The following is a 115,343-nucleotide window of genomic DNA, read 5'->3' on the forward strand; positions in this document are numbered from 1 at the left end:
ATTTCTACTTGAAGGGTTCCGTCAAATATTTATTACACCAAAATTATGCTCAAAAGCCATTAGACAAATTTATGTTATTGGAACTAAATCACTTTTTGTCATTTCTCTTATAGGATTATTTACAGGCATGGTTCTTGGACTTCAAGGATATTATGTTCTTATAAAATTTGGATCTGTCGGTTTTTTGGGTTCAGCTGTATCTTTAACACTTATTCGAGAATTAGGTCCTGTTTTAACAGCCATTATGATAATAGCTCGAGCAGGCTCTTCAATGACAGCAGAGATAGGTGTTATGCGTATTACAGATCAAATTGATGCACTTGAAGTGATGGATATACCAGGGATAGGATATTTAGTTTCGCCTCGCATTGTTGCCTCACTCATATCATTTCCTCTTCTTACAGCTGTATTTGATGTTATAGGTATAATTGGAGGATATCTTACAGGAGTATGCTTACTAGGTGTAAATGAAGGTGCATATTTTTCAAGTATTGAATCAAGTACAACTTTATCTGATATTAATGAAGGTTCTATTAAAGCATTAACTTTTGCTATACTTGTTATTCTTATTTGTTGTTATAAAGGTTATAATGCTCATCGACGTCGAGATGGTAGAGGTCCAGAAGCTGTTGCTAATGCTACTACCTCTGCTGTAGTTGTATCATGTGTACTAGTTTTAATTGCTGATTATGTTGTTACCTCAGCAATGTTACGTTAAGGATAAAAATCAATGCCACATATACGTACAGCTTGGGATATCCGTTTAGAACACCTCTACTTAGGTTATGAAAACAAAGCAATACTTCATAATATTAATACAGTGATTCCTGGTGGTAAAATAACATTTGTATTAGGTGAATCTGGCTGTGGGAAATCAACCTTACTCCGACATATTATTGGATTAGCTAAACCTATTTCAGGTAAAATTCTTTATGGAGGCCAAGACTTATTTTCTCTTCCTACAAAACAGTTTAGAAGTATCAGACGACGTTTTGGTGTACTATTTCAAGATGGAGCACTCTTAGGAGCCTTAACACTTGCTGAAAATGTTGGCCTTCCATTGTCTGAAAATACAAACCTCCCTCCAACTATTATTAGAGAAACTGTTATTCGAACACTGAGTTTAGTAGGATTAGAAAAGTTTGCAGATTTCTTCCCTAATGAATTATCAGGAGGAATGAAAAAACGTGGTGGACTAGCCAGGGCAATTGTCACAGAACCTCCAATTCTTTTTTGTGATGAACCAACTTCAGGATTAGATCCTATAAATTCAGCACAAATGGATCAGCTTTTAATTGGTATGAAAACCCAATATCCTGAAATGACATTATTGGTTGTTAGTCATGATCTTGCTAGTGTTTCTAGAATTGCTGAGCATATTTTATTTATTAAAGATGGAGCAATAATTTTTTCTGGTTCATACCCAGAACTAAAAAGTTCAAAAGATCCATACTTACAAAGATTTATAGATCGTAAACCTGAAAAGGAAAGTATTCGTGTAGAAGCTTCCCCTATTAACCCTGCTGTGCGTGTGGCCCTTAACGCTTGGCTTGAAGAGTAGATAAAAGGATTACATATGGTAATTTCAAAAGAAGCTGCAGTTGGTTTTTTTGTTTTAATAGGTTTAATTTGTTTAGGATATTTGACTATTAAGCTTGGCAAAATGGAACTTTTTAACTCTGATGGTTATTCAGTTTTTGCAACGTTTACATCTGTTTCTGGGCTAAAACCAGGAGCTGAAGTAGATATTGCAGGTGTAAAAGTTGGACGAGTAAAATCTATACGACTTGATAATAAATTGCCAAGAGCTATAGTTGAACTTAATGTCAATAACAATATCCATCTTACAGATGATGCTATTGCCTCTGTGAAAACAAGTGGATTAATTGGCGATAAATATATCAGCATTTCACCTGGAGGTACAGGAGAACCACTTAAAAATGGTGATGAAATAATGGATACAGAGTCATCAGTCGATCTTGAATCATTAATAAGTAAATATATTTTTGGGAAGGTATAACTATATGTCAATACAAAAAACTTTCTTTAACTTTATATTTTTCTTTTTAATACTACTTATTTTTTCAAATCAAGCAGTTGCAACAGGTCCGACAAAAACTATTGAAACTTCCGTAAATGACGTGATTAATTATCTTAAGGATCCATCATACTCTAATCCTCAAACACATCTCCAAGTAAGGAATAAAATTGAAAATGAAGTAAGAAAAGTATTTGATTTTAGTGAATTTTCACTACGTACTGTGGGTTTAAATTGGAACTCATTCACAACTTCACAACAAGAACGGTTCAATAATGCGTTCTCTGATCTTTTACTTGCCACATATCTTGATAAGATTGATGGATATAATGGAGAAAAAGTAACATATACAAATGAACTTATTTCTTCTAAAGGAGACCGAGCAGAAGTCCAAACAGTCATTAATTTATCTGATGGTAGAACAATACCTGTTGTATATAGAATGATGTCAAAAAAGAATACTTGGGTTGTTTATGATGTAATTATTGAAAATATTAGTTTAATAAAAAATTATAGAGCACAATTCCAAGATATTCTTATGAAAAATAAACCTGAAGAACTCATTCAAAAAGTTGAGGCACGAGCAAAAGAACTTCACAATGCAGCATCAGTAGGAAATAGTAAGTTAGGACAATAAATGTTCTCACAACAACTACGAACCTATGATTTTATCATTTTTATTATAATCATAATGATTATAATACATTTTTTTTGCTTACCAGCACATGCAAAACATCTCCCTCCAATAGAGAATAAAAGTTCACAATCTCAAGAACTACAATCAAAACCAGGATGCAAACCTTCAACATCTTCAAAAATAAAACTGAGTGATAGTGACTTTGAAGATTATGGTATATTTGAAGACTATGATGAACTTTGCGATAAACCAATAAAAGACCCTTTAGAACCTTGGAATCGTTTTTGGTTCTATTTTAATGATTTCTTCTACTTACGAATTACCAAGCCACTATATAAAGGGTATGAAGTTATTACTCCTGAATCGTTCCGTCAAGGTTTTAAAAATGTTTTATATAATCTCCAAACTCCTATCAGATTGTTTAATAGCCTATTACAAGGAAAAATTGGACAAGCTTGGATTGAACTAGGAAAATTTATGGTTAATTCGACTATAGGTTTTGGTGGATTTATTAATATAACACAAAAAGATAAACCACTTATTCCTATAGATCCTGATACTGCTGACTTTGGTCATACTCTTGCTATATGGGGATTTGGAGAAGGAATCTACCTTATTTGGCCTATACTTGGACCAAGTACAATTCGTGATACTTTTGGTACTATAGGAGATGCAGCTGTAGGTCCTTTTGCATGGTTTGTAAAACCAATAGGTATTGTTCCTCTAGAATATGGACTCACAACTGAACTCTTTTTAACTTTTAACAAAGTTAACACAGTTATTGATTCTTATGAAAGCATTACAAAAAGTGCTATTGAACCATATGTTGCTCTTAGAGATGCATATGTAAAATATAGAAGGCTAAATAATGGATGTATATGCCGTGTTCAACCTTAATAATTCATAATAATATTTAATTAGTGTTACTCACTGTGGTAACTACATAGGGAAAGTTTGTAAAAATATTTTTAATAACCAATCGCCAACGATATTGGAGTGCTTTTCTTTTGGGACAATATGTAAAAGAATAGACAGTCTCATTAGTTGACTTATTTTCTGATATTTTTTCTGGAGTGATTGTAGCAACCTCTAGAGGAATAAATGGACAGTCGTCACAGTAGCCAAAATCTTCAAGTTCAGGGGGAATAGAAGGTATGCTACTGGGTTGAAGTTCTAAAGAAAAAGAACGTATATTTTTTACAGCCCCTTTCATAGCAACAACAATTCTTAAACAGCTATCTGTTGCAAAAGTTACTTCAGCATGACTCCATGTAAATAGATTCTGCTGATCTTGAGGGACTGGCTTACTTTCTTTACCACAAGAAAAACAAAATAAACTAAGAAAAAGTAAAACTAGAGACAATTGCTTATGTTGCATGTGTCGTTCCATATAATAATTTCCATTCAACTAAAGATTTAAGTGCATCTAATGGTGTAAGTGTCTCTGGATTCATTTCTTTTAATAAGGTGACAACAGGATGTTCAACTACCTTAACATCCTGTTTGCTTAGTTCTTCATTAGCATTTTGTACTACACCAGGTAACAAATTCAGTAAGGAGCGGGGTTGTTGGTGTGTTTGTTCTAATTGAGTTAAAATAATTTTTGCCCTTTGGATAACTGACTGAGGTACTCCTGCAAGTCTAGCAACCTCGATACCATAACTTCTATCTGCAGGGCCAGGGATCAATCTATATAAAAAAACAAGTTCATCATTCCAATGACGAATAGCTATAGTCATTGTATGAACACCTGTTAATTTTTCTTCAAGTGCAGTTAACTCGTGATAATGTGTTGCAAATAATGTACGGACACCATCATGATCTTTACAAACTAAGTCTTCTGCAACAGCCCATGCAAGTGCAAGCCCATCAAAAGTACTAGTTCCTCTACCAATTTCATCAAGAATAACTAAGCTTCTTGACGTTGCTTGTCTAAGAATTCTTGCTGTCTCCATCATTTCAACCATAAATGTACTTTGTCCTCTAGCAAGATTATCTGAAGCACCAACACGAGAAAAAATTCTATCACATATACCAATCTGTGCCTCTGTAGCAGGAACAAAGGATCCCATATGAGCTAATAAACAAATAATTGCTGTTTGACGCAGCACAGTAGATTTACCAGCCATATTAGGACCAGTAATCAAAAGCATTCTTCTTGTTTCATCCATAACAAGATCATTAGGAACAAAAACGGATTTACCAATAATAGATTCAATAACAGGATGTCTACCTTCACGAATAAAAATATTATTATTAGTTAATAAGGTAGGCTTATTCCAATTATGTCGTATAGCTACATCTGCCAAAGATTGCCATAAATCAAGTTGAGCTATAAGACTTGCCATAAAAAGTATTCTTGGACGGATAGAAACAAGTTCCTCACGTAATTTTTGAAATAGTTTATACTCAAGTGTATTACGTTTTTCTGTTGCTGAAAGAAGTCGCTCCTCCAAATCTTTCAGTTCTTCTGTAGTATAACGCTCTGCATTAGCTAACGTTTGACGTCTGACAAAGTGAGAGGGTGGGGTGCCTGCAGACTTTGTGAGTTCAAAATAATACCCAAAAACACGATTAAATCCTATTTTAAGTCTTGGTAAATTATTTACCTTCTGCTCTTTTTCAAGTAAAGCTTGAAGTTTTGATTCTCCATGTTCTAATAAATCCATAAGTTCATCAAGTTCAGCATTAAAACCTAACTTAAATAACCCACCTTCAACAATAGAATTAGGTGGATTTTCATCAAGAGCTTTATCAAGTTTTTCAGCATAGTCAGATATATTATCCCACTTTGTTAATAATTGTCTTAAAATTGTTGGCATTGTGGATAAGATAGATTCATCTATCGTAATATATCTATTATCTTTAACATTTATTTCTACTATTAATGCATCCTTAACTCTTGGTAAGATAAGAAGTGTATTTTTTAATGCAAGGAGATCTTTTGGAGATGTACGATTTAATACAATACGAGTAGATAATCTTTCTAGATCATAGATAGCTTTCAATGCGTCTTGAAGTTTCTTCATATTTTCTTTATATAATATTAGCCATTCCAATACACTTTGATTTTCTAAAATAGTTGTAATATCTCTCCAGGGGTGATGAAGTCGTTCCTCAAGAAGTCTCCCCCCCATAGGGGTCAAAGTATGATCTAAAACATGAATAAGTGTACCAACTCCCTTTTTTCCATTAACTCTTTTGAAAAGTTCAAGATTTTTTTCTGTTATTTCATCAAGAATAACATATTTCCCAATATCTAAAGGTTTAAAAGGCATTAAATGATTTACATCTTGTAACTGTGTTTGTTCAAGATAAGCAACTAATGCTCCACAAGCTTGAACAAGTATTGTATGCTTTTCAAGACCAAGTGCTTCTAAGTCAGCAACACCCTGAGCTTGTAAAAGTCTTTTTACTGCTTGTGGATATTCAAAATGAGTTTTATACGGTAGTGGAACAAATTGTATTTCTATAAGCTTTGCTGTAGCAGGAAGTTCATATTTTTCAGGAAATAAAAGCTCCTTAGGAAGTATTTTTTGTATCCACTGCCAAAGCTCAGATTTTTTCTTTACTTGTATACCAGTCCATAATCCTGTAGAAACATCTGCCCAACAAAATGCACCAATATTAACCTCCTCATCCCAATACATTGCTCCTAAATATGTATGTGTTTTAGGATCTAAACTTGTTTCTTCTGTAGTTGTAGCAGAAGTGAAAACTCTTGTAACTTTCCGTTGAACAAGTCCTTTTGATTCACGAAAATCTTCTGTTTGCTCACAAAGAGCAACTTTATATCCTTTCTGAATAAGTTGATGAATATAACTATCTGCTGCATGCCATGGAACACCACACATAGGAACAGGATTTTCAGCACGAGGATTTCTTGCTGTAAGAGCTATTTGTAACTCCCTTGCTGCAGTTTCAGCATCTTCAAAGAAAAGTTCGTAAAAATCTCCCATTCTATAAAAAAGTAATGTGTCTGGATAATTACTTTTTATACTAAGATATTGCTCTAACATTGGTGTTATACGGTGAGATGATTCATTCATAGTCTTAAGTCAGATTGGATAAATAAAGATTAAATACTAATAAAAAATAAGCCTAGTTACAATATGGAGGATAATAATCAATTTTCTAAAAATGATTGCTCTAATTCTTTATTTTGTGTTTCATAGTTATTTTTTTCTTTAGTTATATGTTCAATATCTTTTTCTAGGGTCCGAATACGTATGTTTGCAAGTGCAAGATGAGCAGAAAGTCTTAAACGATCCCAAACAAGAAGTGCAAGAGTAACAAGAGAACCAATTAAAAAACAGATAAGGAGTAATGCATAAATGCTTATTGGTTTAGAGAGCATAGGTTCAATAAAAAAAAGGTCTAGAGTAAGAGGTATAACTTGAGAAAGAGCAGACTGATTTTGGACAAAAAACATCATAACCAAAAAAAAGATTATAATTGCCAGAAAAACTTTCACGTACTTCATGTAGTAGCTCCTTGAAAACGTTAAAGTGATATCGTAGAAAAGAGTGGTTTAAGTTTATTATAAGTAGAAGTAATGTGTTCAGAAATAATCTTTGTTTCACTAAGTACAGCCATAAATGAAGAATCTCCAACCCATCGAGGAAGAACATGAAAGTGTAGATGATCACAAATACCAGCGCCTGCTGCCTCACCAAGATTTAAGCCAATATTAACTCCTTGAGGACAAAATTTTTCTCTAAGAATTCTTGTACATTGTTTTAACAAAAACATAAGTTCATATGACTCCTCATCTGTGAGTAACTCAAATTCACTTATATGGCGTAAAGGTGCTATAAGAACATGTCCATTAATATAAGGAAATTTATTCATCATAACAAAAGTATTAATTCCCCTATACAGTATTAAATATTTTTCATCGTCAGATACACTTATATCTGATATACAAAAAACACACTTATCTTCTTTCTTACGCGAAATATATTCAGATCGCCAAGGAGCCCATAGAGGTTGCATTATATGCATCCTTATTTTTTATTTTATTTAAATAATAATAATAATATACATGAATGCGTTTCACAGCAAGTTTTGTCTATATAACACCTTAAAATTAAATAATAAATATCATTAATCTTCGTCAATAACTAAGATAAATTATACCTCAAACAAAGATAGTCTAATTCATCTTCTTTTGTATGTACATTGCCATCAAGTTTTTGTTTAAGAACGTCTTCTAAAATAACTTTATATTGGGGGCCTGGTACAAGTCCAAGTTTTTTTAAATCATTTCCAGTAATATATGGCTTAATAAATCTCCATAATGAGATATATTGAGAAATAAAGTAGGTTACAGAGGAGGAATAAGAAAAAGCTTGAAGAAAAAGTAATACTTCTAAAGTTAGCTTAGAAAGTAAAGTAAATATAGTAGAAACTGGTCCTTCTTTTTCAATTTTCTTTTCATGTAAAAGGCAACAAAGAGTACTATCCATGTCTTGAGCCATAGAAAGAGTTAAAGCTATTTTTTTTTGATATGCTGATTCTACTCCTATCTTTTGGAGCAGAGCTATAATTTGTTCTTGTGAAAGAGAAGAACACATAGCTGTGAGATAAATAATCATTATATCTGGCTGATTTTCAGTCAAATTCAAGGAATGATACCATTGTAATATGTTGGAAATGTTATAAAAAAGTGTCTTTTGTTTTGACGTAAGAGAAAAACGTTTATCTATTGCTGTTAATACACCAAGTTCATCCATTCGAATAATACAAGCATCAGGTTTATTTTCTTTAAAAATCATTTCAAACTCATGTAGCAACCTTTGACCAAAGATTTTTTCTATTACATTACACTTTAAGGCATAATGCATATATTTTTCTGTTTGCTGGCTTATCCTAAATTGATAGCGCTGTTCAAAACGAATAGCTCTAATAATCCGTGTAGGATCTTCTATAAAACTTAAAGAATGAATGACATCAATAGATTTATTCTGAATAGCTTTTTGTCCATGGAAATGATCAATAAGCCTTCCAAAATATTTTTGGTTAAGTTGAAGAGCCATTGCATTTATAGTAATGTCTCTTCTGAAAAGATCTTGCTCAATGGATGTAGGCTCAACTAAAGGAAGAGCTCCAGGCATAGCATAATATTCAAGGCGTGCTGTAGCTATATCAATAGAGCACTCCTTCTCAGATGTAAAAGGATACCTCACATTAGCAGTCATAAGGTTATTATGGGTATAACCTACAACCCCTTTAAGCTTTTTAGCTAATGCCTCAGCAAAAGAAAGAGATTCACCTTCAACGACAATATCTATATCTGTTTTTTCTACTATAGATAAATTATTAAGTAAGATATCTCGAACAACCCCTCCAACTACGTATACATTCACATGCAAAAAATCACCCAATTTTCCTACCTCACTTAATAACTTGAATAAGGTAGTAGAAAGATTTGATTGAAGTAACGTTAACATGTCTAGATAACATAGGTGTTCATCTATAGAAGTTTCTTCAAATAAATTACTTTTATCTATCTGAGACAACCTTAAAAGCCTTACTTTATCTATAGTAGTAGCCACTATATTATTTTCAATAATAGGGATAATCGGCTGTTGAGTCTCAGTAAAAATAGTAAAAAGTTCTTCAATTGATGTTGTTGGCGTGGCTGTGATGATATTACTATTCATAAATTCCTTCACAGGTTGATCGCCTAATCCATAAGAAATAGCTTTTGAGACTGTAATATTATCAATATACCCTATACATTGTTTTGTTTGATTATGAAAGATGAGTATAGTATCAAGTGAATAGTCAAACATGACTTGTTTAACTTTTGAAAGAGATACACACTCTTCAAGACCTATAGGTGAATAAGGTATAGTTACTTCCATAGGATTATCCAACATAGCTAAGAGAGTTGAAGATAGCATTGGCTCAAATTATATACATAACCTATATTAACTATAGATGTATTAGAAATATTGATCATGTAGTTATCTCACTAGAGACATAATTTGAACGGGGGTGAAACATACTATGGATATATTTTAAACGATCTGACTGTACATGTGTATATAGCTCAGTTGCACTCATATCTACATGGCCAAGAAGTAGTTGGACAGATCTCAAGTCAGCACCTCCTTCAAGAAGATGGGTTGCAAATGTATGTCTAAATGTATGAGGAGATATTGACTTATTGATACTAGCTAATAATGCATAACGTTTGATAATTTTCCAAATAGCTTGTCTTGTAAGTCCTTTCCCAGATCTATTTAGAAAAAGAAACTTTTCTATAGGAGTAAACATAGGACGAATTTTTTGGACATAATGAATAAGAAGTTTCATAGCAGAAGAGTGTAGTGGAATGTATCGTTCTTTACCTCCTTTACCAAAAACTTTGATAATGCCTTTGTCTTGATCAAAATCTAATACATGAACTCCTATTAACTCAGATACTCGTATTCCCGAAGCATAAAGAAGTTCAAGAATAACTTTATCTCTAAATCCCAATTTATTTGTTATATCAGGTGTAGTAAGAAGCCTTAACATTTCATCTTGAGACAATATGTTAGGTAAAAGAGATGGTAGCTTTGGTCCATCAATAAGCAGAGCAGGGTTTGACAAAAGAATATCTTCTTCAACACACCAATGAAAAAAATTTCTTATAGAAGAAAGTCTTCTTGCTAGTGTTCTAGAGGAGTCTCCACGTTTTCGTAACCATATAATAAATAACATAATATATTCGTCATCAATAGAGTTAAAGTTACATCCAGCATCTTGAAAAAATAAATAAAAAACATCAATATCTTGTTTATAAGCTTGGATTGTATTATGAGAAAGGCCTCTTTCACTGATAAGCTTATCAAGCCATTTCCAAGCAAGCTGACTAGAAAATATTGTATCCATAACTTTTACTTAGGGTATAGAAGTAACTTCAAAAATATTAAGACCTATTTGATAAAAGGGTATTATAATTAGCGTAGTTAAATAAATACATAAAGAAGTCTAAAAATATATAACCTATAAAAATAAAAACATCTAACTATATCTAGAAATGTATAACTTATTTTTGTAATATTATTTTAATTTGTTAAAATGTATGAAGAAAATACTAAAAATAAATTCTAACATGACTAACTATAAAACATCATATATAAGTCTAGGAACAAATCTAGGTAACCTTGACGACAATCTAAAAGAAGCAAGAATTAGACTAAATACTAATAACAAAATTATACTTAATAGGATATCCCCTGTCTATAACACAGAAGCCCAAGATAATTGTAATCAACCATGGTTCAAAAACCAAATCATCCAATTAGCCACAATAGATCTGACACCTCATGAACTGTTAGATATACTTCTAAATATAGAAACCAGTATGGGACGGATACGAAGCAATGATCCAGAACAACGTTATGGTCCAAGATGTATTGATTTAGATTTATTATTATACGAACAAGAAACTTATAATGATAAAAAACTTTGCTTACCTCATCCAAGAATGCTGCAACGTGCCTTTGTACTTGTTCCTCTCTATGACATTAATCCAGCACTTGCATTTCCGAATGGACAAACGCTAAAAGAGGCATTGAAAAATATTTCATATAGAGTAGAGGATAATTTTATCTACCAATAACATAACAAAAAAGGAAAAAATAGATGTTATGGAGAATTTTGCTAGTTGGATTAATAGGTTATGCACTGTATAGAATGTTTATACATGATCGTCAAAAAAAATCTAATGATTCACAAAAAAAAAAGGAACAAATGGTAGCTACTGGAGAAATGACAAAAGATCCTACTTGTGGTGCCTATGTTGATACAGAAAATACCATATCCGTACGAAATGGTGAAACTGTCTATCATTTTTGTAGTTATGACTGTAGAGATACATTTCTAAAAAAAATAGATAAGCTTCTTGAAGGTAAGGAATCCTAATAGATTAAAAATAACAATAATTATTAATAAAAAATAATAAGCTATCTATTTATTTATATTTTCTTTTTAAAGGGTGTGACTTTGTTTATTCCTAGCCAACTTATGTCATAATTGTAGCCTAGCTAGATTTAATACAGGATAATTCAATTATATTGCTGTAATTATATATAGTAATTCATACTAATATATTTTTTATTTTACCAGAAGGGATACATTGTGTTATGTCTAACTTACTTTTTACAATAAAAACACAATATAAACCTCAAGGAGATCAACCAGAAGCTATAAAACAAATTGTTTCTAACATCCAATCTGGAGTGAAAGATCAAGTTCTTCTTGGAGTTACAGGATCAGGAAAAACATTCACTATGGCTAATGTTATTGCTCAATGTAACCGTCCAGCACTTATTCTTGCACCTAATAAAACACTAGCAGCACAACTTTATAATGAATTTAAAGAACTTTTCCCATACAATGCCGTTGAGTACTTTGTAAGCTACTACGATTACTATCAACCAGAAGCATATGTACCATCATCAGACGTATATATTGAAAAAGATTCATCTATTAATGATGATATTGATAAACTTCGTCATGCAGCTACACATGCCTTACTTACTCGACGAGATGTTATTATCATTGCATCAGTTTCCTGTATTTATGGACTTGGTTCACCAGAATATTATGCACGACTTATTATTCCTGTGGAAAAAGGCCAGCAGATTAACATGGATGAAATTATTACCCGCTTAGTAGATATTCAATATCAACGAAATGATATGGACTTTCATCGTGCAACATTTCGTGTTCGAGGTGACGTTCTAGAAATTATTCCTGCATATGAACATGAACGTGCATTACGTTTAGAATTTTTTGGTAATGAAATAGAAGAAATACGAGAAATAGATCCTCTAACAGGAGAAGTTCTTGGTAATGTTGGAAAAACAGTTATTTATCCTGCAAGTCACTATGTATCTGATCGAGATAACCTTATTCGAGCAATGACAGATATCCAAAAAGAACTTTGTGAGCGCTTATATGATTTTCAAGCTACCAATAAACTAGTAGAAGCTCAACGTCTTGAACAGAAAACTCAACTTGATTTAGAAATGATCCAAGAATTTGGATATTGTAATGGAATTGAAAATTATTCCCGTCACTTGGATGGTCGTAAACCAGGAGATCCCCCATCTACTTTACTAGACTACTTCCCAAAAGATTTTCTTTTCTTTATTGATGAATCTCATATTGCTATCCCACAAGTAGGTGGAATGTTTAAAGGTGATCGTTCTCGTAAACAAACGCTTGTAGATTTTGGATTTCGTTTACCCTCAGCTCTTGATAACAGACCTCTTGAGTTTCACGAATTTTTAACTCGACTTAATCAAGTCATTTATGTTTCTGCCACACCTGGACCATGGGAACTAGATCGCTCTCAAGGCATTATTACAGAACAAATCATTAGACCTACAGGACTATTAGATCCTGAAATTGAAGTACGTCCTATTAAAGGACAAATTGAAAGTTTACTTGAAGAATGCTACCAACGAGTTAATTCACATGAAAGAGTATTAATAACAACACTTACAAAACGTATGGCAGAAGATTTAACGGACTACCTTAACAATATGAGTATTAATACCCGCTATCTTCATTCAGATATTGATACTTTAGAACGGATGGCCATTATAAAATCATTGCGCACAGGAGAATTTGATGTCCTAGTGGGTATTAACTTATTACGTGAAGGTCTTGATATCCCAGAAGTATCTTTAGTAGCTATCTTAGATGCAGACAAAGAAGGTTTTTTACGCTCTACAGGTTCTCTTATTCAAACGTTTGGAAGAGCTGCACGAAATGTTTCTGGAAAAGTTATACTTTTTGCTGATACTATGACAAAATCTATGAAAGCAGCTATCGACGAAACACGACGACGCAGAGCTCTCCAGCAAGAATGGAATACAAAACATAATATTACTCCTAAGACCATCCAAAAATCTGTAGTTACTCCTTTTGATATGATATCTGCAAATACTTCTTCAAAGAAAGGTTGTAGAAAAAATAAACATTCTATGGATACAAAAGAACTTTTTGTTATTACAGATAAAACATCTCCAGAAGATATTACCAAATATATTAAACAACTGGAATACGAAATGAAAGAAGCAGCTAAAGAACTTGAATTTGAAAAAGCAGCTGTATTACGTGATCGAATTAAAGTTACACGTGAACAATTTTTACTCATGAGTTAATATAGATGAGGAAAATGTTGTGTCTATAAATTCACCTCAATATTCTTTACCTTCTAAAAAAGAAAAACAACGTGTAAGAGAACTTCGCAAATTTATTAATCATCATAATTATCTTTATTATACACTTGATGATCCTGAAATATCAGATAGCGAATATGATAAAGCATTTCAAGAACTTCTAACACTAGAAAATACATTTCCATCTTTAAAAACAAATAATTCACCTACACAAAAAGTAGGAAATAATATTCTAAAAAAACTTGAAGAACAACCACATAGGCAACGTATGTATAGCCTTGATAATGTATTTTCTAATGATGAATGGGAAGGATTCTTAAAAAGACTTGCAAATGCACTTCCAGAAGTACCATTCTCATTTTGGTGTGATCCAAAAATGGATGGTCTTGCCTTAGAGCTAATTTATGAAAAAGGTCAATTAACAAGTGCGCTTACTCGTGGAGATGGAGATATTGGAGAAGTTGTTACAGAAGCTGTCAGAACAATTTCTAATATTCCCAAAAGATTAAAACACTCTATAAATGCTCCAGAACTTCTTGAAATTCGTGGAGAAGTTGTTATTTCACGAGCAGATTTTAAAAAACTTAATAAAGAACAAGAAAAAAAGAAAAAAAAACTTTTTGCTAATCCTCGTAATGCTGCTTCTGGCTCTGTAAGACAGCTAGATCCAACAATTACAGCTTCACGTCCTCTCAGATTCTTAGCATATGGTATAGGAGAAATACAACCATCATCTTTAAAATGGAATACATACCATGAATTAATGTCATACCTAAAAGAATATGGTTTTGAAACACCACCAAAAGGTAAACTTTGTATCTCATCTACAGAAGTTCAATCCTATTATACAAGACTACAGGCACAAAGATATTCTTTACGTTATGAAATCGATGGAATTGTCATGAAATTAGATGACATACAGTCACAAGAAAAGCTTGGGTATACTTCAAGGGCACCTCGATTTGCTATTGCATGGAAATTCCCAGCAACACAAGTACAAACACGACTTCTACAGATTCATATCCAAGTTGGACGTACAGGTGTATTAACACCTGTAGCAGAACTTGAACCTATTAATGTAGGTGGAGCTACTATAAGCAGAGCAACATTACATAATGAAGATGAAATAAAAAATAAAGATATAAGACCTGGAGATATGGTTATTGTTCAAAGAGCAGGGGATGTCATTCCAGAAATTGTTTCTCCTATTCTTTCAGACAGATCAGCTAAAAGTAAACCTTTCGTCTTTCCTAAAATATGCCCAGTTTGTCATGAAAAAGTATATCGTATTAATAATGAAGTAGCTTGGAGATGCATTAACCTTTCATGTCCTGCGATTCGTCTACAATCTATCATCTATTTTGTATCTAAATCAGGATTAAACATTCAAGGAATTGGACAGCGCTTAATAGAGTTACTTGTTACTTCTGGATGTATAAAAACACCTGCAGACTTGTTTACTCTCACTACTGCAGATTTACTAACATACAAAAGAATGGGAGCAAAGCTTGCTGCAAAGACTATTCAAGCTCTTTCTTTAGCAAAACAAACAATGTCTCTTCATCGTCTTATTTGTGCTCTAGGAATCAGACATGTTGGAGAACAAACAGCAAGGATATTAGCTTCTTCATTCATAGATTTAGATGCACTATCTTCTGCATCTTTGGAAGATCTTCAACAATTATCAGAGATTGGTCCTGAAGTAGCAAGTTCTATCCAAGCCTTTTTTAAAAATAAAGCAAATATTCAAATGATAAACCAATTTCGAGAGATGAATATTTGGCCTATACAACAAGTAAATGATACAACCACAAAAGGTTTTTTTACAGGTAAAAAACTTTTATTTACAGGAACTCTTGAAAGACCAAGAGCTGAAATGAAACGCTTAGCTGAAGAAGCAGGAGCCATTGTAATGACAGGGATATCACATAAGTTAGACTATGTTATAGCCGGGAAAAACCCAGGGTCAAAACTTAACAAAGCACAAGAATTACATATTTCTATTCTTGATGAACCTACATTTTTACAAAAACTTTTAATAGTTCTTTAAAAAATAGGAGAACACAATGGATCTTTCTATCATTGTTATTGGCGCTTCTGGTCGTATGGGAAAAACAATTATTCAAGTTGCACAGGAGCAAGGTATTATTATTGATGCTGTAATAGATCGTCCTACTCGTCTAACATCTTTAGCATCATATAATATAGCTAGTGATAGTGAACCTGATAAAATTTTTTCAAGGTATCCTCAAGCAGTTGTCATTGATTTTACCACACCAGAAACATCTATATCTATGGCTCAAGTTGCTCAAAAATATGGTAATCCTATTATAATAGGGACCACAGGATTTACACTAGAACAATTTGATACACTTGAAACATTAGCAAAAACATCCCGAATCTTTTGGTCTCCTAATATGAGCATTGGCATTAATGTACTACTTAAAACTTTACCTCAAATGGCACAAATCTTAGGAAATGAATATAATATAGAGATAGTAGAAGTACACCATAATAAGAAAAAAGATGCACCAAGTGGTACTGCAATGAGAATAGCAGAAACATTAAGTACTTCTCGCCATTGGGACCTTGAAAAAGTAGCTTGCTATAATAGAGAAGGTATTGTAGGTGAACGACCTCAAGAGCAAATTGGTATACAAACAATCCGAGGAGGAGATGTTGTAGGAGTTCATACAATATACTTTATTGGACCAGGTGAACGTATTGAAATAACACATCAAGCAGATTCTCGAAAAAACTTTGCACAGGGCGCATTAAAAGCTGCAGAGTGGATCATAAAACAAAAAGCAGGAAGGCTTTATACCATGATGGATATCATATAAATGAATACAAATATAGCTCTATTACAATTACATACTATAACAGGAGATATTATAGCAAATACACAAAATATTCTGCAACAAGTAAGTAAAGCAAAAAAAGATGGAGCTACAGTATGTATCACTCCTGAACTCAGTCTCTGTGGCCATCCAGACCTGCATGAAATACCAACAATAATTTCTACCTGTATCAATTCTCTTCAGCAGATAGCAAAAGAGTGTAATGGTGGACCATCGATTATTGTAGGAAGTATTGAAACAACACCTACTAATATATATAATACCACTTTTCTTATACAGAATGGACAAATCCATACACTATGCAAAAAGCCTTTTACTCAATTTTATCCTTCTATAAAAAAAGAAGAGTATATTCTAATTAATAATAATAATAATAATGGATTCTGTTTTACTAGTATAAATAAACAGTTATTCCTTATAGTTACAGGATATAAAACACTAATCAATTATGTATGTAATAAAATAATCTATCAAAACGAACAATTAAAGAAAGTAGAAGCTATACTTTGTCCTTCTTCAGAACCATTTATTGCTTCGCAAATCCCTCATTTTTTTTATGAGCTAACGTCAATATCTGACCAACTAAATAAACCTCTATATTTTTGTAACCAAGCAGGTGAAGACAAAAACTATATTTTTTTAGGAGGTAGTCAATGTATTAATTCTCAAGAAACAAAAAACAATCAATCTCTACTTTTTCAAGAAAATTACATAGTTGTAAAAAATCATTCATCTGTTTCTTTAAAAGATATGTCCTTTAACTCTAATAAGTTATTATGGGAAGCTCTTATCCATGGAATCCAACAGTATGTGAAAAAAAATGGATTTTCAGATGTTGTTTTGGGACTTTCTGGTGGTATAGATTCTTCAATTGTAGCAGCCCTAGCGGTAGAAGCATTGGGAGAACATCGTGTACATGGTATATTAATGCCATCTCCTTGGTCAAGCGAAGGAAGTATAACTGATGCAGAGCTGTTAGCTAATAATTTAGATGTAAAAACATATTTGCTTCCCATTCATACATTAATAGATAGTTTTACTCATAGTCTTTCAGAACTTTTTATAGGATATCCCCCAGATGTTACAGAAGAAAACATTCAATCTAGAATTCGAGGGGTACTTCTTATGGCTATTTCTAATAAATTTGGATGGATGGTTCTATCAACAGGAAATAAATCTGAACGAGCTGTTGGCTACTGTACATTATATGGAGATACATGTGGTGGTCTTGCTCCTATAGGAGATCTATATAAAACTGAAGTTTACCACTTAGCCCAATGGTATAATCAATCAAAACAAAAAGACATTATTCCTACTAGTGTATTAACAAAGCCACCATCTGCAGAACTCCGTCCAGGCCAACTTGATCAAGATAGTCTTCCACCATATAAAGAACTTGACTTTATTCTTCAAATGTTACTCTCAAAAAATCCAACTAATATAGACCAAGAACTTCTTAACAATCCTAAACTAAATGATATAAAAAGGCTTATACAAAAAAATGCTTTTAAACGTATGCAAGGACCACCAAGTCTTGTTATTAGTAATTTCCCATTATAGTTCTCTAGTATGATGATGTATCTTAAAAATAACAACAGCATTTTTATTAATAAAAATGCTGTTGTTATTTTTAATAATAAACTTCATTACTATTCTAAGATTCTGTTTTATTGGAAATAATACTTCTTTTTTTTCTTAAGCTGTCTCTTAACCAATCATACCATACTTGTAACCCTTCTCCTGTACGGCAGGAAAGACTAATGATCTCTAAAGGCTCATTTAACTTACGTGCATGTTGTGTAGCTTTCTCTATACTAAAATTAACATAAGGCAATAGATCTATCTTATTAAGAATTAATACTCCTGCACGATGGAATAAAAGAGGGTATTTCTCTGGCTTATCATCTCCTTCAGTTACACCAAGAACGGCAACAATAGCATCCTCTCCACAATCAAACTCCGCAGGACAAACAAGATTTCCTACATTTTCAATAAATAAGATATCAATTTCATTAAGGTTAAGAGATGTAAGGGCTTCCATAATCATATTACTATCTAAATGACACCCTCCATCTGTATTAATTTGGACAGCTTTTACACCAGTAGCAGCAACTCTTTTTGCATCATTATCTGTCTGTAAATCACCTTCAATAACAGCCATTCTAAACTCAGATGAAAGATCACTTAAAGTTCTTTCAAGTAAAGACGTCTTTCCAGCGCCAGGAGAACTTATAATATTAAGAGTTAAGATATTATGCTCTGCAAATTGCTTTTTTAACATAGCTGCAAGTTTACTATTCACTTCAAGAACATTACGTACCACAGGTATTTCCATTAACTTACTCCTATTCTACTTCAAGATGTTGAATATAAAATTCTCGACCTGTCTCAACATTATATGCCACCTCTTTTTTGCAAGAAGGACATGTAATAAAAAAAATCTTTTGTTTATCTTCTGGGGTAAATAGAGACAAACAGTTTGAACATCGAAGCATAAGAGGAATTTTTTCTATTTCTAGTATTGCTCCTTCAAGACTTGTTCCTTCAGTAAAAATTTTAAAAGCAAATTGTAATGAGTCAGGAACAATATTTGTAAGCTCACCATAACAAACCTTTACACGTTGAAGCTTATTGACTCCATTCTTTGACATTTCTTCCTGAATAATAGAAAGTATACCTGTAACTAATGACATTTCATGCATACAATTATGTTATATAAAAAAATAAATGGCGTCTACTTTTAATACAAATACATTGCTTTTTCTTATATCCTTCTATAAATACTACTTATTATATAAAACAAATTTTTTGATCTATTAATAAGTTAGTAAAAAATAACTGTTATGATAACAACTCTAATATAAAAATTTCTTGGCTTTTCTCTATAAGTAACTATAGTTATTTATTAGCTATACTAAATATAACAAATTTAATACTAGGTGTAATGTGACAAAGGGTACTTTTTTAGGAGTCTATGCTAGTTATAGTAATAAGACAGCTACCAATACAAAAAAGGCTTTAAAACATTATTGGTTTGTATGGGAAGATAGCAATGGATATCTAGTTCAATTATTAGATAATACTTATCAACCCATTGCTGAACCACAAACTCTTCCTCTTGAAATTTTTAAAAAAAATTTTATAAATCAACCTCACATCCTAGCAGCACCTATAACTTCACTACACCCATCAAGTAAAAATAACACAGAAAAAACTATAACAAAATATCACAAACAATATAAAACTACGCTTAATACCTCTCAGGTAACCAAAAACAACTTTAACGTTAAAAAAGATATGATAATAGAGCAGAGTGAACAAGTAAAACATATTGATACTCAACTTCGCTCTGAATTTACTACGGCTTTAGAACGTTGGAATTCTGGTGATAAGCTAGCACCATTAAAAACCTTTGAAGGACTTTCAAATGTTCAAGAAGGTATTGTACCAGAACATAAGCATATGTTTACAGACTTTGGTGTCAATTTAAGAAAAAATAGTTTACCTAAATTAGCTATACTTCATTTTAAACGTGCAGTAGAGTTAAGTCCTGAAGATGCTCATGCACACTTTAATTTAGCCCGTATTTGTTATGAATTAGGCAACCTTAATGAAGCAGAACAACACTTAGAAAGAGCACTTTCTATTTCTCCTAATTTGAATGTTGCAATAAAGTTTCTTGGATTTATTCATGACCAAAAAAAATACTCTTGATATAAAGAGTTACCCTAGCGTTAGGAGCTAACAACATGTTTCGTATGATTGTTTTTTTTACTGTAGGTATCATTATGCTTATTCTTGCTTGCTTAGCTGCACTTGAGTTCATACAAGATTTTCCCAATAGCTATCAAGAAGATGGACAAATGGTTACAGGAATTATTTCAAAAATAATAGGCTCTAACTGTGATAATTCTTCAACATCTGATATAAATAATAAGAAATCCATAGATAGAGATAAAGATACATTACTCTCAAGTAGTAATAGAAATACAATACAAGCCGGTACTCCACATCAAGAAAATAACATAAAAGAAGATCTTCAACTGACTAACAAAAATGAACAAACAACTCCAGAAGAAGAAGAAGAAAGTAAATTTATTTGGTTAACAGAAGCTCCATCAGAGCTTAAAAAAGGAGAAAAAGCTATAACACAAACAAGATTGTCTATTGGTAAGGATATATCTTTTAGAATTACTGCTGATGATGCCATCAAAGCTCAATCAATGATGTTAAAAAATCCAGATAGGTTTGTTTTAGATCTTCAAGGAAAGTGGGGTATTTCCCTTCCACCTATTCCACCTACAAATCCTTGGTTAAAAAAAATACGCTTAGGTACTAATAATGGAAATACACGACTTGTCTTTGATCTTCAAAAAAAACCATCTAAAACTGAAATTAAACAATTAGATACAAATAAAATTGAAATCCAAATTCATTAAATTGCATATTAGACAATAAGTTATAATAAATTTAAACCATATGCTCGTTAATCAAGTTTGCTTAAACTTAGTCCAGCCATACGAGAAAGTTCGGCTTGTTTTTCAAAATCTGTAAGCTGCTTACAACGAGTAAATGTTATATTTTCATTTATATCTTTAACAATTAAAAAATGACGAGATGCCTTGACCGCAAGTTGTGGCCAGTGTGTAATAACTAATAATTGCTTTTTATCAGCAAGACTTACTAATTTATCTGCGACTTTAAAAAGAGTATGACCACCAATACCTGCATCAATTTCATCAAAAATAAGCATACCTTCATCTTCACTTGACTGTATTGAAACAACTGCAAGTAAAAATCGTGATAATTCTCCTCCTGAAGCAATTCGTTCAAGAAGCTGAGGAGGTTGACCAGGATTTGGTGCCCATAATATTTGGGCCTTATGTTCAACACATCCAGAAAATAATTCATATGGTATAAAGTCTATTATCACATTAAGATAGTCCGAAAAACCTAAGTCAATTAACTGTGCTTTTAATGCATGACAAAACTTATTAGCAGCTTTCTTTCGTAATTCATAAATTTTCTCAAGTATTACTTGAAGTTTTTTGATCAATATAGTATATTGTTTTTCAATCTGGCGTAAGTCTAGTACACAACTATCTAAAAAAGATAACTTATCCTCAATCTCTTCTTTAAAAGAAAAAATTTCTGGTAAACTTCGATGGAGCTTTCTTTTAAGTTGTGAAAGTTCAAATAAACGTGCTTCTATTTCTTCAATATTTTTATTTTTTTCTGATGTAACTAGTGAAAGTTTTTGTAATTTTTGTGCTAACTCGTTCAATTGTTGTCTACATTCAATTATAGTAGGGAGACTATCCATGATGCTTTGATCAATAGACAGAAAACATTCTAAGTTTTTCTCAATGAGAGAAAGATGATTAATCAAACCTCCTTCTTCCCCCTGAAGAAGTTGCAAAATCATCAATTGTTTTTTTTGAAGAATTGCAATCGAACGAATATCTTCTTTTAGTAATTCTAATTGTTCATCTTCATTAGGAATTGGTTTTACTTTGTTGATATCGTATAGATACGATTCAAATAAATCACGTCGTTCTTCAATCTCTTGACAACGATATATGAGCTTCTCCTTCTTTTTTAATAATGTTTTAATTTCTTCAATTAATATATCTTTTTGCTGAAAAAGTTCTGGATGTTCAACCCAAGCATCTATAATTTTTTCTTGATACAAAGGTTGAAGTAATTTTTGTTGACCATGTTGACTTGTATGTGTAAGCAATTTAGGCTGCAATTCTTTTACAGTGTTTTGAGACGTCAGTTTATCATTAAGATAAAAACGACTTCTTCCTGTAGCAGCAGAAAGTTCACGTCGAAGAATAAGCTCTCCTTTTTCTGGATGAACAAAAAGTGCTTCAATTTGAGCTCGTTCTTTTCCTTGACGAACCATATCTACTCTTAACTTATCGCCCATAAGAAAATTAATTGCTTTTAAAATAAAACTCTTACCAGCACCTGTCTCTCCTGTGATTACATTCATACCACTGGAAAATTCCAGTTCTATATCATCAATAAGAGCCAAATTTTGAATACGTAGATACTCAAACATCATTCTTTTTACTCACTAATAAATAAAGAAAGGATATTGACTCAAAAACAATTACAACTAACGTGCTAACCGTGGATCAAATGTATCACGTAACCCCTCACCTAATAGGTTATACCCAAGGATAGTTATTAAAATAGCTAAACCAGGGTAAAATGAAAGCCAAGGAGCTATTTCAAGTGTATCTTTACCTTCCATTAACATATTTCCCCAACTAGGATCTGGAGGTTGCACCCCAAGTCCTAAAAAACTTAAAGAAGATTCTACTAATATTGCTCCTGCAATACCTAATGTTGCTGAAATAAAAACAGGAGTAAGTGTATTTGGGAGAATATGGATAAGAAGTATACGTGTAGTACTTGCACCACAAAGCTTAGCAGCAGCAATAAAATCTCTTTCTCTTAAAGATAATGTTTCTGCTCTTACAAGCCTTGCTACTCCCATCCAGGATGTAAGGCCAATAATAATCATAATATTTGTTAAACTTGGTTCAAGAAATGCAATAACAGCAAGAATAAGAAAAAATGAGGGGAAACAAAGCATTGTATCAACTACTCTCATTATAATTTCATCTGTAATACCACCAAAGTAACCTGCAATTAATCCAAAAAATACACCAATGACAACAGCAATACCTACAGCAATGAATCCAACTCCAAGAGAGGCTCTTGCTCCATATAATAATCGAGAAAGTACATCTCTTCCTAATGCATCTGTTCCAAGAAGAAACGTATTAGATGGAGGTTCAAGCACTGCATTAAGATGTAATTCTGTTGGATCATATGGGGCTAGCAGTGGTGCAAAAACAGCAATAACAACCATAAATAAAACAATAATGAGTCCTATTAGAAGAATTATATGTTGTTGAACAAACCTCATAATATAAGTCATCTTATGGCTCCCTGACGAATACGAGGATCAGCTATGCCATAACAAACATCAGCCAAAAAATTACCTAAAAGAGTTAATATTGCTCCTAATACAAGATTTCCCATGATTAATGGATAATCTCTTGCCATAACAGCTGTATAAAAAAGTTGACCAAGTCCAGGTAAAGCAAAAATACTTTCAATAATGACACTACCACCAATGAGTCCTGGAACAGAAAGACCAAGAAGTGTAATGACAGGAAGTAGGGCATTTCTTAATGCATGGCGAAAAATAACTTTCCATGTAGAAAGTCCTTTAGCTTTTGCAGTCAAAATAAAATCTTGACGTAACACTTCTAACATAGACGCTCTCATAAAGCGAGAAATACCTGCTATGCTGCCTACAGTCATGACAATTATTGGCAATACTAAGTGGGAGGCAACATCTTTAATTTTTCCCCATAGAGAAAGATATGAAAAGTCTAATGATGTAATTCCAGAAATAGGGAACCATTGTAGATCAAGGCCAAACCACAACATAAGTAATAAGGCTAACCAAAAACCTGGCATAGCAAAACCAAGAAAAACAAGAATAGTTATCAACTTATCAAATAAACTATCCTGTTTCCATGCAGATAATACACCTAAAGGGATAGCTATCATTAATGAAATTGCTAATGATAGAACATTCATAAATACTGTTAAAGGAAGACGTTCAAAAATCTTCACAATAACAGGTCGTGCATCAGCAGACATTGATGTTCCAAAATCAAATCGAATAATTCTTGATAACCAATCTATGTATTGAACATATATTGGTCTATTAATACCATAAAGAGACTCTAACCTTTGTTTAGTAGTTTCACCAGCCATTGGATTTAATGTTGTTTGTAAGTCTGTTGGACTTCCTGGGGCTAAGTGAATTACAATAAAACTAACAATAGTGATTCCCCAAAGGACTACTAGTATCCATAGTATTTTTTTTATAAAATATAAGATAAGTGATTTTGTAGACTGATACATCATATATAACCCATTACATAGGACACGTTATTGACTTTAATGTATTTTAAAATGTTTAGTTTTTATTTATACAGAAGTAGACTATAATCAATAAAAAGTACTATAGTAAATGTATTGGTAAAAAAGTAATTATTAAATAATTCATAGTAGTCTTTTATTCACTCTTAAAAATCCAAGATATAAGTTCTTTCTTTTCTATTTCCCATTCAGAAGACAAACGAACATGAAGAAAATTTTTATAGCATATATCAATAAAATGGAGACATGTCTCTATAAGATAAATTTTTTCTAAAAAAACAGCATCTGGCTCATCAGAATCTAAAGATACTTTTGGTGTTTGAAAGTTTCCAAAAGAAAAATTCTCAGCTTTAAGTGTCAATTGCCATGAAAGTTCATCTTTTTCAAAACGTAGTAGAGCACGTGTAACTTTTTTTCCTGTTTGTAATCCAATTCGTGCTTCCCTTAAAGGAGAATAAGGACCAAAAACTGTTGCTGTTTCAAGCGATTCACCTTCTCCACCTTGAACAACAACTCTTTGTTCCATAGAAAAAGTAAATAATTGTCCTTTACTATCCTTAAAACCCATTGGTTTTGTTTCACTTATAAACCATAACCAAGTAAGAAACTCTTGCCCTAGAAGAATATCTATTCCCTGTCCAAGATATTGTTCACTCATATCTATATATCTCTAAACAAATTTTGTAGGTTCAAGGGTATCTATTTGAATAATAGAAGAAGTATCAAGTAATGATACAGCCAAATTATATGGTGTCTGTAACTCTAAGTGTAAATCGAATGTCAATGTGAAAAAAGTTGTGAATAAATCAATCAACTTTATATGAGTAGAACTAAGATATACTATATTAGTTGTGGTTGACCATACAACATCAAAGACAGCAGGGATAGGTAAAAAATGTTTAAAAAGACGAAGCCGTACTTGTTCATGTAACTCTGACTTTCTTTCCTGAGAAAGAAACTTTTTCCCTGTGAGTTGAAGATTCTTTTTTTCTTTTTGAAGTGCTATAGCTAAGTGTTTTTTTAAAACAGCTGGTGGAATTCTACGGGTCTCTAAACGTAAAGCAAAGGCTAAATATTCTCCTTTTTCTGGATGGCTTATATTCCAATTTACATCAAGCATATCATCAAAATTTGTCCAACCCCAAGACCGCTCTTGACTTGTATCATCAATATCTTGAAAGGCATATTGTTGAAGCTTTTCTGGAATTTTTTGCCATAGTTCTGAAGAAACCTTTTCTATTATTTTATACCGTGTAAAACTACAACTTGAACGAAGAAATCCCATCTAGTACTACCTATAATTATAATTTAGTTAATATGCTTACGCATCCAAAAAATATTTGGCAAGCATAAGTTTTAAATGTCCCATAATGTATATTATGTAAACTTTTATTCATATCTCTTTTTTTACAAAAAAAAAAAAATTCCCTAATATAAATTGTCAATAATGCCGACAAGAGAATTGCAAGGTGTTCAGACAAGATTTTATTAAAGAAGGGCTTTACAATGAGATACCATTATTCTTTATCAGTTATTCTAACCATACTTCTTACATTTTCTATGGTTACGAGTACACTTGCAATTCCAAGGACAGAAAAAGATTTACAGTATATTGCAAACAATCTTACAGAGACACCTGTAAAATATGGTGATATTCCATCTATCACTCAACCTGAATATATATCAGTAAATGATGCAAACCTTACTCTTGAAGGACGTGATCCTGTATTTATAGTATTCATTCCAGGTTCACAACCACGAATCTATCCTCAAAGAATTATGGTATGGCATGAGGTTGTTAACGAGTATATCAATGGGAAAAGTTATGTCATAACCTACTCTCCTATTTCTGGTTCAATGGCTGCATATGAGTCAACAATAGAAGGAATGAATCTTATTTTTGATACTGAAGGAAAACTTTTTAATAGTACAAGCGTATTAATCGATAGAAACACAGGAAGTCTATGGAGTCAACTGATAGGAATGGCCTTTGACGGTCCACTTAAAGGAAAAGGATTACGATATATTGTTTCTTGGTGGACAACATGGGATAAAGCCAAAGAGATGTATCCAACAGCCTTAGTCCTAGCTACACCAAGAGGAACAAATAAACCCTATGGTAGGGATCCATATGGTTCATATGTAACCCATGGCAACTATTATGACGATGAACGTATTGTATATCCAGTAGTTCAACAAGATAAAAAACATCAACTTCATCCTAAAACAAAGGTACTTGGTATTGAAATTGAAGGCTTACCCTTAGCTATTGATGAAGCTTATGTTAAAGAGAAAAAAGTTGTTAACTTCTACTTTGGACCATATGCATTAGTTGCTTTATATGATTCTCGATTAGATATAGTGAGAGTCTTTAACCGTGAAGTTTGGGATAAACAAATATTGTTTACTCAAAATCCACAAGGACTTCTTGTAGATATTGATACAAATACAATATGGAACTATGATGGAATAGCTATACAAGGTAAACTAAAAGATGCTTCTATCTCTGAGTTCTTTGGTATAAATGCATTTTGGTTTTCTTGGTATGCTTTTAATCCTGAGTCTCTTCTTGTACCAGGATCAACGGTTGTACCTAGCTCAGCACTTATAAAAAATGCTTTATTTCTAGAATAACATTACTTTATATTCTGGATACACAAGATAGTTATAGACCCAGCACAAATTGTCTTTCTAAGAATACTATTGAGGGAATATGTATAAATAATTCCTTCAATAGCATTCTTTTTTATAAACGTCTGAAAAAAAGAAAAACCTTTCTTTGCAGTACAAAAAAATAGGCCATAGTTTATAACAAAAGAAGGAATATCTAAGTTACGTTCAGGCACACGATAATCAACAAGTATTGCATAGGAAAATGTTTTAAGTGTATCAACAAGTTCTGAGTGAATTTCTGGTGCTGTCTGACTAAAACTAAAAAGAAATAGTATAAGGTTCCTCTTTATAGATTGATATTCCTTTAACTCTATAGAGTCATTATTCTTTATCAAAGAAGATATCTTCCTATATTTTTTGATACAATGAGTAGAAGTTTCATAAAGATGCCATTTAGTATGATCAAAAATAGTAATCTTTGATGTAGGTATCAAAACGCTACTACTATCAATTAATGCTATTATATGAGAAAATATGAATGAATGAAATATTTGTTGAAAAGTAAACATGTTATAGAGATTCTTCTATCATCTTTGTAAATAAATTACGAATATTCTGAAATGTATTACAGTTAGGAAGCGTGTCTAATAATACAGAGATGCTACTTGAAGATGCAAATAGTCTTTTTGTAATAGGAAATGTTAACTCTCTTATCCAAGAAAGTATAACCATTTTAAAATCATTGAGATATATAAGATCTAAATAACTTGGTGTTCTTCCTTCCAAAATATCTTGCATTACCTTATGGTTCCACTTTAAAGGTTCATCTTTTAAAAAAAGGGTTACTTCTTTTTTTTGTGATGTACCATCCATGTGTGATGAAACAACACGCAAGATATCTAACTTATCAGCATCCCTTAAAATTGTAGCAGTTAGCTGAATTTTGTTATCTAACTGTTTAGGTAATAATTTACGATTATGTAGTACCATAGCTGATAAACATACTTTTTGTATAATTTTTATTTCTTCTTCAAGAAATCCATACTTTTTTAAAAGTTGAACACTTAATGTTGCATGATTTATAGACTCCCAATCATTAAATGTTCTCCACTTGATAAACTGAGGAAATCTCCCTATATCATGATAAAGAGCCGCTAATAAAGCTCCCCTACTCACTATATTAGAAAACTCTTCATATTGAAGAATCATTTTTACATTATCTAATACATGCTGAGTATGCTCGTACTTTAGTTTAAGTAAATAATGTGAGTCTACTGTTATGTATTGGTTAACAAAGGATTCAAAATAGGCTTTATGAGATGCAATATCTAGATTATGCACTGTAATCTTTCTTGTATCCATAATGTATATTAAAAAAATCCAATTAAAATCATAACAAAAGGAACGTTGAGCATTTCTTCTTTTTTTGTTAGTTAGTTAGTTAAATAAATATATATGAAAGTCCTGTAAACTTTTAATAACTCTTTATAATTATTTGATAAGTAATTAATTACATATTACCAATATAAATACTTCAACTACTTTATTAACACAAGATAATGTGAGAATATTTTTATGTCTAATTTTGTTCATCTTCACTGTCATTCAGAATATAGCCTTCTAGATGGTGCTATTCGCTTAGATGCCCTGTGTGCACGTACTAAAGAATTTGGGATGCCTGCTGCTGCTGTTACAGATCATGGGAACTTATTTGCAGCTACACATTTCTATTCTATCTGTAAAGAATATGGGATAAAACCCATTATTGGCTGTGAGGTATATGTAACAAAAGATCATGCTGATAAACTTTCCAAATTTTCCAAAGCCAGGCATCACCTTATCTTACTAGCAAGAAATAAAGAAGGATACCATAATCTTGTCAAGCTTGTAACACGTGGATATCTTGATGGATTCCACTATAAACCTAGAGTAGATAAAACATTACTAAAACAATTTAGTAGTGGTATTACAGCATTATCTGCCTGTTTAGCTGGAGAATTACCACGTACAATTATGGGAAAAAACATATTTGTAGAAAAAGGTGGTACATTTGATGATGCCATTTCTATTGCTCAAGAGTACGCTTCTATCTATCCAGGACAATTTTACTTAGAAGTACAAGCAAACATGTTACCTGAGCAACAAAAAGTTAATGAAAAACTTTATGAATTAGCTGAATATACAAACTTACCATTAGTAGCAACAAATGATTGCCATTATCTTAATGCAGATGATGTAGAAGCTCATGATATTCTCCTATGTGTTCAGACACAGGCTAAGTTTAATGATACTGATCGAATGCGTTTTAATGCTACAGACCTATACTATAAGTCATCTGAAGAAATGGAGAAAGCATTCTCCCATCTTCCAATAGCTATTGAAAATACAATAAAAATTGCTGAATCATGTTCTGTTGAAATGGATTTTTCAAAAAATCTTTTTCCAGTCTACGAGTTACCTAAAGGGGTAACGCCTGATGATGAATTCCGACGACTTGCACGTGAAGGTTTACAAAAACGATTAGAAGTATACCCAAATAAAAAACAGTTAACCACAGAAAACTACTGGAAAAGGCTTGAACAAGAACTTGATATTATATGTAAAATGGGGTTCCCAGGATACTTTCTAATTGTTCAAGACTTTATTAACTGGGCAAAAGATAATAATATTCCTGTAGGACCTGGTCGTGGTTCTGCAACAGGATCTCTTGTAGCATGGGCATTACGTATTACAAACATTGATCCACTTCCTTACAATCTTCTCTTTGAACGATTTTTAAATATAGAACGTATTAGCTTACCTGATATTGATGTTGACTTCTGTGAAGATAAACGTGGAGATGTTATTCGCTATGTTATGAACAAATATGGTGTAAACTCTGTAGCCCAAATTACAACTTTTGGGAAAATGAAGGCCAAAGCAGTAGTGCGTGATATAGGTAGAGTTTTGGATATGTCTTTTAAAGAGACAGATAATATCGCAAAGTTAATACCAGATGATTTGCATATGACTATTCTTAAAGCAATGGAAGTTGAACCAAAACTTCAAGCATTATACAATGAAGAGCCTCATATTAAAAGACTTCTTGATATCTCAATGAAACTTGAAGGCCTTGTTCGTCATGCTTCTACCCATGCCGCAGGTGTTGTAGTCTCAGATAAACCTATGGATGAATACCTTCCTCTATATCGTGGTAAAAAAGGTGAACTTGTTACTCAATTTGATATGAAGATGGTAGAAAAAGTTGGACTTGTAAAGTTTGACTTTCTAGGCCTACGTACAATGACTCTCATCCATACAACTCTCAAAACAATAAAAGACCAGGGGAAAATTCCTCCAAACCTTGATACACTTCCTTTAGATGATCCTAAAACATATGAGCTTCTTTCTAAAGGAGATACTGATGGTGTTTTCCAAGTGGAAAGTTCTGGTATGCGTCAATACCTCCGAATGCTTAAACCCAACTGTTTTGAAGATCTCATTGCTATGCTTGCACTATATCGCCCTGGTCCTCTTGGTTCCGGTATGGTTGATGAATTTATTAAGCGGAAACATGGAACAGTAACAATCGAATATCCCCTTCCATCTTTAAAGGATTGCTTAAAAGATACATATGGCGTTATTGTTTATCAAGAACAGGTTATGCAAATTGCTCAAATTGTTGCAGGATATTCTCTTGGAGAAGCAGATCTTTTACGGCGAGCCATGGGCAAAAAAAATCCTGAAGCTATGGCAAAAGAGCGCACTCGCTTTGTTGAAGGTGCCATAAAAAATAATGTTACTGAAAGTATTGCTTCTGATATCTTTGATTTAATGGAAAAATTTGCTGAATATGGTTTTAACAAATCACATTCAGCTGCTTATGCACTTATTTCTTATCATACAGCCTATTTAAAAGCTCACTTTACATTAGAATTTATGGCTGCTTTATTAACATCAGAAAGTGGTAATCAAAACAAAATTCTTAAATACACTGCAGCCTGTAAAGATATGGGTATTGATATACTAAAACCAGATATCCAAACAAGTTGCCGAGAATTTATAGTAAAAGATAATTCTATAGTTTTTGGTTTATGTGCCATAAAGAATGTAGGTGATGATGCTATCGAGAAAATAATTACTACACGAAAAAAAGATGGCCCTTTTCTTTCATTACTAGATATGTCTTTTCGGGTAAACCTAAAAAAAGTCACAAGGCGTGTGTTAGAAAGTCTCGTTAAAGGTGGTGCATGTGATAGTTTTGGATGCTCAAGAGCTGGTATGCTAACAGCCTTAGATAAAATTATTGCTAGAACATATAAAAAAATTAAAGATGAGCAGTCTAATCAAGGCTCATTATTAGCATTTGCACCTAAAATAGAATCTGTATCTCTTCCAGGGATTGGCTTTACTTGTGAAGAACAAAATATGCCTGAATGGGATGAGGATGAAAAACTGCTTTATGAAAAAGAGGCACTAGGTTTCTTTCTAACAAGCCATCCACTACAAACATATAGACAAGAAATTTATCGCTTAGGACTTCAACCACTTGAAGAAGTAAGAGAAATGAATGATAAAATTACTATTAAATCAGCTATTATTGTCAATAATATTAGAGAAATTCTGAATAAACGTGGCAATCGTATGGCCTTTGTTCGCGTTGAAGATCTCACAGCTTCTGCAGAAGTTACTTTTTTCTCAGAAGAATTACAAAAAAGTCGTGAATTACTATCTTCAAACCAACCACTATTACTCACTGCAACTATTGATTCTCGAGAATCAACACAAAACGATACTATTGATGAAAGTGACGACACCCAATTACGATCCATTAAACTCAGAGCAATTTCTGTAGAGAGTCTATCAAGTGCTTGCCAAAATAGTGAACTACCCATATCCTATTATGTTGATAAAAATAGACTTACAACTTCTGGAATAGAAGAATTAAAAGCAATACTTGATAAACATAAAGGACAAACTGAAGTCCATCTCATTTTCTCTCTTGATAATATTAATTGTCAAGTACGTCTCGGATCCTCTTGGAATGTTTCTCCTAGTCCAGCATTTCAACAAGATATGTATCGTTGGAGTATAGCAAGTGAATAAAAAAAGGAATAGATAAGTTATGTCAAAACCAACTTGGCACCTAACCGTACGTTCAGAATTTTGTGCAGCTCATGCATTACGTCATTATAAAGGGAAATGTGAACGGCTACATGGTCATAACTATGGTATTAAAATTATTGTAGGAGGACATGAGCTTACTTCTGACACAGAGCTTCTTATTGACTTTACAGAGCTTAAAGCAATACTTAAAGATGTACTTGAACCTTTAGATCATAGATATCTCAATAATATTCCTCCCTTTGATCAAATAAACCCATCAGCAGAAAACCTTGCTAGATATATTTGGCAAAATGTTAAAAAACGTCTCCCACCAAACGTCTATATGGTTCAAGCTACTGTTGCTGAACGTAATGTCCAATCTGCAACGTATATGGAATAACTTGTTTAAGCACCTATGCTCTACTCAATAAATCATAGGTGCTCTCAAAAATAAGAATATGTAAAGTAAGTTAGTAGCTATAATTAAGATATACATCTTATTCAATATAAGCTCAAAAATTAATCTAACTTATCCTATTTCACGACTTATTATCAATTTGCTCCACAAGGAAAGTCTCTAGAACCACACCCTTCTCTACCACAACCACCTATAGAGTTTGGTGAAAAATGAGACTTGCAGTCTGAGTCAGATATAGTAACTCTTTTTATATTAGCAGCTGAAAGAATCCGTTGTGTATTCTGACTACTACAGTTAGGACATGATAAAGAAATAGATTCAAAATGTGTTACCTCTTCAAATGGGTGTCCACATTGGATACAAATGAAATCATATAATGGCATAAATTCATCCTTTGTTCTTGATTCATTATAAAAATAGCAATACTGATTAAACAAGTAATTCATTGTATTATAAAAGCAAGAATGTATCTTATGTAGATATACATTAAACAAATAAAAATGGCTACCCTCCCTAGAATAAAAGAAAAAGTAATATGTTGTTAATCTCTTATAGACTAATAGGTTATTATTAATGAAAGATGAGCAAAAAGAAGAAAAAGACAAAATTATCTATACAAGTACAATGAAAGAAAAAAAACGTCGGCATCGTTTGTATGAATTTCTTTTAGCTTTTGCGCTCATTTTATTAATTCTTGGTGGAACATGGACACAACTTGCCTTTTATGGTGTTGACTCTTGGATTTTTATTGTTCTTTTAAATATTAACTCCATCTTCATGCTTATAGTGCTTTTCCTTGTCACAAGAAGTATTGTTAAGCTTATCATGGAGAGAAGACGAAAAGTTTTTGGTGCTCAATTAAGGACACGTCTTGTTCTTATTTTTGTATCTTTATCTCTTATTCCCACAGTAATAATGTTTCTTGCTTCAAATAAAGTTGTAGCCACAAGTGTAGATTACTGGTTTACTAAAAAAGCAGAAAGCTCCTTACAAGCAGCTCTTGATGTTGGCCAAAGCTTTTATGTGGCTGCTGCTCAGAGACTAAGAACACACTCTGAGTCTATTCTTACAACTATAAAAAAAGATAAGCTTATTTGGGGAGGCTCTGGAATAGATACTTTACTTCAGGACAAACAACAAGAATATGGATTAACGTTTATAGGTATTATCAACCCTCAAGGTATAGAGCAACATTGGTATGGACAAGAAGGTACATTAAGTATCTGGAAAAAAATAAGAGAACGTATTGACTGGAACCATGTGGCAAGTAACAATTTTAGTTCATTACTTTGGGCAACAGATCATGCGGACTACGTTTTTGGTGTTCTTGCTATTGATAATGGGAGATCTGGCTATCTTATTACAGCAGAAAGTATTGGACAAGGATTGCTCACAAAGCTTGATCGCATCTCCAACGGGTTTGAAGAATATACAAGCCTCAAACAGCTCAAAAAGCCTCTTAAAATCTCATTCTTACTCATCCTTGGCATACTGAGTATGATTATCATTTTTGGTTCTGTATGGTTTGGTTTTCGACTTTCAAAAGAAATTACCGCTCCTATTCTAGCATTGGCTGATGGAACTACTCGTATTGCTCAAGGAGAACTTGATGTTAGACTTATAGATGAAGGACAAGATGAACTTGGACTATTAATTAAATCCTTTAATAGAATGGCTAAAGATCTGCAACAAGGTCAAACAAATCTCAAAAAAGCTAATGAACTTCTTGCAGAACAAAAAGATACACTTGAAGAACGTAATAAATATATTGAAACAGTATTAGACAATATTACAACTGGTGTTATTACACTTGATGTTTTTGGGTATATCCTTATTGCTAATAAAGCAGCTTGTTCTATTTTTAATACGTCTCAGCATTTTTTAAAGGGTCGTTGTCCAGCTAACTTTCTTCCTCCCCAATATAAAAACATCTTCTATTCGATGATCAATCAATTACAAAAACATCCTGATTTACACTGGAAAACACAAGAAAATTTTATTCTTGGTGATCGCCAATGGAAATTAGTTATACATGCTGTAGCTATTACTGGAATCGATGGCATCCAGGCATATGTTGTTGTTATTGAAGATATCACAGAACTAGAAAAAATGCAGAGAATGGCTGCTTGGCGTGAAGTTGCTAGACGTATTGCTCATGAAATTAAAAATCCTCTCACTCCAATCAAACTTTCAGGACAACGATTAGATAAAAAATTTGGTTCTCAGATTCAAGATCCTGTTTTTCAACAATGTACAGAACTTATTGTTAAACAAGTTGAAAGATTACAAGATATGGTTCAAGAATTTTCTTCATTTGCTAAACTTCCAGAAGTAAAACTTAGTTCTGGTGATATTCGTCCTGTTATTACAGAATTACTTGAACTTTTTATACACAACCATAATGAGATCAAGTGGAATGTATATATTCCAAATACACTTCCTGAAATTTTAATGGATGCATCAGCGTTACATAGAGCATTGTTAAATGTTATTACAAATGCAGTAGAAGCACTTGAGTATAGTCAAAACATTGAAAAAAAATGTATAGAAATAACTATAACCCATGATCATACAAAAGGGATAATATCTATAAAAATTGAAGATAGTGGGATAGGTCTTGCTCCCAATGAAAGAGAACGTATCTTTGATCCATACTTCTCACGTAAAAAAGGTGGTACAGGTTTAGGGTTAGCTATTGTTAAAGCTATTATTGATGATCATAAAGGAACTATTAAAGTTTTTGGTTCATACTTAGGCGGTTTAAATATTGAAATTGAACTTCCTATAGTAACTTCACATGTTGATTTTACTCAATCAATATAAAATAAATAATATATAGAAAGCCTCTTAATAAATTAAGAGGCTTTCTATCATTGACTTCATTCTATAGAATTTATTTCTTTTTTTGAGGAATAGATGAACGTCCAGAGTGATCATAACTTGTAACTTGACCTGAACCCAATGGCTTACGTCTTGGATTTTGTTTAAGGTGTTCAATAGCACGATGTATATCATTTACTAAAAGATCGGCTAAATCATGATCAAAACCATGACGAACAAGGACTCTCATTACAACAAGATCAGTCCGATTAGCAGGCATTGAATATGCTGGAACTTGCCATCCACGAGTTCTTAAACGATCTGAAAGATCATATAAACTAAATGGGTACTTTTTTTCATCTTTAAGTGTCCATGTTAAAGCTGGTATACCTGTTTTACCACCATACAAAATTTTAAAAATTCCAGTCTTTGTCAACTCATTGGCAAGGTAATCTGTTGTATCATAACAAGCCTGATGAATACGACGATATCCCTCACGACCTAAGCGAAGTAAGTTATAATATTGACAAACTATTTGTCCTCCAGGTCTAGAAAAATTAATAGCAAATGTAGGAATATTACTTCCTAAATAGTTTACCCAAAAAATAAGATCTTCAGGTAAATCAGTTTTCTCTCTCCATACAACCCAGCCCATACCTAAAGGTGCAAGTCCAAACTTATGTCCTGAAGAGTTAATAGATTTTACACGAGGTAAGCGAAAATCCCATACTAGCTCAGGCTCAATAAATGGTGCAAGAAATCCTCCACTTGCTGCATCAACATGAATGGGAATATCCCATCCTTTCTTCTTTTGTAATGCATCTAATGCATTACTAACCTCTTCTACAGGTTCATACTGACCTGTATATGTTACACCTAATGTAGGGACCACGCCTATTGTATTTTCATCACAGCGTTTGATGGCTTCTTCTGGTGACATAATAAGTCTATTTTTTTCCATGGGAATTTCACGTAACTCAATATCCCAATAGCGAGCAAATTTATGCCAACAGATTTGTACAGGTCCACATACTAAGTTAGGCTTATCTGTTGATTTTCCAGCTTTTTTTCTTTGTGCCCTCCATCTCCACTTTAATGCCATACCACCAAGCATGGCTGCTTCACTAGAACCAATAGCTGAACATCCTATTGTATTTGTTGGATCTGGGGAATTCCAAAGATCAGCTAACATATTTACACAGCGCATTTCCAGTTCTGCTGTCTGTGGATATTCATCCTTATCAATCATGTTCTTAGCAACACATTCATCCATAAGTTTATGGATTTCAGGATCAACCCAAGTCTGACAAAATGTTGCAAGATTTTGCCGTGCATTACCATCTAGCATAAGCTCATCATGAACAGCCTGATAAATATCTCTAGGTCTATGCTCATACAGTGGCATTTGATACTTAGGTAAGGTTTGACTAAGATCATCTTCTGCAAAAACATCATCTAATAATTCATGACGTACCACACCATTACTCATGGATGATTTTTGTGTCCTATTCCCCATAGATCCTCTTTTTGTTCCATGCCCCACAGGCATTTTTTTTACTACAGCCTTTCTTGCAGTTGCCATGTAATTATCTCCTTCATAAGTAAGCTGTTATTTAAGAAAATGCTTAACCATTAGTTATTCTTGTGATCGCTGTTCTTTCCATGAAAGTTTTTTCATGCTATTTATAATTAAAGGCAGTCCAATAAAAACGATCATTCCAGATGCAACAAGAGTTACATATAATTCTGGATTTCCAACAGGTAGATTTGTTGGAGGGAAAAAACCCACTATTGTAGCAAATGCTACTCCTAAAAAACCTATTCCTGCTACTATAAACATTCCAATAATTCCACCAGGAATTTTATATACTCGAGGAAGATCAGGTTGAGTAATTCTAAGATAAATAGCAGCAGCAAACATTAGCATATACATTACAAGATACAGTGTAACTGTCATTGCAGATAATACAAAGAAAGCAACACTTACATTATCTATAATAAAATATAAGCAAGCTAAAATAGATACTATAATAGCTTGGATTATTAAAATAGTTACTGGAGAACCATGCTTATTTACCTTAGCTAAAAAAGGAGGAATTTCACCTTGTTGTGCGGTAGCAAGTAGTCCTCTACTTGGTCCTGTGACCCAAGACATAACTCCACCAATAGATCCAAAAGCCATAAGTAATCCAAGGATAGGGGTAAGAATACTTAACTTATAGTGAGCAAAAAGTACTTGAAATGCCTGCATAAGCCCAGCAGTTAAACTCAATTGATCAGCTGGTATTACAAAAGCTACAGCAAGTGAACCTAATAGGAATAAAATAAAAATTATTATAGCAGCAATAAGCATTGCAAAAGGAAATTGACGGCTTGGATTTTCCATATCCACGACTTGCACAGCTTGTACCTCTACTCCAGCAAAAAGAAGAACAATCCCTGCAAGAAATGCAATACTACCAAGACCTACGATATGAGGAAACAGCACAGGATGATGATGCTCAACAACTGTTTGTCCTGAACTTAATGTTATTGTTTCTATAAACAAAGCATTATCATTTCCTTGAAATATCCATAGTGCACCTAAGACAATAATAAGTGCTCCTGGAAGCAGTGTTCCCCATACAACACCATATTTAGCAACAGAGTTTACTGCTTTTGATCCATTCAAAGCCACAACGGTTGCACACCAATAGACAATTAGCGTGACAATCCCAGTATAAGTACCACTAGCAGAAAGTTCAGGAGACATAAAAAAATATGCTAAACATGATGATGCAAATCCAAGCACTGTTGGATACCAGACAACGTTTTGTATCCACTGTAACCAAATAGCTGTAAAGCCCCATCGAGAACCAAAAGCTGCTTTTACCCAAGCATATACTCCTCCAGACTTACTACTAAAAGCACTTCCAAGTTCTGCAGATACCATTGCAGCAGGTAGTAAAAAGATAACAGTTGAAAATAAGATATAAAAAATCATTGAAAGGCCTTCCTTAGCCATCATTGGGAGCCCACGAAGACTCACAACAGCTGCAACTGTCATAAGAGCAAGAGTTGTAACAGTTACATGCTTTACTGAATTTCTTTCCATAAGAAAAACCCCTTTTAAGTTACAATATAACTAGTATGCTTTCTATTAGGTTACATCTTATTTTTATTATGTTATAAAAATAATGTATAATAACTGTAAATTTGATAAGTATATTCTATATAATATCGTATGTATTAGATGCATATTATTTTCATTACAATCTTTATATGTATCATTCAAGCGTATTTATATTATTGAATAATCTTTTATCATTATAAAATATAATAATATGTTATTTAATATATTATTTAGAAAAAATAAATATACAATGAATATTTGGAATGTTGTTTCTATTGGTATAGGATCAATGGTAGGAGCTGGAATATTTGCCCTATTAGGCCAAGCTATTCTTCTTGTTGGAAAAAATGCTTTTATTTCTTTTATTCTTGCAGGAATTATATCTTTACTATCAGGTTATTCATATGCAAAACTTGCATCAAGATACCCATCTTCATCTGGTATTTTAGAGTATTATAATAAAGGATTTTCATCAAAAGTGATTTCAGGAGGATTTTCTCTTTTATACCTGTTTACTCTTGCAATATCTATTTCAATGGTAGCTAAAACTTTTGGTTTATATCTTGCCGTAATGATATCTAATAACTACCAATTATCTATACCAGATAGTTATCTTTCAGACATCTTTTCTACAATCATTATCATTACTATTTTCCTTTTAAACACAAATATTGCTAAAGAAGTTGGAAAAGCTGAAACAACCCTTGTTGGAATCAAAGTAATTATCCTAAGTATATTAGTCATTGCAGGTCTTTCAACTATAGATATTGATATCATTATTAATAAACCATCAAGTTCTTCATTTAGTATAATAGGAAGTGTTGGATTAACATTCTTTGCTTATGCAGGCTTTGGAATGATGACTAATGCTTCAGGAGAAGTAAAAAATCCTAAAAAAACAATTCCTAGAGCTATTTTTATTGCTATCCTTTTTGTCATGTTTCTTTATACTACCTTATGTTTAGTTGTACTTGGTAATATTCCTTTAGAAGAAATAAAAAAACATGCAGATACAGCTATTGCTATTGCTGCACGGCCAGTTTTAGGTAATGCAGGATTCTTTATAATCTCTGTTGTAGCGTTACTTGCTACAGCTTCTGGTATTAATGCAATGATGTTTAGTGGGATAAGGATTGCTAAAGGTATGGCTGAAAAAAAACAACTACCATCTATCTTTTTGAAAAAAACAAAATTTATAGGTAATGGTACAATTGGAATGACATACTCAATCATAGGAATTATTATAATAACAAACATTTTTAACTTGCAATCGATAGCAAATATGGCTAGTATAATATTTTTGTTATGCTATTTAGCTGTATTTATTGCTAACTGGAAGCTTAGGAAAGAAACTCAATCTTTAAAATTGCTTATTGTTATTGGTATTGTTTCAATGTCTGCTATTTTACTTTCATTTATATATACAATTATTCAAACAACACCTATGACTTCTATTCTTCTTTTAATATTTTTAGTCTTTTCTTTCCTTTTAGAGTATTTTTTGATAAAGTATGTTACATAATTGATTAATAAATAGTAACTTATTATAGTTTTTATATATCTTTCTATATAACTTGTAATTTTTTGTTAGCCTAGCTAGATTATTTTGCTTAATAGCTTGAAAAAAACATTTCTTCTTGCATTATATAAATATTTGCGATAGGAACCGTTAAGCAGATTTTATATTATTAAATAATACATTCTTATCGTAAACAATATCAATATGTTAAGATTCTTCTGTATTCAGAGTTTCTGTATCAAGTAGGCTTGTACGTGAGTTTTCTCGTTCTGGCTTTAGCCAGTTTTACCCACCTTAAAACAGTAATAATGGACTCCTATGCGGAAAAAGAAAACTCCCCCTGTTGAAGAAGTTCAAGAAGGCACTACTATGAGCCTTACTGAACTTAAGACTATGAATATGCCAAAGCTAATGGAGCTTGCAGAGGATTATACTATAGAAAATGCAAGTTCTATGAGGAAGCAAGAACTTATCTTTACGCTTCTGCAGGCTTGTGCATCACGTAGCGGTGGCATCTATGGAGATGGTGTATTAGAAATTTTATCGGATGGATATGGTTTTTTACGCTCTCCTCTCTCTAGCTATATGCCTGGTCCTGATGATATTTATGTCTCCCCCTCTCAAATCCGAAGATTTCACCTGAGAAAAGGAGATATTGTATCAGGGCAAATCCGCCCACCAAAAGAAGGAGAACGCTACTTTGCATTACTTAAAGTAAAAGAAATTGGATATGAAGTACCTGATAATGCAAAACATATTGTTCTTTTTGATAATCTAACACCTATTTATCCCAACCAACGATTATTGATGGAAAATAGTGATAAAAATTATTCATGTCGAGTTATTGACTTGATGTCTCCTATTGGACGAGGCCAACGTGGACTTATTGTTGCACCTCCAAGAACTGGTAAGACTATTCTTTTACAAAATATTGCTAATTCAATTAATGCAAACAATCCTGATGTATATCTTATTGTCTTATTAATTGATGAAAGACCAGAAGAAGTCACAGATATGGAGCGTACAGTTAACAATGCTGAAGTTATAAGCTCTACATTTGATGAACCACCACAACGTCATGTACAAGTCTGTGAAATGGTTCTTGAAAAAGCAAAACGACTTGTTGAAAGAAAAAAAGATGTTGTTATTTTATTAGACTCTATTACTCGTTTAGGTCGAGCATATAATGCTGTAACACCTTCTTCAGGTAGAGTTCTTTCTGGAGGCCTTGATGCCAATGCACTACAGCGTCCTAAACGTTTTTTAGGAGCAGCAAGAAATATTGAGGGAGGAGGCAGTCTAACAATAATTGCCACAGCCCTTATTGATACTGGGTCAAGGATGGACGAAGTTATATTTGAAGAGTTCAAAGGTACAGGTAATATGGAGATCTATCTTGACCGTCACCTTGCTGAAAAACGTATATTTCCTGCTATTGATATTAATCGTACTGGAACACGTAAAGAAGATCTTCTATTACCAGAGGATGTATTAAATCGGGTTTGGATTCTTAGAAAACTTCTTGCACCAATGTCGTCTATTGATAGTATGGAATTTCTCCTTGGTAAAATGCGAGGAACAAATTCTAATGAGGACTTTATTAACGCAATGAGTAAGTAATAAAGCAATGAATAATAGCTTGTAGTTAATATTTTAAAGAATACTTCATTCCATTAACCGATCATTAACTAAACACAAAAAAGTCTGTTAACAACTAAACAGACTTTTTTAATTTAAACTTAGTAACAATCAGGTATCAATTTTAAAGGGAGAGATCTCTCTCAACCGCTCTATAATTGCAGGTAATTCTTTAACAACTATATTAACTTCGTCAGCTGTAGAATAACGAGACAACGAAAAACGTATAGATCCATGTGCATATGTAAATGGAACACCCATAGCACGCAATACATGTGAGGGCTCAAGACTACCAGAAGTACATGCTGAACCAGAACTTGCACAAATACCATGTTGATCCATTAATAATAGAATAGCTTCTCCTTCAATATTCCTAAATGAAATGTTTGTTGTGTTTGGAACTCGATTATCTATATCTCCATTTACAACTGTATCTGTAATAGTAAGTATCTGTTTTTCTAAATTATCACGTAACACCTTTATATCATCACCATTAGTTTTTTCTAAATAATCCTGAGCAAGTTCAGCTGCTTTCCCAAGACCAATCACATAAGGTACATTCTCTGTTCCAGCACGACGGTTAAACTCTTGATGTCCACCTCTTAAATATGGTCTATATCGAGTTCCTGTCTTGACATAAAATGCTCCTATCCCTTTAGGTGCATGAATTTTATGCCCTGATAAAGAAAGATAATCTATATTTAAGGCCTTAAGATCTACAGGTATCTTCCCTACTGCTTGAACAGCATCCGTATGAAACAATACATCTTTTTCTTTCACAATTTCAGCAATTTGTTGAATAGGAAAGATAGTTCCTGTTTCATTATTAGCATACATAATAGAAACAATAGCTGTATTGTGTGTTATAGAAGATCTTAATTCATCTAAATCTAGTCTACCCTTATTATCTACATCTAAGTAGGTAACTTTATATCCCTTTGATTCAAGATTGTTACAAACAGAAAGGATAGCCGCATGTTCAACACGTGTTGTAATAATATGCCTCTTTTCAGGGTGGAGCTGTATAGCAGACCATATAGCAGAAGCATCACTCTCTGTTCCACAAGAAGTAAAAAAGACTTCTTCTGGTTCAGCACCAATAAGGGATGCAACCTGCTCTCTTGCATTTTGGATATATCTTCCAACAGCTCCTCCAAAAGTATGCATGCTTGAAGCATTTCCATAATACTCACTAAAAAAAGGCATCATGACTTCAACAACTTCAGGGGCTACTTGTGTAGTAGCATTGTTGTCAAAGTAGATAACCGTATTCATGCATTAACCTCCTCAACAATAATGTCAGAATCAACATGCTCATGAAGAATTTTCTCTATAAATTGTGAAAGTGTAATTTGACGAGACTTACAGCCTGTACAGTTACCTCTCATAGCGACTGTTACTAATGGTCCATTAACATCAATAAGTTCTACACTACCACCATCTGTTTTTAATACCGGATTTATTTCTTCATCTAAAAGATGAAGAATTTTTTGCATTCTTTGGACATTTGTAAGAACAGGTTTAGAGGTTGTTTCTTTTTTTAAAAGACCTTGGAGTTCATCAAGAATAACTTGAATATCTTCTAAACAATCTCCACAACCACCACCAGCTTTTGTATAATCAGTAACCTCATCTACTGTTTTAAGATCATTTTCTGCCACAGTTTTACGAATATGTTCGTCTGAGACACCAAAACATTTACATACAATAACTTCATCATGACAATGTGGACCACTAGTAGCCTCTCCTCTCCAATTTTTTAAAGCTGCTTCAAGAGCTTCTTCTCCCATAACAGAACAGTGCATTTTTTCTCTAGGAAGACCACCAAGTTGTGCTACAATATCTTTATTAGTAATTTTTGATGCTTCTTCAACAGTTTTACCTTTTAACATTTCAGTCAAAATTGAACTTGAAGCTATGGCACTCCCACAACCAAAGGTAAGAAATGAAGCATCTTCAATAACTTCATTTTCATTAATTTTTAAAAAGAGTTTTAATGCATCCCCACAAGAAAGGCTTCCAACTTCACCAATAGCATTTGCGTCAGGAAGTTCTCCTGCATTCTTAGGACGAAGAAAAAGCTCTTTAACAGTATCAGTATATTCCCACATTACTTATTATCCTCCGATTTGAGCATGTATCTTTTCATTGTATTACAAGCTTTATCTACTCTATTTAAATATAGTTTAATTCTGTGTATCATTTATGTAAACATAAGATCAAATGCTTTTAATGGAAGAGGGTTATGAATATTTTTATTTTGTGAAAAAAACAACATCATTACTATAGTATAAAATTATATTTATATGGTTAGAGAACATCAAAAAAAATAATATGGACTTCTTATAAAATAAGATTAGTTCGTGTATGGTATCTCAATAAATGTACTATATTTTTAACTAAGATAAATATAACTAGTTCATAAAATTTTAATAATCTAGTAATTAAATTGTGAAAAAAACAACAGACTATTTTAGGAAATATTTAGTAAAAAAGTTAACTTGAGCTTGCTAAATAACTAGCTAAAGTAATAAGCTGTTATTCATAGCAACTTAGTATAGTAATAACTTTTTAGAACTTGTATATAGTTTTTGATTGGAATGAAAGAAAAGCTATCTTGTTTATTATATTAAAGTTATACCTATAGTAAAAATTTTTACTATAGGTATAACTTAGTGCTGTAATAATAAAAAATATTGGCCTAGTTGTACTAATAAATGAAAACTATATTAAATAATCTGACTATAATGAAAGTAAGTACTATTTCTATAGTATTATAGCTACCTGATAATATATGCTATCCCAATAAACCTATTGCTTTTTTTCTTCATTATGACCAACAACTCCTCCAGCTATTCCTCCAAGAGCTCCACCAAGGAGAGCCCCAATTGTGCCACTTCCTCCTGCAATCGCACTTATACCAGCACCTACAAGTGCTCCACCAGCGACACCAGTCAATGCTCCTTGTTGAGTTTTAGTAAGATTTGTACAACTTGTTAAAAGTAAAAATAAAGCTAATATAACTACAGATATTCCTTTCATATTATCCTCTCACCAAGTGTTACTTTGTATTTGGAGCCATAAATTCATACCATAATACCCATAGAACATCTTTATTCTTTTGTGTGGGATGCTCTTTGTACCATTTATCAATTTTATGTTGGATGTTCATCCAAGTATCATCTTTAAAAGTTTTAATCCATTTTTGGACAAAAAGAGATGGTTTTCTTCCTTCTTTATGAGCTATTTCTTGTTCGATAACGACGACACTAGATACTCCATAAAGAAAAGAAAGCTTCTCGTTTGTTGATGATTTCTCCCAATCACGACCAGTTAAATCACATTGTACATTATTTGCTATTGCAACAGGTGTAGTTAGTAAGCATAATGCAAAAAATAGACTACATATCATTAAAGCATATATCTTCATAATTCCTCCTTAGATACACAATAATGTATTAAGATATAATGGGATAGTAATATAGTCTATTATAGTAATCAATATCTTTAAAAAAATATTAAAACATAATCTTAATAGAATATATACTATAATGTCTTAGCTACTCTTGCAGTTCTATTTTCAAAACGTCGGATTGTAAGATGACAAATAGCTGTTGCTAATGCATCGCTTGTATCTATAGGCCAATCTGGTTTCACACCAAGAGAGCGTCCTACCATAAAGCTTACTTGCTCTTTTGTAGCTCTTCCATGACCAACTAACGTCTTTTTAATTGTTGTAGCTTCATAATCTTTAATTAATAGCCCTTGATTTGCACAAGCAACCACAGCAGCACCTCTGGCCTGTCCAAGTTTTAATGCTGTTAGTGGATTTTGAGCTGTAAAAACTTGCTCTACAGATGCTTCAACAGGTTTATATTTCATAATAATAGAACTTATTTCCTGAAAAATATGTGCAAGGCGCTCTGCAAATGAACCATTACAAGATGGTTGGATAACACCACAACAAACTAAATGTAATACTCCAGAAACCTCATGGACAATACCCCAACCTGTATTTCTGGAGCCAGGATCAATACCAATAACACTAATCACTATCTATCCCTTATTACTGTTAGTCTAAAAGGCATTAATTAGATATAAAAAAGTAATCAACTATGTATAGGTTATAATTCATTCATTATTTCATCAGGGATATCTACATTTGAATAAACTTGTTGAACGTCATCATAGTCTTCTAATGCTTCAAGAAGCTTAACAACTTTTTTAGCTGTTTCTATATCCACAGAAATCATATTTTGAGGAATCATAGCAAGCTCAGCTGACTGCATTATTAGTTTATCTGATTCAAACGCTTCTCTGACTGTATTAAAATCAGACATAGAAGTATGAATTTCCCATGTATCTCCTTCATCATGAAGATCATCTGCACCAGCTGCAAGCGCTGCTTCCATAAGTTCTTCTTCAGAATAGGCAGTTTTTTCAAAAACAAAAACGCCTTTACGCTCAAACATCCAACTTACAGAGCCGGATTCTCCCATTGACCCACCATTTTTTGACATTATATGTCGTAAATCTGCTACAGAACGGTTACGATTGTCAGTAGCAACTTCTATAAGAACTGCTACACCACCAGGCCCGTATCCTTCATACATAATTTCTGTTATATCTCCACCACTATCTTGCCCTGTCCCTTTACGGATAGCTGCCTCTATTTTATCTTTAGGAAGGTTAATAGACTTTGCTGCTGCAATTGCAGCTCGTAAACGAGGATTACCTGAAGGATCACCACCATTTTTAGCAGCAATAATGATTTCTTTTGCAGCTTTTGTAAATTCTTTCCCTCTCTTAGCATCCTGTCGACCTTTACGATGCTGAATATTGGCCCATTTACTATGCCCGGCCATGAAATCCTCCTAATTAACATTCTTCTATTACAATACACATCTTTACTTTTAAGAAGTAGTAAATCTTTTAAAACCTAATCCAACATAAAATATTTCTTTACTTTTTGTACGAGAGCTACAAGGTTTAAAAGATGTAACTCTCTCAAAATGCTGCCGCATTTCTTTTACAAGCTCTATAGTATCAGCTCCCATAAATATTTTCACAATAAAACTACCTTGTTGTAATAGATAGCACTTAGCTATAGCAAGTGCCTCTAGGCATAATTCAAGAGATCTAGAATGATCTGTAATTTTTACCCCTGTCGTTTGAGGAGCCATATCACTCATTATAACATGAAAAGGACCTTCTTTTATTAGTATATTATTAAATGAGTCTGAACGATGAAAAATATCTTCTTGAAAAAAAGAAACATTAGAAGGTAAAGGGATAGTTATTGTTTGAATATCACAAGATACCACTCTCCCTGTTTTTCCAACTTTTTCAGCAGCACCAAGGGACCATGAACCTGGAGATGCTCCTAAATCAAGAACACTCATTCCTTTTTGAAATAAACAAAAACGATTATCTATTTCTTTAAGTTTATAAATAGATCGTGCAGGATATTTTTCATGTTTAGCTTTAAGAAAATAATAGTCTCTATACGGTTTCATATGTGTAATATTTTTACATAGATGCTATAATATATAGCCTATTTATAGCATAATGGTTTATTCTATCATCCTCAAAGGGGAATATTATATATGAGTTCTTTGTATTGTAATATAACTTACAATGATAGAAAAGTTGTTTTTGATGAGTTAGGTAGAAAAAAAACATTGGCTTCTGGAAAAGACGACTTTGTTGATCTTTTTGGTAACTCTATAAAACAGATAAGTTTTGATAATCACCCTATATTATTACTTGGTATTGGACCTTTTCCCAATGCTTGGCAACAACTCTTTATTAATCAAGAGGAAAATAAAAAAATTTTTTGGATAGAAAGTCCTTTGTTTGAAAAACAAATGCCAGAAGAATGGCATAAATGTATTCCAGCTCATTGGAAAAAAATATCCCTTAAAGAACTACTTGAACTTCATACATTTCTAAAACTATCAGATTGTCGTATCTATCGATATCTCCCTTCATATCGCCTTTTTTCAACATTTTGGGGCATGGTTGTTGGAAAACTACAATTAACACATCTTAATTATGCACCATCTCTTTCATCTTCTTCTATCATTCTATCAGGAACTGAAAAAGAACTTTTAACCTACGAACTTAATATAGCCTGTCAACAAATTGGTTTTACTCCACTATACTTTCCTCATCAAGGAACTCTATCCCAACTTTGTCAAATAGTTAAAGAACAACAACCAAGTTTATTTCTTTCTATTAATCTGCAAGGACTTGATAGTGAAGGTTATTTTTTCTACTTATTACAAGCAGCAAAGATCCCTGTAGCAATTTGGTTAGTAGATAACCCATGGCATGTACTTTCTAAACTCCGATCACCTTGGTGGAAAGAAGCAACACTTTTTACTACTGATCATAGTTTTATTTATGAACTTCATAAGCATGGTGCACAAAATGTGTATGCTTTACCTCTAGCAGCATGGACAAAAACATTACTGCCTAATTCTACCAATTCAACAATTCATTCTTTAAACCCATTAGTATTTATTGGTAATGCTTCCTTCCCTAACAAAAAGAAATTTTTTTCTGGGTTACAACTACCAAGCTCAATAATATCTCAAGCAAAACTTCAACTAAATAACAATGATCCTCCCCATGTCCATTGGTGGGTTAAAAAGCTTGCTATTAAACAATACTGGCCTGATAAAAAGATACGTTTAGCTGGACTTGGTGCTGAGGAGTGTTCACTACTCAAACGTCAACTATGGCTAACTATTGCTGCAGAAAAAGGACTTACGCTTTTTGGTAATCCTGAGTGGAAATATCTTCTTCCCCCTAAAACCGATGTCAGGAGTCCTATTGATTACTATAAAACAGTCCCTCATGTATATAATCAGGCAAAGTATACTCTTAATGTTACAAGCCTCCTTCTTCCTAAAGGACTTACTCAACGACATTTTGACGTATGGATGTTTGATGGATTTCTTATCACAGACGCAACACCAGGATTATCCCTTTTCCCAAAAGAATTAACCGAATTTATTGCCATACAATCAGCAAAAGATCTTCATAGTTGTATTGAAAGATTTGAAAAAGATACGACTCTCCGATTACATCTTATGCATGCTTGGAAAAAGCATTTAATAGATTTTCACTTATATTCAAATAGGTTACAAAATATTTTATCTTTATTACAGATTAACATATAAAAGGAGCATAGATGTATAAAGAAAAAATAGTTGATGTAGCTATTAATGTCTTTGCAAAACCATACCAAACTTCACTTTCTATACTTTCTTTACTACGACATTCTGGATCTATTATTGATAAAATCTATTTTCAATTTGAACCATATGGGTCAAAATATGACTTATATCAACCATATATTATAGCTGATTATCTTAAAGACCAAGCTATTTGCTTTCAGCCACAGCAATGGATAGCTCTTAGTTCTGTAGACAAAAACCAACTTCATAATATTAATTACAGGCACTCAATACGCTATCAATATGCTTGGGAACATACAAACAAAAAATATCTTTTTATTATCCATAATGATGTCTTTTTTTTTAAAGATATTCTTACACCACTTATACAAAATATAGGCTCACATTTTGCCATTGGCCAACTTGGACAATGTTGGAATTGTCCTGCATCTCATATACAAATTGTGCAGGAAAGCATACCTAAGCTTTCTGCATGTCACCAAGAGAGATACCAACTTTTTCGCCCCACATTTATAGAACTTAAAAAACTTTATACTGTAGCTAAACAAAAGAATATTTTTGTTCGACCCTACTTAGAGAATTCGGAGTCTATTTTTCAAATACAACCATGGACACTTCCTGAATGTCGAATTAATGAATGGGCATGTCTTGTAAATATGGATATTTGTGCTCCATTGACAATTCCCATTGGTACTGTATTACCTTTTGGAGCTTTTTACCAATGTGGACCTATCTGTCTTGATACTTCAGTTGCTTGGTTTAAAGGTATGCATGAACATAACCTTACAGCAAAACATATGGATGTAAGCAAATATATGCAACATTGGATAGGTACTGGAAAAATGACGCGTATTAAATATGTAAAAGCTGAAAAAAATGCTTCTTATTTACTAAAAAAATACTTCCCTCATTTTGTAGATTGGTGCAGAACAAAAAATGTAATCTTTTAACATTAAAAAAGTGCAAAAAATGTAATAATATCTTTTTATAACTACTAGGATAATCTCTTAATGACAAATATTTCTCCATATTTTATTAATTTATTTAGTTTGACTTTATTAATCTTAACTAATAAATAGTATTAACTACAAATAAATAGATAATAGTTATATAATAGAATTAGTAAGAACTTAACACAGCTCTTGTTTATAATGAGGGAGTATCAGCACGTTAACTAACTATTGTATAAACTCTAACTAAAACCCAAATAATAACTTCATATATGTTAACGGAGAAAAATGCTATGTCAAAGCAGTTTGAAATATATAAATGTGAAAAGTGTGGAAATATCGTTGAATTGCTTTTTGCCTCAAGTGGTACTCTTTCCTGTTGTGGTCAACCTATGACTCTTATGAATGATAGTAATACATCTGGAGCTAAAGAAAAACATGTACCTATTATTGAAAATAATGGTTCAGGTTGCAAGGTAACTGTAAGTACAGTAATCCATCCAATGGAAGAAAAACACTGGATCGAATGGATTGAAATTGTTACAATCGATGGACACCATTGTAAAAAATTCCTTAATCCTGGAGATGAACCAATAGCATACTTTAACTATCCATTAGAGCAAATTGCTTATGCCAGAGAATACTGTAATCTTCATGGATTATGGGAAGTAAGCGTTAATTAGTTAGTAAGTATTGACTACTTTAACATCCTACTATAACGGAGTTCTTGATGACAAAGTATGAATGTGATGTATGTGGCTGGGTATATGATCCTGAAGAGGGAGATCCAGAGCATGGAATTGCTCCAGGAACAGCATTTGAAGATATTCCTGATGACTGGGTTTGTCCTGTTTGTGGCGCAGGCAAAGCTGACTTTTCTCCTATAGACTAAAATTAAAGAATCCATGGGAATGTATCATTCCCATGGATTCTTAATAATATTTTTACTAATGTAACCTATTAATGTTACAGTAAAATTTACTATATAAGTCCTATATCTTAATATATACAGATATGTTGGGCATCTATTCTTAAATAAAGGAAGAGCATAAAATGAAACCTGTTGAAATAACTAACGATATTTACTGGATAGGTGCTGTCGACTTTAATAAAAGAAATTTTCATGGATATAGCCGGTCACCTCAAGGTACAACATATAACTCATACCTTATCTGTGATGAAAAAAATGTTATTTTTGATACAGTAGATGAAGAATATTCAGGAGTAATGTTTTGTAGACTTGCTAAACGGCTCCCTGTAGATAAAGTTGATTATATTGTTATTAACCATACAGAAAAAGATCATGCAGGAGCTTTAAGTGAGCTTGTTACCCACTGCAAACCAGAAAAAATTTTTACATCAAATATAGGTAAAAAATTCTTAGATGCCCAATTTGACACAAGAGAGTGGCCTATTGAAATTGTATCAACAGGAGACTCTATCTCTATTGGAAAAAGAACAATACAGTTTCTAGATACTCGCATGCTCCATTGGCCAGATAGTATGGTATCTTATATCCCCGAAGAAAAACTTCTTATAAGTAATGATATTTTTGGCCAAAACTTAGCAACATCTGAACGCTTTGCAGATCAGTGTGATCCATCAAGTGTTAAAAAGCGTACTAAAGAATATTTCTATAACATCATCCTCCCTTTTTCTACACAAGTTAGAAAAACATTAGATAATTTTAAAGAAATACAACTTGATATACAAATCATAGCTCCAGATCATGGTGTCATTTATAGAACAGCTGAAGACTGTGATAGAGTTCTTAATCTCTATAGAGAAATGGCAGAACAAAAATTAAAACAACGTGCTGTTATTGTCTTTGAAACAATGTGGGGATCAACAAAAAAAATGGCTTATGCTATAGGCTCAGGTTTTGATGAAGAAAATGTCCCCTACTCTATTATTGATATACAAAAAAATCACCATAGTGATGTTATGACTGCTTTAGCTGATGCCAGTGGTATTATCATAGGCTCAGCTACACATAATAACTCCTACCTTCCAGGAATTGCAGATCTACTTCACTATATGCAAGGACTTCGTCCTAAAAATCTTATTGGAGGTGGCTTTGGCTCTTATGGCTGGTCTGGTGAAGCAGCAAAAGATATTCAAGCAATATTAAGTTCAATTGGTGTAGAAACACCATCTGAACCTCTAAGAGGGACATTCATACCTAAACATCAACTACTAAGAGATTGTTTTAATTTTGGAAAAACTATTGCACAGGCACTAAAAAATAAAGGACAATATTAAATAAAAAAAGTCAGTGATTATCTTTTTATAAGATGAATTTAACTACTTTAAACTTCATAAAAAATTAGTTATTATTTAATTTGTAGTTTTTAGTGCTAAACGCATTTTTACCTTTAACTAAAGATAAAAGGGGAATTGCATGGATGTTGTTATGCTGTCACGGCTCCAGTTTGCTGTAGCTGTTTTTTTTCACTTTATCTTTGTTCCTCTTACACTTGGACTAACGGTCATTCTTGCTTTAATGGAAACAAAGTATGTGAAGACTGGTGAAGAAGTGTATAAAAAAATGGCTAAATTCTGGGGAAAACTATTCTTAATAAATTTTACGTTAGGAGTAGTTACAGGTATTACCCTTGAATTTCAATTTGGTACAAACTGGTCTAAGTATTCTGAATATGTAGGTGATGTTTTTGGTTCTTTATTAGCCATTGAAGCCACAGCAGCTTTCTTCCTTGAATCAATATTTATTGCTGTATGGGCCTTTGGTTGGGATAAAATTGGGAAGAAAATGCATCTTACGGCAATATGGTTAGTAGCCTTTGCCTCTAATATGTCTGCTCTTTGGATTATCCTTGCTAATGGTTGGATGCAACATCCTGTAGGATATGTATTAAGAAATGGCCGTGCTGAGTTAGATGATTTTATGGCTGTTTTCTTAAATCCATATGGTTGGGGACAATTTTTTCATACTATTTTTGCTTCATGGATGTTATCAGGGTTCTTTGTTCTAGGAATCTCTGCTTGGCATCTCTATCGTAAAAATCAAATGGATTTCTTCAAGCGTTCAGTTAACATAGCTGCTCCATTTACATTAATATTTGCTATTATTGTTGCATTATTAGGACATCAGCAAGGTCAATCTGTTGCTCATCATCAACCAGCAAAACTTGCTGCTATGGAATGTCACTGGGAAACAGGAAGTGATGTACCTATGTATCTTCTTGTTTGGCCAGATGTTGAAGAAAAACGCAATATTATCCAAGCACTTCCTATTCCTGGATTATTAAGTTTTCTTGCAGACAATACAACAAGTGCTGAAGTTGTAGGCCTAAATAGCTTTCCAGATGACGACCTTCCTCCTATTTTACCTACCTTCCTTTCATTTCGATTTATGGTAGCTACTGGTCTACTATTCATTCTTTTTGCATGGCTAGCTTGGTGGTATAGAGATAGGCTTGAATATCACCCTAAGCTACTAAAATGTCTTATCTATCTTATTCCACTACCATACTTATCAATTATGGCTGGCTGGGCAGTAGCTGAAATAGGAAGACAACCTTGGATTGTTTATGGACTTATGAGAACAAAGGATGCTGTTTCCCCTATTCCAGAATCTTCAGTCTGGATTTCCCTTATAAGTTTCATTGTAGTTTACTCATTTCTTGGCATTTTAGATATTTATCTCCTAGCCAAATACGGACGTAAAGGTCCCCAGGCATAAACCTTTATACTAGGGAGAATCAGGAGAATTATATGCTTGAAACAATATGGTTTGTTCTTTGGGGACTGCTTTGGGCAGTATACTTTGTACTTGATGGATTTGATCTAGGAATGGGTTCACTCATGCCATTTCTAGCAAAAACAGATACTGAAAAACGTATAATTTATAATGCAGCTGGACCCTATTGGGATGGAAATGAAGTTTGGCTTATTACTGCAGGAGGAGCTACTTTTGCAGCTTTCCCTAAAGCGTATGCTGTCATGTTTAGTGCATTATATGCTCCTCTTCTTATTATACTCTTTGCCTTAATTTTCCGGGCAGTTGCATTTGAGTTCAGAAATAAAATAGATACTCCCTTCTGGCGTAGTTTATGGGATTTATTTCTATTTTTAGGAAATTTTATTCCTGCTCTACTACTAGGAGTAGCATTTGCTAATTTATTTATGGGAATTCCTATTGATAGATATGGTGTATATTATGGCAATCTACTAATGCTGTTAAATCCATATGGTATCTTAGGTGGTATTTTCTTTGTTATCATGTTCTGTGTACATGGAGCACTATGGCTTGCACTAAAGTCTGAAGGCCTACTTCATGCCAAAGCTGTTGTAACAGCTAAAGGATTGTGGTTTATTCTTGCAGCATTAACTATAGCCTTTCTTGTCATGACTTATTACTATACTAACCTTTATGACAATTATGAAATTACACCAGCGCTTCTTGCATTTCCTGTTATAGCTGCTCTTTCACTTATCTTTATCCAGCTTATGCTTAATAAAGAAAAGCTCTTGCTTGCATGGATTTGTAGTGCGTTATTCATCTTATGTGTAACATTCTTTGGTGTACTAGGAATGTATCCAAGTTTAATCATCTCTAGTATAAATCCAACATATAGTGTAACAATCATGAATGGGGCATCTAGTCCTTTAACACTTAAAATTATGTTAGGTGTTGTCATTGGTTGTATACCTATTGTTATTGCCTACCAGGCATGGGTTTACTATACTTTTGCTCATAAAGTAACATCTGAATCTATCCATGCTGATGATCATGCTTATTAAAAGATTATATAACTAGAAAAAAAGGCTGTTTATATACAAACAGCCTTTTTTTCTAATCAATAAAAGTATTGCATATGAAGAATACTCTAATAGATACTTCTATCATACAGTAATCCATTAGAAAAAATTTTACTATATGGTATGCAATCAGCTATTATATATATATATAATTTATTCTTCAGTATCAGAAGTCGGCTCAGTTGCTGATGTTTTAACACTTAATTGTGTATGTACAGCAGAGGATTTATCAAGTTGAAGTTCAGTAGCAAGGCCTTCAAGTCCTTTTCTCCCCATAAGAGCTGCACCATATTTTTCATTAGGTTCCCATGCAAACATAACAGCTGTACCATAACACGAAAAATATCTTGTACCATCAGGATGAAACGCAACGTTTTCACTATAGCCTACAATTGCATGTGCTCCTTTAGATAAAGCTCGAGATGCCATACCAAAAAAAGCATCATCAGCATCATATGCTCTTGAACAAACTAATCCTAAAACTTTTGAAATTCTTTTACCTTCAACTGTATCAGTGGTAACAACAGGAAATTTTCCACCTAAAAAAAGTTCTTTAGACTTTTCTAAAATAGGATCTTTTTTCACCTTGGATTTCTTTTTTCTCTTTGCTCTGTTAGCATTAAAAAAAAACATACTTCACTCCTTTATTATAAGGAACGTTCATCCAAGCTAATCAAAAACTATGCCTAACTAATAAACAATGTAATATCCTATTGTTAAAAAACAAAAACAATATTCTCAAAAAAATAATGCAAAAAAATGACTATTTTCTTTTTTATCATACCTGAAAAATAACTATTCAATCGAATAAAATTATGCTAACTTCATCTAAGAGTTATGAATAGTACTTTTATATGAAGTAAAAGAAAGTTTTTTTACTATAACTACATTAATTAATTACCATTAATAAAACTATAGTAAATAAATATTGTAAGCTAATATAATTATAGTGCATATCTATAATAGTGTATTAACAAAATTATATGTTATATTTATAACAAGGTATAATCCATAAATTGTTAGAGATGTTAAGGAGTATCTCAGATGGCTGCTAAGATGAAAACCATGGATGGTAATGCTGCAACAACACATATTGCTTATGCATTAAGTGAAGTGGCATGTGTTTTTCCAATTACCCCATCATCTGTAATGGGAGAAACTACTGACAACTGGTCAGCAGCTAATAAAAAAAATCTTATGGGACAAAGAGTTCTTGTACAAGAACTCCAATCTGAGGCAGGAGCTGCTGGTGCTGTTCATGGCTCACTGGTAGCAGGAGCACTAACTTGTACATTTACTTCATCTCAGGGTTTACTCCTTATGATACCTAATATGTACAAAATAGCTGGAGAACTTCTTCCTGCTGTCTTCCATGTTGCTGCTCGTGCTATTGCCGCACATGCACTTTCCATCTTTGGTGATCAGCAGGATGTTATGGCTGTACGCCAAACAGGCTTCTCACTCCTTTGTTCAAGTTCTGTACAAGAGTGTATGGATCTGGCTTTAGTAGCACACTTATCTGCTATTGAGTCACGTGTTCCATTTTGCCATTTTTTTGACGGATTTAGAACATCTCATGAAGTCCAAAAAATTAATGTTATTGAATATGAAGAGATCCAAAAAATTGTAAATTGGGAAAAAATACACATATTCCGTAAAAACGCAATGAATCCTGAACATCCATATCAACGTGGAACAGCCCAAAACCCTGACATCTACTTTCAAAATAGGGAACGTTCTAACCCCTTTTATAATGCTGTTCCTGGGATTGTTATTGATTCTATGCAAAAAGTATTTTCCATCACAGGAAGACAGTACCAACTCTTTGATTATGTTGGTCATCCAGAAGCTGACAGAATCATCATTGCTATGGGATCTGCCTGTGAAGCTATTACAGAAGTAATTAATACTCTAAATAACCAAGGACAACGATTAGGACTTATTAAAGTTCGTCTTTATAGACCATTTTCAGTAGAACATCTACTTCGTGCTATTCCACCAACGGTTGAGTCAATAACGGTCCTTGATCGAACCAAAGAACCTGGAGCTCTTGGTGACCCCCTATATTTAGACGTTTGTACTGCGTTCATGGAAACAAGAGATGTAAAACATCCTCATATTATTTCTGGTAGATATGGTTTAGGCTCAAAAGACTTCACTCCAGCTATGATTAAAGCTGTTTATGATAATATGTTACCCAACAATCGTAAAAATCATTTTGTTGTTGGAATTAAAGATGATGTCACTCATACAAGTCTTGATATCAGTGATAACTTTGATACTGTCCCACCAGGAACTATCCAGTGTAAATTTTTTGGTTTTGGTTCAGATGGAACAGTTGGAGCTAATAAACAAGCTGTAAAAATTATTGGTGACAATACAGATAAATATGTTCAAGCATACTTTGCCTATGATTCTAAAAAGTCAGGTGGATTTACTGCATCCCACCTTCGATTTGGGGATCACCCTATTCGTTCAACCTATCTTGTTACCCAAGCTGACTATATTGCTTGTCATCATCCTGCCTATGTCATACAATATGATGTACTTGAAGGTATCAAAGAAGGTGGTATTTTTGTTTTAAACTCTAGTTGGAACACCATAGAAGATTTAGAACGCGAACTTCCTCCACCAATGAAACGAACTATTGCTCGAAAAAAACTTAGATTTTATAATATTGATGCTGTTAAAATCGCTTCTGAAGTTGGTTTGGGTGGTCGTATTAATATGATCATGCAAACTGCATTTTTCAAACTTGCTAATATTATTCCATTTGAAAAAGCAATAGAACTTCTCAAACAATCTATTCAAGAGACATATAAAAGTAAGGGAGAAGATGTTGTAAAAATAAACTATACAGCTGTTGATAATACTGTTTCTGCCCTGAATGAAATTCAAGTTCCTTCTACTTGGGCTGATGCATCAACTGAATTTGTTATACCTAGATATAAGAATGTACCAGAATATATTAAAACCTTTGTTGAACCTATTCTTACTGAAAAAGGGGATATGCTTCCTGTTTCAAGCTTTACCCCAGACGGAATAGTACCACTTGGAACAGCAGCCTATGAAAAACGTGCTATTGCAATTGATATCCCAGAGTGGATTGCTGATAATTGTATTCAGTGTTTTCAATGTTCTTATGTATGTCCTCATGCTTGCATTCGTCCTGTTCTAGCCACAGAAGAAGAGTTAATTGGGGCTCCTGAAACCTTTGTTACAAAAGATGCTATTGGTAAGGAGCTTAAAGGACTCAAAATGCGTATTCAAGTCTATCCTGAAGATTGTGTTGGATGCGGCTCTTGTGCTGATGTATGCCCATCAAAACCAAAATCACTTATTATGATGCCATTAGAAACACAACGACAGGAACAAGTTATTAATCTTGATTTTGCCCAAAAACATATTTCTCTTAAAGATAATCTGATGCCAAGAGATACACTAAAAGGCTCTCAACTCCAACAACCACTTCTTGAATTTTCTGGTGCATGTGCTGGTTGTGGAGAAACACCATATGTGAAATTGTTAACACAAATGTTTGGTGAACGTATGTTCATTGCTAATGCCACAGGTTGTTCAACAATATGGGGTGGGTCTGCTCCTACTGCTCCATACTGTACTAACAAAGATGGACATGGACCAACATGGGGTAATTCTTTATTTGAAGATGGAGCCGAGTATGGACTTGGAATATCTTTAGCTATTCAACAACGTCGTGCTAAGCTTGCAGAGCTTATAAAAGAAGCATTAACAATTGAAGGTATTTCTACAGAACTCACTAATGCTTTGAATGGATGGTTAGAACATCAAGAAGATGTAGATCTTTCTAAAAAATTTGGGCAAGATATTACCACAATTCTTTCAAATACACCTACAAATCCTATTTTTGCACAAATCTTAGAAAGAGAAGATTTATTTACTAAAAAATCTTTTTGGATAATTGGTGGCGATGGTTGGGCATATGATATTGGCTTTGGAGGCCTTGATCATGTTATTGCATCTGGTAATGACATAAATATCTTAGTCCTTGATACAGAAGTATATTCCAATACTGGTGGACAATCTTCAAAATCAACACCCCTTAGTGCTGTTGCAAAATTTGCAGCTTCTGGGAAAAGAACTACCAAAAAAGATCTTGGTCGTATGGCTATGACGTATGGCTATGTTTATGTAGCATCTGTTTCTATGGGGGCAAATAAACAACAATTACTTAAAGCTTTTAAAGAGGCTGAAGCATATAAAGGTCCCTCTATTATTATTGCTTATGCACCTTGTATTGAACAAGGCATTCGTAAAGGTATGGGTAAATCTATGGAAGAATCAAAACTTGCTGTAGACTGTGGATATTGGCCTTTATATAGATTTAATCCAGAATTAGCAAAACAAGGAAAACAACCACTTATTTTAGATTCAAAAGCTCCAGATGGTAATTTACGTACATTCCTTGCTGGAGAAAATCGGTATGCACAACTTGAAAAAAATGATCCAGAAACAGCAAACAAACTTCATGAAGAACTTAATAAAGAATATAATGATCGCTATCGCCTATTAAAACAATTGTCAGAACTTACAGTTACAGCATCAGAAGACCCATTGTTACAAAGATAACTAGAAATACAATTAGAACGTCCTATTTACATACTTTCTAAATGTATTCATACTACTTTTATCTTATGTAAATAAAGGTGATAGGTTATGGCTAATAAGCTCTATATTACTGCTACAGAAAAACGTAGTGGTAAATCTGCAGTAACCCTTGGCATGATGCAGCTACTCATGCGACACATAAGAAGTGTAGCATTTTTCCGTCCAATTATTGCTAATATAGATCCTAATAAAAAAGATCATGATATTAACCTTATCCTTACAACGTTTAATATCGCCATGCCTTATGAGGATACTTATGCATGTTCTTTTAAAGAGGCTAGAACACTTATAGCAGAACAAAAATCTCCTGTTCTAATTGAAAAAATTATACAAAAATACAAACATTTAGAAGATAATTATGACTTTATTCTTTGTGAAGGTACTGATTATCTTAGTAATGATTCCGCATTTGAATTTGAACTTAATATAGATATTGCTGCTAACCTTAATATGCCACTTGCTGTTATTGTTAATGGAAAAAACAAATCTATTGAAGACCTTATTTCTTCTACTGTTACAAGCTCAGAGCTTATTTTTGATAAAGGACAAGATATTGCTTGCCTTTTTATTAATAAAACAACATTAGCCATACCTGAACTAGAGAATTGCAAAAAGGCTATTAGTACTGCAATAGGCTCACAGGTCCCTATTGCTATGTTCCCTAATAATTCTGTCTTAAGTCGACCAACAGTATCTGATATAAAACGTTGGATGAAAGCAGAAGTAATATATGGTGAAGAATGCCTAAATAATTCAGTCGAAGATTATATTATAACAACAATGCAACCCAATAATTTTTTGGACCAGTTACAACAAGGTCTTCTTATTATAACATCTGCAGATAGATCTGATATTGTCCTTGCTAGCTTAGCTTCAAGACTTTCAATGACATATCCTGATATAGCTGGTATTATTCTCACAGGGAAGTTTGAACTTTCCTCACATATTACTCGTCTTATCAATGGATGGCAATCTGTTCCTGTCCCTATTTTAACCGTATCCCAAAATAGCTATCAAGCTATTATGACACTCTCAGAACTTTACGGAAAAATTAATGTTTCAGATACACGAAAGATACATATAGCACTCGCTATTTTTGAACAACATGCAGACAGTAATGCTATTACGCAACGTGTTATTGAAAGAACTTCTGACAAAGTGTCTCCTAAAATGTTCGAATTTAAACTCATTGAACAAGCACGTCGCCATAAAATGCGTATTGTCCTTCCTGAAGGAACAGAAGATCGTATCCTCAAAGCAGCTGAAGTACTTTCACAAAGAGAAGTTGCAGACATAACTCTTTTAGGAGATATCCCTACAATTCATAAAAAAATTTCAGATCTTGGACTGTCTCTGCATAATGTTCAGTTAATTCAACCAAATCAAAACCATGCTCTATTTGAAAATTATGTACAGACATATTATGAATTACGTAAGCACAAAGGAATAACTTTAGATGATGCCCGTGATTGGATGAATGATACCACTTACTTTGGTACTATGATGGTTTATAAAAATGATGTTGATGGTATGGTTTCAGGAGCTACTAATACAACAGCTCATACTGTTCGTCCTGCGTTTGAAATTATCAAGACTAAACCTGGTGCATCTATTGTTTCAAGTGTCTTTCTTATGTGTATGAAAGACCGTATCCTTGTTTTTGGAGACTGTGCTGTAAATCCCAATCCTACTGCAGAACAACTTGCAGACATAGCTATTAGTTCTGCACAAACAGCACACGTCTTTGGTATTCCTGTCAGAGTAGCAATGCTCTCTTATTCAACTGGAACATCTGGTAAAGGTATAGATGTAGATATTGTTTCTGAAGCTACAAAAATAGCACATGAAAAAGCACCTCATCTTATATTAGATGGTCCTATTCAGTATGATGCTGCCATTGATCCTGATGTTGCTAAGACAAAAGCACCAACTAGTGTGGTTGCTGGTAAGGCAACAGTATTCATTTTCCCTGATTTAAATACAGGAAATAATACATATAAAGCCGTACAACGAGCTGCTGGAGCAATTGCTATTGGACCAATTCTCCAAGGTCTAAAAAAACCTGTAAATGATCTTTCTCGTGGGTGCACTGTTACAGATATTATTAATACAGTTACAATTACAGCTATTCAGGCACAAGCAGAACAAGGGTTAATAACAATAGACTAAATTAACTAATATATATATATAAGAATACACTATAATAAAGTATAGCTTTAGTAGTATGGTTCTCTTCTCTTTATTCTTAATGAAAGGAAATTTCAATATATGAAAGTTCTTGTTATTAATACAGGAAGCTCCTCGTTCAAGTATCAACTTATTGATATGCCTATGGAACAAGTGCTTGTTTCAGGTTTAGTAGAACGTATTGGAGAAGAAGTAGGACAAATGGTTCATAAGATATACCCTAATACTTCTCAGGAAAAAAAGTATACTACAACCCAGCCTTTTTCTACTCATGTTGAAGGAATGCAGGCTGTAGTTGCTGAACTTATCAATCCAAAACATGGAATTCTCCATTCAGTAAAAGAAATATATGCTATTGGACATCGTGTAGTGATGGGTGGAGAGACAATGAAACACCCTGCTCTTATTAATCAACATGTAAAAAATATTATTCGTGAATGTGCCATCTTTTCACCTCTCCACAACCTTTCTCATCTTGCAGGAATTGAAACTGCTGAAGAACTTTTTCCAGGTATTCCTAATGTTGCTGTTTTTGATTCAGAATTTCATCAAACAATGCCAAAAGTAGCTTATCTTTACCCCCTGCCATATGATATTTATGACGACTACAAAATACGTCGGTATGGTTTCCATGGCACATCTCATAGATATGTTGCACAACAAACAGCAAATTTTCTTAACAGACCTATAAAAGAGCTAAACTTTATAACTTGTCATTTAGGTAATGGATGTTCTATGACAGCAATCAAAAATGGAAAAAGTATTGATACCAGTATGGGATTAACTCCTCTTGACGGACTAATGATGGGTACACGTTGTGGGGATATTGATCCAGCTATTGTTCCATTCCTTATAGAAAAAACAGAAAAATCAGCAAAAGACGTTGATGAATTAATGAATAAACAATCAGGTCTCAAAGGCATTTGTGGAATGAACGACATGAGAGATATACATGAAGCTTGTGCACAAGGTAATGCAAAAGCACAACTTGCACTTGATATGTTTATCTATCGAATAAAAAAATACCTTGGAGCTTATTATGCCATCCTAGGGCATCTTGATGGTATCATTTTTACTGCAGGTATTGGTGAGAATGATACTATTGTACGTGAAAAGGTTTGTAGTGGATTAGAAAATTTAGGAATTTTTCTTGATAGCTCACGAAATAATACACATAGTTCCACGCTACGATTAATTAGTACAGATAATAGTCCAATACCTATCTTTGTTGTTCCTACCAATGAAGAATTAGAAATAGCAAAATTAACAATACAACTGGTTAGTAATACACAATAACTTTTGCAATACCTTATGCTTATCTTAACTTAACCAGTTTTCAACACATTTCTGTATATCTTCAAGCTGATCAGGACAAAACCAGATAATACGCTTATCTGCATTAAACCATGTTAGTTGTCGCTTTGCATAACTACGTGTATTTTTTAACCAACGCTCTTTAGCTTCATTAAATGTATATTCACCTTTTATAGCACCTAAAAGTTCCATATACCCTATACCTGACCAGTTTTGAACATCTTTATTAAAGTAACGCTTATAAGTAGTTATAACCTCTTTTATTGCTCCTTGAACGAACATTTTATCTATACGTTTTTCTAGCAATGGTGCTAATTCAATTAATGGAATTTTAATACCTATTCTAAGAACAGTTGCAGGATATGCTTCAGTTACCTGCTGATGCCACCATGTAAAAGTTTTTCCAGTTTCATAAAAGACAGTGAGAGCACGAAGAACTCTTTGTCGATCATTTGGGTGAATAGAATTAGCATACAAAGGATCATGCACTTTAAGCATATTGTATAAAAAACTAATTCCTTTTTCTTCAGCCTGTTTTTCCATAGTTAAGCTAAGTTCAGTAGAAATTGGTGGTATAGTAACAATCCCATCAAACAAAGCACGTAAGTATAACCCTGTTCCACCGACTAATAATGGTATTTTGGTATGACATACTGAATCAAGTTGCTCTGCAGCTAATGTTGCCCATCTTCCTGCAGAGATTTTCTCATGTAAGTCTAAACAAGCATAAAGTTTATGAGGAATTAAAGAACGTTCTTCAAAAGTTGGTTGAGCTGTAATGATAGGAACACCTTTGTATAGTTGTCTTGAATCAGCATTAATAATGATTCCATCATATCTTTTAGCTAAATGAAAGGCTATTTCTGATTTACCTACACCTGTAGGACCAACAATACAAATAACTTTACGATAGTTCATGATATACGAATATCATTAGTCACATAACTACACATATAACTACTAGTTAGGTTATTACTAAATTTGACTTGGATTGACAGTATTTTGTTTTCAAACATATTAACACATTTTCTGGAACAAAATCTGTTACATCACCACCAAGGCTTGCAACTGTCTTAACTACAGTTGAACTAATATAAAGCCATTTGTAGTCTGAAATAAGGAATATTGTTTCTATCTCTGGACAAAGTTTACGGTTCATCAATGATGTTTGAAATTCATATTCAAAATCAGACACAGCTCTTAAGCCACGTAAAATAGTTTTAGCATTTTTTTTTTCAACATAATCTACAAGTAGACCAGAAAAATTTTCTACATCTACCATATGATCAGAAAAAAAAGTTGTATTAATCATAGATACTCGTTCTTCAATAGAAAACAAAGGCTTTTTGCCTGAGTCTTGTGCTACTGCTATAATAATCTTATCAAATAAATGTTTAGCTCTATGAATAATACTTATATGACCATTAGTAAGTGGATCAAATGTCCCAGGGTAAATAGCTAAACGTATTTTTGTGTCTTCCATATAAGTAACCTTGTTTGACCGTAGGATCTATTTGATAATAGCTCAAGCTGTGGATGTAACTGAAAAAAATTAATACGTAATGTGGTTTCTACTTCTGCAATAATATAACCCTCTGGAGCAATCCATCCTTTTTCCACAACACAACTTATAGTTGTTTCTAGCCTATTCCCACCATAAGGTGGATCAATAAATACAAGCTGATATAGCTTAAATAGTGAGTCTTGATTTAGAAATTGGATTACATCCTGTTCAACGACACTTACTTGCTCAAATAGTCTGAGTTTCTCTATGTTTTTATATAAGCATTGCACTGCCTTAGGATTATTTTCTATAAAACATACTTCTGCAGCACCACGACTAATAGCCTCAAAGCCCAAACTTCCACTACCTGCAAACAGATCAAGAATATATGTTTGATCCCAAACAATACCTCTTGATGTAAGCATAGAAAATAATGCTTCTCGAACTTTACCTGTTGCTGGTCTATAACCATCTCCTTCAATTGTCTTCAATATCCTTCCTCTAAGAGAACCCGTCATAATTCGCATATCTATCTCACATTTACTATATAATATTAAAACTATAGTAACCTACTATAGCTTTAGGATTAACTTGGAATACATGTTACTTATTATCCTAACTTTTATGAATGTAATAATGAGTGTAATAATAATAATAATTTTATTAACTACTTGTTATAATTTAAAAAAGACTCTATTTCCTGATTAAGCTCGACTAGCCGATCGTACATACAAATTTGTGTTTCCCATGGCTTTTGAGCAATATTCTTAAGCTTTAAATTAATATTATTAAAATTATTTTTTATAGTATCAGTAAGCTTACTCCATTCAACTGGTTGTATGTTTTTAGATTCACTAACAATAACTTTTTGGCTTTCTGCTGTAAGCTCTAACTGTTCTAAATAACTAGGAATGTACACAGTTAGCCCATACTTTTGTTGTATAAGCTTTGAAAATACTTCTTGAGCCTTTTCTTCCCCATGTACAAGGAGAACTTCCATTTGTGGTTGATACATTCTCCCAATCCAATCAAGTAATTGTTGTTGTCCTGCATGTGCTGAAAATCCACCAAGTGTATAAACTTTGGCTTTTATAGCTACATCTTCACCAAAAATACGAACAGTTTTTGCTCCATCTACAATTTTTCTTCCCAAGGTTCCAACAGCTTGGTAACCAACAAAAACTATACTTACACCTGTTTTCCAAGCATTATTAAATAAATGATGTTTAATACGCCCTGCATTACACATTCCACTTGCAGAAATTATAATAGCAGATCCTTTTAACTCATTTATTTCTTTAGATTCTTTAACACTTGGTGTATATTTTACAGAGAGACCATCTAATATGGTTTTAAATGATGGATGATCATTAAATTTTAGATAGCTATTATATGTTTCAAATATTTTTGTTGTTTGAATTGCTAATGGACTATCTAAAAAAATAGGAATATCAGGAATACGATTCTGTTGTTTTAATAAATAAAGACAATATAAAATTTCCTGTGTTCTACCTACAGCAAATGCAGGAATAATAGTTTTACTATTATGTGTCCAACTATAATGAATAGCATCAACTAACTCATCAAAAGTTGCTTGATCAATTTTATGATTACGATCTCCATATGTACTCTCAATAAAGAGAAAATCAGCCTGTGGAGGGGTCATAGGTTCATGCATTAATAAACTATCTGTCCGACCAAGATCACCCGAAAAAACTAAACGTACTTCTTTACCTTCTTCTTTAATGACAAGCTCAAGAAATGCTGCACCTAAAATATGTCCTGCATCATGATATGTTACTTGAATACCTGGATGTGGTTCAAACATGGTATTGTATGATACAGGAGTAAATAATGGAGAAACATTTTGTGCTTCCTCAACTGTATAAAGTGGTAATACCTCTTTTTCTATCTTACCATGTCGTGCATACTTTTTATTCTTCCATTGTGCTTCCATTTCATTAATATGTGCACTATCTTCAAGCATCAAAGTAGCAAGATCTTTGGTTGGAGCTGTACAGTAGATCCGTCCATGAAAACCTTCTTTTACAATTTTAGGTAAAAGGCCTGAATGATCAATATGTGCATGTGTTAATAAAATAAATTGTAATTCTTTTGCATGGTAGTGTTGTATTTCAAAATTACGTTTTTCAATAATTGAATTTCCTTGAAACATTCCACAATCAACAGTAAACATTATCCCACATGCTTCAATAAGATAGCATGAACCAGTAACTGTTTTTGCTGCACCCAAAAATGTAATTTTCATAAAATCTTACCTAACCTAATCTCTAAAATAAAATATAAATTAGAATACAAAATAAGATTCATTAGAGCAATACATACAAAGATTACTTCTCTAATAAGTAATCATGAATAGCAATAATAAAACTGTTAGTTCAAAATAGAAATTCCTTCTAATCTACTAAATAAGGTTTCATCTTTATTTAGATTACAAAGCTCATTGCCTAAGTCTAAAGAAGAAATAATAACACGTCCAAGGATGTAACGTCCTTTATGTCCGTTATCTATTGTATGAACTCCCCATAAATCATGTAGCATTACAGGCGTGTCATTATACATTCCAAGATATAAGCCAACATGTCCCTGAAACCCTATCAATGTTACAAATGGAATAGCCTGAGTTTTCATCACAGAATAAAATTTCTCTTTTGAAACATGTTCTAAGTTGATAAAATGTCTTTCATGTACTTGTTGTTGTGAATTCCTTGGAAGCCAAACTCCAAAAGGGATAAAAAGATCTGAGATCATTTCCGAGCAATCTCTACGACCAAAAAGACCTCCCCACCCATATGGTTGTCCAATTAAAGACTCTCCAATAGATGCTAGTAACTTAGGTGTTAGTACTTGTGGCATAGGTAAAACATTATGTTTTGGAGTCTCTGCAGTGATAATATGTGCATTACCATATTGATCACGAACAGGAACTAACAACATAGCAGTATCACCAGTTAGCTTAACCATAGGTAGTACAGTTCCTAAAAAACCTGCACCTCCATGCACACCTGAAGCATCTTTTAATAATACTCCATCATAAATAATTGAAGCTTGTGGTAACGATAAAAATTGTTTTATGATATCAGAATTCACTTTAGCAACAACGTTATCTCTCACCCACCCAGAAACAAAAGGTGTTTCTATAAAAACCCAAGCTTCATCTTCAGATATATGTGTTACAACTACTGGTGTACCAAGATGAATATTTGCTTCCATAAGATAATCAAAAGGAAAACCTTCTCCTGCTAAAGAAGGATTTCTGAAAAAAGGGCTTACTGTTGGTGCAGCACGAACAGCTGTTCTTTCTGTTATAATACCCTTATAGTTGCATGAAGGATACGTTGAACGTGCAGCATTTTTTTCCACTGCTTTCCAATTTTTTTCTGTCCATGGAAGAAGGTTTTCAGCCCACCATGTAGCATGCGATTTTGTATTAGGATAAGAAAAAATAATATATGCATCATGAACTGGAAAAATTGGTTCTGTAGAATCCCATGGTTGAAAAAAACGTTTTTTAAAAAAATTATATTTTTCCTCCAATTTTTTCCCTGAAATAAGTGTTACTTCTCCCAACAAGTCAGAATAGACTTTCAAACTTTGAGGGAATACCATTAAATCTTTAAGCATACCTGGTTGATACGAAGAAACACATTGTTCTGTAGGCTTAGATAAAACATATCCATTGGATAAAAAAGTAAAAGACATTATGCTACACAAAAATATTACTATAATACGAAAAATCATTATAATATATCCTGGTTAGTAATTATATAAAGATAACATATCTAGTATGTAGTGAATAAAAAACTCTAATACAAAATTTATGTTACTATAATACAATAAAACTATTAATTCAAAACAGAAATCCCTGTTCTTTTATCAAAAAGAAGCGAGTCTGTTATACAAAGTTCAGCTCCTGGCTTTAATGATGTTATAACAATACGTCCAAGAATATGACGTCCTTCAGATCCGCTTTGGATAGTACGAATACCCCAAACATCATGCAACATAGCAGGTGTGTTATTATACATACCTAGATATAAACCAATATGGCCTTTAAACCCTATTAATGTAGCAAAAGGTATAGCTTTATCTTTCATAAGCTGATACACTTCATCTTCTAAAAGTTGTGTTGTATCTATATAGTTCCAAGCATGAATTTGAGCTTGTGAATTTCTTGGAAGCCAAATACCAAAAGGAATAAAAAGATCTTTCATAAGTTCAGAGCAATCTCTATGACCAAAGCTACCACCCCATCCATATAGTTGTCCTAACAATGGATTCCCAATATCTGCTATAAAAGATGCTGTTAATTCATGAGGTATAATTGTTGTGTGTATTTTTGAAACATATACTTCTGTAATACGAGCTCTACGATGTTGATCCCTTAGTGGTGCTAACAGAACTAATTCTGTAGGTGTTGATTTTATTATAGGTAAAACAGTACCTAAATATCCTGTTGTTACATGACGTCCTGAACGTCCATTTAGTGCTACATTATCATGAATAATTGCTGCTTGAGGTAAAGAAGAAAACCACTTGCTTATATTATCAGAAATTAATGCAACAGTATGCTCAGGAACCCATCCAGATACAAGATCTGTTTCTATAAAAACCCAATCCCCATTAGTAGACGTATGTGTTATGAAAACTGGTGTACCAGCATGAAGATTTGACTCTATAAGATAATTAAAAGGAAAACCTTCACCTGCAGTTTGTGGATTTAGAAAAAATGAGCTTTGTGTTGGTGCAGCATACACAGATGTTCTTTGGATAAGAATACCTTTATCCTTACGAGAAGGATATGTTGAAATTGCAGCATTTTTTTTCACTTCATCCCAGTGAATATCTGTCCAAGGAAGAAGATTTTCAGCCCACCACCTAATGTTTTCTTTTGTATTAGGACGATCAAAAATACTATAAACAGTAGAAGCAGGTACTGAGGCTTTATCCTTACTCCATGGTTGGAAGAAATGTTTTTTAAACAAAGCATATTCATCTAACATTCTATCTTTTGTTATGAGTGGATCTTGGGGTAAAACAGATGAGTACACTTGTAAGTCTTGAGGAAATACTTCTAAGTCTTTTATTGTGCCTAATTGTGGAGAAACACAATTAAATGTCTTACAACCTGTGAGACAAAGAAATAAACTTATCATACAAAAGGCTATGTAATTTTTATATCTCATGAGTCCCCCTTAATTATAGTTTTTGTAACATTCCATTTACCAGTCTTGCTGAAAGCCAAGTATGTCTTTTTTGAGTTTTATTATTTTTTATAGCTATAGCTAATGCCTTTGACTCACCAACAAATACAACAAGATTTTTCCCACGTGTAACACCTGTATAAACTAGATTTCTCTGAAGAAGGACATAATGTTGTGTCATAAGAGGAATAACAACTGCAGGATATTCAGAACCCTGAGATTTATGAATTGAAATAGCATAAGCTGCAACAAGTTCATCAAGTTCATCACTAGGATAAGAAACAAGTCGTTCATCAAAATTAACCACAATACTTTTTTCTTCCATATCAATATATGTAATTCTGCCTATATCTCCATTAAACACATCTTTTTCATAATTATTTCTGATTTGCATAACTTTATCACCAAGGCGATATATCTTTTCTCCTCTCTGTAAAAACTGAGATGTGGGATTAAGTTCTTCTTGTAATCTTTTATTTAAACTTGCAGCACCTACTGTTCCTTTATGCATAGGAGTTAATACTTGAATATCATTAATAGGATCAAACTTAAATCTTCTTGGTATATGATTTTTTACAAGATCTACAATGAGATCAGCTGCTTTATCTGGATCAGATTGACGTATAAAATAGAAGTCTGAAAGAGCCTCTTTTGATGATTCAAGGCAAGGAACTTCTCCTTTATTCATTAGATGTGCATTACATACAATCTGACTTTCTGCTGCTTGTCGAAAAACTTCTGTAAGTTCTACAACAGGAAGCAGCTGAGATATAATAAGATCCTTAAGTACATTACCTGGACCAACAGAAGGAAGTTGATAGATATCACCAACAAAAATAACAGTAGCACCTAATGGAATAGCCTTTAATAAATGGTAAGTAAGCATAATGTCCATCATAGAAGCCTCATCGACTACTAATAAACCACAGGCTAATGGCATATCTTCATTTCTAATAAAGCCATCATTTCTAGGGCTATACTCTAACAAACGATGAATTGTTCTTGCTTCCATTCCAATAGCTTCTGACATACGTTTTGCTGCTCGTCCAGTTGGTGCTGCAAGTAATATTTTAGCTTTATTCTCTTTAAATACTTGGATAATTGCATTAAGTACAGTTGTCTTTCCTGTACCAGGACCTCCTGTAAGGATCATAATCTTTGATGTAGTAGACGTTACTATAGCACTCATCTGTTCTGGAGCTAGAGTGATATTAAGTTTATTGATAACCTGTGAAATGGTATCATCTGTATTTTTAAATTGTACTGATTTTGGTGAATGTAGAATTCGCTGTAAATAAAACGCAATTTGAGATTCGTAATGGTGATAGCGATTTAAATAAATTCCAATATGTTCATCCAATGCTTCACAAACAATTCTTTCTTCTCTCTTAAGATGTTCTATAGCATCCTCTATGCACTGATGATCAATACCAAGATTATGACTAGTAAGCTCTATAAAAGCTTCTTTTGGATAATAAACATGTCCTTCATCCATACACTTTAAAAGAGTATATAATATTCCTGCTTGGGCTCGCAAAGGATTATCTTTTTCAAATCCTAATTTTGTGGCTAGTGCATCTGCTGTAAGAAACCCTATTCCATGAATATCCATTGCTAATCTATAAGGATTTTCTTTTACTATATTTAAAGACTGCTGACCATAATACTTATATATCTTTACTGCATAAGTAACACTAATACCGTAAGGTTGAAGAAACACCATTAGTTCTCGAGTTGTCTGATGTTCTTGCCAACACTCAGTAATTTGATCTAATTTTTTCTTTGTAATACCCTTTATTTTAAGAAGTTCTTCAGGAGAGGTATCTAATATATGAAATGTTTCTTCTCCAAACTCTGTAACAATACTCTCAGCTGTTTTTTTACCTATACCTTTAATCAAACCTGAAGAAAGATATCGCTTAATGCCTTCTACTGAAGCAGGAAGACGAATTTCAAATGTTGACATCTGAAATTGTCTCCCAAAACGTGTATTATTCACCCATTGTCCAGAAACAAGTATTGAAGCGCCTGGTTGAGGATTATTTAAATACCCAACAACAGGTACTGTATCAATATCATCTGAGTTCTCTGGTTTAAGGCGGAATACCGTATATCCATTTTCTGAATTATGAAAAACAATTCGATCAAGTATACCTTGCAGTACTATCTGCTCTTTTATATCTAATTGTGCCATATGATTAATTAGTCTAGTAAGTTAGCTATAAGAACTATAAATACAGTATAAACTAATATAAAAAAAGATATAAAATTTCTTTTACTACTTCTTTATATTGACACCATCTTCATGATTAGTATAGATAACCCAAGTTATCGAAAATTCTTTGTTGAAAGAAGTGATATCTAGAACGGGCGGTTAGCTCAGTTGGTAGAGCGTCGGCCTTACAAGCCGGATGCCACAGGTTCAAGTCCTGTACCGCCCACCACATTCCTTTACTTTTCAATAATACGTATTATATTATATCTATTCTTTTATCCCTCTTATTTCAATAAGTCTAACTATTATTTTAGAAAAGCTTAAATTATATAACATATACTACAAAATCTGTATTAACCTACTATAAGATCTAAATAAAAAAATTATTTTATTATACCACAAAAATTTATAACTTTTTACATCTGCTATTTTATTTTTTCCTACATACACTTATTTACATTAGACTAGATATAGTCTAATTCTAATATAGAGCTACATTTAAATTTAATTATTTTATCAATAGCTAACAGTTGTAATACTACTTATAAGTCACAACTATTTTTAATACGTTAACTTATTTTATATATAGAATATTTTATAAACGTCATTTATCTTGAATATAAGGTACATTAATTAATTAATTATATAAAAATATTATTAAATAATGAAAAAAATATATACATCTATTCATATCCTTTATATATTAATCGTAACTAGTTATATATTAATTATATTATATTATTTTATAACACATAAAAATGTATATGCTAATACAACAAATAATTTATATAGTATAATCAGTTTATCCTCTCCTACTAATAGCTATAAAGAACACTATAATAATGTGAACAATCAAAAATACAAAAAAAATATACAAAAAAATATAGAGTATCACAGCTCAGCTGAAAAAACTCAGAAGATATCAGCTAAATCTACTTTGCCCTACCCTCAAAAAATAGCAGATCCTCCTATACATTCTTTTCTACAAATGACTTCTGTTGCTATTCCACTTATAGTAGGAGGATTATTTCTTAATAACTCTAGAGCAGAGAAAAATATCCATAATTTAAGAAATGATTATGTACCTAAGTTTAACTTTCATTATGAAGATTATCTCCAGTTTGCTCCAGGTGCAGCTATGTTAGGATTAAAATTAGGTGGTCTAGAAGGAAGAAGTTCATGGGCAAGGATGCTTTTTGCTGATGCTATTTCTATTGGTTTAATGTTACCTACTGTAGAAATAATAAAAGTACATACAAAAAAGAAACGGCCTACTGGTTCTTCGCACCAATCTTTTCCTTCTGGTCATACAGCAAATGCATTTATGTTAGCAACAATGCTACATAAAGAATATGGGGAAACACATAACCGATGGTATAGCATTTTAGGTTATACAGCAGCTACAGCTACAGCTATTGGAAGACAACTCAACAATAGACATTGGCTTAGTGATACTATGGTAGGTGCAGGTATAGGTATCATGTCAACAGAGATAGGCTATCTTCTAACAGATCTTATTTTTGAAGATAAAGGTATTATCCGACCTATTAGAGAACCAAAAACTATAGATAAAAATAGAAAACCTTCATTTTTAGGTCTATATGCAGGTATTAATCAAATGTCAGGCAAAACAAAAATAGACAGTGTAGAAATATCTACAGGAACTGGTGCTAATGTTGGTATAGAAGGAGCTTTATTTTTTAACCCCTATATAGGAGTTGGGGGAAAGTTTTCTGCAGCAAACCTTCCCATATTAAAAGATGGAAAACTCCAAAAAGAAAGATACATAGATATACTTTCTGGGTATGGGGGACTATATTTCTCTTACCCTCTCACAAGGAGAATTGGCTTAGGAAGTAAAGTTCTTGCAGGATATAATTATTACCGTCAATCCAAATCATTACCATCTTCTTCAATCAAAATAGGAGGAAAAAAAGGGTTAGGTATTTGTACTGGAGCTTCAATACATATTCTTGCTAATGACAGCTTAAGCGTATCATGTTTCCTTGACTATAATTTTATACAATCACCTCTTCCAAAAGACAAAAAGTTGAGAGCTACACAAACCTTAGGTCTTTCAACAAATATTGCTTTTTAATATATTATAGTTTGGCTAATAATTAACTCTAATATAATAAAGATGTCTATCTTTCTTATAGAAAAAGTAAAAAGAATGATAAAAATTATTAATTATCCTCTTGGTAACAATATAAAATTAACTATGTTTGATAAATGTCCCAGACTCTAGTTCTATAAATGCTTCCTGTAACTCATCATTTGTATTCATAACAATAGGACCACCCCATGCAATTGGTTCCTGTATAGGTTTACCAGAAACTAATATAACTCTTGCACCATCTAACCCTGTTTGAATAAATAAATCTTTTCCTGGATTAAATAAAATAGCACGCTTAGCTGGTATAAGAGCAGACTCAAAGCCACACTCACCCTCTACAATATATGCAAATACTGTATGTTGAGGATCAGTTGCAACTTGCCAAACTTTATCTGGTTTTAAAGTAAGATCAAAAAAATTAATATTAACATATTCTCCCTTGGTTGCGCCAGGAACATCTTTGTATTTACCTGTTACAACAGCAACTGTACCAGCATCTTCTTCTACCTTAGGGATCATCTCTCTAGTAATATCTCTATATTTAGGAGCTACCATTTTATATATACGTGGTAAGTTAATCCATAACTGTAACCCTAAAAACCTTTCTGTAGCCTTAGGCATCTCCTGATGTAAAATACCACTGCCAGCAGTCATCCACTGACAACAGCCATCAAGTATACTCCCTTGATTACCTAAACTATCTTTATGCTCAACATTACCTTGAATGAGATATGTAAATGTTTCTATCCCTCTATGAGGATGCATAGGAAAACCTTTTATATAATCTTCAGGATTTCGTGAGTCAAAGGCATCTAACATAAGAAATGGATCAAAATTCTTAACTGTTAATGATCCAAGAACACATACAAGATGAACACCAGCTCCATCAACTGACTTATACCCTGTAACTATTTCTTTAATAGTACGATGTGACACCTCAACCTTCCTTTTTATATATCTTACAATTCTTTAACAGTATATTAATTAATGTACCTTAGTAAGAGATAAGAAGAAATGATTATACACTATAAATGACTATATTATAATATATAAAAATTTAATTAAAAATTTTTATATTAGTTATTATGTTACATGTAACATAATAACTAATATAGTAATTATTAATGTAAAAATTATTGTTATATATTACTAAATTCAGAAGATGTATAACTATATCTATCACATAATAAAAGGAAGGTAGCTACAGTAGTTGCTAGTACTATCCAATAAATAAATCTATAGTCTGGTGTTGGTGTTACAATAAAATAACCTAAGTAATAACACACAGCAGAGCTTGAAAGCATTTTTACCTCAATACCAAGTAGGTCATTTCTTTTCAAAACATATAAAAATAGTATTCCTGCTAGAGGAATCCAGAAAATAGGTAGAAAAAGAATGGGCAATATATTTTTTGTTGTATTAACATATGAATAAAGTATATCTGATGCCCTTCCTTTTTCAAAAGTAAATCCATAATTATTTTTATGCATCACAAAATATGACACACATCTAGGTGTCTTTATAGGGAATCGACTAAAATTATTAAAAAGTCTTAATTTTGCTTGAAGATATGCCCATGGCTCATTCCTCATAACAGAATACCAATTTTCTTTTAATAAATTATCAGTTAGTTGAACTATTGAATAAAATTTCCATCCTTTATCTAAATGGACGATAGGAAGCTCTTCCACAGGAAATTCATGTACAGTACTTTCTTTAAAAAAAAGATTTTTCCCTACTATTCTTGAAGTAGCAGCAATCTCATCTATTTTCATATGCATTGTAGGGCATTCTGATTTTGCATCTAACATATATTTATTTATACCCCTTCCTATACAAAACAAACAGATCAAAATAATACAACTAACACCAAAAATATATATCTTTTTCCAATTAGGAAAACCAATCGTTACAAGGTAATACACTATTGGAGCAGAAGCCATAATAGCATTATCCCTTACCCAAAAAGCATATAGAAAAAAACATAGTGCTAAAAAAAATAGTAAATAACTGTAATAAGATTGTCGTTGGATATGTATTCCTAAATGAAACAAAGCAAAGGCAAAGAAAAAAGCATATGCCATTCCTATATCTTTCCATAGGACTCCTGAGAGCCCAGCAATAAAAGGTAATAAAGGTAATATAAGCCAAATCCAACTTATTCTATTCTTTTTACTATACATTAAACATAATAAAGCCGTTGCTCCAAAAAACATAAAAGTATGGAATAGCAACATAGGAATAGGCCCCTTATACACAAGAATAAAACATGACCAAACCCATGCCATAATGGGGGGATGCCAATCTTCATATGTATGAGTTACTGCCTGCTCATATTGAGATACACTATCAATACTCATTGCACCTGGCCAATAAGCTCCTACCAAAAAAGCCATTTCACATAACAGTAATACTATAAACAATATTCTTTTAATATTTAATGACTGCTCCATAAAAAATAAAAAAGAGCCTAACCTATTTTTATCCATCCTATTTTCCTTACAAAACTATAAATATTTTCTGTTTATAGTTTGCTGAAATAATAACACTATTCATACATTGTTTACTTATAGAAAAAATATGAAGATGGTATTGAAGACTGCTCTGTTCATTTATTACTATTGTTATATTCTAATGAATACAAATTACATACTATCATGAGACTAGTTATTGTTGTTGATATAATAGATCAATAGATATCTAAAACTAGGTGTTATTACTCCTTTATTAAACTGAAATCTATAACTATTTTCCCACATTCCTAAATAATAACTCATCTTCTTTTTTAAAGGAAAACTACTAAAAATTTTTTAAAGATTTCACTTTGCTTTCAGATATGCCCATGGTTAATTTTTTATAACTCAATACTAATTTTTTCAGATCTTCATTAGTTAACATCACTTTTCTATAAAAATTGATCCCTTTTACCTAAGGTAACTCAGGTAGATCTTTAACAGATAAACTATGTATTGGACTTTCTATAACAAAAAGATTTCTTTAAACAATATAAGATTTTACTTCTGTTTCATCTGTTTTTATAATTGAAGTAGGATTTATTTGTTCTGCACCTAATATAAAGTTATTAATATATTTTCCTATAAAAAAACATAGTAGTATTATACAACTTATTATAAAAAAAAACTTTTTTATAATAAGGGTTAAAAATTCTTATAGAATGATACACTGTAGGTGCAGCAGCCATAATGACATTATCCCTTATTTAAAAAGCATATAGAAAGATGGAATAGGACTAAAAATAGCCATATCCATCTTATTCTACTTTTTATATAACTCCTATAAAGTAAAATATTGCTCCAAGAAACATACTAAAATGAAATAAGAGCATTAATGAGATGTATAATATAAAAAATGGCAAAGACTAAATTCATACCATAATGGGAGGATACTAGTATACATATCTATGCGACAATGCCTGATGATATTGTTCAAAGCTATCCCACATTATGGCACCTGGCCAATAAGCTAAGAGTAGTAGTCCAACTCCACCTAAAAAACTATGTATTTAAACAAGGGGCTCAAACCATAAGAAAATATCATATCCTTACTAATTTGTTTCATGATATTCTTTTTCTATATTAATATTCCATAATACTGACTTATCTATAGAAGGATCCATTAAACACTTCACTGCTTGCATAGCAGCAAGCATAGAATGATCCATATTATTATACCGATGCATGCCATTTCGACCAATGGGATACATATTTGCTATACTATCCAAAAATTTTTGTACTTCAGCTATTCTAAAGTAGGTACCAAAGTAAGCAGGATATGCTTTTTTCACTCGTAGTATTGTAACGTCTTCTACATCTAAGCATGTAATAAATCCAAGAGAAATAAGTTCTTGAATGGCCATCTGTTTAAACGCATCATCACTCATACTCCACAAATGAGCTCCTTCATTAGCAAAGTATTCAAGTCCTAACCATACCTTTTGAGGATCAGAAACTAAATAAGGACTCCAATTATTAAATATTTGGACACGTCCAATAACAACATCTGATTCTTGTATATAAATCCAATTATCCTTTATAGGTACTGAATGATTACTTTCACGATCATTATCATCTCTTAATCTTAAATTTTTTACTAACAGACCAACTGTAATAAAATCTCTATATACAAGACCATTACTTACTTCTTGTACTGATGATGGTGCATTTTTACACATTTCAACAAGTTCTTTTAAAGGAATTGAAGAAATAACTGCACTACAGTCTACTCTAGATTGTTCACCATTATTACAGTTTTCTATATATACAGCTGTTACTTGAGAATCCTCTATATCTAAGCCAACTACTTTATGATTTAATAAAAGTGTAGCACCTAGTGCAGTAGCTTCTTTAGCTACAGTTTCCCATAAATGACCAGGACCAAACTTAGGATATAAAAATTGCTCTATTAAGCTTGTATCTGTATTTTTTTGCTCAATTGTTTTATCAGATTGAAAAATTTTACGGATAGCATGACGTAATACCCTAGCTATAGAAATACCTTTTATACGCTGTGCACCCCACTCTGGCGAAATATCTGAACAAGGTACCCCCCATACTTTTTGAGTATAATCACGAAAAAATGTTTTATATAACTCTCTTCCAAAGCGGTTAATAAAAAAGTCTTCTAAATTTTTTTCTGACTTTATAGGAAAAAAACAAACTCTTATATATCCAATTCCCATTTTAACTACACGTAGTATACCTAATTTTTTTATTGTCGAATATTTTAGAGAAATAGGATAGTCAAAAAATTTACGGAGATAAAATATTCTTGATAACCGTCTACGAATCAACATGACTCTATCTTCTTTTTCAGGATCTGGACCATGAATAACGTCTTCATCTCTGTTATATTCCTGGCTACTTGAAGGGAAGTCCTTCTTATCACTTTTCCCTTGCAACGGCAGGATATCCAACCACCATTTCATGACTTGAGCAGACTTTGAAAAAAACCTATGCCCTCCTATATCCATTCTATTTCCTTTATAAACAATGGTACGCGCAAGTCCTCCTACCTGACTTTCTAATTCAACAATAATTACTTTATGTTTTCCTGAGCGAAGTAATTCTAACGCTGCTGTAAGACCTGCTGGACCAGCACCAAGGATTATAACAGGATCACTCTTCATAATAATATTCTCATTATAATAAGTAGGATAGCTAAAGTAAAAAAATGACTTTAATTGTCAGAAGTCAAATATTCAAGAAATATAAATACAATAATGTATAATAGCCTATTATCTATATTCGTGATATATAAAATGTTATCTAGATAATGTTAGCTATTTTTGATATTCATACTTGCCTAGACAGCACAGTTAATATTCATATCTATTTTTAAATTTATTGATAAATATAAAAAGTACCTCTGCCTAGTTTTAGCTATATGTATTACTCCAAGTTGATACAACTAACCTTCAAAACATCCATTAAAATTAGTGAATTACAAAATCAAAGCAGTTAGATAAAAAAATATTTAACTTAAGATAATAAAACAATTTTCGATCTTTTTTCCCAAATTAGGACTTATAATCTATTGGAGTTCAATAATGAACAATTTTATTACTTATAGCCAACCTACTCTCCCAGCTGGATTTGTAGATGTACAAAAAGTAATACAAAGCATATTAGTTGATCTAAAATATGTAGGAAGCGATAATTTTGTAGGAAGACCCATTCCAGGGTATAATACAAATCGGGTCATATTATCAAAAGAAGCTACTGTTGCTCTTGCAAATGTACAAACTGAATTGCAACAATTTGGTCTTAGTTTATTAATTTATGATGCTTATCGACCAACACAAGCTGTTGACGCATTTATTAACTGGTCAAATGAACCAGAAGATAAAAAAATAAAACAAAAGTATTATCCAATACTTACAAAAAAAGAAATATTTGATCAGCAATATATTATGAAAAAATCTTCTCACTCACGTGGCAGTACTGTAGATTTAACTATTGTTTCATTTAATAATACAACAAATCAAAATAACATGTTTTATACTCCTCTTGATATGGGTGGTATTTTTGATTTTTTCGGTAAAGAGTCACATCCTGACTTCCAAAATATTACCCCCCAACAAAAAGCAAATAGGCTATTTTTACGTACAATTATGACAAAATACGGCTTCACTCCAATTTCTAATGAATGGTGGCATTTCACCTTAGCTAATGAACCTTTCCCAGAAACATATTTCAATTTCCCTATAGAATAAAAATTCTATAATTAATGTGAATGATAGTATTGCATTATAATGATCAGTAATTAATTATTACTAATTCTCTACTATAAATACTTATTTTTCTTTTTTTGAGAACTAACTTCTTATAAAAAAAGCAAATTTATCCTTAGTAAGATAAAATAATTACTCAAAACTCAAAAAAATCTGGTTGAGTTGTTTAAACAACTCACGTAGAATTCTATTTCTTAACTATGTTATTGGTATAGAGTAAAATTAAAAAATAAATAGGCTTATAAGTTAGTTGTAACTTTTTATCTTATTTGGAAAAAGAGCAAAATCCCCTTCAAATACATTTTATATCTAGTAACTAAATCGGGATGTAATGTAAAAATAATACTAATAATGTTAACTAATCAAAAAAATAGTAATATAATAAGTAAAAAAGTTGGCTAAGTTAAAATGCATTATATGCAATTAATAATAAAACTAAAACTTCCTCTCTCTAGTACGCTAGAGGCAGGTGTTATGGCTGAGGTAGCTGCTCTTCATATCATATGCAGTTAGTTTATACCTACACCTATTAATTAAAGAAGGCTGTTATCTTATGATTAATGTAACAGAAAATGCTAGAAAAGAGCTTGAAACTTACTTTACAAATAAAGAAAAAAGTCCTCTTCGGATATATCTTGCTTCAGGTGGCTGAAGCGGACCACGATTAGCATTGGCTCTGGATGAGCCAAATCAACAAACTGATACAATACTTGAAGAGGGCGATTTAACGTTTTGTATTGATAACGAACTACTTTCTTCTGTGAAATCTGTAACCGTTGATATGAATTATATGGGATTTAATATTGAACCAGAAATTCCTCTCAATGTAGAAAATGGCGGAGGTGGTTGTGGTAGTTGCTCTTCAGGTGGATGTGGTTAACTTATAATAACAAGCTAGGATTACACTTAAACTATGTAATTCCTAGCTTGCTATATGTTTAAGATACTCTCTAGGTCCTTCAACATAAAAATCTTTTCCTTCTGTATCCCCTACCACAATAACTGGAAAATCTTTTACTTCCATAGCTGCTAATGCTTCTGGTCCTAACTCTGGATAAGCAATAACAGTGTACTTTATAATATGTTGTGAAATTAAAGCACCAGCTCCAGCAATAGCTGCAAAATATACTGCTCCATAAGTTTTTAACTCATTTAAAACTTTTGCAGACCGTTTACCTTTACCAATCATACCTGTAAGACCTTGCTGTAACATTGCTGGTGTATAACTATCCATCCTTCCACCTGTTGTTGGACCAGCTGAACCAATAATATGCCCTGGTTTAGCTGGAGATGGACCAACATAGTACAAAATTTGGTTTTCAAGTGAAACAGGAAGTTTTTCTCCTTTTTGTAGCGTTTCTATCATACGCTTATGTGCAGCATCTCTTGCAGTATATATAGTTCCTGAAATCAAAACATGCTCACCTATATGTAAAGAACGTGTAACTTCTTTAATTAATGGAGTAGTTATAGTCCGATATTCTGCCATTCATAACTCCTTAACAGCAAGTTTATTATAACCAGACCTCTGTATGACGAGCTGAATGACAATTAAGGTTTACAGCTACAGGCAATGAGGCAATATGTGTGGCAAAAAATTCAATATTTACTTTACAGGCTGTCATTCTTCCACCAAAACCAAGTGGACCAAGCCCCATCTTATTAATCTCTTGTAATAATTCATCTTCAAGAGCTGCATATTGTGGATTTTTATTATGAGTGTCAATATCACGTAATGCAGCTTTTTTAGCACAGATTGCTGCTATCTCCAGATCTCCACCAATCCCAATACCTACTACTAGTGGTGGACAAGCACTTGCTCCTCCCTCCATTACTGTTTCAAGTACAAACCGCTTTACACCATCTATACCGTCAGCAGGGATTAGCATTTTTAGTTTACTTTTATTTTCAGCACCAGCACCTTTTACTCCAAACCTTATCATTAATGTATCGCCAGGAACAAGACGAGTATGTATAATAGCTGGTGTATTATCTCCTGTATTTTTACGTTCAAATAATGGGTCAGCTACAACAGATTTTCGTAAATATCCAGAAATATACCCTTTTCTAACACCTTTGTTAATAGCTTCTTCAAAATCTCCTCCAGTAATAACAACGTCTTGACCAATCTCTGTAAAAATAACAGCAAGCCCAGTATCTTGACAAAGAGGCATCATTTCTCTTTCTGCAAGTTCTGCATTATTAACAAGATGTTGTAGTATACAACTTTCTAGTGGTGATGACTCATTATGAATACCATTTTTAAACTCTGTCAAAACTGGGTGAGGTAATTTACAACAAGCATCTATTGCTAATTGAGCAACAGTATCTTCTATTACTGATACATGAATTTCCTTCATGTGAACTTATTCCTATATACTTATAATTTATTGTAGTAAAAAAGAAAAATAAAATAAATAGAATCAGACCATTTATAATGGCTACTAATGTTCTAATAACTAATTTCAGTATTTCTGAAATATCATCTATGGATTATAATAAATACAAATTTGGTAAAGGGTCAATGGAATTAGATAAAAAATTTAGTTTATAATCCTGTAAAATAGTATTAATTTTTTATAGATAATAAGTCTATTATCATTACTCCTTCTGAGATCCAGTTCTTAAAGCTGCAATAGTTCCAGCATACTACTTTTATCCATTCTCTGTTCTCCTTGTCTAGCTGGTATAGAGGTTTCAGGTCCTCCAGCTATCATATCTTCTTGTAATGGAAAAACATCTTCCATCATTATTTGTCCCATATGAGCTCCAGTAGGTGTACTTTGTGCATATGAAACATCCTGTTGATAATGACCTTGTCCATTACCCATTACGTTCATTTGTTGATACTGAGGGGCAGGCTGCATATTCCTATTATTATTATTATTATTATTAAGTGCCATTGCCTGTGGCACATTCTGCTGATTATTCATAGATAAATTGTTTGGAGGCATTGTTGGAGAGGGTATATTTTGATTTACTACAGGCTGTGGAGCATTCCTTTTAGGACTACTCTGTGGCTGTTGCATAGAAAAAGTGTCTTCAACTGGATAAGGCCTATTTGAAGAAAAATAGATAGCATTTGCAGCAGACTCAATTTTACTAAGTTGTTCATAGAATTCTTTATATTTTCTATTCAATGTTCTTACTATTCTATCTTGACTAAAAACTATATAAAAAAACATAAGAAACATACCAAAAAAACATAAAGCTACTGCAATTAATAACATAGGACTACTCCTACTTAGAGTAAAAAACTAGCTTTATTCAGGTTGATAATATACTTTGTATATTTATAATCTACATATACTATCAACTTTAAATCAGATCAGAACATATGATAGTCTTTTTTTATATAAGTTCAAGGATTCTATCTTGAGATATTATTACATAGAAGTGACATACTTTAAAAAAAATTTTTATATTTATAGTAATCTAGTATAGATAAAAGATATATAATCTATATATTATATCACTTAAATATTACTTTAATAAATATATACTACAATGAATAAATTATCATACATTTTAATTGTGAGCTATCTCAATATAGATATATAATAAAATACCATCATTATTCCTATCAGCTATAGTTTATAACATAAAGATTAATTACAAAGAATTTCATTAGTTTTTTGAAAAAAGAGTAATGAAATAATATAACTAGATACTAGTATGTTATGATAACTTGCTCGTCACCAACATTTTGTTTCTCAATAGAACCAATAATCCATGCACTAACTTCCATAGACTTTAAGATATTCATAGCTCGAGTAACAGAATCATTGGGTATTATGAGTACATATCCAATTCCACAATTAAAAACTTGTAACATTTCTGACCAAGATAAAGAACCTTGTTCCTGCAACCAATAAAAAATAGGAGGTATATCCCAACTACTAAATTGAATATTTGCTACAACTGATTGTGGTAATACTCTTGGAATATTATCATAAAAACCACCACCAGTTATATGAACCATACCTTTAATAGAAATATCTTTAATAAGGTTACAAATAATATCAGAATAAATAAATGTTGGTTTTAATAGTACTTGTTTGAAAGTATCCCGAGAGCCAGGTATAATATTGTCAGGCTCAATAGCACACTGATTAATAATTTGTCGAACAAGAGAGTATCCATTAGAGTGAATACCAGATGATGCTAATCCAATAATGGTATCTCCAACCTTAATAGATGAGCCATCAATTATCTTGGACTGGTCTACAATACCTACACAAAATCCTGCTAAATCATATTCACCTTCTGTATACATACCAGGAAGTTCTGCTGTTTCTCCACCAAGTAAAGCACATCTTGCCTGTTTACATCCCTCGCTAATACCATAAATAACTTGAGTGGCTTTATCCACATCAAGCTTAGACGTAGCAAAATAGTCAAGAAAAAATAAAGGACGTGCACCTTGCACTAAAATATCATTTACACACATTGCAACAAGATCAATACCAACTGTGTCATGCTTATTAAAGTCAAAAGCAAATTTTAACTTTGTTCCTACACCATCAGTAGAAGATACTAATACTGGATTATCAACCTGAGTAAGATTAAGCTTAAAAAGTCCACCAAAACCACCAAGATCAGAAAGTACACCTTGGATATTTGTTTCTGAAACAAACGATTTAATATTTGAGATCAAGGCATTACCTGCATTGATATTAACCCCAGCATTAGTATATGCTTGTGAACGAATTAAAGACATTCTTATCTCCTAGTTATTCATAGTAGCAGTATGTATTATTATAAAATATACAACAGTAAGGTGTATCTCATGAATAAAAAAAAATCCCTATACCTATTATTCATAGGATATTGCTACCAATTTCAAATAAAACGATTACTGTTGTTAATGACTATTATAATAGCAAATACTATATTTGGATTTAAATATATTATTTGTATATCACATGCCTATACAATAACAACACCAAATAATCCGAGTATCTTTATAGGAACAGATATTAAAGGTGATAAAATTATTCAAGTTGTAACTCCAATATCAGATATGGAACAACAACCTACCCCACCACTTATTATAATACCTAAAGTTTCTGTCCCTTGGGAACCAACTGTTCCAATAGTTAAACCACTTGATACAATTACACCAGCAACACCAAAAGTCCAATCAATTAATCCCATGAAAAAATGAATAGTACTTAGGACTCAAATAATGACTAAAAATCCTTTTATCACTAGAAAAAAAAAGATACATTATGTAAATAAAAAAAATTTACAATCTTGTAATGATAAACAAAAGAATCTAACTAACCAAGATGAACTTACTGATAGCTACAACTTTTTCCCTGTACAAGAAGAACCATCTTCAGATGAAGAACTTTTTTTACAACATATAGGACAAACACAGAAAATACATAACAAAAAATATGTATTACCTTATCATAAGGAAAAAATATCTAAAAATATAACTATAAATAAAAATTCTAGGAATAAATTAACGTTAGATACAAAAATAGATAAAACAAATAACCAAAAAACAATAAGTAGTAATAAAAGCACTATTCAGACTTCACAAAGCAATATTCTTTTACCAAATGATAACCTAACTGAAAATAATACTTTTCTTACAGCAGTTAAAGATGTTGTTCCTCTTTCAGGAAAATCACGTATTACTACCTATTGTAGACCAACAAAGTGGACTCAAACAGATATAACTTCTCTAACCACAAATAAAAAACCTATTAAATTTAATATCGTAAAAAAAGAAGAACAGTTAGAAGGACATATAGAAGGCTTTGATAAAAAATTGTTTACACAACTTCAAAGTGGACTTTTTCGTCCAAAAACAACATTAGACTTACATGGTTTTAACATACAACAAGCTTTTTATACAGTAGTAAAATTTTTACACACAGCCTATATAACTGGTCAACAACCTGCTCTAATTATATCTGGACGTGGAAAAAATTCACCTCAAGGTATACCTGTGTTAAAAGAAAAACTTTATGAATGGGTTACACAAGAGCCTCTAAAAAGAGTTATTCTTGCATTTTGTACTGCACATGCTCGTGATGGTGGTACTGGAGCCATCTATATTCTTCTAAGACAGTACAAAAAAACATGGAATATTCACTGGGAACAACGTCCACTAGATCCAGACCTATTATAAAATCAAATAGTCTACTTTACTAATCTAAAGAACTAGTTAACCTCAGATACTAGCTTAACTAGCTTGTTTAGCAATATTTAAAGACTTTGTTAAATGAGAAACTTTACGTGCAGCTTTTTTCCAATGAATAACACCTTTTTTAGCTGCTTTATCTATAGTAGATGTAGCAGTTATTAAAAGTTGCTCTGCTTTTTCATGCTCATTACTTGTAATAGCAGTATGAACAGATTTTATTACATTTTTTATACGAGTCTTTACTGCACGATTACGTAATGTACGCTTTATACTCTGTCTATGTCTCTTAATAGCAGACTTATGATTAGCCACAATTTCCTCCAATATAAATTATAAATATAGGTTATAAAATTGGTCTTTTAACTACTAACTTTAAAAACTTCTGTCAATATATGAATTAATTCATTATATCTGTAAAACTGAAAAATCTGCAAGGCTTTCAATATACAAAAGTAATGCTTTAAGAAGGTTTAATCTATTTCTTCTTACTTCTATGTCATTAGACATTATCATTACTTGATCAAAAAATGTATTAATAGCTGGTTGTAATTTTAGTAACATCATAAAAACAGGTAAACTAGCTGTTTGACTTTCTTGATTAAACTTATTTACTGCTATCATTAGTTTCTCTGCCAATACTTTTTCAGCAGTATCCTTAAATAAAGAGGGATTCCAATGTCCAGTTAATACAATTTCCGTTTCTTTATCTTGCTTTTTAATGATATTAATAACACGTTTAATTGTCTGAACTAATTGGGAAAAGTCTTCATGTTGGCTCAATAAAATAAAGCTATCTAATCTATCTTTTATAGACCATAATTGACTTGTCTGTGTACTTACTATAGCCTCTACTACCAATGTATCATACCCTAATGCCAAAAAATAATTTTTTAACCGTGCTATAATAAATTCATGTAACTTTTGTAATACATCCTCAGGAGCTAATTTCCAAGATACATTTACAAAGTTATCTTGAGCTCTTGTATAAAGCTGATGTAAATTGATTGGATATTCTTTTTCAATCAAAATACGAATAATTCCTAATGCGCATCGACGTAATCCATAAGGATCAGCTGTTCCTGTTGGAATTATACCACATCCAAAGCAGCCTACAAGTGTATCAATTTTATCGGCTATAGAAAGAATAGCACCAAGATCTGTTACAGGAACGTCAGTATCAGGCCCAGAAGGTAAGTATTGTTCAGCAATGGCTGTTGCAATGGACTCAGACTCTCCTTTGTGTCGAGCATATATTCCTCCCATCACACCTTGCAATTCTGGGAACTCTTCAACCATTTTAGAAACAAGGTCTACTTTAGAAAGTGAACCAGCTTTTCTAGCTTCTTCAGCATTACTAGTTGGTATATACTTAGCAATCCACTCACATAGTAGACTAACTCGATGTTCTTTCTGAGCAATACTACCAAGTGGATCAAGGAAAATAAGATGAGTAAGTTTTTCTTGCCATTCATCAAATGAACTATTGATATCTTCATTCCAAAAAAATCGGGCATCTTCAAGTCTTGCTTGTAAAACTCTCTCCCAACCTTGCTTCACTAATGCAAGATCAGGAGGAGTCATATTTAACACTGTAAGAAAATAAGGTAATAAATTACCCTGGCTATCTAAGATACCAAAGCTTTTTTGATGGGTTTCTATACTTGTTAAAAGCACTTCTCTAGGTAAGTTAAGAAAGACAGAATTAATAGTTCCTAACAAAGGGTAAGGATGTTCTACTAATCCTATGACTTCATTCAACAACCTTTCATTCCAATTGACAACCCCTCCTATGAGCTGTGCTTCCTTATTTCCTAATTGAAGAATACTATCTTTTCGACTATTAGGATCAAGTATTACATTCCCAACTTCTTTTAATAACATGTAATAATCTGTAGAGGAAGGCACTTCAATAAATGGAACATTATTATTTCTTAGTCCAACAGTATTTCTATTTGAATGAATCCCAGCTAACTCAAAAGGTACAATATCTGAATCTAATAAAGCCATAATCCAACGTATTGGACGGATAAAAGTAAAGGGATTATTTCCCCATCGCATACGTTTTGGAAGAGGTAAAGCAGTAATAATTTCAGGACATAACCTAGCTAAAACTTCTTTTGTAGGGATACCACCTTTTACTTTCAATCCTGAAATATATTCTCCCCTATCTGTTGATATCTGTGAAAGTGAACCTATGGTTATACCTAAATTTTTTGCAAATCCTTCAGCAGCCTTAGTTGGATTGCCATCTTTATCAAAAGCTATATTTATAGGTGGACCTATAACAACCTCTTCACAATGAGGCTGAATCATATCAAGCCCTTTAATACATACAACAAGTCTACGTGGTGTGGAATAATCAGATACTTCTGTAGGTCGATAACCCATTGATTGAAGAGAATCTAAAAAACGAACTCCAAGCTCTGATTGAAGTTCTAGAAGAAAACGAGCAGGAAGTTCTTCAGTACCAATTTCAAGAATAAAAGTAGCCATACTATCTAAATCTCTCCACTACCCTTGAGCAGCATAGGATAACCCATTTTTTCTCGTTGTAATGCATAGAGTTTTGCAATACTAGAGGCAAGTGCTCGGACTTTACTTATATAACTTGCTCGTTCTGTTGTGGAAATTGCACCACGTGCATCTAACAAATTAAATGTGTGTGAACACTTAAGACAATAATCGTATGCTGGCCAAACAAAACCTTTCTTAATAAGCTGTCTACATTCATTATCAAAATCTTTGAAAAGTTTAAGTAACATAGAAACATCACTTTCATCAAAATTATACGATGACTGCTCTACTTCATTTTGATGATACATTTGACCATATGTAACATATTCATTCCACTGTAAATCATAGACTGAATCTTTTTCTTGAAGATACATAGCCAATCTTTCTAATCCATATGTCAACTCTACACTAATAGGTTCTAGGTCTATCCCTCCAACCTGTTGAAAATATGTAAACTGTGTAACCTCCATACCATCAAGCCATATTTCCCAACCTAATCCCCATGCTCCAAGTGTAGGAGATTCCCAGTCATCCTCAACAAAACGTATATCATGAAGTGTAGAGTCAATTCCAAGGATTTGAAGACTTCCTAAGTATTGTTCAATAATATCATCTGGGGATGGCTTTAATACTACTTGAAACTGAAAGTAACTTTGTAAACGATTAGGGTTTTCTCCATAACGACCGTCTGTTGGACGACGAGATGGCTCTATGTAAGCTACACTCCATGGCTCAGGGCCTATTACACGCAAAAATGTTGCAGGATTAAATGTACCAGCTCCACATTCAATATCCATAGGCTGTGCAATCACGCATCCTCTACTAGACCAATATTTTTGTAGCATAAAAATAATATCTTGAAAGTACATGTAGTTCCTTATTTAACTAGTAAAGAACACTAGATGCCTAGATTCCATAGTAAAACTAAACTTTTAAAAATCGTCCTTTGGACCATGTAATACCTAAATGATATTCAACAAACGCATTAATTATCTCTGTACATTCATACTTTTGAGCTGCTGCTGACTTTGTATTTTCAGAAAGTTTCCAATCATATGGCGATGCTAACTGAACACGTTTTAGAAGTTCAAGGCTTTCATATCCTATAGCAATTGGAGTTTTTATATAATTTATACATATTGAACATACAATAATTCCATCTGAAATCCCAAAAAAACCTTTATTATTAATTAGCCTACCACATTTTGCACAATTAGAAAAAATAGGTGCATATCCTTGTTCAGAAGCTATACGTAAGCGAAATAAAATAGGGATAATTTCATAAGGTTGAGTATTTTTTTCAAAGAAATAGAATAATTCTTTCATTAAAGTATAAACAGGTGGTGCAGCATCTGAACTTACACCAACAACTTCCAAAAATCGTATACAATTTATAAATGCACCAAATCTATTTTTATTTGTTCGTAATTGTATAGGCCCATTAATTAGTGATGCTTCTTGTAAGTTTAAAAAACGACCGTTTCGACTTGTTTGGACTCTTACTTGTATCTCATTTAATATTCCAAGGCACCCACAGAAACGTCTACGGCTACGATGACCTCCAAATGCAAAGGCTGAAATAACACCATGCTGTGAAGTAAGTAATTTAACCCATACATCTGATTCTCTAAATGAGCCTAACTCTAGAATAATAGCATTATCTAACCATTCCATGTGACTAGTTTTGGGAAACTAAAGGAAGAGTGATCGTTTTTACTTGACCAGAGCGACCTACTGGTGGAAGTTTTTCTCCATTATACTTTAACTCAATACCACCTGCATTTCCAAGTTTTAAAACAAGACTTTTACTAAATGATAATGCAACTAGTTGTCCTTGTTGAACATAAAATTGACGAGTTTCTGTCTTATCTGCTGTAGAGTGTACCCAACAGTCTTCTAATCCCTTAAGAACAACTATATTTTTCTTCCCAGGTTTATTCATATGTACAGGTTCTACAACACTCTTATCAGATACATCAGACTTATCAGACTTATTTGTCATATCAGTAGATTGAGAAAAACTTTTTTCATCTAACTGGGCTGATAATTGGGAACTACTATCTTCTTTAGATGATAGCTCTAATTCTTTCTTAATTACTATGTGATCCTGAAAATTCTCTGGTATTTTTGTCACTACTACAGAAGAATTACTTTTTATATTTTCCTGACTCTGCTGCTGTGGTAAAGATAATGAACCTTCAGATTGATTTTCTTCTTTTTTTTGATTGGGTAATACCTCTTTTTTACCACTATCTGTCATTTGAGCTATTACATCAAAAGAACTGAAGGTTATATCACTAGAATAAAATAACCAACTACCTGCTAATATACATAAAAAAGTTAAGATACTTCCCCAAACATATGGCGAAAAAAACTTTTTCTTTTTAAAAGGATAATCCTCTCCCTCATCATTTGTTTTTTCAGTATGCTCAATTCGATAAAAAATTGATGTTAACTCATACTCTGGAATATCTAAAAATTGAGCATAAGAACGTATAAACCCTTTAGTATATACTAAGTGTGGCAATGAATCGATTGTTCCTTCTTCTATTGCTTGTAAGGTATGAATAGATATTTTTAAATAAATACTAATATCTTCAAGTCGATATCCTTTTTTTACTCTTTCTTGATAAAGAAGAGAACCAATCTCTTTTAATGCAGAATGTACTTCTTGGCTATTATCTATATGATTCTCCATTAGGGCCTCTTTAGCAAGCTAATATCTAATATCAACTACTGCACGTTTACGAAGTTGATCAGTATATTCTTTGAATCGTTCTTCAAGTTTTGGCTCACGAAGAATTTCTTCAATATAAGGGGTCAAAGTTTCAAGTGTCTGAGGCTCTCCTTTTATAATATTAATAAGCTTTAACTGACCTTGTAATCCATTTATATCAATTAAAGATGTAACCTCTCCTGGCTTCATAGTTGAAAGTTGTTCCAACCACTCTGGATTTAAGTCTTCTATATCTATAGAGCCAAGATCGCCACCCTCTTTTGCTTTTGGACCAACAGATACTTTTTTTACTACTTCTTCAAAAGATACTGAACCAGATTTAATACGAGCAGCCCAATCTTTTGCATTAATATCAGGAGGATAAACTAATATTGCTAATTGTAGCTGATTATTATTTTTAAGTTTATCATGATTCTTTTGATAATAATCTTCTATTTCTTTCTTTGTAACAACAATTTTTCTCCCAACCATTGCTCCTAGAAGGCGAGAACGTAATATACTACTACGAATACGTTCTTTAAAACTATCTTCTGTCAGATGTTGCAACTCTAACTGATATTGAAACTCTTCAGGAGTAAGTTGGCTCTTAGCAATAAAGTTATGATATTCACTTTCAACTTCATCTTTACCCACATTAACATGGAGACGCTCTGCCTCTTGTGTAAGAATAAGATTACTAATCATACCTTCTAATATAGCTTTTTCTAACTGTTCAACTTTTGCTTTATCAGCAGGATTATTAGGATTAAGTTGTTGTCTAAAAATTTCTGGAGCAGTTTCAGCTTGTAGATCAAATAAGGTAATTATTTCTCCATTAACAACAGCAACAGTCTTATTAATAAACTGTTCAGCGGATACAGGTAATATACTTATAAATAATAACAATAAAAAAATAAAAAAACGCAATACTTCTCTCCTAACAATGCACTAATTAACCAGTTGTACTAATTTGTGCAATAATAATGTAAAACTTAGCTTCATTTTAAAAAATATGCAATGTATTAAAAGACATAACTTATTACCAATATTAACTATATACCCTTAATAACATGTAAAATAATACAACATCAACAACTCATTCTTTATATATGATATTAGGTTGGAATTGAGGACAAACTTTTATTTTTGCTTGTGGAATAACTTGTTCTAACCAGTCTTCATAAGCTTGTTCCATCTTTTGTTCTAAAAGGATGAGCTCTATTCGAGAATATGCTTCAATAATGTCTGCCTGATGTGCAGGATATCTTTTCCGTAAAAAAGCATACTGATAAATTTCACCTTCTTTATGGCGAGGAGTATATTCTCCAGGTTTAATTTTCATAAGATCTTGGCGCATTTTCGCTGGAAGTCGATCTAAAGCAACTCTTATTATGTCCCCTTGTTCAATATCATTCCTATCACAATCTTTATGCTTGGCTTTTCTCTGTTGACTGTTTTCTACCTCTTGATACCAAATAATTTCAACTTTTTCTGGAATAAAAAATTCTGAATAATGTTTAAAGTAGTATTCTTCAATTTCATCTGAAGAAAGAGTAAACTTTGGACGAAGGATATGATGTTGAAAACGCTGAAAAGTAAGTCGTTGCTTCATAAGTTGCCGCCAGGTTTCAATATCTAAATATTCTTCCTGAAGGCTTTTTTCAAAGTCTTCTCCAACATAATCTTGTTTAATTTCATTCTCAGCAAGCAATACATCTTGCTCCGTAACCTTAAGACCTAGTTTTCCTAATTCTTGTGACATTAATGTATATATAATTAGTGTATATAAACTATCTCCATACTGCTCCTGTAAAAAATGAACTTCTGGTTTTTCTCTAAGTGGTAAAATATTTCCAGAAACATCATGAAGTGCTTCAACTTGTTGTAGTGTAATAGGTTCTCCATTCACTATAGCCATTACACCTGATGGAAAATTTTCTACAGCATATAGAGAGAATGGAAAGACACAATAATATAGTGTAAAAATAATAAATATATACAGCCAGTTAAACATATTTTACTATTTTATTACATGTAATTAAAATATTTATTTATTGTTTTATGCTATCATAACTAAATACAACACTAAGCTCTTCTTGGAGAGAAATAAGTCTATCCTCTATTGGTAAAGTTGTATTAAGCTTTATTTCTAGTGTAGCAGGCGGAGAAAGCTTTACTTTATCCGGCTGTGCTGAAATAAATAGCATTAACTTATCAAAAGATACAACAGTTTGTTTTTCTGGCCATACTAATTTAATCTTATCCTCATAAATTTCAGCTTTTATTACCTGTGACTCAGTAAGAAATTGCTTAAAATTTAACACAGCTATAAATGCTTTAAGTTCATTAGGCAAGACACCAAATCGATCACGAAGTTCTAACTCAATTTCATTCCGAGCCATAACACTTTGAGCAGACGATAGTGCTTTATACCAACGTAGTCGCTCATGGCTATCTGAAATATAATTTTGTGGTATATGCGCTGTCAACCCAAGAGTTAACTCTGTTTCTGGATAAGATGTAACACCTTCTCCTTTTAACTTAGTAACAGCTTCTTCAAGCATTTCTAAATAGAGCTCAATCCCAACTCTACTAATATGTCCTGACTGTGCTTCTCCTAGTATATTTCCTGCCCCACGTATTCTTAGATCTTCCATAGCAACTTGAAAACCTGCACCAAGATAATCAAGTTCTAAAATGATTCTTAGACGTTCACGAGCTTGTTCTGAAAGACTTTCAAGATCAGAAATAACAAATACTGCATATGCTTGCCTGTCAGAACGACCAACTCTTCCACGCAGTTGATATAGTTGTCCAAGTCCAAACATATGTGCTTGATCAACAATCAATGTATTTGCTCTTGGGAAATCAAGGCCAGACTCAATAATAGCAGTACATACAAGAATATCTAATTCTGCATGCCAAAAAGCATGAATATTTTCCTCAAGTTGTTTTTCTGGCATTTGCCCATGTGCTACACCTACACGTGCTTCAGGAACTAATTCTTTTACAAAGTTTACAATTTGTTCTAATCCTTGGACACGATTATATACCCAAAAGACTTGTCCTTCTCTAGCTAGCTCTCTTTCAAGAATTTCTTTAAGCTTTTCTTTATTTTTTTTAATAATAGCAGTGGCTACAGGTTTACGTTCAGGAGGTGCAGTTTCTATAACAGAAAGCTCACATATACCAGACATAGATAACTGTAATGTCCTAGGTATTGGTGTAGCTGTTAAGGTTAATACATCTACATTTTTTTTCATTTTTTTAAGTTTTTCTTTGTGCTTAACACCAAATCGCTGTTCTTCATCAAGAATAAGCAATCCTAAGTTAGGTAAAGAAACTGAGTCAGAAAGGAGCTTATGAGTACCCACTAGTACATCTATCTGACCGCTTGATGCAGCTTTAAAAATCTCTTTTTGTTTTTGAAGAGGAACAAATCGACTCAATAGACCTACATTTATACCAAACCCTGAAAGACGTGAACGGAAAGTATAATAATGTTGTTCAGCTAGGACAGTTGTTGGACAAAGTAATGCTACCTGACGACCTTCAGAGGCTGCACGAAAGGCTGCACGCAATGCTACTTCTGTTTTACCAAAGCCAACGTCTCCACAAACAAGTCTATCCATTGGTTCACTCTTTTCCATGTCAGCTAAGACATCCTGAATAGCTCTTGCTTGGTCTGGTGTTTCTTCAAAACCAAAAGAAGCTTCAAACTCTCTGTATAAATCACCAACTGGTGGGTAGGTAAAACCCTTTGCTACTTTACGCCAAGCATACATCTCTATTATATCTTCAGCTACTTTTTCAATAGACTTTTTAGCCTTATCTTTACTTGCTTGCCATGATGTGCTTCCAAGTCTATCAAGCTGAGGGAAAGATTCATTAACACTTTTAAACCGTTGTGTTAAAGAAAGCCTATCAACAGGAAGATAAAGTTTATCATTACCAGCATACTCTAATAACAAAAAGTCATTAGATATTTTACCTATATCCATCCTAATAAGGCCACCAAAACGGGCAACGCCATAATTTTTATGAACTAAAAGATCTCCTGGATTGAGATCATCATATCGACTAAGTCCTTTAAAAGATTCAGCTGGAGCCTGTCTGCTTTTCCCAGTGTGTGGTTGGAGAACATCTTCTCCTAAAATAAGGATATTAAACCAAGAAAGATCAACTCCTACACGGAATGGACTAATAATAGCAAAACAACCCTGCTGTGTTGGATGGTACTCTAGGAATGGTGTAACACCATCTTGCTCTGCAAGGTTAAGGAACTTATTTCTACTTCGCTCAGAAGAAAAAGACAGGATTAGTTGATACTTATCTTGCTTCCACTTTTTTATTGCCTGTATAAGATGTTGCCAGGGTCTATCCTGTTCAGCAACTGTAGGAAATAACATTTGGAAACTAGAAATAGCCTTTTCTGGTAACTCTACTACTTCTTCCTGATCATCAATATCAATATCTAGTGACTCAGTATGAACTATAGTAGATTGACACCATAACTCCTTTACTTGAAGAGTATTACGTATAGCTAAATCTAAAGGTTGTATAAATCCACTTTCTCTTTTTAAACGATCATTCCAACTATTCTCCATGGAAGTAAGAATATCTTCTGCTTCATGAAGGCTTGGTAATATCCAAACCTTATCTTTATTAACCCACTGCTCTATTGTAGTAGCATTTTCATAACAACAACCTGGTAATAAAGAAAAATCTTTTTGTTCAAGCAAACGAAAAAGACTGTAATGTTCATTCTCAGTAATTACATTCTCTTTAAGCAACTTGTTCCAATAGCTTTCTATAGTGGCTATATACTCAGTACCTGAACGGACAGGGTAGACTGGAAGAATAATAGCATTATCGATGTATCCTTTAGATCGTTGAGTTAATGGATCAAAAAAGCGGATTTCTTCTAATGTTTCACCAAAAAAGTCTAAGCGGAGAGGATAGTGATATCCTGGAGACATAATATCAAAAATATCACCACGTCGTGATACTTCTCCTGGATTTGATACCATAGACACTCGATCGTATCCCCAAGTAATAGCTTGTTCAAGAATGATATCTGGAGAAAGCTCTTCTCCAACTGATAGTTGAATAACTTGGTTATCAAAAAAATCTAGAGGAACTTCTTTAGGAAGCAAATTGTCTATAGTAAGAATAAGGCCTTGTACCTTACCATATCTAAGTGCATAGAGAGCAGCAAGACGCTCAGCCCAACCTTCTTTACTTAAAGAGCGTGATGTAAAAGGAGAAAGTGTTACCCATGTGTTGTTAAATATATTATTAGATTTTAATACATTATGTCCCCCTTCTGATGTAAAAACAGATATAAGGGAATGTAAAGTTCCTAACTCATCTCTATTACGTGCTATAAGTAATACTTTTGCACCATGTGCAATGAGATCAACACTAAGTTTTACTTGAGTAGCAAGTCCTGCTTTTTGTAATGCAATACGTTTATTTTGACAACGAAGGAGTTGTTTTAGGCATTCTTTATACTCCACAGACAGTCCTTATCCACCTTAAAAGTATATTAACATATTTATAAGCTATTTAATAATTATACGTTAACCTATAGGAATTGATTACTTTTTCCGTACTTTTTTCATATAATGTATTTGTATATACTTTAATAACAGAATACCAATAATAACACATTCACTAAAAAGAATATGTATAAGTTTATGGCCATCTTTAAAATAAACAAAAGCCAACCAACGAATATTTGTTACGTCAATATGTCGCAGACTAAAACCTAATCCAGCAGCACATATAACTATACAGAAAGATGTAATAATCCACCTTATATTAAAATGGATTTTCCATATAGAAGATTTTATATAAAAATATTTTTTTATACAGATTAATAAAACTATTAAAATAATAAGAAAACCAGTAATAAAAAAATTTAATGTAGACGTCAATACACTTACACATCCAATAAGTAATAAAACTAATGTATAATACAGAATATATTTCCTTTTATATTTTAATCCAATAGAAAAAAAGAATAAAAATATACTAACTACCCCTGTAATAATGCCTCCTAGTTCAATCATCCAGACAGGAAGCAACATTTCTAATAGTTTCATATTATAATAGCGAACAGGAAACACAGCCATAAAACATAACATGATACCTGTAGTGAAAATAATAACAGAAGTAATTGTTGGAATATGTATCCTTATATATCTCCCCATTTTGTTTAAGAATTTGATATTCTCTTGTGTTTGTTGGTTAACTTCATACATAAGATACATAGCTGCAGCAATTATTAATGGTATGAGATAATAAATAACACGAAAGCATAATAGTGCCGCAAGGATAGCCTGGGGAGTAGTGTTTGTTAAATGAATAACCACGATCTCAAGTACTCCTGCACCTCCAGGGACATGAGTTAAGACAACTGCAACCATAGCCATTAAGTAAGTTGGAAGAAATTGTATAAAAGATATACCTGCATCTTCTGGAAGGAGTACATATAAACATGCTGACGCTGCTACAAGATCTGCACTAGCGACAACTGCTTGAGCTATAGCAATATTAAATGGAGGAAATGAAAACTCTTTACCAAAAATATGTACTGGTTTATGAATCAGTTTACAAATAAAAAGATATCCTGCAGCTAATGCAAATAAAACAACACCTAATGGACGAATATCTTCAGTTGGAAAATATACTGCCAGCTCAGGAGGAATAGCTGGTGGAACAAACATAAAAATCAGTCCTGCTAGTCCAAAAGCACCAACCCAAAAAGTAATGGCAAGCATAAGGACAAGCTTTACAATTTCCATAGGAGAAAATCCCCAAGACGAATAAAGTCTATATCGAATGGTACTTCCCCCAAGTAATGCACCAAAATTATAACTTACTGCTTGCCCCACAAAAGAAACAAGTGCTACCTTCTTTAAAGGAAGTCTTTTATGAATGCCTTTTAATGCAAGCCAATCATACCCAACAAGAATTATATAATTTAAGATAGCTAGCAAAGCAGATAAAAACAAACTCCAATAAGAAATGCTTTCAACACTCATTTTAAGTTCGGAAAAACTATATTTACTAACTTCGCGATATAATAAATATACAGCACCAATAAAAATGCATGCAACAAGCATAATCCCCATTGTATGCGTCATTTTCTTAATAATTCTTACTATATCCTTTAACATGTATTCTCCATAATTTTGCAAAACAAAGAATGTAATGTAGTCATTATGAAATTATATATTATTTCAACCTTAACTTCATATACATTATCAACTAACTTTATTATAATATATGTAAATCTAATAGTATTTATTTCTATCTCACTAACTATAATTTTTTCCTTTCTACCCTGGTTGACCTGATAAGATAACTACACTATTGTTACTTAGGTGATTGATTCACCTTTTAACTTACCCGCTGTCAAGGCAGCGGGGGTATTTTTTCTAAGGTGTTAGGAGACCAAAGCATGAGCATTCCTATTTCACAACAAGGTTATCAAAACCTTGAAAAAGAACTTGATCGACTTAAGAAAGAACGTCCTGCTGTTATCCAAGCTATTAAAGAAGCACGGGAAGAAGGTGATCTTAAAGAAAATGCTGGATATGATGCAGCAAGAGAACGTCAAGGTATGTTGGAAGCAAGAATAAATTATATTGAGTCTCGTATGGCACAATTTAATATTATTGATATAACAACACTTTCTGGTGATAAAGCTATATTCGGAGCTACAGTAACTGTTGAAGATATCGACTCTGGAGAAAGAAAAGAGTTTACATTACTTGGCCCTGATGAAGCAGACTATACAAAAGGATCAATTTCTATTCAATCTCCTGTTGGTAGAGCTCTACTTGGGAAAAAAGTTGGTGACGAACTTACAGTCGATGTCCCACGAGGTCGTATTAGCTATGAAATTATAGATATCCAATTCAAACACCAATAATTTTACATTACCTTTACTAAAGTACTATTTAGCTACAACTCAGTCAAAGCAATTTCTTAATATGAATAACACCCCTTGGACATTTTCGATTGTTACATTTGGTTGTAAAGTCAATCAATATGAATCTCAATCTATACGAGAAGCATGGAGTAATTTACATGGAGAAGAAGTAGCTACACCACAGACTGCAGATATTATTCTTCTTAATACATGTGCTATTACCGCAAATGCTATTACTGATGCCCGTCAATTGATCAATAAACTTCACCGAGAAGCACCTAACTCTAAAATTATTCTTACTGGATGTGCAACAGATTTAACCAATGAAGCCCTATATAAACTTCCTGGCGTATATACCTTTATTAGTCAAAAAAATAAAACACAACTTCTTTCCAATCTTCCACTTACACAATTAAACCAAGATCAATTACAAACTAACACTAATACATTTCCACAATTCTCTATCAGTAATTTTAATCGTTCTCGACCGATAGTTAAAGTCCAAGATGGTTGCTCTCACTCATGTACATATTGCATCATACCATCAACAAGAGGCAAGCCCAAAAGTCGATCACCAAAAGAATGTCTTATAGAAATTCAACAACTTCTTAATGCTGGATTCAGAGAAATTATTCTTTCAGGAATTAATTTACGTCAATATACAGCTACTCAACAAGGATGCAAAGATTTTTGGGAATTATATTCATTTTTAGATAAAAAACTCTCTCCAACTTGGAAGGGTATTGCACGATTACGGATAAGCTCCCTAGATCCAGCACAGCTCACTCAACGTGGTCTTGACATACTTTCTAATAGTCATATGGGGTGTCAACAATTACATCTTTCAATTCAAAGCGGAAGCGCTGAAATACTAAAAAAAATGCACCGTTCACATTATACTCCTCAATACCTTTTAGATACTACAAAAAAACTCTCTACTATTTGGCACAAGTTTGGATTAGGAGCTGATTTCATTATAGGCTTCCCAGGTGAAACAGAAAAACATTTCCAAGAAACAGTCGATCTTATAAAAGAACTACCTCTTACCTATGGACATATTTTCCCATTTTCTGCTCGACCTAATACTATTGCCGCAACCCTTCCAAACCATATTAAAAAATCTGAAAGTCAACAACGTGCTGCTACAATAAGACAACTCATTACACAAAAAGAAAAAATTTTTCACAAACAACTCCTCACCATGTCAACATTGCATATAGCTCCTGAAGGTGGAGGAAAAACAGGAGGAGTTGATGAATATTACACTCACTGTCATTTAACAGAGCCTGTCGAAACACGTCAACTTCTAAAAGTAAAACCTCTATCTCTGACAAAAAAAGGCTTATTAGTAGAAATATTACCCCCTCATTAAAAAACTATATTTCTCTTGTTTCCCTTCAAATTATCACTTACTATATATTAAGAAATTATTTATCCAGTATAGCCTAACACTGGTTAGATTATAAAGGAAAAAACATGTTACGAAGTATGACAGGTTTTGGTCGCTGTGTTGTTGAAGATAGTGATTGGACCCAAACATGGGAAATAAAAAGTGTTAATAGCCGATATCTTGATCTTAAATGGCGCTTACCACTTATAGCACGCTCTTTAGAACAAAAATTTGAAAAAATTGTACGTAAATATGCATCTCGAGGTAGAGTTGAACTTAACCTCACCATACAACAAATAGAGTCACAAGCTACACCTCTTTGTTTTAATGAATCCCAAGCATTATCTATGCTTAATGCCATAACTGAATTAGCAAAAATAAGAGGAGATACTTTTTCACCTGACTATATGCAGTTACTTTCTGTTTCTTCTTTATGGGAAAAAATCGAAGATGAAAATGATAACAATATAGAAGGCAGACTTGAAGAAGGACTTATAGCTGCTTTAGAAGACTGGAACGAATCTAGAGAAACTGAAGGTTCTATTCTTTACAAAGATCTTTCACAACGTATTTCAAAACTTAAAGAATGGTTATCACAAATTGAAGATCAAGCTCCTTGTATAAAAGAAGAACGTTTTTTACAACTAAAAGAGCGAATTTCAGAAGCCCTTGAAAAAGCTGGAGGTTTATTAGAGGAGACTAGATTTCTCCAAGAAATTGTTATTCATACAGATAAACTCGATGTCACAGAAGAATTAACGCGTCTTTCTAGCCACCTTGATCGACTTTACGAAATCCTTGGTAAAGGTTCAGATGTAGGACGTCGACTAGACTTTACTCTTCAAGAGTGCTTTAGAGAAATTTCTACATGTGGAAATAAAATCCAAGATGCCCAGATATCTAAAGTTGTGGTAGAATTTAAAAATGAACTTGAAAAATGCCGAGAACAAGTACAAAATTTGGAATAATTATGCAACGTGAAAAATTAATCCATCTAGGCTTTAGTAACTTTATTATTGCTTCTAGAGTTATTAGTATTGTGAATCCTGCTTCATCACCTATGAGACGACTACGTGAAGATGCAAAAAAAGATGGACGACTCATTGATGCAACACAAGGTAGAAAAACCCGCTCTATTCTTATTACTGACTCTAATCATGTTATCCTCTCAGCCATTTTACCAGATACACTAGGACAACGTTTTATACAAGAGGAAGAACATGACTAAAGAAAGTTCTGTTTTAAACCATAAAGCTTCTGGAACTGCTTTAGTAATATGTGCTCCTTCTGGAACAGGCAAAACAACACTTATTCAAAGGCTTAGAAAAGAATTTCCCTGTTTTGCCTATTCTATCTCCTGTACAACACGCCCTCCTCGTAAAAATGAAGAAGATGGTAAAGATTACTATTTCATTAGCCAAGAAGAATTTATAGCTCGAAAAAATGAAAAATATTTCGCCGAATGGGCTTATGTTCATGGATACTTTTATGGAACTCCTCTTGCTCCAATACTTACTATTCTTAATAATGGGCAAGACATTCTATTTGATATAGATGTACAAGGAGCCGCACAACTCTACCTTACTTTACCATATGCTAAGTATATCTTTCTTCTTCCCCCAACCATGGTTGAGCTTGAAAAACGATTACGCTCACGTGGAACTGATCGAGAAGATATTATCCAACATAGACTTCTTTCTGCAACTCAAGAAATACGACAAGCACACTGGTTTGATACCTGGATCGTCAACGAAAACATTGATAAAGCATATGATGAACTAAGAGCTACTTATTTAGCATCCAAATTATCTCCAAAGTTTCAACCAACTCTTATTACATCTATCTTAGAAGGATGGTAAGAAATAATGGCTAAGCTTATCGTTGCCTTAGATTATACATATGCTTCTGAAGCCCTTGCCATGGCTAATATACTTAAAAAACATGTTGAATGGGTCAAAGTAGGGTTAGAGCTCTTTACTCATGAAGGACCTAGTATCATTCAATTATTAAAAAGAATGGGGTTTAAGGTTATGCTTGATCTCAAACTTTTTGATATCCCAAATACTGTAAAAGGAAGTGTTCGCTCAGCTTGCTTAATGGATGTAGATATGCTCACACTCCACATTTTAGGTGGAGAACACATGATTAAAGCTGCACTCAATGAAGTTCAAAGTTCTATACAAAAAAAATCACACTCTCCTCTTCTCTTTGGAGTAACAATACTTACAAGTATAAAACAAGGAGAACTCCCAGGATATAATCAAGATATTGCATCTATGGTGCTTAATCTTGCAGCATATGGTCAGCAATGGGGTCTTCATGGTATAGTTTGTTCTGGCCAAGAACTAACAAAAATAAAAGCATTATACCCATCTTTATCATGTTTGACACCAGGAATCCGTATGTCTTATAGTCAAAAAGACGATCAGCATAGAGTTATGACTCCAAGTGAAGCAGTTAAAGCAGGAAGTGACTTTTTAGTTATTGGTCGACCAATAACACAAGCAGAACAACCAATAAAAATAGTAGAAGACATTATATCCAGTATAATGTAAAAAAGAAAAAATAAAGCTGTTTTTTAGTACTGTTGACATATTATATTGTTAGGAAACAAGGAAATATGTATGAGTGAACAGCAACAAGCAAAGCGTATCCGTGGAGTTTTTTCCTCACAAGAAATCCGTAAAGTTGGTACAGGAACTACAACACGCAAGACAGTTAGTAAAATCTTCTGGTTTGTTGAACAAGCTGAAGATGGTAATATTTTTATACAGTCAATTAATACAAACTATGTACCTACGGGGTTACCTAAATCCATAACTATGGAAGAACTTCTTTCAAAATATTCCCCTGAACCTGAATTTTATGTACAATCTGTTTTCCCTAAGATGCAACAACTTGCAGAATCACTTAATAAGGCTGATGAAAGTCGTGAAAAAGGAGAAACATTTACTGCTGAATTTGAATATGAAAATGCACTTAAACTTGATGAAGAAAATGTTAGAGCAAACTTTGGAATAGGACTTACTTATCTTTCACGTGGAGAATCAGAAAAAGCTGATAATATCTTTGAACGTCTTGTACATCTTGATGCTGCATTTGAAGAGCAACATAAACATCTATTTAATGAGTTTGGTATCAATTTAAGAAAAAATAAAATGTATAATCAAGCTGTAGATTATTATACTAGAGCACTTGAGCTTACAAAAGCAGACGAAAACCTTCATATTAATATGGCAAGAGCGCTATTTGAACAAAAAAACTACACAGCATGTATAGATCAACTGTTCCAAGCACTAGAGCTCTCTCCAGAAAACACTACAGTTATCCAATTTTTAACATGGTTAGATAATAAAAAATTAGTTCCTCAAAGCCATCAAAAAAAAGTTACTGATACCATACAATCTATAACAACTAAAAATAGTTCTAAAAAAGATGACTAATTCCTTAAAGAAATTATCCTCAACATAGAGTATGAATTAGCCAAACCAACTACACTTCCATGAAAAAATGGCTTACTGCTCCTATTAGTTCCCAAATACCTTTACACTGGGCCAATATTCTCCATATTCCAGAACCTATTCTTATCCTCCTTTGGCAAAGAGGTATTACCTCTTTAGAAGAAATGAATATTTTTCTTTCCCCTAAACTTCAGTACTTAGCACACCCAAAACACTGGAGTGGAATTGAAGATGCAGTCGAACTTTTAAATAATGCTATAGAACAAAAACAACCTATCATTGTTTGGGGAGACTATGATGTGGATGGAGTTACTGGTTCTACTGTTATTCGTGAAGTACTAACATTTCATCAAGCTCAAATTATTGTACATCTCCCAGATCGCAAAAAAGAAGGCTATGGGGTTAATATACCTGTAATAGAACAATTAGCTCTAGAACATCCAAAAGCACTTCTGATTACTGTTGACTGTGGAATTAGTGATGTTAAAGCCATATACCGTGCACGAGAACTTGGATTTACAGTCATTATTTCTGATCACCATCTCCCTCCTACATCTTTACCTCCAGCACATGTAATCTGCAATCCCCGTATAGGAGAAAATCCTTGTTCATACCTTGCAGGTGTTGGTATTGCTTTTTTCCTGATGGCAGCACTTAATAATAAACGTGCTGAGCAAACGGGTCAGCGTATGGATATGAGAGATGTTCTTGATCTTGTAGCACTTGGGACACTTGCTGATATGGCTATGCTTAGTGGACAAAATCGTATTTTAGTAAAAAATGGACTTCTTAAAATTGCTGAAGCTAAGAGACCTGGAATTGCAGCATTGAAAACTGTTTCTGGCTTTACTCCTTTAACACATTTAGGTGCTGGGCAGGTAACATTCCACCTTGCACCCAGAATTAATGCTGCAGGTAGATTAGGTAGTCCTCGGATAGCACATGAAATGCTTTATACAACCTCAAAAGACTTTGCTATTGAACATGCAACTCTTTTAAATAAGATAAATGAAGAACGCCGTAGTGAAGAAGAATATATTTTTAATGCAGCATTAGAGCAAGCTCAGTTAGAAAATCAAAGACAAGGACTTGTTCTTCATGGTTCTGACTGGCATCAAGGTGTCCTTGGAATTGTTGCATCTCGTATCACAGAAGCTGTTCATAAACCTGTTCTTATACTCTGTACTGATGGTAAAATGCTGAAAGGATCAGGAAGATCAATTGCTGATTTTGACTTATACCATGGGTTATCTCAATGTGCTGATTTATTTGAACGCTTTGGAGGTCATAAACAAGCTGCAGGATTAACATTACCAATTAACCATCTTCATATTCTAAAAGAACGATTTGATACTGTTGTTAGAAATTTTTTTGGAGATACACCTATTACACCTATTCTTCATATTGACATGGAACTCCCTTTTCAAAAAGCTACTAACTTTAATTTTTTAAAATCTCTAGAATTATTACAACCTTTTGGAATAGGAAACCCTGAACCTATTTTTAGTTCTCTTCCTTTACGTATCCAACGTTGTAATACATTTGGAAAACATAAAGAACACATTAATATGTTAGTAGTAGAAGAAATCTCAGGCATATCCCTTCAAGCTAAAGGTTGGAGATTAGCAAAAAATATATCTTCATCCTTACAAAACTCTCGAATCCAATTAGCTTATACTCCATCACTCAACTTTTATAATGGTATTAGTAGTATTGAACTTGAAATAAAAGATTGGGTTGAACTTTAATTACCCTTTATCAATAATGAATATAGAGAGAGCATGTTACTAATAGATTATTTAGCATATACTATTCAACAGGTATGATATCTAAATTAGTCCCTGTTAATGAACGTACTCCAGTAGCTGTAATTTCTAATGTATGTTCAAGACCAACTGTTCCAAGACCAGGAAGACTTATCTTTGGCTCAATGGCTATAACCATACCCTCCTGTAAAGGTTCTTTAAAACCTGCTGCAAATACAGGGTATTCATCTATGGTTAACCCAATCCCATGTCCTAAAAAAGGTACAGCATCTTTACCTGTACCCATAAATGTTGCAGGACTCTCTATAGATTGAGATTCTTTTTTAGCAACATTCCATACCTCTTCTGGAGTTACGCCAGGTTGTAACATTGAAAAAACTTTTTCATAAATTGACTTACAACAATCTTGAGCTCTTTTAATTTTATCTGGAATAGAAGAAACAGGACCAGACCAAAAAATTTGTGTTTTATCAGTTTGATATCCTTCAAGCATAAACCCTATATCAACTGCCAATAACATATGTTTCTTCCAAATCACCCCAGCATCCCCCATAAAAGGAACCGCAGGATGAATGCCTCTTCCTGTAAGAGCACCATTAAAATAGGATGGATAATTACCAGACTCTCCAACAGATACATAACCAAGAAATAATTCTTCTCCAGGATTATTACAACGTAACATACCCTGATGTCCATGTTCAAAACAATGTTTCCAAATAAGATGGGCTATCTCAAGTTCACTATGACCTGAAGATAATTCTTGAGGGAGTATATCTTCAAGAATACGTTTATGGCGTTCACCACAAATACGAATTTTTTTACGTTCCCACTCAGATTTAATTGATCGCAATTTTTCAAGAATACCATCACATGACAAACAGTTAATACCAGGAACACGTTGTTGAAACATTTCTGCCATTGTCCAAGTAAATGCTTTCTTTTCTATAGCAATAGTAGAAGATAAAGGACTCCCGGCCTCCTCACAAATCGTTCTAATCTCTTTATATGATTTAAATTGATAAATCTGTTTAATGGGTGATTCAACTTTTGCTCTTTCAAGACCTTTTCTAAGAAGTAATATAGGCTCTCTATTATCATTAGGAATCCACAAAAGCCCAACACCTAATGTCCCAGTTAAATAATAAATATTAAGACGCGAGCAAACAAGCATCCCACCTACTTGTGGGAAATTCTGGTTCATAGCATCTCTACATTTTTGAATCCTTGATTGATACTCACTTATAGGAAATTGTTCTAATGCTGTTATCATCGTTTACTCTTTTATAACTGTTATATAGCTTATTATATCTAACCTGTTGCTATTAGATAAAAAATAACAATATTATAGCTAAATAAAAATACGTTTATTATTTATCGTTATAGTATTACTGTTACACTAAAGGAGTTTATATGCAACACCCGTCAGATAGTACACTTAAAGATATTCTCTCTCAATCAAAAACTATTGCAATTATTGGAGCTAAAGATGAGCCTAATACCCCTGTTGGTCGGGTAGGACAATATCTCATCAAAGTAGGATATACAGTTATTCCAGTCCATCCTATACGCAAATCTGTCTGGGGGATCCCAGCATATACTTCTATTACAGAAATTCCTGTGCATATTGATATTGTGGACCTATTCAGAGCACCAGAATTTTGTCCTATTCATGCACATGAAGTCATAAGCTTATTACAACCACCACAACTTTTTTGGATGCAACAAAGTATTATTAGTCCAGAGTCAGTAAATATTGTTCAACAATATGGAATTACAGCTATTGAAAACCTTTGTATTATGGCTGAACATAAGCGATTATTTAATTAAGTAATTCTATTGCTCACATCCTAAAATATTAAAGGATCAAGTTTTGCATTCTACACATGTATATAACTTGTATATTGAGTTATCACAAAAAGGATTATAGTAAATGAGCATTCTAGTACTAAGTGAAATAACTAAGCATAACCTATCTATCTTCTAAAATTATCGAGAGAGCCATGGAGGATGCATGATCCTTGATAAATATTATAAAATCTTGCATGTTGATAACTCTGCATTTCTTGATGACATAAAACGTTCTTATAGAAAATTAGCATTTGCTTTACACCCTGATTTAAATCCAACTATTCCTCATGCTACGGCTAAATTCCAACAACTAAATGAAGCTTATGTAATATTATTAAGAGCATACAAAAGTAATACTTCTAAATCTCATTCAAAAACTACTACAAAACAGTCTACTACTAATGCTACACAACAGAAAAATAAAGAGAGGGATAAAGCTTATAGAAAAAATAAAACAGAGTATATAAAAAGTACTAGCAAAAAAACTCACTCTAAAAACCCACATAAGAATAGTATATTTGAAGCATCTATTGATGAAAACTTTGATGAAAAGCAAAAAATATTACAGGATATTTTGAATGACGACTTTGCTAGGAATGTATTTGAAGATATTTTTAGAACTATCCAAAATAAGCAAACTAAATCTTCAAACATTCAAGATTCATCCACTCAAAATTCATCACAAAATAAAAAGCCATCAATTATAACAAGACTTTTTCAAACCATAGGACAAATTACTCATTCATTTCAAAAAGGACAACACCCCAATACTTCATCTCCAAACAATGTAAAAGTCACATATGGGGGAAAAGATGCTCCAAACACAGTTAAATCATGGTTGAAAAGTCAAATAGATGAAGAACAAACTATTGAACTTCCTGCTACCGCACTTAGGCCTGGATCACGAATCCGTTTAAATATTCGACAAGGATTCTCAGAAAAATTAAAAGTACTTGATCTTACGTTACCATCAGATTTTACCTTTAATAAGCAACTCTATTTTAAAGGTATGGGTAAAAAACTTGGACGATGGCAAGGAGATCTCTATTTACGTTTTATACCTAAACGATCATAATAAAGAAGAACTAAACGTTATCAAAGAAACAATGTTATTATAGGAGCATTGGACTCATGAATATCCTTATATTTGGACCTAATGGAAGTGGAAAAGGAACACAAGGTGAACTTATACAGAAAGCTTTTGGTATTACACATATTGAATCAGGTGTTATCTTTCGTGAACATATCTCAAAAGGAACAGAGCTTGGGAAACAAGCAAAATCCTATATAGATAAAGGTGAACTAGTTCCTGATGATATAACAATCCCTATGATTTTAGAAACTCTTCAAATTAAAGGGAAAAGCGGCTGGTTATTAGATGGATTCCCTCGTAACATTACACAAGCACAAAAACTTCATGAAGCTATGCTCAAAAAAGGTGTAAAACTTGATTATGTTATAGAAATCACACTACCTAGAGAAGTTGCAAAAAGTCGTATTATAGGTCGACGTATTTGTAAAACAAACAATAATCATCCTAATAATGTTTCTATTGATAGTATTAAACCTGATGGAAACAACTGTAGAGTCTGTCATGGAGAACTCATTGTTCGTACAGATGATCAAGATGAGGAAGCCATCAATAAACGACACGATATTTATTATAATACCAAAACAGGGACACTATCAGCTGCTCATTACTTCAAAAATCTTTCTGACCAATATGAAACCCACTATATTCTTGTTAATGGACAAAATACTATTGAAGAAATCCGAAAAACACTTCTAGAAGATCTTGGTATATCCTCAGAAGTTTCTTAACAAACTGTTTCTGTGTTAATAATAATTATTTCTTTATGATAGAAATAAAAAATAAATATTTAAGTAATACTTTAACATAATATTTCTATTTTTTATATAATTTCCTCCATTCATCTAAAAATAAAAGAGATGTCTCAATAGGTGACAACACACCTGATTCTTGTCTTATTGCAAAAATTATATCATCAAAGTTGCTATCTGTAGTTATTTTTAATTTATTAAATAACTCCTTAAGTTCTTCTTTATATTCTGTAGAAACTGCATCAGGTAATGACATAATAGCTCTCTCTTTTGGCCAATCAACAGCATGTTCTGAAATATAGGATAATAAATCCCTCATTCTTTGTTGATAAGTATGCTCAGTAAGAACTCTACGCCTACCACGTTCAGCAATAACAAATCGTTCTTCTGGGCGTGCAAGAAAATATTGTATCTTTTCCTTTAACTCTTCTATAGTAGTAAACGTAGCTATCTCATTCTCTGAAAAAAGTTCTGATAACAGTTGGCGTTGATCAACGAGCTGAAAAGCCTCACATGAGGCTATCTCAAATGTTCTAGGATTGACAAAGTCTCCATTAGAAACAAATGGCTTGTGTTTTATATATGAATGAAGATTAATATTGATTTTTGTACCATTATAAATTTTTACAGCATCTTCTGGAGAGATACGCTTACCATCACATTGAACATTTGGTCTAAGAAAACAATCATTATCCCAATCATTTCCCCATATTTTAAATTGAAATTGAGTAAGTTGTCGAAATGCTACACGACGATTAGGATATCCAGCTCCTAAAAATGAAATGTCTGATCCATATTTTTTTTGATCCATAGGAGAAAGATCCATAGGATGATGAAAAGTAGGAAGTGCAGCCATTGGTAAATAACAACTATTAGCAACACCAACAGATGCAAGCTCTTCTAAAAATGGCTCTTTCTGGATTACAAAGAAAAAATCATAATAAGGAGCAAAATTTCTCCAATACGTAAATAACCTAAAGTCTTCAACAAACCACATTGCAGTGAGGATATTATCTCTTTTAAAGCGTTTTAGTATTTGTCGAGTTACTGGTGCCTGTGCAAGACACAAAACTAAATCTGCTTCAATTTCTGTGGCTTTAACATAAATAGCTTGTGAAATGTTTTGTAAAAATGATGCTTCAAGCTCTTCTAACTTACTATTTCGAATATGTAGACCCTTAAGGGCAGTAAATGATCCCCAAAAAGAAGGTGAATCAAAGACTTCTACACAATGTCCAAGATCTTTTAAGGCAATAGTACAGTATTGTCCTATAGGTAGAGAACCACCATAAAAAGGTAATACTACTAGTATGCGTAATATTTGTTGTTTCATATTCATCTATCTGGCAACATCCAGTCTGCCTCTGAATAAAGATTCATAGCTAAACGACCATCAGCTATTTCTGGAAACTCCTTAGAAGATGCTATAGTAATCCCTTGATACTCCATTAATAATGCTCTCTGAGCCATTCTAACAGATTTAACATAGGTATTTTCTCTATCATTTTTCCAGATAAGCCCTAACTCATCAAAAGAAGACTCCAAACAAGCCATTGTAGTTGATAACTGTTCCTTTATACCAACAATAGATTTATGGAATTCAGGACTACTATATGCTTTCAAACATTTTACATTTAAATTGCATGGCTTAGATTCAATACATGGAGCACAGTCTATGACTGCTTGCCATACCTTATGACCTTCTCCATAAGGACCAGTTTCCCATGCCCAAGCTGAAGACAAAAACATACCACAAACAGGAACACCAAGTCTTGCAGCTAAATGCATAATACCTGTATCTGGTGTAACAACTAAATCCAAATCAGATACAGCTTCAACCAGCTCATTCCAGTTAGTTTTTCCTGCAAGATTTTCAGTTTTTTCTATAAGTTTACTTGGTAAATATGACATTAAAGTACGTCCAATAGAACGCTCTGTTTTACTACCAAGTAAATAAATCTTCTTTCCTGATGTATGCTCAAAAAAAATACGTACAAGAGGAGCTAATATTTCTGGAGGTAGAGAGCGTCGTGCTTGACGTCCTGCAAGGACAATACCTAAACCTTTTCCTCCAGATTTTGCCACAGGATTAACATCCTGAGGTATAACTGGATTTGGAGCTAACATACCCCAAAAATCAACTAAATTTAGTGGAGAAACTTTACGTTGTGCTGTCCATCTGAACCCCATCTTTATCCATTTTTCAGTAACAGGTTGGCCATCCTTTACAATATAACCTCTAACTTTTTCTGAAGGAAATAGTGTAGCAAAAGCCATATTCACACCTGAGTAGTTCAGATTGTATATTTCTGTAAACTCCAAAAAATGAAGTTCATTAAAAACTCTATAATTATCTCTAATAACCTGCTGTACTCCACTGTAGTGTGCAATAATTCCATGTACAATACATTTAGGGTAGATAGCTTCTGCTAACTCAACAAGTGTTTTATCTACACAAAGATGAACTTCCCCTTCTCTAAGTAGTGAAGCTATAAGTCTTGCAGTTTGGATAATATCACCAAATCTAGCTAGTTGAATGACTAAATAGCGCTTCATAACTTATGCCTTGTTAGCTTACTTATCGAAAAAGTAGTCTCCCATATCAAGTATAGTTATTATAACGTTTAGTTTAAGATAATACACCTATATATTACATATATCTTTAGAGAAGTTATTGTTATAATCATCTATAAACTTAATGTATTACTTGATATAATATGTCTCTTTTATAATATAATAACATAATATTAGATAGTTACCATTTTATACCTTGAATGCTAGTATAACTTATTATTATTATTATTATTTATCTTATGAATACTAGGACAATATTTATTCATAAAAAGATAATAAATGATACTGGATTTTTCTTCTTATCTTGTTTAGCGTATAAAAATACATATAGTTAAGAATAGTTGATTGTGGGTAAAAAGGTATTACCATCAAATATAACAAAAAGAACATGTAATAATCAGATGTAAATATCATACTATGCAGTATTATCCTCTCTTTATTGATCTTACTTCTGCAAACTGTCTTATTGTTGGTGCTGGTAATGTTGGTAGACGGAAATTGTATAGCCTTATTAAAGCTCATACAAAACATATTCTTATTGTTGATCCTTTACCACCAGGACAAGAACTTAAAGCATTGCTTAAAGAAAAAACTGTATGTTACAAACAACGAACATTTATTACTGAAGATATATTAGAAAAGACGTTAGTTTTTGCAGCCACAAATGATAAAAAACTTAATCAATCTATTGCTACCTATTGTAATTTAAAAGGTATTTTATGTAATATTGCTGATGCACCCAGTAAAGGAACCTTTATAGTTCCTTCAATTGTTGAAAAAAATGGTATTTCTATTGCTATTTCAACAAATGGTAATAGCCCTGCTTTATCTAAAAAACTACGTAAAGATATTACAGAATGGCTTGGAGATCGATACACACCTATAGTCACACTTCTATCAAGGTTAAGACCACTAGTTCTTAAAACATCTAATATTACCTTAGATAATACAACATTATTTAATAACATTCTTGATTCTGCACTCTCTGATGCTATTCAACAAAAAAATCGTCTTCAATGCGAAGAAATATTAAAAAATACACTTCCTAACCACTTACAAATACATATTATGGAATTACTTCATGAGCTGGTCTGAATTACTTCCAATAATCATTGTTCACTTTTATGCACTAGGCACAATCACTATTGTATCTGGAGTATTATCTCAAACTAAATGGTTAACTAGAATTGCTTTCTGGCTTATCTTTTTAGGGGTTATAACTCATACTGCTCTACTCATTTTACTATGGGAAACACCTTTCTCTACTTTCACACAACCTGTTTACATGTTTATTCTTTCATGGCTTATAATCTTTATTGCTCTTATTATTTGGATTTATTGTAAATATGAAACCTTGCTTCTTCCTATGGTTCCACTGGCTCTTCTCATATTTCTATTTGCATTATTATTACGCCATACCAAAATGCCACTTCCTCCTGCACTTCCAGGTATAACCTTTGCTGTCCATATTACTGCTATGTTTTTAAGCATTGGTCTAACATCTCTTGGTTTTGGAGCTAGCATTCTTTTCTTACTACAAGAAAAAAGTATCAAAAAGAAAATACCTCTAATAGGATTTCAAAAAGATATTCCAGCTCTTACAATCCTTGACAAGATTAATGCTTTATCTGTTATGATAGGTTTTCCATTATTTAGTATAGGAATATTATTTGGTATTGTTTCTGCCCGTCTAACATGGGGTAATCTTTTTGTTTTTGATCCTAAAGAGGTTATAAGTCTTATTGCCTGGTGTTTATATGCATGGCTTTTTTACCAACGCTTTACTCATGGATGGCAAGGACGTAAACCTGCTATATTAGCTATTTGGATTTTCTGTATTTGCGTTTTTTCTCTTGTTGTGGTTAACTTTTTTACAGAAACCTATCACAATTTTTACGTTGAGAAGATGCTGAGAAGATATGGAACAACATATTTATCTTATAGGCATGAACCATCGTACAGCAAGTATTGATGTCCGAGAATGCTTTGCACTAACGGAGCATTGCTCAAAAGACGATTGGGCAATTCCATTAATAAAAGGTATTCAAGAATCTCTTATCCTTTCTACTTGTAATCGTGTAGAAATTCTTGCTGTTGGTGATAGTAACACACCTGAAATTATTCTTTCTGCTTGGGCAAAAGTAAAAACACGTTCTATAGAAGAGCTTGTTCCACACACATATACTTACCAAGGGCGCTCAGCAATTTCACATCTCTTCTGTGTGGCTTCAAGTTTAGACTCTATGGTGTTAGGCGAACCTCAAATACTAGGTCAATTAAAAGACGCATATAAACTTGCAACAATAGCTGGAGCTTCAAAAACAATCCTTAATAGACTTCTTCATAAAGCTTTTTCTGTTGCTAAACGTGTCCGTACAGAAACATCTATTGCTTCTAATGCAGTATCAATAAGCTATGCTGCTGTAAAACTTGCCAAAAAAATCTTTGGTACTATGAATCAATATAAAGCTATGCTTATTGGTGCAGGAGAAATGGCTGAGCTTGCTGCAATGCATTTAATGCAAGCAGGTATTCAACAACTAAAAATTGTTAATAGAACATATAGTCAAGCACAAGAACTAGCTTCTCAGTTTAGAGGAGAAGCTATTCCTTTTGAAAAACTTGTTACCTATCTTGCAGAAGTAGATATTGTTATAAGTTCTACAGGAGCTCCTCAAACCATCATTCACTTCAATGATATTAAAAACATACTCAGTAAAAGAAAACATTATCCCATGCTTTTTATTGACATTGCTGTTCCTAGAGATATTGATCCTAATGTTCATCAGCTAGATAATATCTACCTTTATGACATTGATGATCTTAAAGAA

100 protein-coding genes and 1 tRNA gene (2 of these 101 running past the window's edge) are annotated in these 115,343 nt (G+C 32.8%); 49 read left to right on the top strand and 52 right to left on the bottom strand.

The window, feature by feature from the left end; translation table 11 throughout:
• The 5 genes in view from LI_RS01285 to LI_RS01305 are tightly spaced (at most 15 nt apart) and all read left to right on the top strand, a layout consistent with a single transcriptional unit that may run on beyond the window.
• Positions 1-718 carry the 3' portion of an MlaE family ABC transporter permease gene (locus LI_RS01285; RefSeq protein WP_011526313.1) on the top strand. It extends 83 nt beyond the left edge of the window, so only the last 718 of its 801 coding nucleotides appear in the window; its start codon lies off the left edge, out of view; its stop codon occupies positions 716-718.
• A gap of 12 nt (positions 719-730) precedes the next feature.
• Positions 731-1,561, top strand: coding sequence for an ABC transporter ATP-binding protein (locus tag LI_RS01290; protein WP_011526314.1), 831 nt, complete (start codon positions 731-733; stop codon positions 1,559-1,561).
• Between the two features lie 15 nt (positions 1,562-1,576).
• The gene (mlaD, locus tag LI_RS01295; protein ID WP_011526315.1) at positions 1,577-2,020 is read left to right on the top strand and encodes an outer membrane lipid asymmetry maintenance protein MlaD; all 444 of its coding nucleotides are present in this window, start codon (positions 1,577-1,579) and stop codon (positions 2,018-2,020) included.
• 4 nt (positions 2,021-2,024) lie between these two features.
• Positions 2,025-2,675, top strand: a complete 651-nt coding sequence (locus LI_RS01300) for an MlaC/ttg2D family ABC transporter substrate-binding protein (protein ID WP_011526316.1) — start codon at positions 2,025-2,027, stop codon at positions 2,673-2,675.
• Positions 2,676-3,572: an MlaA family lipoprotein gene (locus LI_RS01305; protein WP_011526317.1), complete on the top strand. Its 897-nt coding sequence runs from the start codon at positions 2,676-2,678 to the stop codon at positions 3,570-3,572.
• Between the two features lie 16 nt (positions 3,573-3,588).
• On the opposite strand, the gene LI_RS01310 is transcribed toward LI_RS01305, so the two are convergent.
• The 6 genes from LI_RS01310 to xerD all read right to left on the bottom strand — a co-directional run bounded on the left by LI_RS01310 (position 3,589) and on the right by xerD (position 10,559).
• Positions 3,589-4,053: a hypothetical protein gene (locus tag LI_RS01310; RefSeq protein ID WP_015353702.1), complete on the bottom strand. Its 465-nt coding sequence runs from the start codon at positions 4,051-4,053 to the stop codon at positions 3,589-3,591.
• Positions 4,043-6,724, bottom strand: coding sequence for a DNA mismatch repair protein MutS (gene mutS, locus LI_RS01315; RefSeq protein ID WP_011526318.1), 2,682 nt, complete (start codon positions 6,722-6,724; stop codon positions 4,043-4,045). The genes LI_RS01310 and mutS overlap by 11 nt, the downstream gene beginning before the upstream one ends.
• 77 nt (positions 6,725-6,801) lie before the next feature.
• Entirely contained in the window at positions 6,802-7,158 is a 357-nt protein-coding gene (locus LI_RS01320; protein WP_050812170.1) for a LapA family protein, read from the bottom strand.
• Positions 7,159-7,178: 20 nt separating this feature from the next.
• Positions 7,179-7,670, bottom strand: a complete 492-nt coding sequence (locus LI_RS01325) for an HIT family protein (protein WP_015353704.1) — start codon at positions 7,668-7,670, stop codon at positions 7,179-7,181.
• A gap of 128 nt (positions 7,671-7,798) precedes the next feature.
• Complete coding sequence (locus LI_RS01330; protein WP_172633678.1) at positions 7,799-9,544, bottom strand: poly(A) polymerase; 1,746 nt, start codon at positions 9,542-9,544, stop codon at positions 7,799-7,801.
• Between the two features lie 94 nt (positions 9,545-9,638).
• A complete protein-coding gene (gene xerD / locus LI_RS01335; protein ID WP_011526321.1) occupies positions 9,639-10,559 on the bottom strand; it encodes a site-specific tyrosine recombinase XerD in 921 nt (306 codons plus the stop codon).
• A 223-nt stretch (positions 10,560-10,782) separates the two neighbouring features.
• Here xerD and folK point away from each other — a divergent pair, with 223 nt between their 5' ends.
• From folK to nadE, 6 genes are all read left to right on the top strand, one after another.
• Positions 10,783-11,292 carry a 2-amino-4-hydroxy-6-hydroxymethyldihydropteridine diphosphokinase gene (gene folK, locus LI_RS01340; protein ID WP_041817071.1) on the top strand — a complete coding sequence of 170 codons (510 nt, stop codon included), beginning with the start codon at positions 10,783-10,785 and terminating at the stop codon, positions 11,290-11,292.
• A gap of 23 nt (positions 11,293-11,315) precedes the next feature.
• Positions 11,316-11,594, top strand: coding sequence for a TRASH domain-containing protein (locus LI_RS01345; RefSeq protein WP_015353707.1), 279 nt, complete (start codon positions 11,316-11,318; stop codon positions 11,592-11,594).
• Positions 11,595-11,815: 221 nt separating this feature from the next.
• Positions 11,816-13,846 (top strand): excinuclease ABC subunit UvrB, encoded by a 2,031-nt coding sequence (gene uvrB / locus LI_RS01350; RefSeq protein ID WP_011526323.1) that lies wholly within the window; start codon positions 11,816-11,818, stop codon positions 13,844-13,846.
• A 19-nt stretch (positions 13,847-13,865) separates the two neighbouring features.
• A complete protein-coding gene (gene ligA, locus LI_RS01355; protein WP_011526324.1) occupies positions 13,866-15,914 on the top strand; it encodes an NAD-dependent DNA ligase LigA in 2,049 nt (682 codons plus the stop codon).
• Between the two features lie 16 nt (positions 15,915-15,930).
• Complete coding sequence (dapB, locus tag LI_RS01360; protein WP_011526325.1) at positions 15,931-16,707, top strand: 4-hydroxy-tetrahydrodipicolinate reductase; 777 nt, start codon at positions 15,931-15,933, stop codon at positions 16,705-16,707.
• Positions 16,708-18,285: an NAD(+) synthase gene (gene nadE / locus LI_RS01365; RefSeq protein ID WP_011526326.1), complete on the top strand. Its 1,578-nt coding sequence runs from the start codon at positions 16,708-16,710 to the stop codon at positions 18,283-18,285.
• A 94-nt stretch (positions 18,286-18,379) separates the two neighbouring features.
• Here the strand turns inward: nadE and hypB are convergent, their stop codons facing one another.
• Positions 18,380-19,060 carry a hydrogenase nickel incorporation protein HypB gene (gene hypB / locus LI_RS01370; RefSeq protein ID WP_011526327.1) on the bottom strand — a complete coding sequence of 227 codons (681 nt, stop codon included), beginning with the start codon at positions 19,058-19,060 and terminating at the stop codon, positions 18,380-18,382.
• A 10-nt stretch (positions 19,061-19,070) separates the two neighbouring features.
• A complete protein-coding gene (gene hypA / locus LI_RS01375; protein ID WP_011526328.1) occupies positions 19,071-19,427 on the bottom strand; it encodes a hydrogenase maturation nickel metallochaperone HypA in 357 nt (118 codons plus the stop codon).
• Positions 19,428-19,671: 244 nt separating this feature from the next.
• Here hypA and LI_RS01380 point away from each other — a divergent pair, with 244 nt between their 5' ends.
• Together LI_RS01380 and LI_RS01385 are read left to right on the top strand one after the other, a co-directional pair.
• Positions 19,672-20,439 (top strand): tetratricopeptide repeat protein, encoded by a 768-nt coding sequence (locus tag LI_RS01380; protein WP_011526329.1) that lies wholly within the window; start codon positions 19,672-19,674, stop codon positions 20,437-20,439.
• 35 nt (positions 20,440-20,474) lie between these two features.
• Positions 20,475-21,164: an AMIN domain-containing protein gene (locus LI_RS01385; protein WP_015353708.1), complete on the top strand. Its 690-nt coding sequence runs from the start codon at positions 20,475-20,477 to the stop codon at positions 21,162-21,164.
• A gap of 47 nt (positions 21,165-21,211) precedes the next feature.
• On the opposite strand, the gene LI_RS01390 is transcribed toward LI_RS01385, so the two are convergent.
• From LI_RS01390 to LI_RS01410, 5 genes are all read right to left on the bottom strand, one after another.
• A complete protein-coding gene (locus LI_RS01390) occupies positions 21,212-22,795 on the bottom strand; it encodes an AAA family ATPase (RefSeq protein WP_011526331.1) in 1,584 nt (527 codons plus the stop codon).
• A 54-nt stretch (positions 22,796-22,849) separates the two neighbouring features.
• On the bottom strand, positions 22,850-23,680 hold the full coding sequence (locus LI_RS01395) for an ABC transporter permease (protein WP_015353709.1): 831 nt from the start codon (positions 23,678-23,680) through the stop codon (positions 22,850-22,852).
• A complete protein-coding gene (locus LI_RS01400; RefSeq protein ID WP_011526333.1) occupies positions 23,677-24,681 on the bottom strand; it encodes an ABC transporter permease in 1,005 nt (334 codons plus the stop codon). Before LI_RS01400 ends, LI_RS01395 begins: the two co-directional genes overlap by 4 nt.
• A 154-nt stretch (positions 24,682-24,835) precedes the next feature.
• On the bottom strand, positions 24,836-25,357 hold the full coding sequence (locus LI_RS01405; protein ID WP_011526334.1) for a hypothetical protein: 522 nt from the start codon (positions 25,355-25,357) through the stop codon (positions 24,836-24,838).
• A gap of 12 nt (positions 25,358-25,369) precedes the next feature.
• Complete coding sequence (locus tag LI_RS01410; protein WP_011526335.1) at positions 25,370-25,984, bottom strand: hypothetical protein; 615 nt, start codon at positions 25,982-25,984, stop codon at positions 25,370-25,372.
• 221 nt (positions 25,985-26,205) lie between these two features.
• Here LI_RS01410 and LI_RS01415 point away from each other — a divergent pair, with 221 nt between their 5' ends.
• A complete protein-coding gene (locus LI_RS01415) occupies positions 26,206-27,333 on the top strand; it encodes a DUF3179 domain-containing protein (protein WP_011526336.1) in 1,128 nt (375 codons plus the stop codon).
• A 2-nt stretch (positions 27,334-27,335) separates the two neighbouring features.
• Here LI_RS01415 and LI_RS01420 read toward each other — a convergent pair whose 3' ends face one another.
• Positions 27,336-27,806 carry a hypothetical protein gene (locus LI_RS01420; RefSeq protein ID WP_223604101.1) on the bottom strand — a complete coding sequence of 157 codons (471 nt, stop codon included), beginning with the start codon at positions 27,804-27,806 and terminating at the stop codon, positions 27,336-27,338.
• A gap of 76 nt (positions 27,807-27,882) precedes the next feature.
• Positions 27,883-28,674, bottom strand: coding sequence for an HD domain-containing protein (locus LI_RS01425; RefSeq protein WP_011526338.1), 792 nt, complete (start codon positions 28,672-28,674; stop codon positions 27,883-27,885).
• Between the two features lie 213 nt (positions 28,675-28,887).
• Between LI_RS01425 and dnaE the strand changes: the two genes are divergently transcribed.
• Entirely contained in the window at positions 28,888-32,397 is a 3,510-nt protein-coding gene (gene dnaE, locus LI_RS01430; RefSeq protein ID WP_011526339.1) for a DNA polymerase III subunit alpha, read from the top strand.
• A 19-nt stretch (positions 32,398-32,416) separates the two neighbouring features.
• Positions 32,417-32,797 (top strand): 6-carboxytetrahydropterin synthase QueD, encoded by a 381-nt coding sequence (gene queD, locus LI_RS01435; RefSeq protein ID WP_011526340.1) that lies wholly within the window; start codon positions 32,417-32,419, stop codon positions 32,795-32,797.
• Between the two features lie 152 nt (positions 32,798-32,949).
• On the opposite strand, the gene LI_RS01440 is transcribed toward queD, so the two are convergent.
• Positions 32,950-33,198, bottom strand: a complete 249-nt coding sequence (locus tag LI_RS01440; RefSeq protein ID WP_011526341.1) for an FmdB family zinc ribbon protein — start codon at positions 33,196-33,198, stop codon at positions 32,950-32,952.
• A 190-nt stretch (positions 33,199-33,388) separates the two neighbouring features.
• Here LI_RS01440 and LI_RS01445 point away from each other — a divergent pair, with 190 nt between their 5' ends.
• Positions 33,389-35,638 carry an ATP-binding protein gene (locus LI_RS01445; protein WP_011526342.1) on the top strand — a complete coding sequence of 750 codons (2,250 nt, stop codon included), beginning with the start codon at positions 33,389-33,391 and terminating at the stop codon, positions 35,636-35,638.
• Between the two features lie 70 nt (positions 35,639-35,708).
• Here the strand turns inward: LI_RS01445 and LI_RS01450 are convergent, their stop codons facing one another.
• Positions 35,709-37,217 (bottom strand): glutamate decarboxylase, encoded by a 1,509-nt coding sequence (locus LI_RS01450; RefSeq protein ID WP_011526343.1) that lies wholly within the window; start codon positions 37,215-37,217, stop codon positions 35,709-35,711.
• A gap of 54 nt (positions 37,218-37,271) precedes the next feature.
• The gene (locus LI_RS01455) at positions 37,272-38,729 is read right to left on the bottom strand and encodes an amino acid permease (RefSeq protein ID WP_011526344.1); all 1,458 of its coding nucleotides are present in this window, start codon (positions 38,727-38,729) and stop codon (positions 37,272-37,274) included.
• Positions 38,730-38,997: 268 nt separating this feature from the next.
• Here LI_RS01455 and LI_RS01460 point away from each other — a divergent pair, with 268 nt between their 5' ends.
• Together LI_RS01460 and rho are read left to right on the top strand one after the other, a co-directional pair.
• Complete coding sequence (locus tag LI_RS01460; protein ID WP_011526345.1) at positions 38,998-40,269, top strand: APC family permease; 1,272 nt, start codon at positions 38,998-39,000, stop codon at positions 40,267-40,269.
• Positions 40,270-40,635: 366 nt separating this feature from the next.
• A complete protein-coding gene (rho, locus tag LI_RS01465) occupies positions 40,636-41,886 on the top strand; it encodes a transcription termination factor Rho (RefSeq protein ID WP_011526346.1) in 1,251 nt (416 codons plus the stop codon).
• Positions 41,887-42,015: 129 nt separating this feature from the next.
• Here the strand turns inward: rho and nifS are convergent, their stop codons facing one another.
• From nifS to LI_RS01500, 7 genes are all read right to left on the bottom strand, one after another.
• Positions 42,016-43,179: a cysteine desulfurase NifS gene (gene nifS, locus LI_RS01470; protein ID WP_011526347.1), complete on the bottom strand. Its 1,164-nt coding sequence runs from the start codon at positions 43,177-43,179 to the stop codon at positions 42,016-42,018.
• Entirely contained in the window at positions 43,176-44,015 is an 840-nt protein-coding gene (nifU, locus tag LI_RS01475) for a Fe-S cluster assembly protein NifU (protein WP_015353712.1), read from the bottom strand. Before nifU ends, nifS begins: the two co-directional genes overlap by 4 nt.
• Before the next feature lie 700 nt (positions 44,016-44,715).
• Positions 44,716-44,946: a glycine zipper domain-containing protein gene (locus LI_RS01480; protein ID WP_015353713.1), complete on the bottom strand. Its 231-nt coding sequence runs from the start codon at positions 44,944-44,946 to the stop codon at positions 44,716-44,718.
• Positions 44,947-44,965: 19 nt separating this feature from the next.
• Entirely contained in the window at positions 44,966-45,334 is a 369-nt protein-coding gene (locus tag LI_RS01485; protein WP_011526349.1) for a hypothetical protein, read from the bottom strand.
• A gap of 116 nt (positions 45,335-45,450) precedes the next feature.
• On the bottom strand, positions 45,451-45,957 hold the full coding sequence (ruvC, locus tag LI_RS01490; protein WP_011526350.1) for a crossover junction endodeoxyribonuclease RuvC: 507 nt from the start codon (positions 45,955-45,957) through the stop codon (positions 45,451-45,453).
• Between the two features lie 71 nt (positions 45,958-46,028).
• Positions 46,029-46,769 (bottom strand): YebC/PmpR family DNA-binding transcriptional regulator, encoded by a 741-nt coding sequence (locus LI_RS01495; RefSeq protein ID WP_011526354.1) that lies wholly within the window; start codon positions 46,767-46,769, stop codon positions 46,029-46,031.
• A 48-nt stretch (positions 46,770-46,817) separates the two neighbouring features.
• On the bottom strand, positions 46,818-47,420 hold the full coding sequence (locus LI_RS01500; protein ID WP_011526355.1) for an RlmE family RNA methyltransferase: 603 nt from the start codon (positions 47,418-47,420) through the stop codon (positions 46,818-46,820).
• Positions 47,421-47,510: 90 nt separating this feature from the next.
• On the opposite strand from LI_RS01500, the gene LI_RS01505 reads away from it, so the two are divergent.
• The 7 genes from LI_RS01505 to cydB all read left to right on the top strand — a co-directional run bounded on the left by LI_RS01505 (position 47,511) and on the right by cydB (position 54,823).
• A complete protein-coding gene (locus LI_RS01505) occupies positions 47,511-49,091 on the top strand; it encodes a glycosyltransferase family protein (protein WP_011526356.1) in 1,581 nt (526 codons plus the stop codon).
• An 11-nt stretch (positions 49,092-49,102) separates the two neighbouring features.
• A complete protein-coding gene (locus tag LI_RS01510; protein ID WP_011526357.1) occupies positions 49,103-50,059 on the top strand; it encodes a hypothetical protein in 957 nt (318 codons plus the stop codon).
• A gap of 293 nt (positions 50,060-50,352) precedes the next feature.
• Positions 50,353-50,742 carry a desulfoferrodoxin gene (locus tag LI_RS01515; RefSeq protein WP_015353714.1) on the top strand — a complete coding sequence of 130 codons (390 nt, stop codon included), beginning with the start codon at positions 50,353-50,355 and terminating at the stop codon, positions 50,740-50,742.
• 47 nt (positions 50,743-50,789) lie between these two features.
• Entirely contained in the window at positions 50,790-50,951 is a 162-nt protein-coding gene (gene rd / locus LI_RS07420) for a rubredoxin (RefSeq protein ID WP_076628035.1), read from the top strand.
• A 161-nt stretch (positions 50,952-51,112) separates the two neighbouring features.
• Complete coding sequence (locus LI_RS01520) at positions 51,113-52,321, top strand: FprA family A-type flavoprotein (RefSeq protein WP_011526359.1); 1,209 nt, start codon at positions 51,113-51,115, stop codon at positions 52,319-52,321.
• Between the two features lie 139 nt (positions 52,322-52,460).
• Positions 52,461-53,762 (top strand): cytochrome ubiquinol oxidase subunit I, encoded by a 1,302-nt coding sequence (locus LI_RS01525; protein ID WP_011526360.1) that lies wholly within the window; start codon positions 52,461-52,463, stop codon positions 53,760-53,762.
• 32 nt (positions 53,763-53,794) lie between these two features.
• On the top strand, positions 53,795-54,823 hold the full coding sequence (gene cydB / locus LI_RS01530) for a cytochrome d ubiquinol oxidase subunit II (RefSeq protein ID WP_011526361.1): 1,029 nt from the start codon (positions 53,795-53,797) through the stop codon (positions 54,821-54,823).
• 171 nt (positions 54,824-54,994) lie between these two features.
• Here the strand turns inward: cydB and LI_RS01535 are convergent, their stop codons facing one another.
• On the bottom strand, positions 54,995-55,474 hold the full coding sequence (locus tag LI_RS01535) for a YbjQ family protein (protein WP_011526362.1): 480 nt from the start codon (positions 55,472-55,474) through the stop codon (positions 54,995-54,997).
• A gap of 411 nt (positions 55,475-55,885) precedes the next feature.
• Here LI_RS01535 and nifJ point away from each other — a divergent pair, with 411 nt between their 5' ends.
• The 3 genes from nifJ to LI_RS01550 all read left to right on the top strand — a co-directional run bounded on the left by nifJ (position 55,886) and on the right by LI_RS01550 (position 62,971).
• Positions 55,886-59,449 carry a pyruvate:ferredoxin (flavodoxin) oxidoreductase gene (nifJ, locus tag LI_RS01540; RefSeq protein ID WP_011526363.1) on the top strand — a complete coding sequence of 1,188 codons (3,564 nt, stop codon included), beginning with the start codon at positions 55,886-55,888 and terminating at the stop codon, positions 59,447-59,449.
• Between the two features lie 87 nt (positions 59,450-59,536).
• On the top strand, positions 59,537-61,657 hold the full coding sequence (gene pta, locus LI_RS01545) for a phosphate acetyltransferase (protein WP_011526364.1): 2,121 nt from the start codon (positions 59,537-59,539) through the stop codon (positions 61,655-61,657).
• 99 nt (positions 61,658-61,756) lie between these two features.
• On the top strand, positions 61,757-62,971 hold the full coding sequence (locus LI_RS01550; RefSeq protein WP_011526365.1) for an acetate kinase: 1,215 nt from the start codon (positions 61,757-61,759) through the stop codon (positions 62,969-62,971).
• 24 nt (positions 62,972-62,995) lie between these two features.
• On the opposite strand, the gene miaA is transcribed toward LI_RS01550, so the two are convergent.
• From miaA to recD2, 7 genes are all read right to left on the bottom strand, one after another.
• Positions 62,996-63,907 (bottom strand): tRNA (adenosine(37)-N6)-dimethylallyltransferase MiaA, encoded by a 912-nt coding sequence (gene miaA, locus LI_RS01555; protein ID WP_011526366.1) that lies wholly within the window; start codon positions 63,905-63,907, stop codon positions 62,996-62,998.
• Between the two features lie 46 nt (positions 63,908-63,953).
• Complete coding sequence (gene coaD / locus LI_RS01560; RefSeq protein ID WP_011526367.1) at positions 63,954-64,472, bottom strand: pantetheine-phosphate adenylyltransferase; 519 nt, start codon at positions 64,470-64,472, stop codon at positions 63,954-63,956.
• Positions 64,448-65,020 carry a 16S rRNA (guanine(966)-N(2))-methyltransferase RsmD gene (gene rsmD, locus LI_RS01565; RefSeq protein WP_011526368.1) on the bottom strand — a complete coding sequence of 191 codons (573 nt, stop codon included), beginning with the start codon at positions 65,018-65,020 and terminating at the stop codon, positions 64,448-64,450. Before rsmD ends, coaD begins: the two co-directional genes overlap by 25 nt.
• A 140-nt stretch (positions 65,021-65,160) precedes the next feature.
• Positions 65,161-66,762: an MBL fold metallo-hydrolase RNA specificity domain-containing protein gene (locus LI_RS01570; protein WP_011526369.1), complete on the bottom strand. Its 1,602-nt coding sequence runs from the start codon at positions 66,760-66,762 to the stop codon at positions 65,161-65,163.
• A gap of 125 nt (positions 66,763-66,887) precedes the next feature.
• Positions 66,888-68,255 carry an NlpC/P60 family N-terminal domain-containing protein gene (locus tag LI_RS01575; protein WP_011526370.1) on the bottom strand — a complete coding sequence of 456 codons (1,368 nt, stop codon included), beginning with the start codon at positions 68,253-68,255 and terminating at the stop codon, positions 66,888-66,890.
• A gap of 104 nt (positions 68,256-68,359) precedes the next feature.
• Positions 68,360-69,700, bottom strand: coding sequence for an NlpC/P60 family N-terminal domain-containing protein (locus tag LI_RS01580; RefSeq protein ID WP_011526371.1), 1,341 nt, complete (start codon positions 69,698-69,700; stop codon positions 68,360-68,362).
• Positions 69,701-69,713: 13 nt separating this feature from the next.
• A complete protein-coding gene (gene recD2 / locus LI_RS01585) occupies positions 69,714-71,912 on the bottom strand; it encodes an SF1B family DNA helicase RecD2 (RefSeq protein WP_011526372.1) in 2,199 nt (732 codons plus the stop codon).
• A gap of 174 nt (positions 71,913-72,086) precedes the next feature.
• Here recD2 and LI_RS01590 point away from each other — a divergent pair.
• A tRNA-Val gene (locus LI_RS01590) sits at positions 72,087-72,162 on the top strand.
• A gap of 615 nt (positions 72,163-72,777) precedes the next feature.
• Complete coding sequence (locus LI_RS01595; protein ID WP_011526373.1) at positions 72,778-74,031, top strand: phosphatase PAP2 family protein; 1,254 nt, start codon at positions 72,778-72,780, stop codon at positions 74,029-74,031.
• 117 nt (positions 74,032-74,148) lie between these two features.
• Here the strand turns inward: LI_RS01595 and LI_RS01600 are convergent, their stop codons facing one another.
• The 3 genes from LI_RS01600 to LI_RS01610 all read right to left on the bottom strand — a co-directional run bounded on the left by LI_RS01600 (position 74,149) and on the right by LI_RS01610 (position 79,195).
• Positions 74,149-74,985, bottom strand: coding sequence for a pirin family protein (locus LI_RS01600; RefSeq protein WP_011526374.1), 837 nt, complete (start codon positions 74,983-74,985; stop codon positions 74,149-74,151).
• A 203-nt stretch (positions 74,986-75,188) separates the two neighbouring features.
• Positions 75,189-76,538, bottom strand: a complete 1,350-nt coding sequence (locus LI_RS01605) for a hypothetical protein (protein ID WP_011526375.1) — start codon at positions 76,536-76,538, stop codon at positions 75,189-75,191.
• 1,076 nt (positions 76,539-77,614) lie between these two features.
• The gene (locus LI_RS01610; RefSeq protein ID WP_011526376.1) at positions 77,615-79,195 is read right to left on the bottom strand and encodes an NAD(P)/FAD-dependent oxidoreductase; all 1,581 of its coding nucleotides are present in this window, start codon (positions 79,193-79,195) and stop codon (positions 77,615-77,617) included.
• A 420-nt stretch (positions 79,196-79,615) separates the two neighbouring features.
• On the opposite strand from LI_RS01610, the gene LI_RS01615 reads away from it, so the two are divergent.
• A complete protein-coding gene (locus tag LI_RS01615; protein ID WP_011526377.1) occupies positions 79,616-80,281 on the top strand; it encodes a M15 family metallopeptidase in 666 nt (221 codons plus the stop codon).
• A gap of 571 nt (positions 80,282-80,852) precedes the next feature.
• Positions 80,853-81,179, top strand: coding sequence for an IscA/HesB family protein (locus LI_RS01620; protein WP_081475770.1), 327 nt, complete (start codon positions 80,853-80,855; stop codon positions 81,177-81,179).
• A 42-nt stretch (positions 81,180-81,221) separates the two neighbouring features.
• Here the strand turns inward: LI_RS01620 and LI_RS01625 are convergent, their stop codons facing one another.
• The 4 genes from LI_RS01625 to purM form a co-directional block, all read right to left on the bottom strand.
• Positions 81,222-81,788, bottom strand: coding sequence for a Fe-S-containing hydro-lyase (locus LI_RS01625; protein ID WP_011526378.1), 567 nt, complete (start codon positions 81,786-81,788; stop codon positions 81,222-81,224).
• A gap of 25 nt (positions 81,789-81,813) precedes the next feature.
• Positions 81,814-82,659, bottom strand: coding sequence for a fumarate hydratase (locus LI_RS01630; RefSeq protein ID WP_011526379.1), 846 nt, complete (start codon positions 82,657-82,659; stop codon positions 81,814-81,816).
• 264 nt (positions 82,660-82,923) lie between these two features.
• Positions 82,924-83,529, bottom strand: coding sequence for a hypothetical protein (locus LI_RS01635; protein WP_011526380.1), 606 nt, complete (start codon positions 83,527-83,529; stop codon positions 82,924-82,926).
• 440 nt (positions 83,530-83,969) lie between these two features.
• On the bottom strand, positions 83,970-85,019 hold the full coding sequence (gene purM / locus LI_RS01640) for a phosphoribosylformylglycinamidine cyclo-ligase (protein ID WP_011526381.1): 1,050 nt from the start codon (positions 85,017-85,019) through the stop codon (positions 83,970-83,972).
• 69 nt (positions 85,020-85,088) lie between these two features.
• Here purM and LI_RS01645 point away from each other — a divergent pair, with 69 nt between their 5' ends.
• Complete coding sequence (locus LI_RS01645; protein ID WP_011526382.1) at positions 85,089-85,466, top strand: hypothetical protein; 378 nt, start codon at positions 85,089-85,091, stop codon at positions 85,464-85,466.
• Positions 85,467-85,487: 21 nt separating this feature from the next.
• Positions 85,488-86,444 carry a Smr/MutS family protein gene (locus tag LI_RS01650; protein ID WP_011526383.1) on the top strand — a complete coding sequence of 319 codons (957 nt, stop codon included), beginning with the start codon at positions 85,488-85,490 and terminating at the stop codon, positions 86,442-86,444.
• 54 nt (positions 86,445-86,498) lie between these two features.
• Here LI_RS01650 and rpsT read toward each other — a convergent pair whose 3' ends face one another.
• From rpsT to LI_RS01695, 9 genes are all read right to left on the bottom strand, one after another.
• Positions 86,499-86,771, bottom strand: coding sequence for a 30S ribosomal protein S20 (rpsT, locus tag LI_RS01655; RefSeq protein ID WP_015353719.1), 273 nt, complete (start codon positions 86,769-86,771; stop codon positions 86,499-86,501).
• Between the two features lie 93 nt (positions 86,772-86,864).
• Positions 86,865-88,952, bottom strand: coding sequence for a glycine--tRNA ligase subunit beta (gene glyS / locus LI_RS01660; RefSeq protein ID WP_011526384.1), 2,088 nt, complete (start codon positions 88,950-88,952; stop codon positions 86,865-86,867).
• A 5-nt stretch (positions 88,953-88,957) separates the two neighbouring features.
• Entirely contained in the window at positions 88,958-89,842 is an 885-nt protein-coding gene (locus LI_RS01665) for a glycine--tRNA ligase subunit alpha (protein ID WP_011526385.1), read from the bottom strand.
• Positions 89,843-89,897: 55 nt separating this feature from the next.
• Positions 89,898-90,647 carry a DNA repair protein RecO gene (gene recO, locus LI_RS01670; RefSeq protein WP_011526386.1) on the bottom strand — a complete coding sequence of 250 codons (750 nt, stop codon included), beginning with the start codon at positions 90,645-90,647 and terminating at the stop codon, positions 89,898-89,900.
• 4 nt (positions 90,648-90,651) lie between these two features.
• The gene (locus tag LI_RS01675) at positions 90,652-91,671 is read right to left on the bottom strand and encodes a helix-turn-helix domain-containing protein (protein ID WP_011526387.1); all 1,020 of its coding nucleotides are present in this window, start codon (positions 91,669-91,671) and stop codon (positions 90,652-90,654) included.
• A gap of 18 nt (positions 91,672-91,689) precedes the next feature.
• Positions 91,690-92,616, bottom strand: a complete 927-nt coding sequence (locus LI_RS01680) for a SurA N-terminal domain-containing protein (RefSeq protein WP_011526388.1) — start codon at positions 92,614-92,616, stop codon at positions 91,690-91,692.
• A gap of 169 nt (positions 92,617-92,785) precedes the next feature.
• The gene (locus tag LI_RS01685) at positions 92,786-93,703 is read right to left on the bottom strand and encodes a peptidylprolyl isomerase (protein ID WP_011526389.1); all 918 of its coding nucleotides are present in this window, start codon (positions 93,701-93,703) and stop codon (positions 92,786-92,788) included.
• Positions 93,704-93,740: 37 nt separating this feature from the next.
• Entirely contained in the window at positions 93,741-97,208 is a 3,468-nt protein-coding gene (gene mfd / locus LI_RS01690; protein ID WP_011526390.1) for a transcription-repair coupling factor, read from the bottom strand.
• An 81-nt stretch (positions 97,209-97,289) separates the two neighbouring features.
• On the bottom strand, positions 97,290-98,873 hold the full coding sequence (locus tag LI_RS01695) for a lysylphosphatidylglycerol synthase transmembrane domain-containing protein (RefSeq protein WP_011526391.1): 1,584 nt from the start codon (positions 98,871-98,873) through the stop codon (positions 97,290-97,292).
• Between the two features lie 284 nt (positions 98,874-99,157).
• Here LI_RS01695 and greA point away from each other — a divergent pair, with 284 nt between their 5' ends.
• From greA to recJ, 8 genes are all read left to right on the top strand, one after another.
• Positions 99,158-99,631, top strand: a complete 474-nt coding sequence (gene greA, locus LI_RS01700) for a transcription elongation factor GreA (protein WP_011526392.1) — start codon at positions 99,158-99,160, stop codon at positions 99,629-99,631.
• 61 nt (positions 99,632-99,692) lie between these two features.
• Positions 99,693-101,003: a MiaB/RimO family radical SAM methylthiotransferase gene (locus tag LI_RS01705; RefSeq protein WP_011526393.1), complete on the top strand. Its 1,311-nt coding sequence runs from the start codon at positions 99,693-99,695 to the stop codon at positions 101,001-101,003.
• Between the two features lie 104 nt (positions 101,004-101,107).
• Positions 101,108-101,989: a YicC/YloC family endoribonuclease gene (locus LI_RS01710; protein ID WP_011526394.1), complete on the top strand. Its 882-nt coding sequence runs from the start codon at positions 101,108-101,110 to the stop codon at positions 101,987-101,989.
• Positions 101,990-101,991: 2 nt separating this feature from the next.
• A complete protein-coding gene (locus LI_RS01715) occupies positions 101,992-102,249 on the top strand; it encodes a DUF370 domain-containing protein (protein WP_015353720.1) in 258 nt (85 codons plus the stop codon).
• The gene (gene gmk / locus LI_RS01720) at positions 102,242-102,880 is read left to right on the top strand and encodes a guanylate kinase (protein ID WP_011526395.1); all 639 of its coding nucleotides are present in this window, start codon (positions 102,242-102,244) and stop codon (positions 102,878-102,880) included. The genes LI_RS01715 and gmk overlap by 8 nt, the downstream gene beginning before the upstream one ends.
• Before the next feature lie 6 nt (positions 102,881-102,886).
• Entirely contained in the window at positions 102,887-103,576 is a 690-nt protein-coding gene (gene pyrF / locus LI_RS01725) for an orotidine-5'-phosphate decarboxylase (RefSeq protein WP_011526396.1), read from the top strand.
• A gap of 69 nt (positions 103,577-103,645) precedes the next feature.
• On the top strand, positions 103,646-104,464 hold the full coding sequence (locus LI_RS01730; protein ID WP_011526397.1) for a tetratricopeptide repeat protein: 819 nt from the start codon (positions 103,646-103,648) through the stop codon (positions 104,462-104,464).
• 59 nt (positions 104,465-104,523) lie between these two features.
• Positions 104,524-106,230, top strand: a complete 1,707-nt coding sequence (gene recJ / locus LI_RS01735) for a single-stranded-DNA-specific exonuclease RecJ (RefSeq protein ID WP_011526398.1) — start codon at positions 104,524-104,526, stop codon at positions 106,228-106,230.
• A 61-nt stretch (positions 106,231-106,291) separates the two neighbouring features.
• Here recJ and LI_RS01740 read toward each other — a convergent pair whose 3' ends face one another.
• Positions 106,292-107,518, bottom strand: coding sequence for a M24 family metallopeptidase (locus LI_RS01740; protein ID WP_011526399.1), 1,227 nt, complete (start codon positions 107,516-107,518; stop codon positions 106,292-106,294).
• Between the two features lie 140 nt (positions 107,519-107,658).
• On the opposite strand from LI_RS01740, the gene LI_RS01745 reads away from it, so the two are divergent.
• From LI_RS01745 to LI_RS01755, 3 genes are all read left to right on the top strand, one after another.
• Positions 107,659-108,075 carry a CoA-binding protein gene (locus LI_RS01745; protein ID WP_011526400.1) on the top strand — a complete coding sequence of 139 codons (417 nt, stop codon included), beginning with the start codon at positions 107,659-107,661 and terminating at the stop codon, positions 108,073-108,075.
• A 184-nt stretch (positions 108,076-108,259) separates the two neighbouring features.
• Positions 108,260-109,171 carry a J domain-containing protein gene (locus tag LI_RS01750; protein WP_011526401.1) on the top strand — a complete coding sequence of 304 codons (912 nt, stop codon included), beginning with the start codon at positions 108,260-108,262 and terminating at the stop codon, positions 109,169-109,171.
• A gap of 56 nt (positions 109,172-109,227) precedes the next feature.
• Positions 109,228-109,917, top strand: coding sequence for an adenylate kinase (locus LI_RS01755; protein WP_011526402.1), 690 nt, complete (start codon positions 109,228-109,230; stop codon positions 109,915-109,917).
• An 85-nt stretch (positions 109,918-110,002) separates the two neighbouring features.
• Here LI_RS01755 and LI_RS01760 read toward each other — a convergent pair whose 3' ends face one another.
• Positions 110,003-111,271 carry a CgeB family protein gene (locus tag LI_RS01760; RefSeq protein ID WP_011526403.1) on the bottom strand — a complete coding sequence of 423 codons (1,269 nt, stop codon included), beginning with the start codon at positions 111,269-111,271 and terminating at the stop codon, positions 110,003-110,005.
• A 2-nt stretch (positions 111,272-111,273) separates the two neighbouring features.
• Positions 111,274-112,494 (bottom strand): ADP-heptose--LPS heptosyltransferase, encoded by a 1,221-nt coding sequence (locus LI_RS01765; protein WP_011526404.1) that lies wholly within the window; start codon positions 112,492-112,494, stop codon positions 111,274-111,276.
• Positions 112,495-112,929: 435 nt separating this feature from the next.
• Between LI_RS01765 and LI_RS01770 the strand changes: the two genes are divergently transcribed.
• The 3 genes in view from LI_RS01770 to hemA are tightly spaced (each overlapping or abutting the next) and all read left to right on the top strand, a layout consistent with a single transcriptional unit that may run on beyond the window.
• Positions 112,930-113,607 (top strand): precorrin-2 dehydrogenase/sirohydrochlorin ferrochelatase family protein, encoded by a 678-nt coding sequence (locus LI_RS01770; protein WP_011526405.1) that lies wholly within the window; start codon positions 112,930-112,932, stop codon positions 113,605-113,607.
• Positions 113,594-114,484, top strand: coding sequence for a cytochrome c biogenesis protein CcsA (gene ccsA, locus LI_RS01775; protein ID WP_011526406.1), 891 nt, complete (start codon positions 113,594-113,596; stop codon positions 114,482-114,484). The genes LI_RS01770 and ccsA overlap by 14 nt, the downstream gene beginning before the upstream one ends.
• Positions 114,432-115,343, top strand: the 5' portion of a protein-coding gene (gene hemA / locus LI_RS01780) for a glutamyl-tRNA reductase (RefSeq protein WP_041817038.1). It continues 381 nt past the right edge of the window; 912 of the gene's 1,293 nt are visible here — the first part of the coding sequence; it begins with the start codon at positions 114,432-114,434; its stop codon lies off the right edge, out of view. Before ccsA ends, hemA begins: the two co-directional genes overlap by 53 nt.

It is taken from the genome of Lawsonia intracellularis PHE/MN1-00, from assembly GCF_000055945.1.
Lineage (GTDB): Bacteria > Desulfobacterota > Desulfovibrionia > Desulfovibrionales > Desulfovibrionaceae > Bilophila > Bilophila intracellularis.

Excerpts from the sequence above, each read along its gene's own strand:
- LI_RS01290 (WP_011526314.1), top strand. The coding sequence starts at position 731 with ATGCCACATATACGTACAGCTTGGGATATCCGTTTAGAACACCTCTAC.
- mlaD (WP_011526315.1), top strand. The coding sequence starts at position 1,577 with ATGGTAATTTCAAAAGAAGCTGCAGTTGGTTTTTTTGTTTTAATAGGT.
- LI_RS01300 (WP_011526316.1), top strand. The coding sequence starts at position 2,025 with ATGTCAATACAAAAAACTTTCTTTAACTTTATATTTTTCTTTTTAATA.
- LI_RS01305 (WP_011526317.1), top strand. The coding sequence starts at position 2,676 with ATGTTCTCACAACAACTACGAACCTATGATTTTATCATTTTTATTATA.
- LI_RS01310 (WP_015353702.1), bottom strand. The coding sequence starts at position 4,053 with ATGCAACATAAGCAATTGTCTCTAGTTTTACTTTTTCTTAGTTTATTT.
- mutS (WP_011526318.1), bottom strand. The coding sequence starts at position 6,724 with ATGAATGAATCATCTCACCGTATAACACCAATGTTAGAGCAATATCTT.
- LI_RS01320 (WP_050812170.1), bottom strand. The coding sequence starts at position 7,158 with ATGAAGTACGTGAAAGTTTTTCTGGCAATTATAATCTTTTTTTTGGTT.
- LI_RS01325 (WP_015353704.1), bottom strand. The coding sequence starts at position 7,670 with ATGCAACCTCTATGGGCTCCTTGGCGATCTGAATATATTTCGCGTAAG.
- LI_RS01330 (WP_172633678.1), bottom strand. The coding sequence starts at position 9,544 with ATGGAAGTAACTATACCTTATTCACCTATAGGTCTTGAAGAGTGTGTA.
- xerD (WP_011526321.1), bottom strand. The coding sequence starts at position 10,559 with ATGGATACAATATTTTCTAGTCAGCTTGCTTGGAAATGGCTTGATAAG.
- folK (WP_041817071.1), top strand. The coding sequence starts at position 10,783 with ATGACTAACTATAAAACATCATATATAAGTCTAGGAACAAATCTAGGT.
- LI_RS01345 (WP_015353707.1), top strand. The coding sequence starts at position 11,316 with ATGTTATGGAGAATTTTGCTAGTTGGATTAATAGGTTATGCACTGTAT.
- uvrB (WP_011526323.1), top strand. The coding sequence starts at position 11,816 with ATGTCTAACTTACTTTTTACAATAAAAACACAATATAAACCTCAAGGA.
- dapB (WP_011526325.1), top strand. The coding sequence starts at position 15,931 with ATGGATCTTTCTATCATTGTTATTGGCGCTTCTGGTCGTATGGGAAAA.
- nadE (WP_011526326.1), top strand. The coding sequence starts at position 16,708 with ATGAATACAAATATAGCTCTATTACAATTACATACTATAACAGGAGAT.
- hypB (WP_011526327.1), bottom strand. The coding sequence starts at position 19,060 with ATGGAAATACCTGTGGTACGTAATGTTCTTGAAGTGAATAGTAAACTT.
- hypA (WP_011526328.1), bottom strand. The coding sequence starts at position 19,427 with ATGCATGAAATGTCATTAGTTACAGGTATACTTTCTATTATTCAGGAA.
- LI_RS01385 (WP_015353708.1), top strand. The coding sequence starts at position 20,475 with ATGTTTCGTATGATTGTTTTTTTTACTGTAGGTATCATTATGCTTATT.
- LI_RS01390 (WP_011526331.1), bottom strand. The coding sequence starts at position 22,795 with ATGATGTTTGAGTATCTACGTATTCAAAATTTGGCTCTTATTGATGAT.
- LI_RS01395 (WP_015353709.1), bottom strand. The coding sequence starts at position 23,680 with ATGACTTATATTATGAGGTTTGTTCAACAACATATAATTCTTCTAATA.
- LI_RS01400 (WP_011526333.1), bottom strand. The coding sequence starts at position 24,681 with ATGTATCAGTCTACAAAATCACTTATCTTATATTTTATAAAAAAAATA.
- LI_RS01405 (WP_011526334.1), bottom strand. The coding sequence starts at position 25,357 with ATGAGTGAACAATATCTTGGACAGGGAATAGATATTCTTCTAGGGCAA.
- LI_RS01410 (WP_011526335.1), bottom strand. The coding sequence starts at position 25,984 with ATGGGATTTCTTCGTTCAAGTTGTAGTTTTACACGGTATAAAATAATA.
- LI_RS01415 (WP_011526336.1), top strand. The coding sequence starts at position 26,206 with ATGAGATACCATTATTCTTTATCAGTTATTCTAACCATACTTCTTACA.
- LI_RS01425 (WP_011526338.1), bottom strand. The coding sequence starts at position 28,674 with ATGGATACAAGAAAGATTACAGTGCATAATCTAGATATTGCATCTCAT.
- dnaE (WP_011526339.1), top strand. The coding sequence starts at position 28,888 with ATGTCTAATTTTGTTCATCTTCACTGTCATTCAGAATATAGCCTTCTA.
- queD (WP_011526340.1), top strand. The coding sequence starts at position 32,417 with ATGTCAAAACCAACTTGGCACCTAACCGTACGTTCAGAATTTTGTGCA.
- LI_RS01440 (WP_011526341.1), bottom strand. The coding sequence starts at position 33,198 with ATGCCATTATATGATTTCATTTGTATCCAATGTGGACACCCATTTGAA.
- LI_RS01445 (WP_011526342.1), top strand. The coding sequence starts at position 33,389 with ATGAAAGATGAGCAAAAAGAAGAAAAAGACAAAATTATCTATACAAGT.
- LI_RS01450 (WP_011526343.1), bottom strand. The coding sequence starts at position 37,217 with ATGGCAACTGCAAGAAAGGCTGTAGTAAAAAAAATGCCTGTGGGGCAT.
- LI_RS01455 (WP_011526344.1), bottom strand. The coding sequence starts at position 38,729 with ATGGAAAGAAATTCAGTAAAGCATGTAACTGTTACAACTCTTGCTCTT.
- LI_RS01460 (WP_011526345.1), top strand. The coding sequence starts at position 38,998 with ATGAATATTTGGAATGTTGTTTCTATTGGTATAGGATCAATGGTAGGA.
- rho (WP_011526346.1), top strand. The coding sequence starts at position 40,636 with ATGAGCCTTACTGAACTTAAGACTATGAATATGCCAAAGCTAATGGAG.
- nifS (WP_011526347.1), bottom strand. The coding sequence starts at position 43,179 with ATGAATACGGTTATCTACTTTGACAACAATGCTACTACACAAGTAGCC.
- nifU (WP_015353712.1), bottom strand. The coding sequence starts at position 44,015 with ATGTGGGAATATACTGATACTGTTAAAGAGCTTTTTCTTCGTCCTAAG.
- LI_RS01480 (WP_015353713.1), bottom strand. The coding sequence starts at position 44,946 with ATGAAAGGAATATCTGTAGTTATATTAGCTTTATTTTTACTTTTAACA.
- LI_RS01485 (WP_011526349.1), bottom strand. The coding sequence starts at position 45,334 with ATGAAGATATATGCTTTAATGATATGTAGTCTATTTTTTGCATTATGC.
- LI_RS01495 (WP_011526354.1), bottom strand. The coding sequence starts at position 46,769 with ATGGCCGGGCATAGTAAATGGGCCAATATTCAGCATCGTAAAGGTCGA.
- LI_RS01500 (WP_011526355.1), bottom strand. The coding sequence starts at position 47,420 with ATGAAACCGTATAGAGACTATTATTTTCTTAAAGCTAAACATGAAAAA.
- LI_RS01505 (WP_011526356.1), top strand. The coding sequence starts at position 47,511 with ATGAGTTCTTTGTATTGTAATATAACTTACAATGATAGAAAAGTTGTT.
- LI_RS01510 (WP_011526357.1), top strand. The coding sequence starts at position 49,103 with ATGTATAAAGAAAAAATAGTTGATGTAGCTATTAATGTCTTTGCAAAA.
- LI_RS01515 (WP_015353714.1), top strand. The coding sequence starts at position 50,353 with ATGTCAAAGCAGTTTGAAATATATAAATGTGAAAAGTGTGGAAATATC.
- rd (WP_076628035.1), top strand. The coding sequence starts at position 50,790 with ATGACAAAGTATGAATGTGATGTATGTGGCTGGGTATATGATCCTGAA.
- LI_RS01520 (WP_011526359.1), top strand. The coding sequence starts at position 51,113 with ATGAAACCTGTTGAAATAACTAACGATATTTACTGGATAGGTGCTGTC.
- LI_RS01525 (WP_011526360.1), top strand. The coding sequence starts at position 52,461 with ATGGATGTTGTTATGCTGTCACGGCTCCAGTTTGCTGTAGCTGTTTTT.
- cydB (WP_011526361.1), top strand. The coding sequence starts at position 53,795 with ATGCTTGAAACAATATGGTTTGTTCTTTGGGGACTGCTTTGGGCAGTA.
- LI_RS01535 (WP_011526362.1), bottom strand. The coding sequence starts at position 55,474 with ATGTTTTTTTTTAATGCTAACAGAGCAAAGAGAAAAAAGAAATCCAAG.
- nifJ (WP_011526363.1), top strand. The coding sequence starts at position 55,886 with ATGGCTGCTAAGATGAAAACCATGGATGGTAATGCTGCAACAACACAT.
- pta (WP_011526364.1), top strand. The coding sequence starts at position 59,537 with ATGGCTAATAAGCTCTATATTACTGCTACAGAAAAACGTAGTGGTAAA.
- LI_RS01550 (WP_011526365.1), top strand. The coding sequence starts at position 61,757 with ATGAAAGTTCTTGTTATTAATACAGGAAGCTCCTCGTTCAAGTATCAA.
- miaA (WP_011526366.1), bottom strand. The coding sequence starts at position 63,907 with ATGAACTATCGTAAAGTTATTTGTATTGTTGGTCCTACAGGTGTAGGT.
- coaD (WP_011526367.1), bottom strand. The coding sequence starts at position 64,472 with ATGGAAGACACAAAAATACGTTTAGCTATTTACCCTGGGACATTTGAT.
- rsmD (WP_011526368.1), bottom strand. The coding sequence starts at position 65,020 with ATGCGAATTATGACGGGTTCTCTTAGAGGAAGGATATTGAAGACAATT.
- LI_RS01570 (WP_011526369.1), bottom strand. The coding sequence starts at position 66,762 with ATGAAAATTACATTTTTGGGTGCAGCAAAAACAGTTACTGGTTCATGC.
- LI_RS01575 (WP_011526370.1), bottom strand. The coding sequence starts at position 68,255 with ATGATTTTTCGTATTATAGTAATATTTTTGTGTAGCATAATGTCTTTT.
- LI_RS01580 (WP_011526371.1), bottom strand. The coding sequence starts at position 69,700 with ATGAGATATAAAAATTACATAGCCTTTTGTATGATAAGTTTATTTCTT.
- recD2 (WP_011526372.1), bottom strand. The coding sequence starts at position 71,912 with ATGGCACAATTAGATATAAAAGAGCAGATAGTACTGCAAGGTATACTT.
- LI_RS01605 (WP_011526375.1), bottom strand. The coding sequence starts at position 76,538 with ATGGATAAAAATAGGTTAGGCTCTTTTTTATTTTTTATGGAGCAGTCA.
- LI_RS01610 (WP_011526376.1), bottom strand. The coding sequence starts at position 79,195 with ATGAAGAGTGATCCTGTTATAATCCTTGGTGCTGGTCCAGCAGGTCTT.
- LI_RS01615 (WP_011526377.1), top strand. The coding sequence starts at position 79,616 with ATGAACAATTTTATTACTTATAGCCAACCTACTCTCCCAGCTGGATTT.
- LI_RS01625 (WP_011526378.1), bottom strand. The coding sequence starts at position 81,788 with ATGGCAGAATATCGGACTATAACTACTCCATTAATTAAAGAAGTTACA.
- LI_RS01630 (WP_011526379.1), bottom strand. The coding sequence starts at position 82,659 with ATGAAGGAAATTCATGTATCAGTAATAGAAGATACTGTTGCTCAATTA.
- LI_RS01635 (WP_011526380.1), bottom strand. The coding sequence starts at position 83,529 with ATGTTATTAATTGCAGTAGCTTTATGTTTTTTTGGTATGTTTCTTATG.
- purM (WP_011526381.1), bottom strand. The coding sequence starts at position 85,019 with ATGTCTTTAATTCGTTCACAAGCATATACTAATGCTGGGGTTAATATC.
- LI_RS01645 (WP_011526382.1), top strand. The coding sequence starts at position 85,089 with ATGAATAAAAAAAAATCCCTATACCTATTATTCATAGGATATTGCTAC.
- LI_RS01650 (WP_011526383.1), top strand. The coding sequence starts at position 85,488 with ATGACTAAAAATCCTTTTATCACTAGAAAAAAAAAGATACATTATGTA.
- glyS (WP_011526384.1), bottom strand. The coding sequence starts at position 88,952 with ATGGCTACTTTTATTCTTGAAATTGGTACTGAAGAACTTCCTGCTCGT.
- LI_RS01665 (WP_011526385.1), bottom strand. The coding sequence starts at position 89,842 with ATGTACTTTCAAGATATTATTTTTATGCTACAAAAATATTGGTCTAGT.
- recO (WP_011526386.1), bottom strand. The coding sequence starts at position 90,647 with ATGGAATGGTTAGATAATGCTATTATTCTAGAGTTAGGCTCATTTAGA.
- LI_RS01675 (WP_011526387.1), bottom strand. The coding sequence starts at position 91,671 with ATGGAGAATCATATAGATAATAGCCAAGAAGTACATTCTGCATTAAAA.
- LI_RS01685 (WP_011526389.1), bottom strand. The coding sequence starts at position 93,703 with ATGTTTAACTGGCTGTATATATTTATTATTTTTACACTATATTATTGT.
- LI_RS01695 (WP_011526391.1), bottom strand. The coding sequence starts at position 98,873 with ATGTTAAAGGATATAGTAAGAATTATTAAGAAAATGACGCATACAATG.
- greA (WP_011526392.1), top strand. The coding sequence starts at position 99,158 with ATGAGCATTCCTATTTCACAACAAGGTTATCAAAACCTTGAAAAAGAA.
- LI_RS01705 (WP_011526393.1), top strand. The coding sequence starts at position 99,693 with ATGAATAACACCCCTTGGACATTTTCGATTGTTACATTTGGTTGTAAA.
- LI_RS01710 (WP_011526394.1), top strand. The coding sequence starts at position 101,108 with ATGTTACGAAGTATGACAGGTTTTGGTCGCTGTGTTGTTGAAGATAGT.
- LI_RS01715 (WP_015353720.1), top strand. The coding sequence starts at position 101,992 with ATGCAACGTGAAAAATTAATCCATCTAGGCTTTAGTAACTTTATTATT.
- gmk (WP_011526395.1), top strand. The coding sequence starts at position 102,242 with ATGACTAAAGAAAGTTCTGTTTTAAACCATAAAGCTTCTGGAACTGCT.
- pyrF (WP_011526396.1), top strand. The coding sequence starts at position 102,887 with ATGGCTAAGCTTATCGTTGCCTTAGATTATACATATGCTTCTGAAGCC.
- LI_RS01730 (WP_011526397.1), top strand. The coding sequence starts at position 103,646 with ATGAGTGAACAGCAACAAGCAAAGCGTATCCGTGGAGTTTTTTCCTCA.
- recJ (WP_011526398.1), top strand. The coding sequence starts at position 104,524 with ATGAAAAAATGGCTTACTGCTCCTATTAGTTCCCAAATACCTTTACAC.
- LI_RS01740 (WP_011526399.1), bottom strand. The coding sequence starts at position 107,518 with ATGATAACAGCATTAGAACAATTTCCTATAAGTGAGTATCAATCAAGG.
- LI_RS01745 (WP_011526400.1), top strand. The coding sequence starts at position 107,659 with ATGCAACACCCGTCAGATAGTACACTTAAAGATATTCTCTCTCAATCA.
- LI_RS01750 (WP_011526401.1), top strand. The coding sequence starts at position 108,260 with ATGATCCTTGATAAATATTATAAAATCTTGCATGTTGATAACTCTGCA.
- LI_RS01755 (WP_011526402.1), top strand. The coding sequence starts at position 109,228 with ATGAATATCCTTATATTTGGACCTAATGGAAGTGGAAAAGGAACACAA.
- LI_RS01760 (WP_011526403.1), bottom strand. The coding sequence starts at position 111,271 with ATGAAACAACAAATATTACGCATACTAGTAGTATTACCTTTTTATGGT.
- LI_RS01765 (WP_011526404.1), bottom strand. The coding sequence starts at position 112,494 with ATGAAGCGCTATTTAGTCATTCAACTAGCTAGATTTGGTGATATTATC.
- LI_RS01770 (WP_011526405.1), top strand. The coding sequence starts at position 112,930 with ATGCAGTATTATCCTCTCTTTATTGATCTTACTTCTGCAAACTGTCTT.
- ccsA (WP_011526406.1), top strand. The coding sequence starts at position 113,594 with ATGAGCTGGTCTGAATTACTTCCAATAATCATTGTTCACTTTTATGCA.